Origin of the sequence: Enterobacter sp. UNJFSC 003 (assembly GCF_036903355.1) — a bacterium.
GTDB lineage: Bacteria > Pseudomonadota > Gammaproteobacteria > Enterobacterales > Enterobacteriaceae > Enterobacter.
On sequence record NZ_JBAKHK010000006.1, the window covers coordinates 115,344 to 230,686 of the forward strand.

Genomic DNA, 115,343 nt, shown 5'->3' on the forward strand with positions numbered 1-115,343 from the left:
GAATTTATCTGCTTCTGGCATCACTGCCAGCACGCCGCGCTTCGCCAGACGGCCGTGACCAATTTCACGACGCTTAGGCGAACCAACCATACCGGTTTCACCTACGGAGTACGGAGGGAAGTTATAGTGGAACAGGAAGCTGTCGGTGCGCTCGCCCATCAGTTCGTCGATGTTCTGTGCATCACGCGCAGTACCCAGGGTCGCGGTAACCAGCGCCTGAGTTTCGCCACGGGTGAACAGTGCAGAACCGTGAGTACGTGGCAGTACGCCAGTACGAACGTCCAGACCGCGGATCATGTCTTTCTCACGACCATCGATACGCGGCTCGCCTGCCAGTACGCGGCTACGAACAGCATTTTTCTCGATAGCGTGCAGAATTTCGCTCAGCTCGTTAGCGTCCAGAGATTCATCTTCAGCAACCAGCGTAGCGATGGTTTCAGATTTGATGACATCAATCTGCGCGTAACGCTCTTGCTTGTCAGTGATGCGGTATGCATCGCTCAGACGTGCGCCCGCCAGTGCCGCAACGCGTGCATTCAGCGCGTCGTCTACGGCTTCTGGCTGCCAGTCCCAACGTGGTTTACCGGCTTCTTTCACCAGGTCGTTGATGTTCTGGATAACGATCTGCTGCTGCTCGTGGCCAAATACCACGGCACCCAGCATCTGGTCTTCGCTCAGCAGTTCTGCTTCGGATTCAACCATCAGAACAGCGGCTTCAGTACCTGCAACAACCAGGTCCAGCTTACTTTCTTTCAGCTCTTCCTGAGTTGGGTTCAGTACGTACTGGTCGTTGATGTAGCCAACGCGCGCGGAACCGATTGGGCCATTGAATGGAATACCAGACAGAGACAGGGCAGCGGATGCACCAATCATTGCCACGATATCCGGGTTAACCTGTGGGTTAACGGAAACAACGGTCGCGATAACCTGAACTTCGTTTACGAAGCCTTCCGGGAACAGCGGACGAACCGGGCGGTCAATCAGACGCGCAATCAGGGTTTCGCCTTCGCTTGGACGGCCTTCACGACGGAAAAAACCACCCGGGATTTTACCGGCAGCGTAAGTACGCTCCTGGTAGTTAACGGTCAGCGGGAAGAAATCCTGACCTGGTTTTGCTTTTTTCTGGCCAACAACAGTCACGAAGACTGCGGTATCATCCATGCTTACCATAACGGCAGCAGTAGCCTGACGCGCCATCATGCCGGTTTCCAGCGTGACGGTGTGTTGACCATACTGGAATTTACGAACGATCGGATTCAGCAAAGTTCTGTCCTTTCTTAAATGTTTGACAGCACACCACCGGCGTGCTGACGATTTAACCCGACCTTCTTCGCATCCTCGCGACTAATGACAACCGACACCCCCATGGGTGAAGCCTCTCATTAGCCGCGCGAACCTCTGCAATGAAGATCATTTATAGCAACAATACAATAGTTTCCAGTGAATTGCTGCCGTCTGGTTGAAAAAAGGGGCCATCAGGCCCCCTTTTCTGAAACTCGCAAGACTTAGCGACGCAGACCCAGACGCTCGATCAGCGAGGTGTAGCGTGCAACATCTTTACGTTTCAGGTAGTCGAGCAGTTTACGACGCTGAGAAACCATACGCAGCAGACCACGACGGCTGTGGTGATCTTTTTTGTGCTCTGCAAAGTGACCCTGCAGGTGGTTAATCTGTGCAGTCAGCAGTGCAACCTGAACTTCGGTAGAACCGCTGTCGTTAGTACCACGACCAAACTCAGAAACGATTTTAGCTTTAGCTTCAACGCTTAGAGACATTTTAAAACTCCAAAGTATAAAGAATGTAAGGATGCCGATCTCTAATTCAGCAATCCCAGTGTACGCCTCGCAAAATGTTAAACAATTTGCCAGACGTCAAGCGGCGATATTCTACTCGTCTCCCCTGCTTATCGCAAGGTGAGCCGTTATCACCGTTAAGCTTCAACAGGGTATTCGACGACCAGTCGGCGTGGGGCAACGCGTCCTTCACCATCCATTTCGCCCATACCGATAAATTTACCGTCATCACCTTCGGTCACGCGCACCAGGCCGCTGAGCGGCGCATCGGTCGTGCGAACCGGGTTTCCGTTTTTAAAGTAAACGGACGATGTTAAAGGGAGATTAACAATCGGGAAATCAGATGCCGGGCTATCCATTGGCATTAGCAGCGGATCAAGCAAATCTGCCGCAGCAATCCCCTGCTCTTCCGCCTGTTCGACCAGCGCATGAAGATGTTCAAGGGTTACCATCCGCTCGACGGGATATTTGCTGACAGCCAGGCGACGCAGGTAAATAACATGCGCACCGCAGCCCAGCTTTTCGCCCAGGTCGTCAATAATGGTACGAATATAGGTCCCTTTCGAACAGTGAACTTCCAGCTCAATTTCATCGCCTTCGTGGCGAATAAAGAGCAGCTCATACACCGTAATCGGACGGGCTTCGCGCGGGACGTCAATGCTCTGGCGCGCGTACTCGTAGAGTTTCTTACCCTGATACTTGAGTGCCGAATACATCGACGGCACCTGCAGCGTATCGCCACGGAAACTTTCCAGCGCAGCATCAAGTTGCTCTGCGCTGAACGTTACCGGACGCTCTTCAACAATTTGACCATCCGCATCTGAAGTGTCCGTACGCTGGCCAAGCCTGGCAACCACGCGATAGCGTTTGTCGGAATCCAGCAGATACTGGGAAAATTTAGTCGCCTCTCCCAGGCAAACCGGCAACATGCCGGTCGCCAGCGGATCCAGCGCACCGGTATGTCCCGCACGGTTGGCGTTGAAGATACGCTTAACTTTTTGCAGCACGTCGTTGCTGGAAGCGCCCTGGGGTTTATCCAACAGCAGCACACCATGCACGTCGCGCCCACGACGACGAGGACGACTCATCAATCCTCCTTGCTGTCGTCCGTCGGATTCACACGACGCTCGTCGTCGTGTTTCACCACGCTGGTCACCAGGTTGGACATACGCATACCTTCGACCAACGAGTTGTCGTAGAAGAAGGTCAGCTCAGGCACGATACGCAACCGCATCGCTTTGCCGAGCAGAGAGCGGATAAATCCAGAGGCTTCCTGCAGCGCTTTGATGCCGTTCTTCACTGCTGCTTCATCCTGATCGTTCAGGAAGGTCACGAACACTTTGGCATAAGCCAGGTCACGGGACATTTCCACGCCAGACACGGTGGTCATCATGCCCAGGCGTGGGTCTTTAATTTCACGTTGCAGAATGAGAGCGATTTCTTTCTGCATTTCCTGCGCTACGCGCTGTGGGCGACCAAATTCTTTCGCCATAATAAATTCTCCAGACAAAAAAGGGGCTAAAGCCCCTTTTTAAAATTATTGCCGGGTGGCGCGAGGCTATCCCGGCTTACTCTCGATCGTTACGCAATGGTACGCTGGATTTCGATGATCTCGAACACTTCGATCATATCGCCAACGCGAACATCGTTGTAGTTCTTCACGCCGATACCACATTCCATGCCGTTACGAACTTCGTTAACGTCATCTTTGAAGCGGCGCAGAGATTCCAGCTCGCCTTCATAGATAACCACGTTGTCACGCAGGACGCGGATTGGGTTGTGACGCTTGATGAGGCCTTCGGTAACCATACAGCCTGCGATAGCACCGAATTTCGGTGATTTGAACACGTCACGTACTTCAGCCAGACCGATAATCTGCTGTTTCAGCTCCGGTGACAGCATGCCGCTCATTGCTGCTTTAACTTCGTCGATCAGGTTATAGATGACGGAGTAGTAACGCAGATCCAGACTTTCAGCATCGATAACTTTACGCGCAGAGGCGTCAGCACGAACGTTGAAGCCAACCAGGATAGCGTTAGACGCTGCAGCCAGGGTTGCGTCGGTTTCGGTGATACCACCTACGCCAGAACCGATGATCTTCACTTTAACTTCGTCAGTAGACAGTTTCAGCAAGGAGTCGGAGATCGCTTCCACAGAACCCTGAACGTCAGCTTTCAGAACGATGTTCACTTCATGAACTTCGCCTTCGGTCATGTTAGCAAACATGTTCTCGAGTTTAGATTTCTGCTGACGAGCCAGTTTAACTTCACGGAATTTACCCTGACGATACAGTGCAACTTCACGCGCTTTCTTCTCGTCACGCACAACAGTCACTTCGTCACCGGCTGCCGGAACACCGGACAGACCCAGGATTTCCACTGGAATGGACGGACCCGCTTCCAGCACTTCCTGACCCAGTTCGTTACGCATCGCACGAACACGGCCGTATTCAAAGCCACACAGGACAATGTCGCCCTTGTTCAGGGTACCTTCGCGAACCAGAACGGTTGCAACCGGACCACGACCTTTATCCAGGAAGGATTCGATGACCGCGCCGCTCGCCATACCGTTACGGATCGCTTTCAACTCCAGAACTTCAGCCTGCAGCAGGATAGCGTTCAGAAGGTCGTCAATACCGGTACCGGCTTTCGCAGATACTGGGATGAACTGCGCTTCGCCGCCCCACTCTTCCGGCATAACGCCGTACTGGGACAGTTCGTTCTTAACGCGATCCATGTCAGCTTCTGGCTTATCGATTTTGTTGACTGCAACAACCAGAGGCACCTGCGCCGCTTTTGCGTGCTGGATTGCTTCAATGGTCTGTGGCATCACGCCATCATCAGCAGCAACAACCAGAACTACGATATCCGTTGCCTGAGCACCACGAGCACGCATTGAGGTAAACGCTGCGTGGCCAGGGGTATCCAGGAAGGTGATCATGCCGTTGTCGGTTTCTACGTGGTAAGCACCGATATGCTGGGTAATACCACCCGCTTCGCCAGATGCAACCTTAGTAGAACGAATGTAGTCAAGCAGAGAGGTTTTACCGTGGTCAACGTGACCCATGATGGTCACAACTGGTGCGCGCGGTTCAGCCGCTGCGCCAGTGTCACGGTCGCTCATTACTGCTTCTTCCAGCTCGTTCTCACGACGCAGGATAACTTTGTGGCCCATCTCTTCGGCAACCAGCTGTGCGGTTTCCTGGTCGATGACCTGGTTGATGGTTGCCATAGCGCCCAGCTTCATCATCGCTTTGATGACCTGAGAGCCTTTAACCGCCATCTTGTTAGCCAGATCGCCAACGGTGATGGTTTCGCCGATCACAACGTCACGGTTTACGGCCTGAGCTGGCTTCTGGAAGCCCTGCTGCAGAGCGGAACCTTTACGCTTGCCACCTTTACCACCGCGAACCGCTGCACGCGCTTCTTCACGGTCAGCTTTGGATTCAGCGTGCTTGTTGCCTTTTTTCGCTGGACGCGCAGCTTTAGTCGTGCGAGTACGGCTACGACCACCTTCAACTTCACGGTCGTTGTCGTCTTCTGCCTGGCGTGCATGCTGGGAAGTGGTAACGTGATAATCGCTGTTGTCTTCAGTCGGTTCAGCGGTATTCACACCATTCTTTTCATTTTCTTCTGCCATACGGCGCGCTTCTTCAGCAACACGGCGAGCTTCTTCTTCAAGCTTGCGGCGGGCTTCTTCTTCCGCTTTGCGCTTCAGCTCGGCAGCTTCATTTTCACGGCGGGCTTTTTCAGCCTGGGCAGTTTTTGTCATTTCGTCGGTCTGTTGATTGCTCACTTTGTCTTTTTCCGCAGCGTCACGCTTCACTTTATCACTTGCGTCGCGTTTCGCTTTTTCTGCGGCCTCACGTTCAGCTTTTAATTCTGCTTCACGTTTGGCAGTTGCTTCTGCCTCACGCTGAGCTTGTTCTTCCGCTTCACGCTGTGCCTGCTCTTCCGCAGCAAGGCGTTCTGCCTCTTGCGGATCACGTTTTACAAAGGTGCGTGTCTTGCGGACTTCAATTTGTACCGATTTGCTTTTACCACCGGTACCAGGAATGTTCAACGTGCTGCGCGTTTTGCGCTGCAGCGTCAGCTTGTCAGGCGTTGAACCGTGTTCACGGTTCAAGTGCGCTAACAAGGTTTGTTTTTCGTTCGCAGTCACCGAGTCATCAGCAGCCTTCGGGATCCCTGCATCAGCAAATTGCTGTACCAGGCGGTCCACGGAGGTCTGAATCTCGGCAGCCAGCGATTTTACAGTTACATCAGTCATGCTGTTCCTTCCTGCTACAGTTTATTACGCTTCGTCGCCGAACCAGCAAATATTACGTGCGGCCATGATGAGCTCGCCGGCTTTCTCGTCGGTTAAACCTTCGATATCAGCCAGGTCATCAACGCCTTGCTCAGCGAGATCTTCCAGCGTACAAACACCACGGGCAGCCAGCTTGAACGCAATCGCACGATCAAGACCTTCCAGATTCAGCAGGTCATCAGCCGGCTTGTTATCACCAAGGCTTTCTTCCTGAGCCAGTGCCAGGGTGGTCAGTGCGTTTTTAGCGCGTTCACGCAGGGCTTCAACGGTTGATTCATCCAGACCGTCAATTTCCAGCAGCTCTTTCATTGGCACATAGGCCAGTTCTTCCAGCGTAGAGAAACCTTCTTCAACCAGAACAGTGGCGAAATCTTCGTCAATATCCAGGTATTTAGTGAAGGTATCAATCGCCGCGTGGGCTTCAGCCTGGTGCTTAGCCTGCAGGTCATCAACGGTCATTACGTTGAGTTCCCAGCCGCTCAGCTGTGACGCCAGGCGTACGTTCTGACCGTTACGGCCGATCGCCTGCGCCAGGTTGCCCGCTTCTACAGCGATATCCATGGTGTGTTTGTCTTCGTCAACAACGATAGACGCCACATCAGCCGGAGCCATTGCGTTGATTACGAACTGCGCCGGATTGTCGTCCCAAAGGACGATATCGATACGCTCGCCGCCCAGTTCGGTAGAAACCGCCTGAACACGCGCGCCACGCATACCCACGCAAGCACCGACAGGGTCGATACGCTTGTCGTTCGTTTTCACCGCGATCTTTGCACGAGAACCCGGATCGCGGGCCGCTGCTTTGATCTCGATAACTTCTTCGCCAATTTCTGGCACTTCGATACGGAACAGTTCAACCAGCATTTCTGGTTTAGAACGGGTCACGAACAGCTGCGCACCACGTGCTTCTGGACGCACAGCATACAGAACACCACGGATACGGTCGCCAGGGCGGAAGTTTTCACGCGGCAGCATATCTTCACGCAGGATCACAGCTTCAGCGTTACCCGGCAACCCTTCTGATTTGATTTCCAGAGAGATGTTGTCGCGGTTCACTTTCTTCACCACACCCGTGATGATTTCGCCTTCCTGATCGCGGAACTGATCGACAACCAGCGCGCGCTCAGCTTCACGCACTTTCTGCACGATAACCTGCTTCGCGGTCTGAGTCGTGATACGGTCGAAGGTGACAGATTCAATCTGATCTTCAACATACTCACCCACGTTCAGACTTTCGTCTTCGTAACGTGCTGCTTCCAGCGTGATCTCTTTAGTCGGCTGGGTCACTTCTTCTACGATTACCCAACGACGGAAAGTATCGAAGTCACCGCTTTTACGATCGATTTCTACGCGAACATCGATCTCTTGTTCGTATTTTTTCTTGGTTGCTGTAGCCAGTGCACTTTCCAGCGCTTCGAAAATCTTCTCACGCGGCAGTGATTTCTCGTTGGAGACGGCTTCAACAACAGCCAAAATTTCTTTGTTCATCGCGGGCTTTTCACCTCAATCCAGACTGTTAAAAGTGGGGAACCAGGTTCGCCTTCTGGATATTACTCAGCGCGAACACTTCATCTTTGCCTTCGACTGTCACCGTGATCATCTCACCTTCTACGGATTTGATGACACCCTGCCATTTGCGGCGGTTCTGTACGGCCATACGCAAAACGAGAGCCACTTCTTCACCAGTAAAGCGCACATAGTGCTCGGCCGTAAACATCGGACGATCGAGGCCAGGTGAGGAAACTTCCAGGTTGTACGCGACGGTAATCGGATCTTCAACATCCATCACCGCACTGACCTGGTGGCTAACATCAGCACAATCATCAACATTGATGCCATCTTCACTATCAATATAGATGCGCAGCGTCGATGTGCGGCCGCGAACGAATTCGATGCCAACCAGTTCGTAGCCCAGTGCTTCGACCGGTGCAGTAATCATCTCTGTTAATTTTTGCTCTAATGTGGACAAGCCCACCCCCAAGACATAAAAAAAGGGCGTAAAGCCCAGTTATTCTGTAGTCAGATAACAAAAAACCCCGATAAATCGGGGCTTTAGATAACTGAACCCTATAGCCACAACGGTGGCCTGGAGCACTCTCCGAAAGAATTCTTTCAAATCCAGCTACGAAGGCTCTGAGTCTTCACAGTATATTTGAAAAAGAACTTTATGGGAAAGTGGTTGCGGGGGCCGGATTTGAACCGACGACCTTCGGGTTATGAGCCCGACGAGCTACCAGGCTGCTCCACCCCGCGCCTGAAACGTGGCAAATTCTACGCGTTTTAGAGAGAATTTGCAAATAATGCTGGGATTTGGTACCGAAGACGGGACGTTAAATCGGCGTTCAGTATATTGATAGTAGACCCCTCCTGTCAACCCAACTTCTACCAGGTAATAAAGAGGGAAATTTTGACAAAAAATGCACGAGTCTCTTCCGGTCATCGGTAAAAGATGATTAAATGAATACTCACTTATTTTGCATAAACATGCATCAAGAGCGAAAACGGTCTCTTAATCAGTCAATCAAGCAGGGTTTTATTTTATGACGACGATTCTCAAGCATCTCCCGGTAGGACAACGTATTGGCATCGCTTTTTCAGGCGGCCTGGATACCAGCGCTGCACTGCTGTGGATGCGCCAAAAGGGAGCGGTTCCGTATGCATATACTGCGAACCTGGGTCAGCCGGATGAGGACGATTATGATGCGATTCCTCGCCGTGCCATGGAGTATGGCGCAGAGAACGCGCGACTGATTGACTGCCGTAAGCAACTGGTGGCAGAAGGTATTGCTGCGATCCAGTGTGGTGCCTTCCATAATACGACTGGCGGCCTGACCTATTTTAACACAACCCCGCTGGGCCGCGCAGTGACCGGTACCATGCTTGTTGCCGCCATGAAAGAAGATGGCGTAAACATCTGGGGTGACGGCAGCACCTATAAAGGCAACGATATTGAGCGTTTTTATCGTTATGGCCTGCTGACCAACGCTGAGCTGCAGATTTACAAACCGTGGCTGGATACCGATTTTATCGACGAGCTGGGCGGTCGTCATGAAATGTCCGAGTTTATGATTGCCTGCGGCTTTGACTACAAGATGTCTGTTGAGAAAGCGTACTCAACCGATTCCAACATGCTGGGTGCGACGCATGAAGCAAAAGATCTGGAATTCCTGAACTCCAGCGTGAAGATCGTCAACCCAATCATGGGTGTGAAGTTCTGGGACGAAAATGTCAAAATCCAGGCCGAAGAAGTGACCGTGCGTTTCGATCGTGGTCATCCGGTTGCGTTGAATGGGAAGACCTTCTCTGACGATGTTGAACTGATGCTGGAAGCAAACCGCATCGGCGGTCGCCATGGTCTGGGCATGAGCGATCAGATTGAAAACCGTATCATTGAAGCGAAAAGTCGCGGTATCTACGAAGCTCCTGGAATGGCGCTGCTGCATATCGCCTATGAGCGTCTTCTTACTGGTATTCATAACGAAGACACCATTGAACAGTATCACTCTCATGGTCGCCAACTGGGTAAACTGCTGTATCAGGGCCGCTGGTTCGATCCGCAGGCATTGATGCTGCGTGATGCTCTGCAGCGTTGGGTGGCAAGTGCAATCACGGGTGAAGTGACCCTGGAGCTGCGTCGCGGTAATGACTACTCCATCCTGAACACCGCCTCTGACAACCTGACGTATAAAGCAGAGCGTCTGACCATGGAAAAAGGTGACTCCGTGTTTTCTCCAGACGATCGTATTGGTCAACTGACCATGCGTAACCTGGACATCACCGATACCCGTGAGAAGCTGTTTAACTATATTGAGAATGGTTTGCTCTCTGCCAGCTCCGGTAACGGTCTGCCGCAAGTTGAAAACCTGGAACATAGCGATAAGAAGTAATCGCCAGAAAAATGTAAAAGGCGCCCAATGGGCGCTTTTTTTATAGGGGTATCCAATAAACGACAGACGAAAAAAAAGACGTCTTTCGACGTCTTTCTTCTGGAATATTGGTACCGAGGATGGGACTCGAACCCACAAGCCCGTTAGGGCACTACCACCTCAAGGTAGCGTGTCTACCAATTCCACCACCTCGGTACTGAATACTTACTGCGGGATATCGCTGGTTGGCTTAGCCGGTGCAGCTGGCTGAGTCTGCTCAGTTTTCGCTGGCGCACTCAGATTTTCCCACTCGCTTCCTTTACTGGTCTTGTTGCTGTTGATATTGCCCAGCACCAGACTGATGATGAAGAACAGCGTAGCCAGAATCGCCGTTGTACGGGTCATGAAGTTCGCAGAACCACTTGAGCCAAACAGCGTACCGGAAGCGCCTGCTCCGAAGGAGGCTCCCATATCAGCGCCTTTACCTTGCTGCAGCATGATCAGCGCTACAAGAGCGATGGCTACAATAAGGAAAATAACTAAAAGAGCTTCGTACATAATCAACCTGTTCCTTGCGGATTTGCCGCATACCAATGCTTCGACCAATTAGCAGGATTTCGTGTTTCCCACTGAAGCGGGTGTGAATACTAACCAAAGCGAATGACCTTCGCAAGGGCATTTTCGACGCATTGTATCAACTGCGGAAAAAAACAGCAAAAAGCCATTAATTGCTTAAAACAAAGGCAGCAAGCGCCGCCTTTTTAGTCACTTACTGCGAAACATTATGCAGCTTTTACCGCATCGGCAATTCGATGGGCGAACTCAGTGACCTGCGCTTCATCTTCGCCTTCCACCATCACGCGAATGAGAGGTTCGGTTCCGGACTTACGCAGCAGAACGCGACCACGGTTACCCAGTGCAGATTCAACCTCGGCCATTACCGCTTTCACATTTTCACTTTCCAGCGGATCGCCATTGCCCGCGGTGAATCGCACGTTCACCAGGATCTGCGGGAACATTTTCATACCGCTGCAGAGATCGTGCAGGCTCATATGGTTGCGCGCCATAGCGGCCACGACCTGCAGACCCGCGACAATACCGTCACCGGTGGTGGTTTTATCCAGCAGAATAACGTGGCCGGAGTTTTCAGCACCGATGCGCCAGCCTTTCTCCTGCAGTTTTTCTAGCACATAGCGGTCGCCCACTTTCGCGCGGACAAACGGGATCCCCAGCTGTTTCAGCGCCAGCTCCAGACCCATGTTGCTCATCAACGTACCAACCGCACCGCCGCGAAGTTGACCCTGACGCAGACCTTCACGCGCGATGATATACAGAATCTGATCGCCGTCGACCTTATTACCTTCGTGGTCAACCATGATCACGCGATCGCCGTCACCATCCAGCGCAATCCCAAGATCGGCTTTTTCTGCCAGAACACGCGCCTGCAGTGCACGAACGTCAGTCGCACCAACTTGTTCGTTGATGTTTAGACCATCAGGTTCGCAGCCGATGGTGATTACCGTCGCACCCAGCTCGCGGAAAACATTTGGCGCAATGTGGTAGGTCGCACCGTTTGCGCAGTCCACCACAATCTTCAGGTGGGCCAGACTCAGTTCATTCGGGAACGTGCCTTTGCAGAATTCAATGTAACGTCCGGCGGCATCGACAATACGGTTCGCTTTACCCAGCTCGGCCGAGTCCACGCAGGTGATCTCTTTTTCCATCTCGGCTTCGATAGCTTCTTCCACATCATCTGGCAGCTTGGTGCCGTCGATGGAGAAGAACTTGATGCCGTTGTCATAGAACGGGTTATGTGAGGCCGAAATAACAATACCCGCTTCAGCACGGAAAGTACGCGTCAGATAGGCAACCGCTGGGGTTGGCATAGGCCCCGTAAAGGAAGCTGAAAGTCCGGCAGCCGCCAGACCCGCTTCCAATGCGGACTCCAGCATATAGCCAGAGATGCGGGTATCCTTGCCGATGATGATCTTACGTGAACCATGGCGTGCCAAAACTTTACCCGCCGCCCAGCCGAGCTTCAGGACAAAATCAGGAGTGATTGGAGCATCACCAACGCGCCCACGGATACCATCAGTGCCAAAATATTTACGATTACTCATAGCGTTTGTTTTCCTTCGCTGCCAGTGTGGCTTCCACCACACGCATTGCTTCTACTGTTTCTTTGACGTCATGGACACGAATAATGTGTGCTCCCTGCATCGCTGCAATCACCGCGCAAGCCAGGCTGCCACTTAAGCGCTCAGTCGGCCCTACATTCAGTAACTGTCCAATCATCGACTTTCTGGACATGCCAACCAGCAGCGGCAGATTGAAGTGATGAAATTCGGACAAGCGTGAAAGCAGCGCATAATTGTGAGAGAGATTTTTACCGAAACCGAACCCCGGGTCGAGCAGCAATTTCTCTTTTGCGATACCCGCACGTTCACAGCGTTCGATGTGCTCAATAAAGAAGCGATTTACATCGGCAAACACATCGTCGTATTTTGGGGCTTCCTGCATCGTTTTAGGCTGACCCTGCATATGCATCAGGCAAACCGGTAGCCCAGTCTCTGCCGCCGCTTCAAGCGCGCCCGGCTCGGTGAGCGACCGGATATCATTGATAATGTGAGCGCCTACTCGCGCAACTTCGCGGATGACCTCAGGCTTAGATGTATCAACCGATATCCAGACTTCGAAGCGCTGTGCGATAGCGTCAACGACCGGCACCACGCGCGCCAGTTCCTCTTCCACAGAAACATCCGCCGCGCCTGGACGCGTCGACTCTCCGCCAACATCAATAATGGTGGCACCCGCATTGATCATTAAATTTGCGTGCCTAACCGCCTCGATAAGCGTGTTATGCGTACCGCCGTCAGAGAAGGAGTCAGGGGTGACATTCAGGATACCCATCACATGCGGATGTGAGAGATCGAGATGCGAGTCCTGGGCGAATAATTTCATGGCAAAATCCCTGAGATTAATATGGTTAAACAGAAAAGAAAAACCCCGGAGCAAGCTCCAGGGTTTGAAGTACAAACATACTTTTCAAAAGCAGTGACTTACTTGTCACCCAACTGTTCTGACATGGTATTACCCGGGTTTGGCGTACGCGGCTCATCGACCGGACGCGGTGCACGCGGGGTGCCATTATTGTCAGAATTATTGGAAGCGCCTGGGTCTTCCCAGCCTGCTGGCGGACGCACTTCGCGACGGGCCATCAGGTCGTCAATCTGTGGTGCATCGATAGTCTCATATTTCATGAGCGCGTCTTTCATCGAATGCAGAATATCCAGATTGTCGTTCAGGATTTCACGCGCGCGACCGTAGTTGCGTTCGATCAGTGCCTTCACTTCCTGGTCGATGATACGAGCCGTTTCATCGGACATATGTTTCGCTTTTGCCACAGAGCGGCCCAGGAATACTTCGCCCTCTTCCTCTGCATACAGCAGCGGACCGAGTTTGTCGGAGAAGCCCCACTGGGTCACCATGTTACGTGCCAGATTTGTCGCAACTTTAATGTCGTTGGACGCACCGGTAGAAACATGTTCAACACCGTAGATGATCTCTTCCGCCAGACGACCGCCGTAGAGGGTCGAAATCTGACTTTCCAGTTTCTGACGGCTGGCGCTGATCGCGTCGCCTTCAGGCAGGAAGAAGGTCACACCCAGTGCGCGGCCGCGCGGGATGATAGTCACTTTGTGTACCGGATCGTGCTCCGGTACCAGACGACCAATTATCGCATGCCCCGCTTCGTGGTAGGCAGTAGACTCTTTCTGCGCTTCCGTCATCACCATGGAGCGACGTTCCGCACCCATCATAATTTTGTCTTTCGCTTTCTCGAATTCCACCATAGACACGACGCGTTTATTACCGCGAGCGGCAAAAAGCGCTGCTTCGTTCACCAGGTTAGCCAGGTCCGCACCGGAGAAGCCCGGGGTACCGCGCGCAATGATTGCCGCATCGATATCTGGAGACAGCGGTACGCGACGCATGTGTACTTTCAGAATCTGTTCACGACCACGAACATCCGGCAGACCGACCACAACCTGACGGTCGAAACGGCCTGGACGCAGCAGTGCAGGGTCAAGTACGTCCGGACGGTTGGTTGCCGCGATAACGATAATACCTTCGTTACCTTCGAAGCCGTCCATCTCAACCAGCATCTGGTTCAGCGTCTGTTCACGTTCATCGTGACCACCGCCGAGGCCTGCGCCACGCTGGCGGCCCACGGCATCGATTTCATCGATGAAGATAATGCACGGTGCTGCCTTTTTGGCCTGCTCGAACATGTCACGCACACGAGATGCGCCAACACCCACGAACATTTCAACGAAGTCAGAACCTGAAATAGTAAAGAACGGTACCTTCGCTTCACCTGCGATGGCTTTCGCCAGCAGGGTTTTACCGGTACCCGGAGGGCCGACCATCAGGACGCCTTTCGGGATCTTACCGCCCAGTTTCTGGAAACGGCTCGGCTCACGCAGGTATTCTACCAGCTCACCCACCTCTTCTTTCGCTTCGTCACAACCTGCAACGTCAGCGAAGGTGGTCTTGATCTGGTCTTCCGTCAGCATGCGCGCTTTGCTCTTACCGAACGACATGGCACCTTTGCCACCGCCGCCCTGCATCTGACGCATAAAGAAGATCCAGACACCGATAAGAAGCAGCATCGGGAACCAGGAGATGAAGATAGAAGCCAGCAGGCTTGGTTCTTCTGGCGGCTCACCAACCACCTTGACGTTTTTGGTCAGAAGGTTATCAAGCAGCTTAGGATCGTTCACCGGGATGTAGGTCGTGTAACGGTTACTATCTTTCTTGGTAACGTTGATCTCACGTCCATTGATACGCGCTTCGCGAACCTGGTCCTGATTGACCTCCTGCAGGAAGGTAGAATAGTCCACCTTGCGGCCATTCGACTCGCTGGGCCCAAAGCTCTGGAATACTGACATCAGCACAACGGCAATGACCAGCCAGAGTATTAGGTTTTTCGCCATGTCACTCAAGGGATTAACCTCATATTACAACTGTGTTAAAAACAGCGTCAGGATACTCTATATCCAGTTTCATTCAAACTTTCGCCTGAAATCTGCCGGTTATCATTTTCGCCCGGTCGCTACAATATACACTTCTCGGGAACGGGCCCGGGAAGAGTCCGGCTTACGAACTTTGACCTTCGCAAACAGGGAGCGAATTTCCTTAAGGTACTCCTCGAAACCTTCGCCCTGAAACACCTTCACAACAAAACTACCACCAGGCGCTAGTACATCACGACACATTTCTAACGCTAGCTCCACCAGATACATGGCGCGGGGGATATCCACCGCCGGTGTTCCACACATATTTGGTGCCATATCAGACATGACAACCTGGACCTTACTGTCACCTACACGATCAAGTAACGCTTTCACAACTAATTCATCACGAAAATCGCCCTGAAGGAAGTCCACGCCAACGATTGGATCCATTGGTAAAAGATCGCATGCGATGATGCGGCCTGAACCGCCGATCTGCGTTACCGCATACTGGGACCATCCCCCTGGCGCTGCACCAAGGTCGACAATAGTCATCCCCGGCTTAAAAAGTTTGTCACTTTGCTGTATTTCATCAAGTTTAAACCAGGCGCGGGATCGCAACCCCTTTTTCTGCGCCTGGAGTACATATTTATCGCTAAAGTGTTCCTGAAGCCAGCGGCTGGAACTGGCAGAACGCTTTTTACCTGTCATTTAACATTTCCGTCCTGGTTCATCGTTGCTTGCCTGTGACGTAAATTTCTACGCAGCTATTTGGCGATATTAGGGAGATGGCGGTAGAATGAACCGTTTTCAATCCCAACGTAAGCAAAAATATACGATGAATCTGAGTACTAAACAAAAACAGCACCTTAAAGGTCTGGCACATCCGCTCAAGCCTGTAGTCATGCTTGGCAACAATGGTTTGACCGAAGGGGTGCTTGCCGAGATTGAACAAGCGCTGGAGCACCACGAGCTGATCAAGGTGAAAATCGCCTCTGAAGACAGAGACACTAAAACCTTGATCGTGGAAGCCATCGTACGCGAAACCGGCGCCTGTAATGTACAGGTCATCGGTAAAACGCTGGTGCTCTATCGCCCGTCTAAAGAGCGTAAAATCTCGCTGCCACGCTAAGGATATCCTTAATCGAACACATTTTCTGTGTAAAACGAGGGATTTCTTTCAGCAGGTGAGCAAAATGCCACGCTCCTTGAGTTGATAAAAGGCCGCTATGCGGCCTTTTTCTTATCTTTACAATGTATCAACATCTTAGCGGAGATGCGAATTACAGGTACTCAACCTTGATAATTTCGTATTCCACTTCACCACCAGGGGTGCGGATGGTGACAACATCGTCCTTCTCTTTGCCAATCAGACCGCGAGCAATCGGCGAGTTCACAGAGATCAGATTCTGTTTAAAGTCTGCCTCATCGTCACCGACGATACGGTAAGTCTGCTCTTCGTCGTTATCCAGATTCAGCACACTGACGGTTGAACCAAAGATCACACGGCCATTGTTTGGCATCTTGGTGATATCGATAACCTGCGCATTGGACAGCTTAGCTTCGATATCTTTGATACGCCCTTCACAGAAGCCCTGCTGCTCACGCGCAGCGTGGTATTCAGCATTCTCTTTCAGGTCACCATGCTCGCGCGCATCCGCGATAGCGGCGATGATTTCAGGGCGACGCACGGATTTTAAGAAATCCAGCTCTTCGCGCAGTTTTTCGGCACCACGTAAGGTCATCGGAATAGCTTGCATTTGTTATACCTCTTAAACATTCCTGTAGGGAGCAGCGTTACCTGCCCCGGCACCTGACCCATGAACATCAAACCATGAGCGGGCCAGAAGCAAAAAGAAAACCGACCCGGGGGCAACGCCCCAGGTCAGCAGCAATTTTCAATTTGATATGCATTTTACCGCGAAGTTCACTATGGGTCATCGTTTACTTTGCAGTGCCATGCACCGTAGTATGACGGTTTGTTTTCGGGTTGTTAGCGCGAGATTATGCGATTTTCCAGATTTATCATCGGATTGACCACCAGTATAACGTTCACCGCTCAGGCCGCGAATGTTGATGAATACATAAATCAGCTCCCCGCAGGTGCCAACCTTGCATTGATGGTGCAGAAGGTCGGGGCGCAGGCACCAGATATTGACTATCACAGTCAACAAATGGCGCTGCCTGCCAGTACCCAGAAGGTGATCACTGCGCTCGCGGCTCTGCTTCAGCTTGGGCCTGACTTTCGTTTTACCACCACCCTTGAGACCAAAGGTCGCGTCGAGGGCGGGGAACTGAAAGGCGATTTGATCGCACGCTTTGGAGGCGACCCGACCTTTAAGCGCCAGGATATCCGCAACATGGTGGCGGTGCTGAAAAAGTCTGGCGTGCAGAAGATTGATGGCAACGTGTTGATCGACACGTCCATTTTTGCCAGCCATGATAAAGCGCCGGGCTGGCCGTGGAACGACATGACGCAGTGCTTTAGTGCACCGCCAGCTGCCGCTATTGTCGATCGTAACTGCTTCTCCATTTCGCTTTATAGCGCGCCCAAGCCCGATGATTTAGCCTTTATTCGTGTCGCCTCTTACTACCCGGTGACGATGTTTAGCCAGGTTCGTACGCTGGCAAAAGGCTCGCCGGATGCACAGTATTGCGAACTGGACGTAGTGCCAGGCGATCTTAACCGCTTCACGCTGACCGGCTGCCTGTCACAACGCGCCGATCCGCTGCCGTTAGCTTTTGCGATCCAGGACGGAGCAAGCTATGCCGGTGCCATCCTCAAAGATGAACTGAAGCAGGCAGGAATTACGTATTCCGGCACGCTGCTGCGCCAAACCCAGGCCAATCAGTCGGGTACCGTCATCGCCAGCAAGCAGTCTGCACCGCTGCACGATTTACTGAGGATTATGCTGAAGAAATCGGACAACATGATTGCTGACACCGTGTTCCGCATGATTGGTCATGCACGCTTCGGCGTTCCGGGAACCTGGCGTGCAGGTTCGGATGCCGTGAGGCAGATTCTGCGCCAGCAGGCGGGGATCGATCTGGGTAATACCATCGCTGTCGATGGTTCCGGATTATCGCGCCATAATTTGATCGCGCCAGCCACCATGATGCAAGTCCTTCAGTACATTGCACAACATGACTCTGAGCTAAACTTTATTTCGATGCTGCCACTTGCCGGACACGACGGCTCACTTCAGTACAGGGCCGGCCTTCACGCTGCCGGTGTAGATGGTAAAGTCTCGGCCAAAACCGGTTCATTGCAGGGTGTTTACAACCTTGCTGGCTTTATCACCACCGCCAGTGGGCAACGCATGGCATTCGTGCAGTATCTTTCCGGCTATGCCGTCGAACCGACCGACCAGCGCAATCGCCGTATCCCGCTGGTGCGTTTCGAAAGCAGGCTCTACAAGGACATCTACCAGAATAACTAACGATGAAACTACTTATAGTTGAAGACGATCTGTTATTACAGGAAGGACTGGCGCTGGCACTGGCGAATGAGGGATATGCACTGGACTGCGCCGCCACTGCGGCAGAGGCGGATGCGCTGATCCAGAGCGGCGAATACAGCCTTGTGATCCTCGATTTAGGCCTACCCGACAAAGACGGTGCTACGCTCCTGAGCCAGTGGCGACGCCGCGGTATCGCCAATCCGGTGCTCATCCTCACGGCACGTGATGCCATCGAAGACAGGATTAACGGGCTTGATTCCGGGGCTGATGATTATCTGGTGAAGCCGTTTGCTTTGGCCGAGCTTCAGGCTCGCGTGCGGGCCTTGATCCGCCGCTATCAAGGGCATAGTGATAACTTACTGACCGACGGCGATATTACGCTTAACCTGCAAACGCAGCAGGTTCTGTGCCAATCTCAGCCCGTCGAAGTCACGCCTAAAGAGTTTGCGCTGCTCACGCGCCTGATCATGCGCAGCGGGCAGACGGTACACCGAGAAACGCTGCAACAGGATATCTACTCCTGGCAGGACGATCCGGGGTCAAATACCCTGGAAGTACATATTCATAACCTGCGACGTAAGCTCGGCAAAGATCGGATTAAAACCGTCCGTGGCGTTGGCTATCGCCTGGAGAGCTACAAATGAACAGCATGCGTCGGCGATTAATGGTTTTGCTGGCGGTGATTTTGTTATTTTTCCAGCTGATAAGCGTGGTCTGGCTGTGGCATGAGAGCCGTGAGCAGATTGGTTTTCTGGTCAGCGAGACGTTGTCAGCCAAAGCCCGCAACAACCACGTCGAGAAAGAGATCCGTGAAGCCATTGCGTCGCTCCTTGTGCCTTCACTGGTCATGGTCGGCTTTACCCTGTTGTTTTCATTTTGGGCTGTGACCTGGATTACCCGGCCGCTCAACAAGCTGCGTACCAGCCTCGCCAACCGTTCGGCCGACAATCTCACGCCCCTGCCTATGTATTCCGATATGGAAGAGATTGGCGCGGTCACAACCTCGTTAAATCAGCTTCTCGCCCGGCTGGATCATACCATCCAGCAGGAACGTCTTTTCACGGCGGATGCCGCACACGAGCTACGGACACCCCTCGCCGGAATCCGGCTGCATCTGGAGTTAATGGCGCAATCTGGCTCGACACAGGCCACGACGCTGATCGGCCGCATCGATCAACTGATGCACACCGTTGAACAGCTTCTTATGCTGGCGCGTGCCGGACAAGCAATAGCGAGTGGTCATTATGATACCGTTAGCTGGACAGAGAACATCATTGCGCCACTTAGCCTTGAGCATGAAGCCAAAGAACATACGGTGATATGGCCAGCGAAAAGCCCGTTGACGGTCCAAGGCGACGCGGTATTGCTTCGCCTTATGCTGAGGAATTTATTGGAAAACGCTGCCCGCTATAGCCCAATAGGGACAACTATCGAGGTGAAGCTAACGGCACAGGAGAGTGGGTGCTGTATCAGTGTTATTGATGAGGGACCCGGTATCGATGAAGCACATCGCCAGTCCATTACCGAGCCGTTCCGTCGGCTTGATCAGCGCTACGGTGGCAGCGGCTTGGGGCTGAGTATCGTGCAACGTATCGTTCACCTCCACCACGGCAAGCTGACGCTGGAGAACGGTCCTGAGGGCGGCCTCATTGCCAGTTGCTGGATACCGTCGACCTTCAGTTAAAAAAGCCCCTATCAGGGGCTTTTTCAGGCATTAATGTTTGTAGATGAACTCGACACCTTCTTCGTCGTCTTCATCCCAGTCATCATCCCAATCGTCATCGTCGTCTTCCGCTTCCTGCTCTTCGAGCTGCTGGCGGTGGTAGTCATCCCACATGAATTCGACTTTTTCAGGCTGTTTCACTTCATCCGCTTGGACAACAGGGTTCTCGATGATGAAGCTCATCACATCCCAGCAGAGATCTTTCACGCCAACCTGGCTTGCCGCAGAGATCAGGTAGTATTTATCTTCCCAACCCATTGCTTCAGCGATAGCTTTCGCTTTCGCTTCTGCTTCCGCTTTATCCATCAGGTCGATCTTGTTGAAGACCAGCCAGCGCGGCTTACCTGCCAGTTTTTCGCTGTATTTTTCCAGCTCGCCAATAATGATACGGGCGTTATCAACCGGATCGGACTCGTCGATAGGATCAATATCAATAATGTGCAGCAGCACACGACAACGCTCAAGGTGTTTAAGGAAGCGAATCCCCAAACCAGCGCCCTCTGCCGCCCCTTCAATCAGACCTGGGATATCCGCAACGACAAAGCTTTTCTCGTGGTCCATTCGGACAACGCCCAAGCTCGGTACCAGCGTAGTAAACGGATAATCCGCCACTTTTGGCTTGGCGGCAGAAACAGCGCGAATAAACGTTGATTTACCGGCATTAGGCATACCCAGCATGCCCACATCAGCCAGCAACATCAGTTCCAGCTGCAGGTCGCGCGTATCACCCGGTGTGCCCATGGTTTTCTGACGAGGAGCACGGTTAACTGACGATTTAAAACGGCTGTTGCCTAAACCGTGCCAGCCACCTTTTGCCACCAACAGACGTTGACCATGTTTAGTCATATCGCCCATGGTTTCGCCCGTACCTTGGTCAATCACACGCGTACCGACTGGAACCTTGATGGTGACGTCTTTGCCACGTTTGCCGGTACAGTCACGGCTCTGGCCGTTCTGGCCACGCTCAGCACGGAAAGATTTTTCAAAACGGTAGTCGATCAGCGTGTTGAGGTTTTCATCCGCCTCCAGCCACACGTCACCACCATCGCCGCCGTCGCCGCCGTCAGGACCGCCACGAGGGATATATTTTTCACGGCGGAAGCTTACACAACCGTTACCGCCATCACCTGCCACGACCAAAATCGTAGCTTCATCAACAAACTTCATTTTACTCTCCGTAACTCATTCGCCTGAGCGGGGGACTACCACAACCGCTTCATTTTTGCGCCAACGTCCCCAAAGACGATGACCAATGGCGGAATACATCGCGCCCGCAACCACGACAAACGCACCGAGATAGCCCAACATGTTGAGCATCGGCTTGATGAAGACATCGGGCCAGGCCATTGATAACAAATCTGAAAATAACAGCGTAAACAGCGGAGTGAGCGTGATTAATGCGCTCACCTGTGCTGCCTGCCAGCGCGCCATTGCTTCGGCCAGCGCGCCATAGCCGACCAGCGTATTCAGCCCGCAAAATATCAGGCACGCCAGCTGCCAGTCACTGAGCTGAGCGATAACGCCCGGCTTAGCTAATGGCAGTAATGCTATTGTACACAAAGTGTACAGCAAAAGGAGGATCTGCTGTGAGGCAAGACGACGCAATAACACCTTTTGCGCGACGCCATAGCTCACCCAGACCGTTGCTGCCCCCACACCGAAAATGACACCCCAGGTGTAATCCGTCAGGCGGGTAAAAATCTCTATCAGGCTAGTGTTGAAGAACATCACCAAACCACAGAGCAGCATGCTCGCCCCAACGATCTGCGTCCCGCGCATCTTCTCCTTCAGGATGAAGACGCTGGCGACCATCATGCCAACCGGTGAAAGCTGACCAATCACCTGTGACGCCGTAGGGCTAAGATACTGCAGGGAAGAGCTGAACAGGATAAAGTTACCAAACAGTCCGCCCGTCGCGATGGCCAGCAATACCAGCCAGCGCGGTTTACGGAACAGACGCAGTGGTGGAAGCTTACCTTTGACTGCAAGAATCGCCCCGAGGCCAATGCTTGCCATCAGAAAGCGATAGAACACCACCGTAGGCGGTTCCATCACTTCCAGTACCTGCTTCATTGCAATTGGCAGTGCACCCCAACACATTGCTGTGGTGAGCGCCAAAAGAATACCAATGCCGGCCTGCTGCTTCATGCCCGTTTTCCCTACAGAAAATTTTCCGGGATTCCAATGTAAAAAGCCCCGCAACACGTTGCGGGGCTTTAATCCGTTACCGGACCGAGAAAACCTTACTCAGCAACGATGCTGATGTATTTACGGTTGTTCGGGCCTTTAACTTCAAATTTCACTTTACCGTCTGCTTTAGCAAACAGAGTGTGGTCACGACCGCAACCTACGTTGTTGCCAGCGTGGAATTTGGTACCACGTTGACGAACAATGATGCTACCCGCGAGAACGGATTCGCCACCAAAACGCTTAACGCCCAGGCGTTTAGCTTCTGAATCGCGACCGTTACGTGTGGAGCCGCCAGCCTTTTTATGTGCCATTTAAATCTCTCCTCAGGTCTTAGGCGCTGATGCCAGTAATTTTCACATCAGTGAACCACTGACGGTGGCCCTGCTGCTTACGGTAGTGCTTACGACGACGAAACTTAACGATTTTAACTTTCTCGCCACGACCGTGTGCAACAACTTCAGCTTTGATAACGCCGCCATCAACGAAAGGAACGCCGATTTTGACTTCTTCACCGTTTGCGATCATCAGAACTTCAGCGAACTCAACAGCTTCGCCAGTTGCGATGTCCAGCTTTTCCAGGCGAATGGTCTGACCTTCGCTTACTCGGTGTTGTTTACCACCACTTTGGAAAACCGCGTACATATAAACTCCGCTTCCGCGCACGTCCTCGTATGAATCAGAGTGCGCTATAAATATTCACAATAGGGCGCGAATATTACGCAAAACGCGAGCCTTTGACAAGTGCTACCGTCAATACATGAAGAAAAAAAACACAACACGTACGGTAACGTTTATCTGCGCGGTTTTTTCAGTACAATCAGCGATACTATTGATAAACCGAAACCCTTTGTGAACCCACATACCGTGGGATAAACAGGATAAAAAGCCCGGCTTTTGCGATGAATTTAGATAAAATCAACGAGTTAACCGCGCAAGATATGGCGGGTGTAAATGCAGCAATCCTGGAGCAACTCAACTCTGACGTTCAGCTGATCAATCAGTTGGGCTATTACATCGTCAGCGGCGGCGGGAAACGCATTCGCCCGATGATTGCAATTCTGGCCGCACGCGCCGTTGGCTATGAGGGAAATGCTCACGTCACCATTGCGGCACTGATCGAATTTATTCACACCGCGACGCTTCTTCATGATGATGTTGTGGATGAATCAGATATGCGTCGAGGGAAAGCCACGGCAAACGCCGCCTTCGGGAATGCGGCCAGCGTTCTGGTGGGTGACTTTATCTATACCCGCGCCTTCCAGATGATGACCAGCCTCGGTTCGCTGAAAGTGCTGGAAGTGATGTCAGAGGCTGTTAACGTGATTGCTGAAGGCGAAGTGCTTCAGCTGATGAACGTCAACGACCCGGACATCACCGAAGAAAATTACATGCGTGTGATCTACAGCAAAACGGCGCGTCTGTTTGAAGCGGCTGCCCAGTGTTCCGGCATCCTGGCGGGCTGTACCGACGCTCAGGAAAAAGGGCTGCAGGATTATGGCCGTTACCTTGGTACCGCATTTCAGCTGATCGACGATCTGCTGGACTATAGCGCTGACGGTGAGACGCTCGGTAAAAACGTCGGGGATGACCTGAACGAGGGTAAACCGACACTGCCGCTGCTCCATGCTATGCGCAATGGTACCCCTGAACAGGCGCAAATGATCCGCGACGCGATCGAGCAGGGAAATGGTCGCCATCTTCTGGAACCTGTACTGGAAGCAATGGCTATCTGCGGTTCTCTGGAATGGACGCGCCAGCGTGCTGAAGAAGAGGCAGACAAAGCCATCGAGGCGCTTCAGGTGATTCCAGACAGCCCATGGCGTGATGCCCTGATCGGTCTTGCCCACATCGCTGTTCAGCGCGACCGTTAATTTCTCCTCCCTTCCCCGTACGCTGTACGGGGAATTCTCATAAGTGCCAATAAATTCCATATTCACGTTAAATCATCAGCTTACAGGCCGCATGAATAAAGCCATGCCTTATTCTGAATATTGCTTCCAGTAACTCGAACTTTTTAAAGCACGGGTTCTAAGGCGGTATAGTAAGGCGGTCATTTCAGGAGAAATGGCGTAGGTAAAGACGAACATAAGGACAGCGTTATGGATACGAAATTTATCGACTGGCACACCGCAGATATTATTGCTGCATTACGCAAAAAAGGGACATCGCTTGCAGCGGAATCACGCCGCAGTGGCTTGAGCTCGTCAACACTGGCAAACGCCCTGACACGCCCGTGGCCAAAGGGTGAACTGATTATCGCAACGGCACTGGATACGCATCCGTGGGTGATCTGGCCTTCACGCTACCACGATCCCATTACCCATGAGTTTATCGACAGAACACGCATGATTCGTCAGAAAAAAATGAAGAGAGAGCAACGAGTGTGATGCCCTTTTTTTGACAGGAACAGCAACCCCCCGGTCATTTCTGGCAGGGGGCTGCCGGAACGATTACTCGCCCTTCACACGCTCGATATTAGCACCCAGCGCGCGCAATTTATCTTCGATACGCTCGTAGCCACGATCGATGTGGTAAATACGATCAACAACCGTCGTGCCTTCCGCAATACAGCCAGCCAGCACCAGGCTCGCCGACGCACGCAGATCGGTCGCCATCACCTGGGCTCCTGACAGTTTTTCTACACCGTGGCAAATCACCGTATTACTTTCGATCTCAGCACGTGCCCCCATACGGATCAGTTCCGGTACGTGCATAAAGCGGTTTTCGAAAATGGTTTCAGTGATGAAGCCGGTGCCTTCAGCAACAAGGTTCAGCAAGGTAAACTGCGCCTGCATGTCGGTCGGGAAAGCCGGATGCGGTGCAGTACGCACGTTGACCGCTTTCGGACGCTGGCCATGCATGTCCAGGCTGATCCAGTCTTCACCCGTCTCAATATCTGCCCCCGCGTCACGCAGCTTAGCCAAAACGGCATCCAGCGTATCAGGCTGAGCATTACGGCACACAATCTTGCCGCCAGAAATGGCTGCCGCCACCAGGAAGGTCCCTGTTTCGATGCGGTCTGGCAGAACGCGATACACACCGCCACCCAGACGCTCAACGCCTTCGATGGTGATACGGTCGGTACCCTGACCGGAGATTTGAGCCCCCAGCGCCACGAGGAAGTTGGCGGTATCTACAATTTCCGGCTCGCGCGCGGCGTTTTCAATGATGGTAGTGCCTTCTGCCAGCGTTGCCGCAGACATGATGGTGACGGTCGCGCCAACGCTCACTTTATCCATGACAATGTGCGCGCCTTTCAGACGGCCATTAACGGACGCCTTAACGTAACCTTCTTCCAGTTTGATCTCCGCGCCCAGTTTTTCCAGGCCAAAGATATGCAAATCAACCGGACGCGCGCCAATGGCGCAACCGCCTGGCAGAGACACCTGACCCTGACCAAAGCGCGCCACCAGCGGGCCAAGCGCCCAGATGGACGCACGCATGGTTTTCACCAGGTCGTAAGGGGCTGAGAAGTTGTTCACGTTGCTGGCGTCGATCCAGACGGAACCGTTACGCTCAACTTTGGTGCCCAACTGACCGAGCAACTTCATGGTGGTGTCGATATCTTTCAGTTTCGGTACGTTCTGAATTTCTACCGGCTCTTCCGCGAGCAGCGCAGCGAAGAGGATCGGCAGCGCCGCGTTTTTGGCGCCAGAAATTGTGACTTCGCCCTGGAGACGCGTTGGCCCCTGTACACGAAATTTGTCCATTGTTTGCTCTCTTATGAATTCAACCGTGCTGCGGGCGTAACGCCCTCAGCTCAAAAACCGTTTAGTTTGCGATCGCGAGCCCACTCTTGCGGGGTGAACGCTTTAATCGACAGGGCGTGGATGCGGTTATCCGCAATGTATTCCATCAGCGGCGCGTAAACAGCCTGCTGTTTCTTCACACGACTCATACCGTCGAAGATCTCACCCACAGCAATAACCTGGAAGTGACTGCCATCGCCAGAGACGTGGGCTTCCTGAAGGGAGAGTGCATTCATCAGCACTGTCTGGATTTCATTATTTTCCATGGGTTCTACATCATCTGATAGTGAAAACAAGCCCAACATCTTAGAGCAAAGTGGCGTCGTCTTAAACAAGCAAAAAGCCCCGACGATGAAACTGTCGGGGCTTTCAGAAGTAACGCACTGAAAATATTAACGAGGTAATACGTCCTGCGGCAAATTGTAGAGCTGTGCAAGCGTCACGACATTATCGCTTGCGCCGTGAAGCGTAACGCTTGTGCCCTGCTTTTTACCGACAGCAACAAGATGGGCCAGCAGCGCAATACCCGCGGTATCAACCCGCGTGACGTTGCATAAATCGATCAGCGTAACGCCCTGCATGGCTTCATGACGCTTATCCCATAGCGGGTTCAGCAGATCCTGATCGAGTTCACCAGAGAGTTTTAACCTCTCGCCCTCGCGTGCCCAACTCAATTGCTGTGACATTACTTTTTCTCGTCCAGCGAAATTTTCTGACGAGAGATAGACTGCAGCTGTGCGGTCAGGCCATCAATGCCTTTGGTGCGCAGCAGATCGCTCCACTCGTTTTGTTTAGTGGTGATCATGCTCACCCCTTCGGCGATCATGTCATATGCCTGCCAGTTACCAGTCTGGCTGTTTTTACGCCATTGGAAGTCCAGGCGAACCGGCGGACGACCGTTAGGATCGATAATAGTGACGCGGATTGGCACAATGGTCGCATCACCCAGCGGCTGTTCCGGTGCAATCTGATAGCTCTGACCGTTGTACATCGCCAGCGCCTGACCATAAGCCTGTTTCAGGTATTCGCGGAAGGCAGCAAAGTACGCTTCACGCTGTGCAGGAGTGGCATCTTTGTAATAGCGGCCCAGCACCAGCGCGCCCGCATATTTGATCTGCACATACGGCAGCAGTTCCTGATCAACGACCTCACGGAGATAATCAGGATTTGAACGGATTTTAGGCTGTTCATTTTTAAGGCGATCGAACGTTTTCTTCGCAGCCTCATCCATCAGTTTGTATGGGTTACTCTGGTCTGCCGCATGGACTGCAGTGAGAGGGGCGACAACCAGCATGGCAACCATTAACAGGCGTTTAAACATGAATGACTTCTCCTGATATTAATTCGTCGTGCCAGGGGTCGGCGTGACGTTAGTATGGTCTTCACTCTGCGCAGGGGCAGAAGCAGCATTTTTCTCATCCCCTTTACTGTTGTAAAGGAACTGACCAATCATATCCTCCAGCACCATCGCGGACTTCGTATCCTGGATAACGCTACCGTCTTTAAGGATAGTCGTTCCAAGCTCCGGATCTTCAAAACCGACGTTCAGGGCCAGATACTGCTCGCCCAGAAGACCCGAGGTACGAATGGAAAGCGAGCTGGTATCAGGAATATGGTTGTAGCGCTCTTCAATATCCATCGCGACGCGCGGCAGATACGTTTTCTCATCAAGCGTAATGTCAGTCACGCGCCCAATCACCACACCACCAATACGTACCGGTGAACGTGCCTTCAGGCCACCGATGTTATCGAAGGTCGCATAAATGCGATACGTTGGCTCGGTGCGAACAGACGTGATATCCGCCGCTCTCAGGCAGATGAACAGTGCCGCCAGCAGTGCCAGCACCAGGAACACGCCAACCCAAATTTCATTTTTTTTCGTTTGCATGAACTCAATTCCCAAACATCAGTGCGGTGAGCACAAAATCCAGACCCAGTACGGCCAGCGACGAATGTACAACAGTACGTGTAGTTGCACGGCTAATGCCCGCAGACGTCGGGATGGCATCGTAACCGTTAAACAAGGCAATCCAGGTGACCGTAATGGCAAATACCACGCTCTTAATCAGGCAGTTAACCAGGTCCATCCGTAAATCGATGGCATCCTGCATGGCGGACCAGAAGAATCCGGCATCAATACCTTTCCAGTGCACGCCAACCAGCGAACCGCCCCAGATCCCTACGGCGACGAAGAGGATAGTCAGCAGCGGCAAGGAAATCACCCCCGCCCAGAAACGCGGGGAAATGACGCGACGCAGCGGATCCACCGCCATCATCTCCATGCTGGAAAGCTGTTCGGTCGCACGCATCAGGCCAATTTCGGCGGTTAACGCCGATCCCGCTCGACCGGCGAACAACAGCGCAGCAACAACCGGCCCCAGCTCACGCAGCAGCGAGAGCGCCACCAGCATCCCAAGGCTGGTTTCCGCGCTGTAGGTTGTCAGTACAAGATAACCCTGAAGCCCCAACACCATGCCGATAAACAGCCCGGAAACAATGATAATGAGCATCGACAGCACGCCGACATTGTAGAGCTGTCGCACCAGTAACGGCGCGTGCTTACGGAATTCCGGTTTGCCGACCAGCGCGTTGAATAACATCAATCCGGCACGCCCGAACGTCCTGATGGTTTTTATGCCACGGTGTCCAAGAGCGGCCAACGCATTTAACAGCATGAGTGGCTTAACTCCCTATTCCCAATAAATCGTCACGATAGTCGCCCGCAGGATAACGGAACGGAACTGGCCCATCAGCGATGCCGTCCAGGAACTGCCGCACCCGCGGGTCGCAATTGTCCTGCAGCGCCTGAGCGCTACCGTGTGCGACGATCTTTTTGTCTGCCACGATATAGGCGTAATCAGCAATGCTCAGCACTTCCGGTACATCGTGCGAAACCACGATGCAGGTGACGCCAAGCGCGCTGTTCAATTCTGAGATTAACTTCACCAGCACGCCCATGGTGATGGGGTCTTGCCCAACGAAAGGTTCGTCGAACATGATTAAATCAGGTTCGAGCGCAATGGCTCGCGCCAGCGCCGCGCGACGTGCCATACCGCCTGAGAGTTCAGACGGCATTAATTTTGCCGCCCCTCGCAGCCCGACAGCTTCAAGCTTCATCGTCACCGTGCTTTTCAGCAGTTCTGGCGGCAGACTGGTGTGCTCGCGCAGTGGGTAGGCCACGTTATCAAAGACGTTCATATCCGTGAACAGTGCCCCCGACTGAAAGAGCATGCTCATGCGCTTACGAACAGTATACAGGCGCGATCGTGACATCTCCGGGATGTTTTCACCGTCGAAGAGAATTTCACCGCTATCCGGTGGGATCTGTCCACCGATGAGTCGCAGCAGGGTCGTTTTACCGATCCCTGATGGCCCCATAATGGCGGTAATCTTGCCACGCGGTACGGTCAACGAAATATCATCAAATATCAATCTATTGGCGCGAGAAAAACTCACTCCACGGACATCGACTATATTCGCCAGCGTTTGGCTCATTTACGGTTCCTTTCTTGCCCTGCTTCATGCGAAGCGTGAAGCTTAAATCAGCCCTAAACCCCACATTTTTACAGAATATTGGCTGGAGAGGTTAGCGAAAGCTGGCATTTGTTTTACTTTTCCGGCGCATAAAGTCAAAATTAGGAATTCGTTACGTCTCAGACTGTATGCAGCGCCAACAATTCCTGCGCGGTGGACCGGCAAGTATACCTGAAGAAAGGACTTTTGATGCTTTTAGCAACAGCACTGTTAATAATTGGTTTACTTTTGGTGGTCTACAGTGCTGACCGTTTAGTGTTTGCTGCATCCATCCTGTGCCGGCTGATTGGCGTACCGCCTATTGTCATCGGGATGACCGTTGTCAGTGTCGGGACCTCTCTTCCTGAAATCATCGTCTCGGTCACGGCATCACTGCATGGGCAGGTCGACCTTGCAATCGGCACCGCAATTGGCTCTAACATCGTTAATATTCTCCTTATTTTAGGCTTAGCGGCTCTCCTGCATCCATTTCGCGTGCATTCCGATGTTCTGCGCCGTGAATTGCCGCTAATGTTAATCGTAAGCCTGTTGGCGGGCTGCGTATTTTATGACGGCGTGCTGAGCTACAGCGACGGCATATTCTTGCTGGCACTGGCAGTCATCTGGCTGCTTTATAGTGTTAAAATCGCCCGCCAGGCTGAAAAACAGGGTCATGACAGCCTGACTCGCGAGCAGGTCGCTGAACTTCCGCGTGAAGGCACGCTGCCAGTGGCGCTGCTTTGGCTGGGCGTCGCACTGATCATTATGCCCATGGCGACCCGTATGGTAGTGGATAACGCCACGGTACTGGCAAACTTTTTCGCCATGAGCGAACTGACCATTGGCCTGACGGTTATCGCTATCGGCACCAGCCTGCCAGAACTGGCCACGGCGATTGCTGGCGCACGTAAAGGCGAAGATGACATCGCCATTGGCAATATCATCGGGTCCAACATTTTTAATATCGCCATCGTGATGGGGCTGCCCGCCCTGATAGCACCGGGGCCGTTTAATACGATGGCATTCACGCGCGACTATGGTGTGATGTTGCTGGTTAGCGTCATTTTTGCCCTGCTCTGCTGGCGGCGGCAACGACAGATCGGCAAAGGCGCAGGCGCGCTGCTGACGGGTGGATTTATCGTATGGATGGCGATGCTGTACTGGCTCTCGCCTCTTCTCTCTGGGTAAACGGAAACGCATTATGTCGCAAATAGAATTGCAGCCGGGTTTTGACTTTCAGAAAGCAGGCAAAGACGTTCTGGAGATTGAACGTGAAGGTCTGGCGCAGTTAGATCAGTACATTAACCAGGATTTTAGTCAGGCATGTGAGAAGATGTTCTACTGTGCCGGTAAAGTCGTGGTAATGGGGATGGGCAAGTCCGGTCACATTGGACGTAAAATGGCGGCGACGTTTGCCAGCACCGGAACCTCCTCCTTCTTCGTTCATCCAGGGGAAGCCGCGCACGGCGACCTGGGCATGGTTACGCCGCAGGATGTGGTCATTGCGTTATCGAATTCGGGTGAGTCCAATGAGATCCTGGCGCTGATCCCGGTCTTGAAGCGACTGCATGTTCCGCTTATTTGCATGACCAGCCGCCCGGAAAGCAGCATGGCGCGGGCAGCAGATATTCACCTGTGCGTTAAAGTACCTAAAGAAGCCTGCCCGCTAGGCCTTGCGCCCACCTCCAGCACCACTGCTGCGCTGGTGATGGGGGATGCTCTTGCCGTTGCGCTACTTGAAGCACGTGGTTTCACGCCTGAAGATTTTGCGCTTTCCCATCCTGGCGGCGCATTGGGGCGAAAACTGCTGCTGCGGGTGAACGATATTATGCATACTGGCGATGAGATCCCTCATGTCAGTAAAGACGCCTCTTTGCGCGATGCTCTGCTTGAAATCACCCGTAAAAACCTCGGTATGACGGTGGTATGTGACGACCTGATGATTATTCAGGGAATTTTCACCGACGGCGACTTACGCCGCGTGTTCGATATGGGCGTTGATGTCCGCACGCTCGGGATCGCCGATGTCATGACGCCTGGCGGCGTTCGTGTGCGTCCAGGCACGCTGGCGGTGGATGTGCTGAATCTGATGCAGTCCCGTCATATCACCTCAGTGATGGTTGCCGATGGCGACCAATTGCTGGGTGTGGTACATATGCATGATCTGCTGCGCGCAGGCGTAGTGTAATGAAGGATAAGACAATGAGTAATGCGGGTGCATCCCTTGCAACCTGTTATGGTCCGGTCAGTACCCACATGATGGCAAAGGCGAAAAACATCCGCCTGCTGATTCTGGATGTGGATGGTGTGCTTTCCGATGGCCTGATTTATATGGGCAACAATGGCGAAGAGCTGAAGGCCTTTAACGTTCGCGACGGCTACGGAATTCGCTGCGCGCTCACATCCGGTATTGAAGTTGCTATCATCACCGGACGTAAAGCTAAACTGGTAGAAGACCGCTGCGAAACGCTGGGTATTACCCATCTTTATCAGGGCCAATCCGATAAGATGGTGGCCTTTAAGGATTTGCTCGGAAAACTGGCTATCGCACCGGAAAACGTCGCCTATGTCGGGGACGATCTGATTGACTGGCCGGTGATGGCCGAGGTGGGTCTGAGCATCGCCGTGGCGGACGCGCATCCATTGCTGATCCCGCGTGCTGATTATGTTACCCATATTAACGGCGGCCGCGGTGCCGTACGTGAAGTATGCGATCTGCTTCTGCTGGCGCAGGGCAAGCTTGATGAGGCCAAAGGGCAATCGATATGAGTAAAACCAGACGTTGGGTTATCATTCTGCTTTCGCTTGCCGTACTGGTATTGATTGGGGTGAACCTTGCCGACCGCGACGATACGCAAACGGAAGTGGTCAACACGAGCGATCCCACCTACAAAAGCGATCACAGCGACACCGTGGTTTATAGCCCGGAAGGCGCGTTGAACTATCGCCTGATTGCCCAGCATGTTGAATATTTTTCAGATGACGGTATTACGTGGTTTACCCAACCGGTAATGACGACGTTCGATACCAACAAAGTCCCAACATGGTCGATAAAGTCAGACCGGGCAAAACTGACGAATGACCGTATGCTTTATCTGTATGGCCACGTTGAAGTCAACGCCCTGGCGCCTGACTCGCAACTGCGCAAAATCACGACGGATAACGCCCAGATAAACCTGGTGACTCAGGATGTAACCTCTCAGGATCTGGTCACCCTGTATGGCACAACATTTAATTCCAGCGGTCTGAGAATGCGCGGGAACTTACGCAGCAAAAACGCCGAGCTGATTGAAAAGGTTAGAACCTCCTATGAAATTCAAAACAAACAAACTCAGCCTTAAAGTAATTATCGCCAGTGCGATACTGGCAACCAGTCTTCCCGCGTTTGCTGTGACGGGAGACACTGAACAGCCGATTCATATCGAGTCTGATACCCAGTCTCTCGATATGCAGGGGAACGTCGTCACCTTCACGGGCAACGTCGTCATGACCCAGGGCACCATCAAAATTAACGCCGACAAAGTGGTCGTCACTCGCCCTGGTGGCGAACAGGGCAAAGAGATTATTGATGGCTACGGCAACCCTGCCACGTTCTATCAGATGCAGGACAACGGCAAACCGGTGAAAGGTCGCGCCTCGCATATGCACTATGAGCTGGCGAAGGATCTGGTGATCCTGACCGGTAATGCGTATCTGGAACAGCTCGACAGCAATATCACCGGCGATCGGATCACCTATCTGGTGAAAGAGCAAAAAATGCAGGCCTCCAGCGAGAAAGGAAGACGCGTCACCACCGTGCTTGTTCCTTCGCAGCTGCAGGATAAAGGCAAAAGCCAGGCCCCGGCACAGAAGAAGAGTAACTAATTCGTTATGGCAACATTAACTGCAAAAAATCTCGCGAAAGCCTACAAGGGTCGCCGTGTCGTAGAAGATGTCAGTCTGACCGTTAACTCCGGCGAAATTGTGGGTCTGCTTGGCCCGAACGGTGCGGGTAAAACCACCACCTTCTACATGGTCGTGGGCATTGTGTCGCGCGACGCAGGCAACATCATCATCGATGATGAAGACATCAGCCTGCTCCCGCTGCATGCGCGCGCACGTCGTGGTATCGGCTATTTGCCTCAGGAAGCGTCTATTTTCCGCCGACTCAGCGTTTTCGATAACCTGATGGCGGTTCTGCAAATTCGTGACGATCTGACCAGCGAACAGCGTCAGGATCGCGCCAATGAGCTGATGGAAGAGTTCCACATTGAACATCTTCGCGATAGCCTCGGTCAGGCATTATCCGGTGGTGAACGTCGACGTGTAGAAATTGCGCGTGCGCTGGCGGCCAATCCGAAATTTATCCTTCTGGATGAACCCTTTGCGGGCGTTGATCCCATCTCCGTTATCGACATTAAACGCATTATTGAGCACCTGCGCGACAGCGGGCTGGGCGTGTTGATCACTGACCACAACGTCCGTGAAACGCTGGCCGTATGTGAACGTGCCTATATCGTAAGTCAGGGCCATCTGATCGCTCACGGTACGCCGCAGCAAATCCTCGAAGATGAACATGTTAAGCGCGTGTACCTTGGGGAAGACTTCAGACTCTGATAGGGTAGAGGTAACGTAACGCCGAACCGGAGAAAAATGCTCTGAACATGAAGCAAGGTTTGCAATTAAGGCTCAGCCAACAATTGGCAATGACGCCGCAGTTACAGCAGGCAATCCGTCTGTTGCAACTGTCCACTTTAGAACTCCAGCAGGAGCTCCAGCAAGCGCTGGACAGCAATCCGCTGTTGGAGCAAACCGATCTTCATGAAGAGGTAGACACTCAGCAAACGCAGGACACTGAAACGCTCGACACCGCTGATGCGCTCGAACAAAAAGAGATGCCGGACGAGCTTCCGCTGGATGCCAGCTGGGATGAAATCTACACCGCCGGAACCCCTTCCGGAACGCGTGCAGACTACCAGGACGATGAGCTACCGGTTTATCAGGGTGAAACCACTCAGTCACTGCAGGATTACCTCATGTGGCAGGTGGAGCTCACCCCGTTCTCCGATACCGATCGTGCCATTGCGACGTCCATTGTCGATGCCGTTGATGACACCGGCTATTTGACCGTCACGCTGGACGATATTCTGGAAAGCATCGGCGATGAAGAGATCGAACTTGAAGAGATTGAAGCCGTTTTAAAGCGTATACAGCGCTTCGATCCGGTAGGCGTGGCGGCGAAAGATCTGCGGGACTGCCTGCTGATCCAACTTTCGCAATTCGACAAAGCAACGCCGTGGATCAATGAGGCCCGTCTCATCATCAGCGATCATCTGGATCTGTTGGCCAACCATGATTTCCGCACCCTGATGCGCGTCACGCGCCTGAAGGAAGACGTGCTGAAGGAAGCGGTTAACCTGATCCAGTCGCTCGATCCGCGCCCTGGTCAGTCGATCCAGACCAGCGAACCCGAGTATGTCATCCCTGATGTACTGGTCAGAAAGCACAATGACCGTTGGGTCGTTGAACTGAACTCAGACAGTATTCCTCGCCTGCAAATCAACCAGCAATACGCCTCCATGTGCACCAGCGCGCGTAACGACTCCGACAATCAATATATTCGAAGCAATCTGCAGGAAGCGCGATGGTTGATCAAAAGCCTTGAGAGCAGAAATGATACGCTACTCCGCGTCAGTCGCTGTATTGTCGAACAGCAGCAGGCCTTCTTTGAGCAAGGTGAAGAGTTTATGAAGCCGATGGTTCTGGCAGACATCGCCCAGGCCGTCGAGATGCACGAATCCACCATTTCTCGCGTGACGACGCAAAAGTATTTGCACAGTCCGCGCGGTATTTTTGAGCTTAAGTATTTCTTCTCCAGCCATGTGAATACTGAGGGTGGCGGCGAAGCCTCATCCACGGCAATCCGTGCCCTGGTGAAGAAGTTGATCGCCGCGGAGAACCCCGCGAAGCCACTGAGCGACAGTAAGTTAACCACCATGTTGTCCGACCAGGGTATTATGGTGGCACGTCGTACCGTTGCGAAGTATCGAGAGTCTTTATCCATTCCGCCGTCCAACCAGCGTAAACAGCTGGTCTGACACAACCGATAAGGAAGACACTATGCAGCTCAACATCACTGGACAAAATGTCGAGATTACTGAGGCTTTACGCGATTTCCTGAACACGAAATTCGCGAAACTCGAGCAGTATTTCGAAAGGATCAATCAGGTCTATATTGTGTTGAAAGTGGAGAAAGTGACTCATATCTCGGATGCAACCCTGCACGTTAACGGGGGTGAACTCCATGCTAGTGCGGAAGGGCAAGACATGTACGCGGCTATCGACGGCTTGATTGACAAGCTTGCGCGACAGCTTAATAAACATAAAGACAAACTGAAACAACACTAATTGTCCGGGCAGTTAACGGGTGCAGGAAGGCCTGTTGTGAAACACAACAGGCCATTTGTACAGTTAGCGCTTAGGTGAAATTATGATGAACAACGATTCCGCTCTTCAACTGAGCAATGTCCTTAACCAGGAATGTACCCGCAGTGGCGTTCACTGCCAGAGCAAGAAACGTGCGCTGGAGATCATCAGTGAACTGGCCGCAAAACAGCTGGGCCTGCCGCCACAGGTCGTATTCGAAGCCATTCTGACCCGTGAAAAAATGGGCAGTACCGGCATCGGCAACGGCATCGCGATCCCGCATGGCAAACTGGAAGAAGACACATTGCGTGCCGTCGGCGTGTTTGTGCAGCTTGAAACGCCTATCGCCTTCGATGCTATCGATAACCAGCCGGTCGACCTCCTCTTCGCGCTGCTGGTGCCTGCTGACCAGACGAAGACCCATCTGCATACGCTGTCACTGGTGGCAAAACGCCTTGCCGATAAAACCATTTGCCGTCGACTGCGTTCAGCCCAGAGTGATGAAGAACTTTATCAAATTATCACTGAAGCAGAAGGCATTCAGGATGATGCATAACCGGGAGATGGCCTTCACATCTGTTGTCCTGAGGAGAAACGGAACATGGTGCTGATGATCGTCAGTGGTCGTTCGGGGTCGGGAAAATCCGTCGCCCTGCGCGCACTGGAAGATATGGGTTTTTACTGCGTAGATAACCTGCCGGTGGTGTTGTTGCCCGATCTGGCGCGGACGCTTGCGGAAAGACAGATTTCTGCGGCCGTCAGCATCGACGTCCGTAACATGCCGGAATCACCTGAAATCTTTGAGCAGGCGATGAGCAATCTGCCTGATACCTTCTCGCCTCAGCTGCTGTTCCTTGACGCTGACCGCAATACGCTCATCCGTCGTTACAGTGACACCCGTCGTCTGCACCCGCTTTCCAGTAAGAACCTTTCACTGGAGAGCGCTATCGATGAAGAGAGTGATTTGCTGGAGCCGCTGCGTTCACGCGCGGATCTGATTGTCGACACCTCAGAGATGTCCGTTCACGAGCTGGCGGAGATGCTGCGTACCCGACTGCTGGGCAAACGCGAGCGAGAGCTGACAATGGTGTTTGAATCATTCGGCTTCAAGCACGGTATCCCTATCGATGCGGATTATGTTTTCGACGTGCGCTTCCTGCCTAACCCGCACTGGGATCCTAAACTGCGTCCAATGACCGGTCTGGATAAACCCGTTGCGGCGTTCCTCGACAGGCACACAGAAGTTCACAATTTTATCTACCAGACGCGAAGCTACCTTGAGCTATGGTTACCAATGCTGGAGACAAACAATCGTAGCTATCTGACGGTGGCGATTGGCTGTACCGGCGGTAAACATCGTTCGGTTTATATTGCCGAACAGCTGGCCGACTATTTCCGTTCACGCGGCAAGAACGTTCAGTCCCGTCATCGCACGCTGGAAAAACGTAAAACATGACCGTAAAACAGACTGTTGAGATCACCAATAAGCTGGGCATGCATGCACGCCCGGCGATGAAGCTGTTTGAGCTGATGCAGGGTTTCGATGCAGAAGTCCTGCTGCGTAACGATGAAGGCACCGAAGCGGAAGCCAACAGCGTGATAGCCCTGCTGATGCTGGACTCAGCCAAAGGCCGTCAAATTGAAGTCGAAGCGACCGGCCCTCAGGAAGAGGAAGCGCTGGCGGCGGTGGTTGCTCTGTTTAATGCCGGGTTTGACGAAGACTAACGTCCGCCACGTCGGCGGGTGGCGCTGCGCTTACCCGCCCTACATCAGATTGTTACGCTGCATAAAACCTTCTCCGCCCAACTGACGCATCTGGCGCATGATCCACGCCTGACGGCTTCGCACGTAGCCCGAGGGAGCATTGGCCTTAAAACGGATCGGATTAGGGAGTACAGCAGCTAACAGCGCGGCTTCGGACATACTCAGCCGGCTGGCGGGCTTATTAAAATAGCGCTGCGATGCAGCCTCGACGCCAAACACGCCGTCACCAAACTCCGCAATATTAAGATAAACGGTTAGAATGCGTTTTTTGCTCCAGACCGTTTCCATCCCCAGCGTCAATCCGGCTTCCAGCCCTTTTCGAACCCAGCTTCGGCCATCCCATAAAAACAGATTTTTTGCCGTCTGCTGCGATAGCGTCGACGCCCCTCGCACGCGATTTTCATGGCGCTCGTTATGGGCAAGTGCCTTCTCGATGGCTGTCACGTCAAATCCCCAGTGCTCCGGGAATTTCTGGTCTTCTGCCGCGATCACCGCCAACCCCATGAACGGCGAGATCTCATCCGCGCTCACCCAATTGGAGTGTGCGACATAGCCGAAATCGCCGATGAACCATGCTCCAATCTGACGTTCGACCATAACGGCCGAAAACGGCACCGGCAGAATACTGAATAAAGCGATTCCACCGCCCCAGAAGACGGCCAGCACGAGCACGACGCGCAGCAGGATGCGTTTTACCCACGCACCTGCACCGACTTTACGCCTCATTCACTGAGAACCAGCACGCGGTCCACCAGCTTTTCAATACCCGTGGCGGCCTCGGCAATATTTTGCGCCAGCATATACGCAGGCGTGGTGACAATTTTGTTGTCCTCATCCACCACAATGTCATCAACCGGACACGGTACGTGCTCGCCGCCCATCTCTTCGATGACTTCTGCGGTATCAATGTCGGTCCCAATGGTGAGACGCAGTGGGAAATCAAAAATTTTGGGCAACATCGCCGGCGCTATACAGATAAAGCCCTGCGGCTTACCCGCCGCATGCATTGCCAGAGACAGCGCTTTGAGATCCGCATCAACCTGGCATTCCGCGCCCTGTGAAGCAAAGTTGCTCAGATTTTTGGCCGCACCAAAGCCGCCCGGCACAATTAACGCATCAAGTTCTGAGGCATCAGCCTGTACCAGAGGATGGATATCCCCCCTGACAATGCGCGCGGCTTCAATCAGCACGTTACGGGTTTCGGCCATGGGTTCGCCGGTAAGATGATTTAATACATCCACCTGGTTTTTATCCGGCGCAAAGCAAACGACTTCCGCACCCTGTCGGGCCAGTGCCAGCAGTGTTAATACCGCTTCGTGTATCTCAGAGCCGTCATACACACCGCATCCGCTCAGAACGACACCCACTTTTTTCATCATCACGATCCTTCTTTGCAACTCGCTGAAGCACATTAATAATTCTGATTAAAACGCTATGCTTCACACATTTCACTGATTCCTGTAACAAATCATTTAAGATTTGCTATCTTAACTGCGTGCGGCCTAAATATTCAGGCGGCGTCCATGCGAAAACAACACAAAAAATCAGGCGCAGCCACGATTTCCCTGGTGTTGGCGCAGTATTCGCGCACCCCGGTTTAGCCGGGGTCATTTTTTTCTGTCATCCACCCAGGCTTTCAGTACCGCCACATCGTTCTGCCACTCTTGTTTCATCTCTTCGACCCAATCACCTACGTTATCTTCCCAGGCAGGTAAATCCGGTGACTGAATCTGTTGGCCCAGCTGTTGCAGGTGGCGAAGCCCAACCGAACCCGCGGCACCTTTGATCTTATGCCCTTCTTCGACAATGCCTTTCTGGTCACGCGCGGTGAGGTTCGATTCCAGTACGCTCAGGTAGCCTGGCATCATTTTTTCGAAGACGGCCAGTCCATCCGTAATCAGTTTTGGGCCAACCAAATCAATGTACTGCTCCAGCATGGCTGTATCGAGTATCGTTTGGGCTTTCGCGCTATCAACAGACGTCATGGTGCTCTCCTCTTCATCACAGGTATCCCAGAACTTCTTGATCATGGCGGTCAAGGCAGGCACCGCCAACGGCTTACTGAGCACATCATCCATACCGGCATCGAGGTACTCTTTTTTGTCTTTCAGTACGTTCGCCGTGAGGGCAACCAGCGGCGGCAGCTCGTCTGGCGCATATTTGCGCGTCAGCTCACGTGAGATATCCAGCCCGGTCATGTCCGGCAGCTGAATATCCAGCAACACAAGGTCATATTCACCCGGCGTAAACATCTCCAGCGCGGCTTTCCCGGTCATCGCCACATCGACGCTGTTACCCAGTTTTTCAAGCACGGAGCGCGCGACAATCACATTCAGCTCAATGTCCTCCACCAGCAGAACATGCAGAGCCGGAAGCGGCATATCATCGTTCTCAAAGGTGTCTTCGACTTCTTCAGCCACGGCCGGGGCATGCACGGTGAGCGTGAAGGTGGAGCCTTTGCCCGGCAGGCTGCATACGGTGATATCACCGCCCATGCTTTTCGCGAGCCGTTTAGACACCGCGAGGCCAATGCCCGTGCCGGTTGCAGGCTTACCGCCGTTGCTGTCCTTCACCTGATAATACATAGCAAAGATTTTGTCCTGTTCTTCCTGTGGAATACCAATCCCGGAGTCTTCTACCTCGAAGTGCAGCATGTCGCCCTGGTCATAGCGGATTCGAACGGCAACCCGTCCCTTTTGGGTAAACTTCACGGCGTTGCTGATCAGATTCCACAGGATCTGGCGCAAACGAGTACCGTCGGTGACCACCTTATGCGGCAGCGGCAGCGTGGGCTCCAGCACAAAGCTCAGCCCTTTTTGCTGTGCCTGCAGGCCGGAGAGATTCTCCAGGTCCGCCAGGAAACCGGTAAAATCCACAGGCTGGTTATCAAGCTGGACTTTACGGCGTTCCATTTTATCCATGTCGATAATATCGTTGAAGATATTACCCAGCGTAACCGCCGAAACATGAATCGTCTTGAGGTATTTCTCCTGCTCGCTGGTAAGGTCGGTATCCAGCAGAATACGGCTCAATCCCACAATCCCGTTAAGCGGCGTACGGAGTTCGTGGCTGATGGTCGAGATAAAGGTCGTCTTATCGCGGCTGGCGCGTTCAAGCGCATCCTGATAGCGCTTGCGCTCGGTGATGTCGCGGCCAAAGCCCATCAGCCCGTGGCGTTTCCCCACGCGGTCGTAATAGGGAACTTTACGGATCTCAAAGCAGGCTTTGCGCCCGTCCGGATAATCCAGCCACTGTTCATAGGTCAGGGAAACGTTGTGGCGGAACACTTTCTCATCGGTCTCCATCACTTTAGCCGCCGCCTCTTCGGAGTACACATCCTGCGGCTTGAGATTAACCAGCTGCTTTTCGCTTTTACCGGTTAATAGCTCCATCGCCCGGTTACAGCCGGAAAACTCTTTGTCTTCATTCCGATAGAAAACCAGGTCCGGCGAAGCATCAAGAAAGGAGCGCAGGAAAGAAGATTGCTGTTCAAGCTGAATCTGCGTCACTTCACGCTCTTTCATTTCGATTTTCAACTGCTCCAGCGTGGTCTGACGCTCGGCCTCCGCCTTCTCGCGATCGGCGATCTCCTGATTCAACTGCGCGATATTGTCCTTGAGCTGCACGTTGAGCTTCAGATCGCGCTCGCGCATCTCTTCCAGCTTGTCCACCAGCTTGGATAAACGCTGACGGGACTCTTCCAGTTGTTCAACCACGACAGAGAGAAAATAGACCGCCCACGGCGTTATCAGCAGGCCAAAAAAGATAGAGCGGATCACGTCGATACTTTCGACCTGACCATGCAGGACCATGGTCACCGCCATCTGCACCACGATAGCCAAAACGACCAGCGCCAGTGCCAGCAGCAGGGAGAAACGCACCAGCCCGAGCTTCATCATCAAATCGACGTAATACTGGGCAAGCATTCGAATTTGTTTCATAGAGGATCCCTTCACGACGTTATCGCTCAATAATACTCAAATTCGGGGCGAGACGTTGAAGGTTCTGAGAAAAAGTGCGGGGTGAAACAGGAGATTAGCCTCGCTCCCGGCGAACCGGCAGCGAGGAGAGGTCAATCAGGAGCGTTTCAGAAGTAGCCAGAGGCTGATCAGGAAGAAGCTGGCACTTGGCAACAGCGCGCCAACGACCGGCGGAATACCGTATACCAACGTCAATGGTCCGAAAATCTGATCGAGAACGTAGAACACAAACCCGAAGCTGATCCCGGTGACAACACGTACCCCCATCGGCACGCTACGCAGTGGGCCAAAGATGAACGACAGGGCCATCAGCATCATTACCGCCACGGACATCGGCTGGAAGATTTTGCTCCACATATTGAGCTGATAACGTCCGGCATCTTGCCCGCTCGACTTCAGGTATTTCACATAGTTGTGCAAACCGCTGATGGAGAGCGCATCCGGGTCGAGCGCCACAACGCCCAGCTTGTCAGGGGTGAGGTTGGTTTTCCACGTGCCAGAAACGGTCTGGGAACCGGTGATCTGTTTCGGATCGGTCAGGTTAGATTCGTCAACCTGCGACAGACGCCACTGCTTATGGTCGGGGTCAAACTTCGCCGAGGAAGCGTGACGCACAGACTGCAAACGACGTTCATCGTTGAAGGTATAAATACTAACGCCGCCCAGTTCATCATCGCCTTTTACGCGTTCGATGTAGACAAAGCTATTGCCATCTTTCGCCCACAGCCCTTGCTGGGTCGAGAGCAGTGAACCGCCATACATGGCCTGCGCACGATAGTTACGCGCCATTTGCTCGCCCTGCGGGGCCACCCACTCGCCGATTGCCATGGTCAGCAACACCAGCGGGATCGCCGTTTTCATGACGGACAGTGCCACCTGCATACGGGTAAAGCCCGATGCCTGCATAACAACCAGCTCGCTGCGCTGTGCCAGCATCCCCAGCCCCAGCAGCGCGCCCAGCAGAGCCGCCATCGGGAAGAAAATCTGCACGTCTTTCGGTACGCTGAGCAGGGTGTACATTCCTGCGCCCAGCGCGTCATAGCTCCCCTGCCCGGCTTTTTTAAGCTGATCGACAAATTTGATAATGCCGGAGAGCGAAACCAGCATGAACAGGGTCATCATGATGGTGGTAAAAATGGTTTTACCGATATAGCGATCAAGAACGCCAAACGCCTGCATTAGATGGCTCCTTTACGCGAGAAACGGGCACGAAGGCGGCGCATAGGCACCGTATCCCACAGGTTTAATCCCAGCGCCAGCAGGATATACAAGCTGTTGACCGTCCATGTCCATATCATCGGGTCGAGCTTACCCTTAGCACCATTGGAACGAATGGAGGTTTGCAGGAGGAAATAGACCAGGTAAAGCAGCATCGCCGGAAGCATGGACAGCACGCGTCCCTGACGCGGGTTGACCACGCTAAGCGGAACGACAATTAATGCCATCATGAACACGGTGAAGACCAGGGTGAGACGCCAGTGGAACTCCGCACGCGCTCTGTCGGTATCCGTATTCCACAGCGTGCGCATGTCCATCTGATCGGTATCCGTAGGATCGAGCGCGACGGCCTGATGACCAATAATCGCCTGGTAGTTCTGGAAATCGGTAATACGGAAATCGCGCAGCATGGCCGTGCCTTCAAACCGCGTTCCCTTGTTCAGCGTCACAATCTGAGAGCCATCTTTACGCTGCGCCAGCTGACCGGAATCGGCCACCACGACGGAAGGACGGGCATTCCCTTTAGTGCGTAATTGGGCAAGAAAGACATCGTTAAAGCGGCTGCCGTCCACGCTTTCAATGAAAAGAACGGAGTTTCCGTCAGTGGCCTGCTGGAACTGGCCCTGCGCCAGCGCCGCCATACCCGGGTTTGCTTTGGCTTCCGCCAACACTTCGTCCTGATGACGAGAAGATGCAGGACCCGCCCACATTACGTTCACCGCCGCAACAATACCCGTGAAGAGCGCCAGCACCATGGCGGCTTTTATCAGCACGGCTTTGCTCAAACCACAGGCATGCATCACCGTGATTTCACTCTCGGTATAAAGCTTACCAAGCGTCATGAGTAAACCGAGGAAAAGGCTTAACGGCAGGATAAGCTGCGCCATTTCCGGCACACCTAACCCGAGCAGAGAAAGCACCAGATTTGTTGGAATTTCGCCGTCAACCGCCGCGCCGAGGACCCTCACCAGCTTCTGACAGAAAAAGATCAGAAGAAGGATAAAGAGGATCGCCAGTTGGCTCTTCAGCGTCTCTCGCACCAGATATCTTATGATTATCACATTAAATACGCCCGTAAAAACCCGTCTTATTGCAGGAAAATTGCTTGTTTCATGGCTTAAACGTCATTTATTCTCTTGAGTCGTCGAAATCATCGCTAAGATTATAAAACCCGTCGGATTCACGCTTCAGGACATTTTTTGACGTGTCGAAACCGTAATAACGTAAGATTAACACGAAGTCACCACAACAGCGGACATGAGTTACGAAAGGTTTCAATTCTAGCCGTAGCTGCCGCCGTTGTCTTTAAGATTCAGGAGCGTAGTGCATGGAGTTCAGTGTAAAAAGCGGTAGCCCGGAGAAACAGCGGAGTGCCTGCATCGTTGTCGGCGTTTTTGAACCACGCCGCCTCTCCCCGATCGCCGAGCAACTCGATAAAATCAGTGATGGCTACATCAGCGCGCTGCTGCGTCGTGGCGAACTGGAAGGCAAACCTGGGCAGACGCTATTACTGCATCATGTTCCAAACGTCCTGTCCGAACGTATTTTGCTGATTGGCTGCGGCAAAGAGCGCGAGCTGGATGAACGCCAGTACAAACAGGTTATTCAAAAAACAATTAATACGCTGAATGATACCGGCTCAATGGAAGCCGTCTGCTTCCTGACAGAACTGCACGTCAAAGGCCGTAATACCTACTGGAAAGTACGCCAGGCTGTCGAAACCGCAAAAGAGAGCCTTTACAGCTTTGATCAACTGAAGACCAACAAGAGCGAGCCGCGCCGTCCGCTGCGTAAGATGGTCTTCAACGTGCCAACCCGTCGCGAACTGACGAGCGGCGAGCGCGCAATCCAGCACGGTCTGGCCATTGCTGCCGGGATCAAAGCGGCAAAAGATCTGGGCAACATGCCGCCAAACATCTGTAACGCAGCGTATCTGGCTTCTCAGGCGCGCCAGCTTGCAGACGCGTACAGCAAGAATGTCATTACCCGCGTTATCGGCGAACAGCAGATGAAAGAGCTGGGCATGCACTCTTATCTGGCTGTCGGCAACGGTTCCCAGAACGAGTCCCTGATGTCGGTTATTGAATACAAGGGCAATCCGTCTGAAGATGCACGCCCAATTGTGCTGGTCGGTAAAGGCCTGACCTTCGACTCCGGCGGTATCTCCATCAAGCCTGCCGAAGGCATGGATGAGATGAAGTACGACATGTGCGGCGCGGCAGCGGTGTATGGCGTGATGCGCATGGTGGCTGAGCTTCAACTGCCGATTAACGTCATTGGCGTGCTGGCTGGCTGCGAAAACATGCCTGGCGGTCGTGCCTACCGTCCGGGTGATGTACTGACCACGATGTCCGGTCAGACCATTGAAGTGCTGAACACTGACGCCGAAGGCCGTCTGGTGCTGTGCGACGTGCTGACCTACGTTGAGCGTTTCGAACCCGAAGCGGTGATCGATGTCGCCACGTTGACCGGTGCCTGCGTGATTGCGCTGGGCCACCATATCACCGGCCTGATGTCGAACCACAATCCGCTGGCGCATGAGCTTATCGGCGCGTCCGAGCAAGCCGGTGACCGCGCGTGGCGCCTGCCGCTCGGCGACGAGTTCCAGGAACAGCTGGAGTCCAACTTTGCGGATATGGCGAACATCGGTGGTCGTCCTGGTGGGGCTATTACCGCCGGTTGCTTCCTGGCACGCTTCACCCGCAAGTACAACTGGGCGCACCTGGATATCGCGGGCACCGCATGGCGCTCCGGTAAAGCCAAAGGCGCAACCGGTCGTCCGGTCGCGCTGCTGTCGCAGTTCCTGCTTAATCGTGCGGGTTTCAACGGCGACGAGTAAGGCCAACAGAGCAGTAAACCGTAGGCCGGGTAAGGCGACATAGCCACCCGGCTTAAGCATTTAAAGTCAGCACAAGAAGCCCCATATATGAAGAATGCAACGTTCTACCTTCTGGACAACGACACCCACCAGGATGGCCTCAGCGCCGTTGAACAACTGGTGTGTGAAATTGCCGCAGAACGTTGGCGCGCAGGCAAACGCGTTTTGATTGCCTGTGAAGATGAACAGCAGGCTATCCGTCTTGACGAAGCGCTGTGGGCGCGCCCACCGGAGAGTTTTGTTCCGCATAATTTGTCTGGCGAAGGTCCACGCGGCGGCGCACCGGTAGAAATTGCCTGGCCGCAAAAGCGCAACAGCAGCGCGCGCGATATTCTGATTAGCCTGCGGATAGATTTTGCAGATTTTGCCACCGCTTTCACAGAAGTGGTAGACTTTGTCCCTTACGAAGAATCTTTAAAACAACTGGCGCGCGAACGCTATAAGGCGTACCGCCTGGCTGGTTTTAACCTGAATACGGCAACCTGGAAATAATGGAAAAGACATATAACCCACGCGATATCGAACAGCCGCTTTACGAGCACTGGGAACAGCAGGGCTATTTCAAGCCTAACGGCGATGAAAGCAAAGAGTCCTTCTGCATCATGATCCCACCGCCGAACGTCACCGGCAGTTTGCATATGGGTCATGCTTTCCAGCAGACCATCATGGACACCATGATCCGCTACCAGCGCATGCAGGGTAAAAACACCCTGTGGCAGGCGGGGACTGACCACGCGGGTATCGCGACCCAGATGGTGGTTGAGCGTAAAATTGCCGCTGAAGAAGGTAAAACCCGCCACGACTACGGTCGCGACGCGTTCATCGACAAAATCTGGCAGTGGAAAGCGGAATCTGGCGGCACCATTACCCGTCAGATGCGCCGCCTCGGTAACTCCGTGGACTGGGAGCGCGAGCGCTTCACCATGGATGAAGGCCTGTCCAACGCCGTGAAAGAAGTGTTTGTCCGTCTGTACAAAGAAGATCTGATTTACCGAGGTAAACGCCTGGTAAACTGGGATCCGAAACTGCGCACCGCGATCTCTGACCTCGAAGTGGAAAACCGCGAGTCTAAAGGCTCCATGTGGCATATCCGCTATCCGCTGGCTGACGGTGCAAAAACTGCAGACGGTAAAGATTATCTGGTGGTGGCGACCACCCGTCCAGAAACCCTGCTGGGCGATACCGGTGTTGCCGTCAACCCGGAAGATCCGCGCTATAAAGATCTAATTGGTAAATTCGTTGTGCTTCCGCTGGTTAACCGCCGTATTCCGATTGTGGGCGACGAACACGCCGATATGGAAAAAGGCACCGGCTGCGTAAAAATCACCCCCGCGCACGACTTCAACGACTACGAAGTCGGTCGTCGTCACGCCCTGCCGATGATCAACATTCTGACCTTCGACGGCGATATCCGCGAAAGCGCAGAAGTGTACGACACCAAAGGTGAAGAATCCGACGTTTACTCCAGCGACATTCCGGCTGAGTTCCAGAAGCTGGAACGTTTTGCCGCGCGTAAAGCGATTGTTGCTGCAGTAGATGCTCTCGGCCTGCTGGAAGAGATCAAACCTCACGACCTGACTGTGCCATACGGCGACCGTGGCGGTGTGGTTATCGAGCCAATGCTGACCGACCAGTGGTACGTGCGTGCCGACGTGCTGGCGAAACCGGCTGTTGAAGCGGTTGAGAACGGCAGCATCCAGTTCGTGCCGAAGCAGTACGAAAACATGTACTTCTCCTGGATGCGCGATATTCAGGACTGGTGTATCTCCCGTCAGCTGTGGTGGGGTCACCGCATCCCGGCATGGTACGACAACGAAGGCAACGTCTACGTTGGCCGCACCGAAGACGAAGTACGTCAGGAAAACGACCTGAGCGCGGATGTTGCCCTGCGTCAGGACGAAGACGTGCTGGACACCTGGTTCTCCTCCGCACTGTGGACCTTCTCCACGCTCGGCTGGCCGGAAAACACCGACGCGCTGCGTCAGTTCCACCCAACCAGCGTGATGGTTTCCGGCTTCGACATCATCTTCTTCTGGATTGCCCGCATGATCATGATGACCATGCACTTCATCAAAGACGAAGACGGCAAGCCGCAGGTTCCGTTCCATACCGTCTACATGACCGGTCTGATCCGCGACGACGAAGGCCAGAAGATGTCCAAGTCCAAGGGCAACGTGATCGACCCGCTGGATATGGTTGACGGTATCTCTCTGGAGGAGCTGCTGGAAAAACGCACCGGCAATATGATGCAGCCGCAGCTGGCAGAGAAAATCCGCAAGCGCACCGAGAAACAGTTCCCGAACGGAATTGAACCGCACGGTACCGACGCTCTGCGCTTCACTCTGGCGGCACTGGCCTCGACCGGCCGTGATATCAACTGGGATATGAAGCGCCTGGAAGGTTACCGTAACTTCTGTAACAAGCTGTGGAACGCCAGCCGCTTCGTGCTGATGAACACTGAAGAGCAGGATTGCGGCTTCAATGGCGGCGACATGACTCTGTCTCTGGCAGACCGCTGGATCCTCGCGGAATTCAACCAGACGGTGAAAGCGTTCCGCGAGGCGCTGGACAGCTACCGCTTCGATATCGCGGCGGGCATCCTGTACGAATTCACCTGGAACCAGTTCTGTGACTGGTACCTGGAGCTGGCGAAGCCGGTAATGAACGGCGGTACCGAAGCAGAGCTGCGCGGCACGCGTAACACGCTGATTACCGTTCTGGAAGGTCTGCTGCGCCTGGCGCATCCGGTCATTCCATTCATTACCGAAACCATCTGGCAGCGCGTGAAGGTGATTGCGGGCATCAATGCCGACACCATCATGCTGCAGCCGTTCCCGGAATTTGACGCGGCCAAAGTGGATGAAGCCGCATCAGCCGATACCGAATGGTTGAAGCAGGCGATCGTTGCTGTACGTAACATCCGTGCAGAAATGAACATCGCCCCGGGTAAACCTCTGGAACTGCTGCTGCGTGGCTGCAGTGAAGCGGCTGTTCGTCGTGTTACAGAGAACAACACCTTCCTGAAAACCATGGCCCGTCTGGAAAGCATCACCGTGCTGCCTGCCGATGACAAAGGTCCGGTCTCCGTGACCAAAATCATCGACGGTGCCGAGCTGCTGATCCCAATGGCAGGCCTGATCGACAAAGATGCTGAGCTAGCACGTCTGGCGAAAGAAGTGGCGAAAGTCGATGTGGAAATTGGCAAAATCGAAGGCAAACTGGCGAACGAAGGCTTTGTGGCCCGTGCACCCGAAGCGGTCATCGCAAAAGAGCGCGAACGTCTGGTTGCTTTCGCAGATGCTAAGACCAAGTTGATTGAGCAGCAGGCGGTTATTGCCGCGCTGTAATGCTTTTACCCCTTACGCTTCAGGGCGTAAGGGGTTTTCTCCCTGAAAACTCCTCTCTTGCACTCCCCTTTCTGCAGTGCTATTAACAGAAATTGTGTGTCTATTTTTTTCATGAGTAATGCTATGAGCGTGATTACCCCCGTCGCGACGACGATGCGTCGGATCGCTGAGCAGGATAACCCGGCTATCGCCGCTGTTATCCGCACCGTCTCAGCAGAATATGGCCTGACCGCCGATAAAGGCTATACGGTTGCCGACCCGAACCTTGACGAGCTTTTCCAGCTTTACAGCCAGCCTGGCCATGCCTACTGGGTCATCGAGCAGGAAGGTAAGGTCGTGGGCGGCGGCGGCGTGGCGCCATTGAGCTGCAGCGAACCGGATATCTGCGAACTGCAAAAAATGTATTTCTTGCCGAGCGCACGCGGGCAAGGTCTGGCGAAAAAGCTGGCGCTGATTGCCCTTGAACATGCGCGTACACAGGGTTTTAAACGCTGTTACCTCGAAACCACCGCCTTCCTCAAAGAGGCCATTGGCCTGTATGAGCATTTGGGCTTTGAGCATATCGATGCACCGCTGGGTTGTACCGGCCACGTTGATTGCGAAGTCAGGATGCTGAAAAGTCTGTAATTATCTTTGCTGCCCTCTTCTGTTAAGCGGCGCTGAACTGAATGCTCTACACTCTCAGTTCACACCATAACGGGGGAAACACGATGTCGAAGATAAAAAGCTACGCCGCACCGCAGGCGGGTGCAGAACTTGAGCTGTACGAGTACGATGCGGGCGAACTAAAAGCAGAAGACGTCGAAGTACAGGTTGATTACTGCGGGATCTGCCACTCGGATCTCTCAATGATCGACAACGAATGGGGCTTCTCACGGTATCCCCTCGTTGCCGGTCATGAAGTTATCGGTCGCGTCGTGGCGCTCGGTAGCGCCGCGCAGGATAAAGGGCTGAAGATCGGCCAGCGCGTGGGCATTGGCTGGACGGCACGCAGCTGCGGTCACTGTGATGCCTGCATCAGCGGTAACCAGATCAACTGCCTCGAAGGCGCAGTGCCAACCATCCTGAATAAGGGCGGTTTCGCCGATAAACTGCGCGCCGACTGGCAATGGGTTATCCCACTGCCGGACAGCATTGACATTGAATCCGCAGGCCCGCTTCTGTGCGGCGGTATCACCGTCTTTAAACCGCTGCTGATGCACCATGTCACCGCCACCAGCCGCGTGGGCGTGATTGGTATTGGTGGTCTGGGTCATATCGCCATCAAACTGCTGCACGCGATGGGCTGCGAAGTCACTGCGTTTAGTTCGAACCCGGCGAAAGAGAAAGAAGTGCTGGCGATGGGTGCAGATAAAGTGGTGAATAGCCGCGATCCGCAGGCCCTGAACGCGCTTGCGGGTCAGTTCGATCTGATCATCAACACCGTCAACGTCGATCTCGACTGGCAGCCGTACTTTGAAGCGCTGGCTTACGGCGGCAACTTCCACACCGTGGGGGCAGTCATGAAGCCGCTGCCGGTTCCGGCGTTTACTTTGATTGGCGGGGATCGCAGCGTGTCCGGCTCCGCAACCGGTACGCCGTACGAGTTGCGTAAGCTGATGAAGTTTGCCGGACGTACCAAAGTGGCCCCAACCACCGAGCTGTATCCAATGTCGAAAATCAATGAAGCTATCCAGCATGTGCGTGACGGAAAAGCCCGTTACCGCGTGGTATTGAAAGCGGATTTTTGATGTGATGTGGCCCGTTGCGCATAGCGCCATCGGGCCATTTTAACTACTGCGCCAACGCCTTAAATACCTCTGCCACCGCCACAGCCCCCGGATCCGTCACGCCATCCAGATTCTCTTTATTCACATACGACGAGCGTCCCGCGCCGGCTTTCACCATCTTCGCAGTGGCCTCGGCACCTTGCTGTGCAGCCCGCGCGGCCGCCTGAAGATCGCCATTCTCCAACGCCTCAAGCGCCGGCTGCAGCGCGTCAATCAGCGTGCGATCGCCAAGATCCGCCCCGCCGTACTGCTTCATTTGCGCCAGCCCGCTCTGCAACGCCTGCGGCAATGAATGCCCATCATGAAGTTTCTGTCCAGCTGCGGTGAAGAAGATCGACATCAACACGCCGCTCGATCCGCCCATTACCGTTGCCAACCGCTCCCCCACCAGCAGCAGAAGCGTCGACACGTCGTTCAGCGGGAGTTTGTTCTCGTCCAGACGCAGCGCAATATCCCGCGCGCCTTGCGCAAAGGTAGAGCCGGTATCACCATCCCCCACTTTTGCATCCAGCGCGTTAAGGCGATTTTCCAGCTGGATCAGCGTTTTCGTTACGGACGCGACATACTCCTCAACCTGAGGATTGGATGATGGGGTATATTCCACGCGATCGTGAAGGGCGCTGTGCGCAACGGTACGCATGGGCGAAAACGCCACCGGCTTCTGCCAGCCCAGCGTCTCAACGTCGGCATGAAGCGCTTTTTCAAACAGGTCGTTGAGCTTGAGCAACGTCAGCGAAAAGCCCTTCATATCCAGCGCGCTCACCAGCGGTGCCGGGCCAATCAGATACGCAAGGTTCTCTTTCAGCGCCGAGTGCGCCAGCTCTTTGGTCAGCAGCGCCATTTCCAGTGCCGACACGCCACCAAGGTTGTTGATGAGCACCGCAAAGCGCCCCTCGCCCGCCTGCGCTTTGAGCGGCGTAACCAGCGTATCGATGATGGATTTGCTGTTCTGCGTATCCACCACGGACGCACCTGGCTCTCCGTGAATACCTAATCCCAGCTCCACATGACCCTGCTTTATGCGCCCCTCTTCGTCATCGCTGCCCGGCAGATTACAGGTTTGCATCGCCACACCCAGGCTCCATAGGTTATCGCAGGCCTGCTGGGCGATGTCCCGCACGTCGTATAGCGATTTTCCCTGCTCAGCGGCGTAGCCCGCAATTTTATGCACCAGCGCCGTACCGGCAATGCCGCGCGGCTGTTTGTTATCCGGCAGGGCAATGTCATCCGCTACGATCACCATCTCGACCTTCAGGCCGTAGCGTTTGGCTCTTTCAGCGGCCAGACCAAAGTTCAGTCGGTCACCGGTGTAGTTTTTCACAATCAGCAGGCAGCCCCGGTCGCCCGTCACGGCCACAATGGCATTCAGCACCGCATCCACGCTTGGCGAGGCAAACAGATCGCCGCACACCGCCGCCGTCAGCATCCCTTTGCCGACAAACCCGGCATGCGCGGGTTCATGGCCCGAGCCGCCGCCAGAAATCACCGCCACGCGGCTTTTGTCCCAGTCGCTGCGGGCGACTATGCGAATGGCGGGGTCAATATCAAGTTTGACGAGGTTTCCGTGCGGGGCTGAAATCAGAATGCCTTCAATAGCATCATTCACCAGCTGTTTGCGATCGTTAAAAAAGAATCTGGACATACATTCCCAAAATATTGTGAACCGTATGCAAAAGCATAGTCCGCACTGGGTAATACGCCGCAAACTCAGGAATTTACTCATCCAGATTGCCGTCAGGTTGCCTATACTCGACGCAGGACAAAAAGAGGACGTGCATCATGAGTACACCATTGTTAATTGCCAGGACGCTGGAAGAAGAGCTGTTTTTACTGCCTGCGATGGCGAACCGCCATGGCCTGATCACCGGCGCCACCGGGACGGGGAAAACCGTCACCCTGCAAAAGCTGGCTGAATCGCTTTCGGAAATTGGCGTACCGGTTTTTATGGCCGATGTAAAAGGCGATTTAACCGGCGTGGCTCAGGAAGGGACAGCGTCTGAAAAACTGCTGGAGCGCCTGAAAAATATTGGTGTGAATGACTGGACGCCGCATAACAATCCGGTGGTCGTATGGGATATCTTTGGTGAGAAAGGTCATCCAGTGCGTGCAACCGTCTCCGACCTTGGTCCGTTGCTGCTAGCCCGTCTTCTCAACCTTAACGACGTACAGTCGGGCGTGCTGAATATTATCTTCCGCATAGCCGACGACCAGGGACTGCTGCTGCTCGATTTTAAAGATCTGCGTGCAATCACCCAGTACATCGGCGATAACGCGAAATCCTTCCAGAATCAATACGGCAATATCAGCAGTGCGTCAGTAGGGGCGATTCAGCGTGGGCTGTTGACGCTGGAGCAACAGGGTGCAGAGCATTTCTTCGGCGAGCCGATGCTGGATATTAAAGACTGGATGCGTACCGACGGCAGCGGCAAAGGCATCATCAACATCCTGAGCTCAGAGAAGCTCTACCAGATGCCGAAGCTCTACGCCGCCAGCCTATTGTGGATGCTTTCCGAGCTTTATGAGCAACTGCCTGAGGCGGGCGATCTTGAAAAGCCGAAGCTGGTGTTTTTCTTTGACGAAGCGCACCTGCTGTTCAACGATGCTCCGCAGGTGCTGCTGGACAAGATTGAGCAGGTTATTCGCCTGATCCGCTCCAAAGGCGTCGGCGTCTGGTTTGTTTCGCAAAACCCGTCGGATATCCCCGACAACGTGCTCGGACAACTCGGGAACCGTGTACAGCATGCCCTGCGCGCCTTTACGCCGAAAGATCAGAAGGCGGTCAAAGCCGCCGCGCAAACCATGCGCGCTAATCCGGCCTTTGATACCGAAGCCGCCATACAGGCGCTGGGCACCGGTGAAGCATTGATTTCATTCCTGGACGCAAAAGGCAGCCCGTCAGTAGTGGAACGAGCAATGGTGATTGCGCCCTGCTCGCGCATGGGGCCGGTGACGGACGACGAGCGTAATGGCCTGATTAACCGCTCCCCGGTTTACGGAAAGTACGAAGACGAAGTGGATCGCGAATCCGCCTTTGAAATGCTGCAAAAAGGGGTGCAGGCTACGACTGAATCACAGGATGCCCCGACAGCCAAAGGCCAGTCCGTCGCTGTGGATGACGGTATTCTGGGCGGGCTGAAGGACATCCTGTTCGGCACTACCGGGCCGCGAGGCGGCAAGCGCGATGGCGTGGTGCAGACAATGGCGAAAAGTGCCGCTCGGCAGGTCACCAATCAGATTGTGCGCGGTATGCTGGGCAGTTTGTTAGGCGGCCGTCGGCGTTAAGCGAGGCACCCACGGGCGTCCCAACGCCGATCCCTGTACGCCATGCTCGTGCAGATAGCGGTCGATTTCCACCATCCCCGTCCAGCGATTCTCACACCACAGCGGTGCAAGGAGCGTTGGGCGGCGGGCGCTGGCGGAAATGCGATGGTAGATAATTTCCGGCGGCGTGTGGCGAATCATCTCCCCCGCCGTCAGCGTATATTCGTCGAGTTCGATACCGCTTAGCCGTCCAGCTTCCCAAGCTTTGGCCATAATGCTGCCCTTCACAATATGCAGCGGATGCAGCTTAATGCCGTCCACGCCCGTCTCAACGACCCTTTCCAGCGTCTCCAGCCCGTGCTGCTGACCTTCCCCCGGCAAACCAACGATCAGGTGAGAGCAAACTTTCAGCCCGCGCTCGCGCGCCAGACGCGTCGTACGCTGGTAACAGGCAAAATCGTGCCCACGATTGATGCGGTGCAGCGTTTTATCGTGCGCGGTCTGTAAACCTAACTCCAGCCAGATCTCATATCCCTGCTCTTTGTACTCGCTGAGCAAATCAAGCACCGCTTCCGGCACGCAGTCCGGGCGCGTACCCACGCACAGCCCGACAATATTGGCCTGGCTGACGGCCTGCTGATACATGGAACGCAGCACCTGCACTTCCGCCCAGGTGCTGGTATAGGCCTGAAAATAGGCCAGATAGTTTTTTGCACGGTTGACCAGGCTTGCCTGATGGGCAAGCTGTTCCGCAATGGAGTTATGCTGCTGCGCCTCGTCAACGAACGAGGCCACGTTACAGAAAGTGCAGCCGCCGCGCCCGATGGTGCCATCGCGATTCGGGCAGCTAAAACCGCCGTGCAGCGTCAGCTTGTGAACCTTTTGCCCATAACGCTGCAAAAGATCCCCACCAAACATATTGACTAATTTCTGTAACTGCATAATCTGATAGACCGTCCCGGAGAAAGGGGACAAGCCTGCCATTTTTAGCCTCTGTCGGCGATGACCTGGATCAATCGTCCTGGATGGCCTTTATCTATTTGAATAAATAATCGAGATTACTGCAATTTCATTCACGCAAGCCGTGATTACTTTTCCTTATGTTCTGATGGTTTTTTTTATTTATAGCGCCCACACTGAAAAACAGTGACTTTATGCGGGTTCACACCCTGTACTAGATTATTGTTCTGCTATAAATCTGCTATTCAGCACGCTGCATCGATAATACCGCTTTCATATAGTGAGTCAGATCACACTCCTCAGTGACATCCTAAGAGCCTTGGCGCATGTAAATATAGTTAAATATTGTTTGCATACAATCACATAAGAGCTCTTTAGCACATTTTTGTATAAATAAGATTGCCATTTGACCTGTGTACCAATTCCCGATAAGTTGGAAATCCGCTGGAAGCTTTCTGGATGAGCGGCCTGCTCATCATATTTATGCAGTAATTGAGATTCCCTCTGAAGCAAGTCCTCAAACTTGTTTACCTGCGCGAAAGGATGAAAAAGAGGGCGAATGCGAGGTACGCGTATGAAGCGCAAACCCCGTCGCCATGCTCTTTCTGTGCCTGTGCGCCACGGTAAAGTTCAGTGGGAAGCCCGACGAGCCTGGGGAGGTTCACTGATATGTTGTACGATAAATCCCTTGAGAAGGATAACTGTGGTTTCGGCCTGATCGCCCACATAGAAGGCGAACCTAGCCACAAGGTAGTGCGTACTGCTATTCACGCACTGGCCCGTATGCAGCACCGTGGCGCCATCCTTGCCGATGGTAAAACCGGCGACGGTTGCGGACTGCTGCTGCAAAAACCCGATCGTTTCTTCCGTATCGTTGCGGAAGAGCGCGGCTGGCGTTTAGCCAAAAACTACGCTGTCGGTATGCTGTTCCTGAATCAGGATCCTGAAAAAGCTGCCGCCTCACGCCGCATCGTCGAAGAAGAACTTCAACGTGAAACCCTGTCTATTGTCGGCTGGCGCGATGTGCCAACCAACGAAGGGGTGCTCGGTGAAATCGCCCTCTCCTCGCTGCCTCGCATTGAACAGATTTTCGTCAATGCCCCTGCGGGCTGGCGTCCACGTGATATGGAACGCCGTCTGTTCATCGCTCGCCGCCGCATTGAAAAACGTCTCCAGGACGATAAAGAGTTCTACGTCTGTAGCCTCTCGAACCTGGTGAACATCTATAAAGGTCTGTGTATGCCGGCTGACCTGCCGCGCTTTTACCTGGACCTGGCGGACCTGCGTCTGGAATCGGCCATTTGCCTGTTCCACCAGCGCTTCTCCACTAACACCGTTCCACGCTGGCCGCTGGCTCAGCCGTTCCGCTACCTGGCGCACAACGGCGAAATTAATACCATCACCGGCAACCGCCAGTGGGCTCGCGCCCGTACCTATAAGTTCCAGACGCCACTGATCCCCGATCTGCACGATGCCGCACCGTTCGTTAACGAAACCGGCTCTGACTCCAGCTCCATGGATAACATGCTGGAACTGCTGCTGGCTGGCGGGATGGACATCGTTCGCGCCATGCGTCTGCTCGTGCCGCCGGCCTGGCAGAACAACCCGGATATGGATCCGGAGCTGCGCGCGTTCTTCGACTTTAACTCCATGCACATGGAGCCGTGGGATGGCCCGGCGGGCATCGTCATGTCTGACGGTCGTTTTGCTGCCTGTAACCTGGACCGTAACGGCCTGCGTCCTGCGCGCTACGTCATCACCAAAGACAAGCTCATCACCTGTGCCTCTGAAGTCGGTATCTGGGATTACCAGCCTGATGAAGTGGTCGAGAAAGGCCGCGTTGGCCCGGGCGAGCTCATGGTTATCGATACTCGGGGTGGTCGTATTCTGCACTCCGCTGAAACCGATGACGATCTGAAGAGCCGTCATCCGTACAAAGAGTGGATGGAGAAAAACGTGCGTCGCCTCGTGCCGTTCGAAGATTTATCGGACGACGAAGTGGGCCGCCGCGAACTGGACGACGATACGCTTGCGAGCTTCCAGAAACAGTTTAACTACAGCGCAGAAGAACTGGATTCGGTGATCCGCGTGCTCGGTGAAAACGGTCAGGAAGCGGTTGGCTCCATGGGTGACGATACCCCATTTGCCGTGCTCTCCAGCCAGCCACGCATCATCTACGATTACTTCCGCCAGCAGTTTGCGCAGGTCACTAACCCGCCAATCGATCCGCTGCGTGAGGCCCACGTGATGTCGCTGGCCACCAGCATCGGTCGCGAGATGAACGTTTTCTGCGAGGCCGAAGGCCAGGCGCACCGTCTGACCTTTAAATCGCCAATCCTGCTGTACTCCGATTTCAAACAGCTCACCACCCTCAAAGAGGACCACTACCGCGCCGACACGCTCGACATTACGTTCGACGTGACCGAAGCAACTCTCGAAGATACGGTGAATGCGCTGTGCGACAAAGCCGAGCAGATGGTGCGTAACGGTACCGTTCTGCTAGTGCTGTCTGACCGCAATATTGCGAAGAACCGTCTGCCGGTCCCTGCGCCAATGGCGGTGGGTGCGATCCAGACGCGTCTGGTCGACAAGAGCCTGCGCTGCGACGCCAACATCATTGTTGAAACCGCCAGCGCCCGCGACCCGCACCACTTTGCCGTGCTGTTAGGCTTTGGCGCCACGGCTATCTACCCGTATCTTGCCTACGAAACGCTGGCACGCCTGGTCGATACCCGCGCCATCGATAAAGATTACCGCGCTGTGATGCTGAACTACCGTAACGGCATTAACAAAGGTCTGTACAAGATCATGTCCAAAATGGGCATTTCGACCATCGCCTCTTACCGCTGCTCGAAGCTATTTGAAGCCGTGGGTCTGCACGATGATGTGGCGAACCTGTGCTTCCAGGGCGTGGTCAGCCGCATCGGCGGCGCTGGTTTTGCTGATTTCCAGCAGGATCTGGTGAACCTGTCGAAACGCGCATGGCTGGCACGCAAGCCGCTGGATCAGGGTGGTCTGCTGAAATACGTTCACGGTGGTGAATATCACGCCTATAACCCGGACGTGGTACGCACGCTGCAGCAGGCGGTTCAGAGCGGTGAGTACAGCGAATATCAGCAGTACGCCGAGCTGGTCAACAACCGCCCGGCAGCAACGCTGCGCGATCTGCTGGCGCTGAATCCCGGAGATGACGCAGTCAGCATCGACGAGGTTGAGCCTGCGACCGATTTGTTCAAGCGTTTCGACACCGCTGCGATGTCTATCGGCGCGCTGAGTCCGGAAGCCCACGAAGCGCTGGCGGAAGCCATGAACAGCATCGGCGGCAATTCGAACTCCGGCGAAGGCGGCGAAGATCCTGCCCGTTACGGCACTAACAAAGTGTCCCGTATCAAGCAGGTGGCCTCCGGTCGCTTTGGCGTTACGCCGGCGTACCTGGTTAACGCCGACGTGATTCAGATTAAAGTCGCTCAAGGTGCAAAACCGGGCGAAGGCGGTCAGTTACCGGGAGATAAAGTCACTCCGTACATCGCCAAACTGCGCTACTCGGTGCCGGGCGTGACGCTGATCTCCCCGCCGCCGCACCACGATATTTATTCTATCGAGGACTTAGCGCAGCTGATTTTCGACCTGAAACAAGTCAACCCGAAAGCGATGATCTCCGTGAAGCTGGTTTCCGAACCGGGCGTTGGCACCATCGCAACCGGTGTGGCAAAAGCCTATGCGGATCTCATCACCATCGCCGGTTACGACGGTGGTACCGGGGCAAGCCCGCTCTCCTCCGTGAAATACGCGGGCTGTCCGTGGGAACTTGGTCTGGTGGAAACCCAGCAGGCGCTAGTGGCTAATGGTCTGCGTCACAAGATCCGTTTGCAGGTAGATGGCGGCCTGAAAACCGGCCTCGATATCATCAAAGCGGCGATTCTGGGGGCGGAAAGCTTCGGCTTCGGTACCGGCCCAATGGTTGCGCTCGGCTGTAAATACCTGCGTATTTGCCACCTGAACAACTGCGCAACCGGTGTTGCAACCCAGGACGAGAAGTTGCGTAAGAACCACTATCACGGCCTGCCGTTCAAAGTGACCAACTACTTTGACTTCATCGCCCGCGAAACCCGCGAGCTGATGGCGCAGCTGGGCGTGAAGCGTCTGGTCGACCTGATTGGCCGTACCGACCTGCTGAAAGAGCTGGACGGTTTCACCGCTAAACAGCAGAAGCTGACGCTGTCTAAACTGCTGGAAACGGCTGAGCCACACCCAGGCAAAGCGGTGTTCTGCACCGAGAAAAACCCACCATTCGACAACGGTGTGCTGAACGCCCAGCTGTTGCAGCAGGCAAAAGCATATGTGGATGACAAGCAGAGCAAAACGTTCTGGTTTGATATCCGCAACACCGACCGTTCAGTGGGCGCGTCGCTCTCCGGTTACATCGCGCAGACGCACGGTGACCAAGGTCTGGCAGCGGATCCGATTACCGCGCACTTCAGCGGTACCGCGGGTCAGAGCTTCGGCGTATGGAACGCCGGTGGCGTTGAGTTGTACCTGACCGGCGATGCCAACGACTACGTCGGTAAAGGCATGGCGGGCGGTCTGCTGGCGGTGCGTCCTCCGGTCGGCTCAGCCTTCCGCAGCCATGAAGCAAGCATCATCGGCAACACCTGTCTGTACGGTGCGACCGGCGGTCGTCTGTTTGCAGCGGGCCGCGCAGGTGAGCGTTTTGCGGTGCGTAACTCCGGCGCTATCACCGTCGTGGAAGGCATTGGCGATAACGGTTGTGAATACATGACGGGCGGGATTGTTTGCGTACTGGGTAAAACCGGCGTGAACTTCGGCGCAGGCATGACGGGCGGTTTTGCGTACGTCCTGGATGAAGACGGTGAGTTCCGCAAACGCGTGAACCCGGAACTGGTGGAAGTGCTGGACGTTGAAACCCTGGCTATCCACGAAGAACACCTGCGCGGTTTGATTACCGAACACGTGCAGCATACCGGTTCTTCGCGCGGCGAAGAGATCCTGGCGAACTGGCCAGCGTTCTCTGCGAAATTCGCGCTGGTTAAACCGAAGTCCAGCGATGTTAAAGCCCTGTTGGGTCACCGTAGTCGTAGCGCAGCAGAGCTGCGTGTGCAGGCGCAGTAAGGAATTCAGATGAGCCAGAACGTATACCAGTTTATCGACCTGCAGCGTGTTGATCCGCCAAAGAAACCGCTGAAGATCCGTAAAATTGAATTTGTTGAAATCTACGAGCCGTTTTCAGAAGGCCAGGCCAAAGCACAGGCAGACCGCTGCCTGTCCTGCGGTAACCCATACTGCGAATGGAAATGTCCGGTACACAACTATATCCCGAACTGGCTGAAGCTGGCCAATGAAGGGCGTATTTTTGAAGCCGCCGAGCTGTCTCACCAGACCAACACCCTGCCGGAAGTGTGTGGCCGCGTGTGTCCTCAGGACCGTTTGTGTGAGGGTTCCTGTACGCTTAACGACGAGTTTGGCGCAGTGACCATCGGTAACATTGAACGCTACATCAACGATAAAGCGTTCGAGATGGGCTGGCGTCCGGATATGACCGGCGTGAAGCAAACCGACAAGCGAGTGGCGATCATCGGTGCAGGCCCGGCAGGCCTGGCCTGTGCGGACGTCCTGACCCGCAACGGCGTGAAGGCGGTGGTCTTTGACCGTCATCCGGAAATCGGCGGTCTGCTGACCTTCGGTATCCCGGCCTTCAAGCTGGAAAAAGAGGTCATGACCCGCCGCCGTGAAATCTTCACCGGCATGGGTATTGAGTTCAAACTGAACGTGGAAGTGGGTCGCGACGTGCAGCTCGACGACCTGCTGAAGGATTACGACGCCGTGTTCCTGGGCGTGGGCACCTATCAGTCCATGCGCGGGGGATTGGAGAACGAAGACGCGCCAGGCGTATTTGACGCTCTGCCGTTCCTGATTGCCAATACCAAGCAGATTATGGGTTATGGCGAAACCGCCGAAGAGCCGTTTGTGAGCATGGAAGGCAAACGCGTGGTGGTGCTGGGCGGCGGTGATACCGCGATGGACTGCGTGCGGACTTCCATTCGTCAGAATGCGGCGCACGTGATTTGTGCCTATCGTCGTGACGAAGAGAACATGCCGGGTTCAAAACGCGAAGTGAAGAATGCGCGTGAAGAGGGCGTAGAGTTCCAGTTCAACATCCAGCCTCTGGGCGTTGAGGTGAATGCCAACGGTAAAGTGAGCGGCGTGAAAATGGCGCGCACAGAGATGGGGGCACCGGATGCGAAAGGCCGCCGTCGCGCAGAAATCGTCGCAGGCTCTGAGCACGTGATCCCGGCAGATGCCGTGGTGATGGCGTTTGGTTTCCGTCCTCACAACATGGAATGGCTGGCGAAGCACAGCGTGGAGCTGGATTCGCAGGGCCGCATCATTGCGCCAGAAGGCAGCGATAACGCATTCCAGACCAGTAACCCGAAAATCTTCGCCGGTGGCGATATCGTTCGCGGTTCTGACCTGGTGGTCACTGCGATTGCCGAAGGCCGTAAAGCGGCTGACGGTATTTTAAATTACCTGGAAGTGTAATAGCGGTTCTGCAATAAAAATTACGCAACGCTTAAAAAGGGTAACGGCACTGCCGTTACCCTTTTTTATATCCAACATCACGACATCTAATACTTACAGATAAACCAAGGTAATCGTTGCCTGACCATCCAGAGATGTATCATCAGTAATACCCAGGGTGGCGGTATCTTGAATTTGCAGAGCAGTCACCAGTGGGAATACCGCTGTTTTAAATGCTACCGGAGCTGTAGTTCCGCTATTTGCGGCACTGACTACAAGAAAGCTATCTGAACGTACCGCGCTTGGTGCTGCTCTCCAGGTATCTGCTGACCAGTCCTGGTTATGGCCTGTGACATCGCCAGAAACGCCGTCGATAGTGACTTTATTGTCTTTAACAAAAAGGGAATAGTTACCGATTTTCATCCCATCAGCTGTTTTACCAATACCATACAGAAAATACTTTTCACCTGTTGAAATATTGCTGCCATTGGTTTTACCGCCGGTGATGGCAATGCCTGCAACAGAATCTTTACGATCGTCAGAAACGCTCCAACCCACTTTAGTTGCAACCGTGCAGTTAATCGTCAGATTAATATCCTTCTGACCTAAGGCGTTAGTCGACGTATCGGAGAGTTCTCCAAGACGAAAAATCCCATAATCTACCACGCCACCATTGCTGAGCTCTGGTGTACAGGCGGAGTTCGTCAGGGTTCCTGTCACTTTCATGACTGCCGTCCCTGCCGCGAAAGCTGAGCTAACACACAGAGAAAGGGCTGTTGCCAGTAATACTTTTTTCATTTGTTCATCCTTAACATATGAGGGACTGCAATTATAAAAAATAATTTATGCACTATTTGTTGAGATATAAAATCCAATATCTCTATATGGCGATATAAAACCAACCCAAGCAATGCATTGACCTTAAAAATACTAACGAACATTATTATGCTCATTAACCATGATAAACCTCACAATTTAAATATGTTGTGAGACATAAAATCATAACGCTATATTTGCGTTCTTTATGTAATAGAAGTGGATAATTTTGCCTACTTTTTGAGTAGCATCCACGTCAAATCACTTTCCAGTTTGGTTTGATCCGCATTATTGCTAAAGACGCTGTCTTTGAGTACCGGAAAAATCGTCACGGTAAAGTTCATTTGCTGCCCACTGGCGACCTTACCGTTTTCTACCGCAATAATGGCTTCATTATTATTAATAAAGAGTGAAGCCCCCGTGTCACTTTCAGGCGTGAAATTAATCTGATCGCGCGTTTTACCGACGCTGTAACTTCTACCATCCAGCGTCATATTACTCACCTTAATCGCCACACCGCCATTTTGCCCAAACTGGAAGCGGCCCTTCTCACCGGCGGCGCCCTGAAGCAATGTGGCCATCTGCAGTTTATCCGGACAATACACGCTGACGTTAATTTCACGCTCTGGCATTTTGTTCCAGTTTTGTTGGGTACTCACGATGTTATCGCGACGCATCTGTTGATAAGCCACTTCAGACTGAGAAAGCGTTAATTGGCACTCTTCTGCGATTGCACTTTCAGAAACTGCTGCCACAAACAGCACGAACAACAGAGACAAACGTAAAATGTTCATCGGCATACTCCGTTCACTTCTTCATAGAAAGCGTCTTCATCTTTCTTATCTTTTAAGGTGTAACCCAGCTTACAGAGGCGCTTATTATCATCGTTAACGGCATAAAGTGCGGTTATCTGATCGGCATCGTTCAGGAACACGTGACCATCATCAACCACCGTGACGACGTAGTTTCCTTTAGCGTCCTCTACAGATAATCCTTTCGCCAGCGGCTTACCGTCCGCCTGCTTAATGCGCAGCATGACGCGACGGCTATTCAGCACCTTGAAGCTGACTTCGCTCACTGAACCGTGCGCGGCAGCGACATATTTCGTGCCGTTAGCCAGCGTCATACTTTGCGGTAGTTTATTGGCGTTAACTTCAATACGTGAGTTACGCCACTCATTCAGACCCGGCACCACAGCCTGTCCCCAGCGATCAGTCCAGACAGTCCCTTGCGGCGTCGTGATTTCTACGCCTGCTTTGGGTTCACTGAGTTTGGCAATCGCAAAGGTGTCTTTGATTGCATACGGCGAGAATGTGACGCCATCTTTGTGCATGGCAATACCACCTGTTAACGTGGCATTGTAGTTACGCTGATTATCTCCGCTGGTGCCGCCGCCAATACCCAACTGCGTGTAATGCAGGTTAGTGTTGATGTTGCCGTTAAAGCTGTTCTCTTTCGACTCCTGATCTCTGTCAGCCGAAATATAGTAATGGGTGTTTTCACTGAGCGCTCCGCTGTTCGCTACCCCATAACTGGTGCGATCCCCTTGCTTACGCATGTAGGAACTCAGGCTCTGCGAACCACCGAGCGGAATGCTCAGATTAACGTAAAAAAGATCGTCGTTCTGATCGTCATCGTTGGTGCTGCCCACTGCACTTTGCCAGTTAACGTTAACGGAGGCGTACTTGAATGTCTGTCCCCATGAAAGCAGGATGTATCGCGAATCGTCACCTTCTCCTGCGCTCTGGTTATAGCTAAACCCCGCACTAAAGGTGCCAGCCAGCGGAGTCGACCAGCGGATGTTGGTTGAATAGCTATTATCATAGCCTTCGTAATCATCATCCATGGCATCGGTCAGTTCGCGGTAGTCGCCACTGAAGTGTGCGACGCTTGCTGCTAAGCCAACATTCTCATTTAGGCTGTAATCGGTTTGGACTTCATTCTTAACTCCGCTCTTGCTTTCCCCGAACTGAGCCTTACTGGCAGCCATAGTGGTCGATATGCCCCAGTTTTCAGACACCATAAATTCAGTTCTGCCCCCTGCGGCCTGATAATCTTCAGCCACCACGCCGGAAGCGTACAGGTTCATCCACGGAAAGATTCCCCAACCATCAGAGACGTTGAATACCGTTGGATCGCTATAGTCGCTGTCGACATCCCTGACAACACCCGCAGAGATTGTCAGTCCACCTGGACGCGACAAATTTCGCGCCTTAACGGCAGAAGCAGGAATGATGTAATGGTTTGGCGATCCGTCGGACTCCACGACAGTCACATCGAGATCGACGTTACTGCGGACCATAGGGACATCGTCAAGCCTGAACGGCCCCGCGGGCACCAGGGTATTGTAAACCAGCCTTCCATTCTGACGGACTTCTACACGAGCCTGAGACGTTCGGGCAAGGCCTGCAACGCTAACGCCAGAACCCTCTTTCTGCAGGCCACGCGTCGGCATAAACTGAACCCCCGTTATGGGCACACCGTTAAGGACATCAGACATGGCATTGATCTGCCCAACCTGCATGGTCAGGCGCAGTGGGACTATCACATGCTCGGCGTAGGTATACAGGCTTTCTGCATTTCGGGTGCCATCATCGTCCGTCAATATGTAGCTGCTGCGCAGCGACCAGTCCAGGGCGTTAAAGCCCGCCTCAAGGCTCGCCTGAGAGTAGCGGCTGCTATCACTGCCGCTATATTCATTGCGCGTACTGAATAAGGAGTAGTTCAATAATCCTGCGGTCCCACCGTGCTGGAAGTTTTTGATGTCCGCCGACAGGCTGTTGATGGCCTCTTCCGGAAGATAAAGCTCAATGGCTTCCTGATTCGGTAGAGTATTCACCACCGCCTGTGGAAAGTCGCTACGAATATCGTGGCAGGTTTCGCTGGCCTTTATGGACTGAGGCATGATCCCGGCAAATTCCAGAAAGTCGTTATCGACACACAACGCACCATCTTCATTGAACCGCACAGCAGCCGCACCCCGATCGTTACCGTTGACCTTAACCGATACAGAATGGGTGCCAGGAAGGAAACGCGGTGCTTCTGCAAAATAGCGGTTTAGGTCTGCCCCAAGTCCGCGAGATTTCAAAATGTCGGTATCGAACGTAACTTCCCTCGCATGGAGAGTCGTCGCGTCAAGCAACAGCAGAGGAAGAGCGCCGTAAATCACAGCGCGCACAAAAAGTGCAAGGTGGCTTTTTTTACGCACCGCGAGAGTCCTTTATTATTTGTTCAGATCCGTTGTGAAGCTGGGTACTTCAACGCCATAGCGACTTGCAGGGAAAAATTTCACCTTGTTGTTTCCGCTGACGTTTTTCTTCATATCCACCGTCATGCTTTGTCCTGGCAAAAGATACGTTTTTGCCAACATTCCGGTGATGTTGCTCGGTTGAAGCACTACGTTTTGCGAGAGACGCACGACATATTTGCTCGGGTTTTTCACCGTCACGGAGGTTCCTGAGGAAGTCCATTCGAGATATTTCCAGGCATCTGTCACAACAGCGAGGTTCGCAGGGCGGATCAGAACGGGAATGTCCTGGCGAATATTGATGCCGATGCGGATAGTCTTGCTGTCACTTTTCGGTGGGATCCCCTCAAAGGTGACACGCTTAAAATGTTCTTTATCGAGCGGCGCGCTGCCCTGCAGCAGAAAACGCAGTTGCTGAGTCTGGCCCGGCTCCAGACGAACAACCGGTTGAGTGGTGACCAGCTTCAGCCCCTTATCGTCAGGCAGATCAATAACATCCGTATAAAGCAGAGCCGGATGGCTATCGGTATTTTTAACGTTGATGGTACCGCTGTGGGTTGCCTCATCGATGACCAATAAGCTGGTTTCCGGTACCATGCCTGCGGCGTGCACCGCAAACTGGGCCGAGAAAAGGGCTGCGGTGAAAAGGGTTTTGAAAAACGTTTCTTTAAAGCGTGACATATTACTGACTCCTTGAAGCACTACCCAACACTCCGTGTTATTGGCGCTGCTTTATAGAGAGGAGATAATTCCTCTCACCGTTAATTAAACTCACCTGCGCGATGAAAAAGCGTTACAAGTATTTCAGGCTGATGGTCAGCTGACCGTCCAGTGACGTATCGTCTGTAATGGCAAGCGCGTTGGTATCCTGAATCGCCAGAGAGGTCACCAGCGGAAAGGTAGCCGTTTCAAACGCAAGAGGCTCTACGCTACCTGGCGCAGCGACGGTAATATTGCGACTGTTTTGCCCTTCGCTCGCACCGTCAGTGTTCTTCGCCCAGGTCGTTGAGCCCGACTGTTGATAGACAGTATCAACCTGATTTCCATCGGCCAGCACGCTGTCAACCTTCACGAACATGGCATAAGAACCTATATTCACGTTACCGGCTTTGCCCACCCCATAAGTCTGGTTCGCGGTACTTTGCGATCCGCCGGTAAAGACGCCGTTGGCAACGGTCAGGTGCGCATTGGAATCGAGACGATCGTCAACCAGGTTCCACGCCACTTTCGTCGCTGCGGTACAGTTGATGGTCAAATCGATACGTTTTTGCCCGAGCTGATTGATACCTGTCGATGAAAGCTCGCCCATTCGAATAACGCCGTAATTCACCACCCCGCCATTACTAAACTCTGGGGTACAGGCCGTACTTGTAACTGTTCCTGTTATTTTCAGCACTGCCGTTTCCGCAGCAAAAACGGAACTCATGCAGAGTGATAACAGCAGGCCAATAATTACCTTTTTCATCTGTCGTTCCATAACCTATGAGTTGTTATTTTTATTCAGCGGTCGCAATGTGATGCGCTTCTGCTGAATAACAATGCTGAAAAGCACAGATGAGATAATATATAATTTATAAATACATGCAATTTAGCATTCTTAATATAGTCATTAAGATTTTCTGAATCGATAATGCACAGGTATGACTTACCCGAAAAAAAGAAGATATTATCTCAAATTCATAAAGTTAAACTATGTCTTATATTTTATACAGCGTTGACATACCGCCCCCAAAGCCAGATGCATACAGTTTATCAATATGCGTCGCGATCATTTTAAACTACAGCCAGGTAATTATTTTCGTTCGTACATAAAAAAAGAGAGTAAAATTATCTTCTACTCTCTTTGAACATATCTAATTATTAATACTGCAGAAACATTATAAATAACGCAGCGTAATTGTCGCCTGTCCATCCAGTTTAGTATCGTCAGTAATACCCAGAGTATTCGTATCCTGAATCGCTAACGTGGTCACCAGAGGGAAAGTCGCTGTTTTGAAGGCAATTGGCGTAGTTGTTCCCACTTGCGCAACCGTTCCGGAATAGACTCCGTCGGCACGTATAGAGCTACCCTTACGCCAGGTATTTTCGTTCCAACCCTGATTTTGCCCCACCACATCAACAGTCACGCCATCAGCAACAGCCTGGGTATCCTTCACATAGAGCGTATAGTTCCCAATTTTCATACCATCTGCGGTCTCACCGACGCCGAAGAAGTAATAGTTATCATAGGCTGTGATATCGGCACCGCCAGCGGTTGCATTGAGAACGGTAACATTTGCTTTGGAACTGCTACGGTCATCGCTGGCAAAAAAGGCGACTTTTGTTGCAACGGTACAGTTGATAGTAAAATCGATATTCTTTTTACCTAACTGGTTAACACTATCTGCCGACAGCTCACCCAGACGGATGTAGCCGTAATCTACGACTCCACCGCCGCTCAGTTCCGGCGTGCAGGCCGAGTTGGTGAGTGTACCCGTGACTTTCATTACAGCGGTGGACGCAGCAAATGCGGAAGAAACACAAAGAGAAAGTGCGGTTGCGAGCAAAATTTTTTTCATCTGTTAATCCTTAACGTATGATATTCGTAATGTTTTGTCCAATATTAATATTATATAATATTAATATTGAAAATTCATGCTGAGTGCATGCCGTTATAATATCAATAAGAACAATACATACAACTTAGAAAAATTAACGTTCACTTTTAGCCACTTTGAATAAATAAACAAGAACAATTCATGCGTCGTTAAATGCGTGGAAATGCATTGAATACATTTAATAGATGTATAGTTGAGTTAACTAGTTAAGAAAATCCTATCCAGTATAATAATAGTTATATACAAATAATTTATTACATCTTAATGCCGGTAAATACATTCTGAAAAAAAATATCCAGTCTGAATTTTCATTGAGACTGGATATTTAGCTGAGTTTTCAGGCCGTTATTTTACAACGCGTAACGCAGGGCGTCCTCCGCGCGGCGGTGGCGGATCGTCATCTGGGTCATTGTCGTCGTGATGGTCGGGCTTGTCACCATCGATAAGAGACATTACCGTTTCGCTTTCGCTCTCGGTTGCACCTTCATCATCATTCAGGCTGGCGACGTCTTCGTCATAAGCCGCTTCCGGCTCGAACATAGTACCCGCCCCGTTTTCACGGGCGTAAATCGCCAGCACAGCCGCCAACGGCACAGAAACCTGGCGCGGTACCCCGCCGAAACGCGCGTTAAAGCGCACTTCGTCGTTGGCCAGTTCAAGGTTACCCACCGCGCGCGGTGCAATATTCAGCACGATCTGTCCGTCACGCGCGTATTCCATGGGCACCTGAACGTCCGGCAACGTCACATCCACAACCAGGTGCGGCGTGAGCTGGTTATCCAGCAGCCATTCATAGAAGGCGCGCAGCAGATACGGACGGCGTGGTGAAAGTTGTGACATTTCCACAGTCATTAGCCTCGGCCGAGACGCATTTCACGTTCCGGTTCAGTTAAGGATGCCAGGAAGGAGTCGCGCTCAAACACGCGAGTCATATAGCCTTTCAGCTCTTTCGAACCCGGGCCGCTGAACTCAACGCCCAGCGTAGGCAGACGCCACAGCAGCGGAGCCAGGTAGCAATCCACCAGGCTGAACTCGTCGCTCAGGAAGAATGGCTTCTGACCAAATACCGGAGCAATCGCCAGCAGTTCTTCACGCAGTTGCTTACGTGCAGCATCCGCTTCAGACGAGGAACCGTTAACGATCACGTTCATCAACGTATACCAGTCTTTTTCGATACGCTGCATGTACAGGCGGCTTTCACCGCGTGCAACAGGGTAAACAGGCATCAGTGGTGGATGCGGAAAACGCTCATCCAGGTATTCCATAATGATACGGGATTCCCACAGGGTCAGCTCGCGATCCACCAGCGTTGGTACGCTTTGGCTCGGGTTGAGATCGATCAGATCCTGAGGCGGGTTATCCTTTTCCACATGCTCGATCTCAAAACTGACACCCTTCTCGGCCAGCACGATACGAACCTGATGGCTATAAATGTCAGTAGGACCAGAAAACAGCGTCATTACCGAACGTTTGTTGGCAGCGACAGCCATGAAAACCTCCAGGTATATTAAGAATTTACTGCTACCGGCCCAACGGGGCCAGCCAGATGATGTATCGCCCATCCCAGAGAAGAGACCTTGTTCAAAAAGCGAACAAAAATCGAGTATTCACTGATATTTGGGCAGAAAATTGGATGATAGTTTACCAGATTTTGATGGCTTTGTGGTGAGGGGATTCTGGAAATGTGGAAAAAGAGAAGATATATGCTTTGATGCTGTGGATAACCTGCAGATTATCCATAAAAAAAACCCGCCGAAGCGGGTTTTTCGCCAATCGTTCTGCATGAGCAGAAAAGGATTAACGTTTGGAGAACTGTGGACGACGACGTGCTTTACGCAGACCCACTTTCTTACGTTCAACCTGACGCGCGTCACGAGTAACGAAGCCAGCTTTACGCAGTTCAGAACGCAGGGATTCGTCGTACTCCATCAGAGCGCGGGTGATACCGTGACGGATCGCACCTGCCTGACCGGAGATACCACCACCTTTAACGGTGATGTACAGATCCAGTTTTTCTACCATATCAACCAGTTCCAGCGGCTGGCGAACTACCATGCGGGCAGTTTCACGACCGAAGTACTGTTCCAGAGAACGTTGGTTGATTACGATTTTACCGCTGCCCGGTTTGATGAACACGCGAGCTGCGGAACTTTTGCGGCGACCAGTGCCGTAGTATTGATTTTCAGCCATTGCCTATAATCCCGATTAGATGTCAAGAACTTGCGGTTGCTGTGCCGCGTGGTTGTGCTCGTTGCCTGCGTAAACTTTCAGTTTACGGTACATAGCACGACCCAGCGGGCCTTTTGGCAGCATGCCTTTAACCGCGATTTCAATCACACGCTCAGGACGGCGAGCAATCATCTCTTCAAAGGTCGCTTCTTTGATACCACCGATGTGACCGGTGTGATGGTAGTACACTTTGTCAGTACGCTTGTTGCCGGTAACAGCAACTTTTTCTGCGTTCAGAACGATGATGTAGTCACCAGTATCAACGTGCGGAGTGTATTCCGCTTTATGCTTACCGCGCAGGCGACGAGCCAGTTCAGTAGCCAGACGGCCCAGAGTTTTACCGGTCGCGTCAACAACATACCAGTCGCGCTGTACGGTTTCTGGTTTAGCTGTAAAAGTTTTCATTAAAAGCTTACCCAAATAATTAGTTACACGTTGGTGAACACCCAAACGTTTAGTCAGTTGAGGTTCACACGACAAAGTCCGGCAAACCTACCCCTTCGAATAGCACATGCCGACACATAGAAAGTTTCGGGAAAAAAACCTTCTCGTAACGTGGGGTCGCAAGATTATAGAGAAGTTGAGGTCAAAGATCGACCCTTAAATGTGATTCGGAGCGGGTTTTTCGGGGGGTGGGGATTGTGCGGTCTGGTCCCCTCACCCCAAACCCCTCTCCCACGGGGAGAGGGTAGCATTTATGGCATATGCTCACGCTTAAGGTACTCTTCGCTTTGCATCTCCTGCAGGCGCGACAGGCAGCGCTGGAACTCAAACTTCAACCGTTCGCCCTGATAGACTTCATATAAAGGAACCTCTGCGCTGACTACCAGCTTGACGTGTCGTTCATAAAACTCATCCACCAGCGCGATGAAGCGCCTCGCTTCACTCTCCATCAGCGGCGTCATCACCGGAACATCCAGCAGCATCACGGTATGGAACAGGCGAGAAAGCGCTATGTAGTCGTGCTGGCTGCGAGCATCCACGCAGAGCGTCGCAAAGGAGACGGCCAGCGTTTGATTCTCCACGCCAAGGGTTTGCAGCGGACGATGATTTATTTCCAACACGGGGGCGCTATCGCGTTTTGCGCCCGCCAGAGCCAACCACAGCTTATCCATCTGGCGTGTGGTTTCGTCGTTAAGCGGCGAGAGCCACAGATGCGCCTGGGTTAACGTCCGCAAGCGGTAGTCTACGCCAGCGTCAACGTTCATTATGTCGCAGTACTGCTTAATTGCATCGATAGCAGGTAGGAAGCGCGCCCGCTGGAGGCCGTTGCGATACAGTTCGTCAGGCGGAATGTTTGACGTCGCCACCAGCGTAATCCCGCGGGCAAACAGCGCTTTCATCAGACCGCCTAGCAGCATGGCATCGGTGATATCAGAAACAAAAAATTCATCAAAACAGAGTACGTCTGTCTCTGCCTTAAACCTGTCGGCCACAATCTCAAGCGGATCGCTTTTACCCTGCAATGCCGTCAGCTCTTCGTGAACCCGCAGCATAAAGCGGTGGAAATGGAGTCGCTGTTTACGCGTACCCGGCAGGCTCTGGTAGAACATATCCATCAGCCAAGTTTTACCTCGTCCGACGCCGCCCCACATATATAACCCACGTACCGGCGCATCTGTCTGCGGCTCTTTTTTTCCAAGCAACCGACCGAATGCCGCCTTCAGCCCACCGCTTTGCACCGCCTCTGCGGGTTTCGCTGTGAGCGCCTGATATATCATTTCCAATCGATTAACGGCTTCACGTTGAACATCATCCGGCTGATGTGAGCCCTCATTCAGGGCAAGTTGATAGCGCGATGCAGGGGACAGGTTTTGCATAATCTTGTTGTTATTCCTTCAATTAAAGCTCATCAGCAGGCGTGACTGATGAAAAAAAGGCCGTTCTACACTACGCGATGATACGTCAGGATTCCACTTCTGTAGAAATAGCGGTTATAGTGGCAATATCAGGCATAGGCAGGAGCCGAGCCAACACCCTACGGAACAACAAGACAACGGGAGAAGTTCATGACCTGGGAATATGCGCTAATCGGTTTAGTCGTCGGCATCATCATTGGTGCTGTGGCCATGCGTTTCGGTAATCGCAAATTGCGTCAGCAGCAGTCACTGCAATACGAACTGGAAAAGAACAAAGCCGAACTGGAAGAGTATCGCGAAGAGCTGGTCAGCCACTTTGCCCGTAGCGCCGAGCTGCTGGACAATATGGCGACCGACTACCGTCAGCTGTACCAACATATGGCGAAAAGCTCCAGCAGCCTGCTGCCGGAAATGACCGCGGAAACTAACCCGTTCCGCAACCGTCTGGCTGACTCTGAAGCCGGTAACGATCAGGCACCGGTTCAGATGCCACGCGACTATTCTGATGGCGCGTCCGGCCTACTGCGCGGTGGCGTAAAACGCGATTAATCGCACAACCTGAATTTATTTTACGGGTGCATCCCCTGCGCCCGTCCTTTCTTCCCGTCCCCAGCTATTATTTAGTCAAATACCTCATTGTTCAGCGGTTTAAAATTCAATAACATCAAGATGTTTTTGGGCCGTTCTTCTTTCATTTCCAGGATACGAGAGTCAACATCGATGAAGAAAAAAAACCAGCTGTTGAGCGCTATCGCGTTAAGTGTCGGGTTATCTCTCTCGGCGTCCTATCCGGCCGCTGCGGCACTCCCTTCCCAGGTACCGGGACAAGCCGCCATTCCAAGCCTCGCACCGATGCTGGAAAAAGTGCTGCCTGCCGTGGTCAGCGTCCAGGTGGAAGGCACTGCGCGACAAAGCCAGCGCGTGCCGGAAGAACTGAAGAAATATTTCGGGGATGAATCGCCAGACCAGCAGGCTCAGCCCTTTGAAGGTCTTGGTTCGGGCGTCATCATCGATGCGGCCAAAGGCTATATTCTGACCAACAACCACGTTATCAGCCAGGCAGATAAGATCAGCGTCCAGCTAAATGACGGGCGCGAATTTGATGCCAAACTGATTGGCGGCGATGACCAGAGCGATATTGCCTTGCTGCAGGTGCAAAACCCGAGCAATCTGACCCAAATCAAAATCGCGGACTCCGACACGCTGCGCGTCGGTGATTTTGCCGTGGCCGTTGGGAACCCGTTTGGCCTCGGTCAGACCGCCACTTCCGGCATTATCTCCGCGCTAGGACGCAGCGGGCTTAACCTTGAAGGGCTGGAGAACTTTATTCAGACCGACGCCTCGATTAACCGCGGTAACTCCGGCGGCGCGCTGCTAAACCTGAACGGCGAGCTTATCGGTATCAACACCGCCATTCTGGCGCCGGGCGGTGGCAGCATTGGGATTGGCTTTGCCATTCCGAGCAACATGGCGAAAACCCTGTCCCAGCAGTTAATTCAGTTTGGCGAAGTCAAACGTGGCCTGTTGGGCATCAAAGGGATGGAGATGAGCGCAGATATTGCCAAAGCGTTCAAACTCAACGTCCAGCGTGGCGCGTTTGTTAGCGAAGTGCTGCCGAACTCTGGCTCTGCAAAAGCGGGCATTAAATCCGGGGACGTGATTGTCAGCCTGAACGATAAACCGCTGAGCAGCTTCGCGGAGCTGCGTTCACGCATCGCCACGACCGAGCCTGGCGCTAAGGTGAAGCTCGGCCTGATTCGCGATGGCAAGCCGCTGGACGTGGACGTGACGCTCGACAAGAGCACCTCCTCTTCTGCCAGTGCAGAGCTGATTGCTCCGGCACTGCAAGGGGCAACCTTGAGCGACGGGCAGCTTAAAGACGGCACCAAAGGCATTACCATTGATACCGTCGAGAAGAGCAGTCCTGCCGCGCAGGCAGGGCTGCACCAGGAAGACGTTATCATCGGCGTGAACCGCACTCGCGTGCAATCTATCGCTGAGATGCGCAAAGTGCTGGAAAGTAAGCCGGCGGTCATTGCCCTGCAGATCATGCGCGGCAACGAGTCTATCTATATTTTATTGCGCTAGGCATTTGCGACTCCGGACATCGCCGTGGCGTGTGATGTCCGGATAACTCATGCTATGCTGCAAATCGTTCCTTTATTAACGACACGCGCATCATGCTTTTAAAGCTCTTTCGTTCCATTGCTATCGGTTTGATCGTTGCTGGCCTGCTGTTAGTGGCTATGCCGTCTTTACGTCAGTTCAATAAGCTGACGGCCCCTCAGTTTGACAGTACGGATGAAACGCCTGCTACTTATAATCAGGCGGTTCGCCGTGCCGCACCTGCCGTGGTAAACGTTTACAACCGCGGCCTTAACAGTTCGACCCATAACCAGCTTGAGATCCGTACGCTCGGCTCCGGCGTGATTATGGATGAACGTGGCTACATCATTACCAACAAACACGTGATTAACGATGCCGACCAGATCATCGTTGCCCTGCAGGATGGCCGCGTGTTTGAGGCCTTACTGGTTGGCTCTGATAGCCTGACCGATCTGGCGGTGCTGAAAATCAACGCCACGGGCGGCCTGCCAACGATCCCGATTAACCACAAGCGGACGCCGCATATCGGCGACGTCGTGCTGGCTATTGGTAACCCGTATAACCTTGGGCAAACCATCACTCAGGGGATCATCAGCGCAACCGGTCGAATCGGCCTGAATCCGTCAGGTCGGCAAAACTTCCTGCAGACCGATGCGTCGATCAACCACGGTAACTCTGGCGGCGCGCTGGTTAACTCCGTGGGCGAACTGATGGGCATCAACACCCTCTCGTTCGATAAAAGTAACGATGGCGAAACGCCGGAAGGGATTGGCTTCGCTATACCGTTCCAGCTAGCCACTAAAATTATGGATAAGCTGATCCGCGACGGACGGGTAATCCGTGGGTATATCGGTATCGGCGGTCGTGAAATTGCGCCGATGCACTCGCAGGGCGGCGGTATCGATCAGATCCAGGGCATTGTGGTTAATGAAGTCGCCCCTGGCGGCCCGGCGGCCAACGCAGGTATTCAGGTTAATGACGTCATTGTCTCGGTTAATGGCACGCCAGCCGTCTCGGCGCTTGAAACCATGGATCAGGTGGCAGAGATTCGCCCTGGCTCAATCATCCCAGTTGAAGTCATGCGTAATGATAAGAAGCTGACGATTCAAGTGACGATTCAGGAATACCCGGCCACCAACTAACAGACATAAAAAAACGGAGCGATAAGCTCCGTTTTTTTACCGGTGGAGTGCGTTTTACTTGTTAACGAACTCTTCGCCCAGCGTGATATCTTTCTTCAGCGTATCCAGCATGCCTTCCATCGCGTTCTGTTCAAACGCGCTCAGCGTGCCAATCGACTGATGTTCTTCGATACCATTTTTACCCAGCAGCAGCGGCTGAGAGAAGAAGCGCGCGTGTTCGCCGTCCCCTTCAACGTAAGCGCATTCAACAACGCCTTTCTCGCCCTGCAGAGCGCGAACCAGAGACAAACCAAAACGTGCCGCTGCCTGGCCCATAGACAGGGTTGCAGATCCGCCACCCGCCTTCGCTTCCACCACTTCGGTACCCGCGTTCTGGATACGTTTGGTGAGATCGGCCACTTCCTGCTCGGTGAAGCTTACGCCTGGGATCTGCGACAGCAGAGGCAGAATAGTAACGCCAGAGTGACCACCGATAACCGGCACTTCAACCTCTGTTGGCTGTTTGCCTTTCAGCTCGGCCACGAAGGTGTTGGAGCGGATGATATCCAACGTGGTCACGCCGAACAGTTTGTTCTTATCGTAAACACCCGCTTTCTTCAGCACTTCGGCCGCGATGGCTACGGTGGTATTTACCGGATTGGTGATGATACCGATGCAGGCTTTCGGGCAGACTTCAGCAATCTGCTGCACCAGGTTTTTGACAATACCCGCGTTGACGTTGAACAGGTCTGAACGATCCATACCCGGCTTGCGCGCCACGCCTGCGGAGATCAGCACGACGTCAGCGCCCTGCAGCGCAGGACGCGCATCTTCACCTGAGAAGCCTTTGATTTTCACAGCGGTAGGGATGTGGCTCAGGTCAACCGCCACACCTGGGGTTACCGGAGCAATATCGTACAGGGAGAGTTCTGAGCCTGAAGGCAGTTGGGTTTTCAGTAGTAGGGCAAGCGCCTGGCCGATACCACCAGCAGCGCCGAGGACTGCGACTTTCATCCTAAACTCCTTATTATGGTTAACTTTAAGTATCTTTAACTCCGTTGCGGCGACGATAATTCAGCAAGTAAATAATTACAATTTTCGTAGCTAAAGAATTTGAGGTCACGCGCTTTTCTCTGTTGTCAGAAAGCTATCCCACACCAGACGGCAACGAAATAAGAGGTGGTTACAATACACCTTGCCCCGCCACCAAAACAACATCATTTTGATAACATTTAATTTACTTTTTGGCTTATTTTCGCGGCGTGACCCAGGCATGTTTTCCGATAACGAAATCTGATAAAATCACTCCCTTTCATAACATTATTTCAGCCTACCATTCGGTAGAGAATTTGCATAAAAATTCATCCACGTGCATAATAATGTTGTTTCTATCGTCATATTCCGGGTGACTTATGCGAAGTTCGTCTAAGCAAGAAGAATTAGTAAAGGCCTTTAAGGCGCTACTCAAAGAAGAGAAATTCAGTTCTCAGGGAGAAATTGTTCAGGCGCTGCAGGAACAGGGCTTCGATAACATTAACCAGTCGAAAGTCTCCCGCATGTTAACCAAATTTGGCGCGGTGCGTACGCGTAACGCTAAAATGGAGATGGTCTATTGCCTGCCAGCAGAACTTGGCGTGCCGACCACTACCAGCCCGCTCAAGAATCTGGTTCTCGATATCGATTACAACGACGCCGTTGTGGTGATTCGCACAAGCCCCGGTGCCGCGCAGCTGATTGCACGCATGCTGGACTCGGTGGGTAAAACGGAGGGTATCCTCGGGACTATCGCCGGCGATGACACCATCTTTACCATCCCGGCTAGCGGTTTCTCCGTTAAAGATCTCCACGAAGCGATTCTGGTTCTGTTCGAACAGGAACTGTAATCCTCTGTCCCCGTAGCGCCGCTGCGGGGATTGTTCTGCTCCTGCCAGGTTTTCCCCCACCTTTCTACTGCCATAAATTTAACAAATAGTGCTTTTTACCACTCATTAACATTCACTTGGTGAATACTAAACTAAAAAATCGCACGAAAAATCAAAGTCTCATATCCCTATGATTTACTTATAAATAATGCATGGTCATGACGAAAAAATGACCTTTTTTATGCAATTTGGTTATAAAAATTACTTCTATTAACGCGCAATTCCCCATGAAACAATTAGTCTGGTATTAATTTTTACCGTTACTAGTGTATACTTGATTTTGTGATGAGGGTCACGAAACGAAGACCCCTATAAAAAATTCGACGAGGTAAAGAATCATGAAAATCAAAACGACTGTTGCGGCGCTGAGCGTCCTGTCTGTCCTGTCATTCGGTGCTTTTGCTGCTGACTCAATCAACGCCGATCAGGCGCAATCCCGCCAGACAATCGGTACGGTATCTGTCGGTGCTATCGGTACTTCTCCGATGGACATGCACGAGATGCTGAACAAGAAAGCGGAAGAACAGGGTGCATCATCTTATCGCGTTATCGAAGCGCGTAGCGGCGACCACTGGCACGCAACCGCTGAACTGTACAAATAAGTTTAAGTCCTATCAGAAGACGTCATTACCCACTCAACGGCACCAGGCATAAAAATAGCGGTTCAACCCTTCTCGCCGTTGAGGAAATCTATTCAGGAGCAAAGACTATGAAAACCAAACTCATCATCGCAACCCTTGGCCTGGCATCCGTTCTCTCTTTCGGCGCGAACGCAGCCGTTCAGCAGGTGAATGCCGACCAGGCGCAGAATTTGCAGTCTATGGGCAGCATCTCTGTAACGTCCATCACCGGTTCTCCGATGGATATTCGTCATGAGCTGGCCGCAAAAGCTGAAAAAGCAGGCGCCAGCAGCTACCGCGTCACCGAACTGAATCAGGGTGACCACTGGCATGCAACGGCTGAACTGTACAAATAAACCCTCGTCGTATCTCATCATACGACTTGCCCCTGGCCTTGTTGGTCAGGGGCTTTTTTTCGTTTAATCAGTGGCGTGCGTTGAAACGCAGCTGCCCTTCCAGCTCTTCTTCCGCTTCATCGAACAACAATATCAACGCGCCAAAGCGTCTTCGGAGTTTATCCGGCAGATGAATGAACTCTATTTCCAGCGGTAGCGGCAACTGGTTACCGGTGACCACATCCCACAATGTATCCAGATTCATGACGCTTTCCCGCTCAAGATCAAACACCCGGATAAATTCACGATAGAAGTCTTCCTGACTGTCGATCTCGTCAAAATCAAAGGTATAGGTTTTCATTGCCAGCCACCCAGTCCAGGCGAGCGGCAGATGCCGCCCTGTCTATTATAATCCCCCGATATGCAGGGTTTTAACTTCCAGAAACTCTTCCAGCCCCAGCACAGAACCCTCACGCCCCAGGCCAGACTCTTTTACTCCTCCAAACGGTCCAAGCTCCGTGGAAACGGCACATTCATTAATACCAATCATCCCGCTTTCAATTGCCTGTGAAACGCGGAAAACGCGCGACAGATTTTGCGTATAGAAGTAAGCCGCCAGACCATAGGGCGTGTTGTTGGCGCGCTGGATAACTTCATCTTCGGAGGTGAAACGGAAGCAGGCCGCTACGGGACCAAACGTCTCTTCTTCAGCCAGCTTCATGCCCTCATGACAGTCGCCCAGCACGGTGGGCTGCCAGAAATTGCCGCCGAGCGCATGAGCCTTGCCGCCTGCCAGCACGGTTGCGCCCCGAGCAACGGCATCTTCTACATGCTCGCGAACTTTGTCGACTGCGGCAGATTCAATCAGCGGGCCGACGATAACGCCCTCTTCCAGACCATTTCCGACCTTAAGCGCCTTCACGGCATCGGCCAGCTTATTCACAAACTTATCGTAGACGGTTTCCTGAATATAAAAACGGTTCACACTGACGCAGACCTGTCCGGCGTTACGGAATTTATTCGCGATGGCCCCTTTGACGGCAGCATCAATATCCGCGTCCTCAAACACGATATACGGGGCATTCCCCCCCAGCTCCATCGACACTTTTTTCATCGTCTCTGCGGCGTTACGCATCAGCGTTTTCCCCACGGAGGTCGAGCCCGTGAATGAAATTTTACGTACGTCGTGGCTGGCCATGATCGCATCGCTGATGTCGTGCGTATTGCCTGCTACGGCGTTAAGTACGCCATCGGGTACACCGGCCTGTTTCGCCAGCGTCAGCAGCGCAAAGGCGCTGAGCGGTGTATTGTTTGCCGGTTTGATGACCCCTGTACACCCTGCGGCGAGCGCCGGACCAAGCTTGCGGGTAAGCATGGCCATCGGGAAGTTCCACGGCGTGATCGCCGCCACGACGCCGATAGGTTCTCGGGTCGCCAGGATGCGGGAGCCTGGTTTTACTGGTGGAATAATTTCGCCGTTGGCACGCTTGGCCTGTTCGGCAAACCACTGAATAAAGCTGGCGGCGTACTCCACTTCACCTTCGGCTTCTTTAAGGGGCTTACCCTGTTCGGTGGTCATTAACTGCCCGAGCCAGCTTTTGTTTTCAATAATCAATTCATACCAGCGATAAAGGATCGCTGAACGCTCTTTCGCGGTTTTGGCGCGCCATGCCGGGAAAGCTTTCGCCGCGGCGGCAATCGCGTCTTCAGTTTCGGCCTTTCCTGCTTTCGCCACTTTTGCGATGACATCGCCGGTTGCCGGGTTGAGCACATCAAAAGTCGTGTCCAGCGTTTTCCATATACCATTGACCAGGTAGCCGGTCTGGAAAAGAACATTGTCCTGTAGAGACGGGGTTGTCATGTGTCCTCCCTTTCTGAATGAAAATGTCTGCAACTAAGTATAGCCACAAAAAAACCGACGCTTTTGGCGTCGGTTTTTTAGGTATTCAGCTATCCGTCAGGGCATTCTGGTAGCGATGCAGCATGGACACTAGCCGTCCCACCGGCTCTGTCACCTGAGGCGGGGCTTCCCAGATCGTAAGCTTCTCCTGATAGATGTCCAGTTCCTCAAGCAACTGCTTAAAGTAGCGACGGCGTTTGTCATCGCTGGAGGCGGCAAGCACATGGTCGGCGGTGCGACGCAGCTGGCGGTGAAAAGCTGATAGATCGTCATTGATCGGCACGGGCGCATTACGTAAACGCTGGTGCGCAATGATCATGGTTAACGCCAGACGGAACTTCGCGATATCTCCCGGGAATTTATTCAACAGTAAGAACAACTGCTGATACAGCGCCGGCAGATGATTTTCTTTACGGCGCGCGGTATTGGTCGTCATGGAAGATACGGCAGCCGACACAAACTGGTTCAGCAGCACGCGTCCCGTGCGCGCCTGTGAATTATCCCGGACCAGCAGGATCACCATCATCGCCAGGAAACAGCCCACCAGCTGACCCAGAGCACTGTCGAGGAACTGGCTGAAATGGAACGTCATTGGGTTATCCAGCACCAGAATGTTAATGGTACTGGCAAGGGCCCCGAGTGAACCCAGCCGGCGCTTCTGCACCTCGATCCCGATAAAGAACGCCATCACAGCCAGACTGATACAAAGCAACAGCATGCTTTGCTGCGTGGAGGGTAAAATCACCAGAAAATAGAGCGCACCAATCGGCAGAGCGGCTATCGTCCCGTACAGAAAGTCGATGGCGACCATACGCGGGTTAGGCAGACGCATCGCCAGCGCCGTCACGACGGCAATCATCACCATTGCGCCGCTGCCGGAGGTCCAGCCGGTCCACAGCCAGAACAGCGTGCCGAGCATACAGGCCAGCATAGTACGCCAGAAGTTGACCATCGCATGATGACGTTCAGCCGATTCCGCCTTGATCACCACTTCGCCCTGCAGCACTTCTTCTTCTGCCGCGCTGATTTTGGTATTGCCAATCACGCCGCGCTTCAGCAGCAGATAACGCGTCGCGGCCCCCACCCAGGTATAAATCGTAACGGGCGTGTCGCGTTCACCGGTCCAGGCAATCACACGACGCATGCGCTTGAGCTGCCTGTGCACGTCCTGCACCGTTTCGACCGGCTCGGCAAACAGTTCGCGGAAGGTATCCGTCACCACTTCCGGACGGGTGTTTTGAATCAGATAGGTTTCACATGCCTGGGTGATCAGCGTTAAGGAGACCGTGTTGAGCGCTTTAAGACGACGGTTGGCGCGCGTCCAACGAGACGATTCCATGTTGAGATTGCTGCGCATCCCTTCCAGCGCCTGGGTACGACGCACCAGCCCGCTCCAGGCCTTATCCACTTCTTCACTGTCACCGTGCGCAATGCACTGCTGCATCAGCTGGTACTGAGCCACGATCAGGGCATCCAGCTCGCGATCCACTTCCTGCTTGATGGAGCGCGGCGAGAAGAGCAGGTCCGCAACGATTGCACAGACGATACCAATCACGATCTCGCTGCAGCGTTCTACGGCAAACTGAGGGGCAAGCAGCGGTTCACTCTGAATGGTGATGATGATAATCAGCGCGGTATAGCCAGCAAGCCCCCACGCGTAGGAGTTCTCAACTTTGACCAGGGAAGAGACCCAGGTACAGAAGCCCGCCCAGATACAACACACCATCAGCATCAGCAGCGGCGTGCGGATCATCAGAATGATAATGGTGAGTGCAGCAATACAGCCGATAAACGTGCCGACGATACGCAACATTCCGCGGTAGCGAATCGCACCGGAATAGGGTTCTCCCCCCGCCGCAAAAGCGGGGCCAGCCGTGACGATAGCTGCCGTCAGCACTGCCCAGCGGGGAGTTTCAAGCTGGAAGTGAAAGCCGATAAACAGCGCCAGCACGATGGCACACGCCAGCTTCACGGCGAAGCGCAGGTGCTGACTGGCGATGGAAAAGAGTCCCATAACGATTAACCAAACTCGCGCAGGCGGTGGGCGATTTTACGGAAGATAGAATCCTGGCTGGCATCACGGTCTTTAGCACCGGTGATTACGACAGTTGCCGTGGTGCCTGCTGGCCACAGATTCCCCTGCTGTTCATCCAGATGGATGCGCACCGGCACGCGCTGTGCCAGACGAACCCACTCAAGGTTGGAATCGACGGTCGCCATCCCTTTTGTATCATTGCTGCTGCTGGAGTTGGTTACGCCAGCGGCAACGCTATCGACAGTCCCTTTCAACACGCGATTGCTGCCAAGCGGGGTGATCTCCGCGCGATAGCCCGGGCGAACGCCTTCCAGCTTGGTCTCTTCCATATAGGCGAGCACGTAGAAGGAGTTCTGTTTCACCAGCGCCACGGCAGTAGAACCGCGAGTAATAAACTCCCCAGCGTAGACATTCAGGTTGGTGATCCAGCCATCGGACGGCGCGCGAATTACGGTACGCTCCAGATCGAGCTTCGCCAGATCGCGCGTTGCCTCCGCTTTTGCCATCTGATGCAGCACGGTTTGCAGCACATTGTTAGACTGGTCAATCTCTTCACGAGACATCGCCTGAACGCCCAGCTGGTTGCGGCGACCGGCTTCCCGACGTTTCTCCGTAGCGAGCGCCTGGTAATAGGCTACGTCCGCTTCCGCTTCTTCCAGGGCTTTCTGATAACGCGGCTGATCGATGGTGAATAACACCTGGTCCTTTTTTACCAGTTGGTTATCGTGGACGTTAACCGCCGTGATAAGGCCCGCGACATCGGGGGCAATCGCCACCACGTCTGCGCTAAAGCGCGCATCGCGCGTCCACGGTGATTCGGTGTAATACACCCAGGCGCGAAATATTGCGATGAACGCGAGGATAACCAGTGCCATCGTGATAGCGGTGCGGGAGATTTTTCTTGTTAGCGTTTTCACATCAACCTCAAACAAACATGCGCGATATCAGGTAAAACAAACAGCAATACAGCGCGGTATTGAACAATGCAGGATGCCAGACGAAATCGTAGATCCCGGTAGGGACCAGCATCTTGCGCACCAGCCAGAAGATCGCCAGTGATAAAAGAAGCTCAAAAAATATCGGTGGGAACGACAGACCGAACACCACGATAACGGGAAACAGACTCATGTTGACCTTGATTAGAGAGAGCAGGCTACTGAATTTTTAAACATGCGCCGCCGCAGGAGAGCAAGAAAAGCCGGGCAGGAGTGGCGCAGCCATTATGTAATTAATAATATATTAACGTAACTGTTATGCTGTTATCTATAATATGTGATCTAAATCACTTTTAAGCCAGAGTGAACAATGGAACGTTTAAAACGCATGTCGGTCTTCGCCAAAGTGGTTGAACTGGGCTCATTTACCGCCGCTGCACGTCAGCTGCAGATGAGCGTCTCATCCATCAGCCAGACGGTGTCAAAACTGGAAGATGAGCTACAGGTCAAGCTGCTCAACCGAAGCACCCGAAGTATTGGGCTGACGGAGGCGGGTAAGATCTACTATCAGGGTTGCCGCCGCATGATGCTGGAAGTGCAGGATGTTCACGAACAGCTCTACGCCTTCAACAACACGCCCATCGGTACGCTACGCATTGGTTGTTCTTCAACTATGGCACAAAATGTTCTGGCTGCCATGACGGCAGAAATGCTGAAAGAGTACCCGGGATTGACCGTCAATCTGGTAACCGGTATTCCCGCGCCGGATCTGATCGCCGATGGGCTGGACGTGGTGATCCGCGTCGGTGCATTGCAGGACTCTAGCCTCTTTTCTCGTCGACTGGGCAGCATGCCTATGGTGGTCTGTGCCTCTAAAAGCTATCTGGCGCAATACGGGATACCGGAAAAACCCGCTGACTTAAGCAACCACTCCTGGCTGGAATACAGCGTTCGTCCGGATAACGAATTCGAACTGATTGCCCCGGAAGGGCTATCCACCAAACTGTTGCCGGAAGGCAGGTTCGTGACCAACGATCCCATGACCATTTCCCGCTGGCTGGTGGCGGGTGCCGGGATTGCCTACGTGCCGTTGATGTGGGTAATCAACGAGATCAACACCGGCGAGCTGGAGATCCTGTTTCCGCGCTACCAGTCCGATCCTCGCCCTGTCTACGCTCTGTATACCGAAAAGGACAAACTGCCGCTTAAGGTACAGGTGTGTATTAACTATCTGACCGAATATTTTGTCGAGGTAGCAGAACTGTTTCAGGGGATGCGAGAAAGAAGAAAGGAATAATGCTAATAACCCGGAAAGAAAGCTGAACGCATCTATATCCGGGTTTTCCTGCTGCACATTCAGAATTTACCCCGCCCTACTATCAACAATAGCGAATTGACAGTGCTACTGCCTGGCATTTACCGTGTAAGCAGTCTGATATTCAGACTGTTATTTAAATGTTACCAATATGAATAATAAAAATGAATTTCGCAGGATAAATTAAAACAAGGAACAGAAATGAATATATTTGAACAAACACCGCCGTCACGCAGGCGCTATGGCCTTGCCGCGTTCATTGGGTTGATCGCAGGGATTGTCTCCGCCTTTGTGAAATGGGGAGCTGAAGTGCCGCTTCCCCCACGCAGCCCGACTGATTTATTCACCGGTGCATGCGGACCAGAGCAATTAATACGCGCCGCAAGCCAGATTGATTGCTCGCGTAATTTTTTAAACCCACCCTATATATTCCTGCGTGACTGGCTGGGCGTAGTCGATCCTAACGCTGCCGTTTATACCTTTGCCGGACATATATTTAACTGGGTCGGCGTCACGCATATTATTTTCTCCATTGTCTTTGCCGTGGGGTATTGCGTAGTTGCGGAAGTCTTTCCAAAAATTAAACTCTGGCAAGGCTTGCTGGCCGGTGCTTTGGCACAGCTTTTTGTCCACATGATCTCATTCCCGTTGATGGGGCTAACGCCACCGCTCTTTGAACTGCCGTGGTATGAGCATGTATCCGAGATTCTGGGACATCTGATCTGGTTCTGGTCGATCGAAATTATTCGTCGCGATCTACGCAACCGCATCACTCACGAGCCCGATGCTGAAGTCCCGCTCAGCCACGCTCGTTAAAAAAAAGGCGCTACTCGCAGAGTAGCGCCTTTCACTGTCTTGTTGGTCCGTTTAGGCCGTTCCGCCCACCGTCAGGCTGTCCACTTTCAGCGTTGGCTGACCCACACCTACTGGCAAACTCTGCCCCTCTTTACCGCACACGCCCACGCCGTTATCCAGCTTCAGATCGTTACCCACCATAGAGATCTGCTGCATGGCTTCAATACCTGAGCCAATCAGGGTCGCGCCTTTCACCGCCTTGGTCACTTTACCCTTCTCGATCAGATAGGCTTCTGAAGTAGAGAAGACAAACTTACCGGAGGTGATATCCACCTGGCCGCCGCCAAAGTTTGGCGCGAAGATACCGTAATCGACGGACTCGATAATCTCCTGCGGCGTGGATTTGCCCGGCAGCATGTAGGTATTGGTCATGCGCGGCATTGGCAGGTGCGCATAGGATTCGCGACGACCGTTGCCCGTTGGCGCAACGCCCATCAGACGCGCGTTGAGTTTGTCCTGCATGTAACCTTTCAGCACGCCGTTTTCGATCAGCACGTTGTACTGGCCCGGCGTACCTTCATCATCGATAGAAATTGAGCCACGACGGTCAAGCATTGTGCCGTCATCCACCACGGTGCATAGCTCAGAAGAGACGAGTTGCCCTATCTGGCCGCTAAACACAGACGTACCGCGACGGTTAAAGTCTCCTTCCAGGCCGTGACCTACCGCTTCGTGCAGCAGGACGCCGGGCCAGCCAGCACCCAGAACCACCGGGAATGTCCCTGCGGGTGCGGCTACTGCAGAAAGATTCACCATTGCCATCCGCACGGCTTCTTTTGCCCACGCATCCGCACGCGCTTCACCGTCAACATCGCCGAGGAACCAGTCGTAACCAAAACGACCGCCGCCGCCGCTGGAGCCGCGCTCACGCTTGCCATCGTCTTCAACCTGTACGCTAATCGACAGGCGTACAAGCGGACGTACATCTGCCGCCAGCGTACCGTCTGTTGCGGCAACCAGAATCAGTTCATAGACGCCGCTCAGGCTGGCGGACACTTCCTGCACGCGTTTATCAGCGGCACGCGCCACTTTATCCACGCGGCGCAGAATATCCAGCTTCTCTTCACGGCTCATGCTCTGCAGGGGATCGATGCTGGTATAAAGCGCCGTGTGCTGCACTTCGCCGAACGTTTTCACGCGGCCATCGCCGGTGTCGCGAACGATAGTGCGTGCGGCCTGTGCGCTCTGTTCCAACGCCGCGAGGCTAATCTGGTCAGCATACGCAAAACCGGTTTTTTCACCGCTCACGGCACGCACGCCGACGCCCTGATCGATGTTATAAGAACCGTCTTTAATGATGCTGTCTTCTAAAACCCAGGATTCGTGATAGCTCGACTGGAAATAGAGATCGCCGTAGTCGAGACGACGTTCGGTCAGTTGACCAAGAATGGAAAACAGGTCCTGATGGCTCAGGCCGTTCGCTGCGAGCAAATGTTCACTTACCAGGTTCAGACTCATCGTATTGCTACTCGTTCGTTGCCGCCCGGGGCGGTATAAAATCGTATTTATTGAGAGTGAGGCAATTACCTGCCCACGTCAAATCATTGCTGTGCATCTTTGCGCGCCTGGCGCAGCACTTCATTAATCTGCGGCTTATCGATCGGACCGGTGATCCGATAACGCAGAATAGACACTTTACTCCACAGTGGCCCCAGCACTTTACTGGCTGCGAATACCGCTGCGCCGACGATCGGATTCACCACGAAGGCTGCCGCGACGCCAACGGTGGCAGAGATTTCAGGCGCCACCACGGCTTCCATATTCAATTCGCGGCGCACCAGGTCCACCGAGCCTTTCATCGCGATGTCAGCTTCCAGCCCGTCTACCAGCGTATCGTCAGTGTGCATGACGCCGTCTTTGATCCAGGCCGTGCTGCGAATGGAGTCATAATAGAACCCCTCGCTAAAGGTATCGCTGAAGTCGAAGCGCAGCTTACGCAGCAGGGCATCGAAACTCAGCAGCCGCAGTATCTGCCCGGCATGGCCGGTACTGACATCTGCAATTTCACCCTTCCCGAAATGCGTTTTTAGGATACCGTTAAGCGAAGCTTCATCCGGCGTCCACGGTGCTGCGCGCCAGTGGAGGTCGTAATTCACATTGAAGGACGATCCCCGCAGCGGCGTGCTGATACCAAAGAAATTCGCCATCGCATCCAGCTTGTTTCCCTTAATATCCCCTTTCAGTGAGGTGCGCTGCTCGCCCGGGTTATTCACCCATTCACCCGCTGCCGTCAGACGACCAAAACCGGTATCGATCAGCCCGCCAACGAGGCTCATTGTGTTGCCCTTAATGGCAAAATCCCCGTCGATGCGGCCATATTTTTGCCCCCACAGCCAGCACTCGGCACAGCGCAGCTGCAGATCGGGCCAACCGCTGAAATTCAAACGAGACGTGCCGCTGAAGGGTGACGCGCTCGCCGGCTGTTCCGCAGGTGCGGCCGCTGTCGGGTTGTAATAGAGATAGCGAATCGCAGCCTGCCACGGTGCATTGTCGCGCATGGTCAGTGTGCCGTTGATTTCTCGTCCCTGGGCTTCGACCTTCGAGCCGCTATCGGTCGGCTGCGAAACAATGCTCAGGTTATTCCACTGCTGCCCGCCTAGCGTTAGCGCTGGCGTGCGGACGGTAATGATTTTCGGGAACAGAGCAGCGTCGTCAACGTTTTGCCCTACTCCTTTCTGGAACAGCGCCAGCCATTCTGCGCCATCCATCGGCGGAAGATTGAGCTCAATGCCCTCCTGCTCAGGCAGCGGCGGCGTGGTTCGACTGTCTGTCGTCCAGATTGCCCTGTCGAGGGTGAGCTTGCGGTTAAGCAGCCAGCGGCTGTTAAAGTGGTTTGTCCCCCCTGCGCTGCCGGTCAGCGCGAAGCTGCTCAGATTGCCATCCACGTTAAGCTTCACCGGCAGAGACTGTCCGGCTTTTTTATCCAGCGGAACAGGGAGCTGGCTGTTGAGGTTTTTCAGATCGCCCGTGATATCGACGTTATACGTCGCGCTGGCGTGATACGGCAGCTCGATGCCCACCTTGCCATTCCACGATACGCTGCCATCCACCGACTCGGCGAGAGGCTTCGGCAGCACATCCATATGCGATGGCTGCCAGTTGGCGTCCATGTTGACGGCAACCTGATACGCCTTTTCACCCTCAGTGGTAGAGAAGTCGATATTGACGGGTTGGTTAAACCAGTTGGCCTGGAGCGGCCCACTCTTCAGATTACCGTTCACAAAGCTGAACTGCCCGCTGAGGTTCTTCAGGGTGCTTTCCAGCGGTTTGATATACAGGCTGTTGTTATTAAGATGCACGTCGCCTTTGGCGGTGGTGATTTCCCCATCCAACGGGATGTCCAGATGTAAGCGAGCATTCACATCGCCGTCTAACTGGAGTTGTTCAAGCGTGGCCGCCAGGGAATCTTTCAGCGGTGTATCCTCAAAGTACGGGCCAACGGCCTTGCCCGGGCCGTGAATATCCGCATCAATGAGCAGCTTCTCTTTTGAGTAATCCGGAATATTTGCCGTCAGGTTACTGGCCATCACGCCGCCCAGCGCGACGCTGTCCGTCTTCATCCACAAACCGTCGTTGATAAAATTGAGTTCGATATCGAGGTTTTTCAGCGCAGGCCAGTCCGGCTGGAAAGCAAAGGTGGCATTGTGCAGAGGCACCAGCACCTGGAACTGACCTTCATTGTGTTTGTAGGGGAACAGGTGCGGGTTACCGCCGTAAACCAGGGTGGCGTTATCTGCCTGACCGCCCTGGATTGCGCCGCTCAGGTAGTCCACCAGCGCTTTGCCCATCAGGTTTTCCGGGAAGTAGCGCCAGGCCTGAGAACCGTCGCTGGTGCTGATGCCCGCCAGAATGCCCAGCCACGGCTCTTCGCCTTCAGGCTGGAGATAGCGAAAATCCCCACGGGCGTCAAGCGCTTTGGCTTTGACATCGATATGCCGACCATCAAGCTGGAAGCCTTTATCGTTACGCTGCCAGTTGAGTATCGCGCTACCTTTTTCAATTTCCAGCGGTGCGCGGAAGACCGTTTCGTAAGGCATTTTGGCGTCATGCATTTCGACCGTCAGCCTGCCGTCCTCAACGCTTCCCTCCAGCTTACCGCTGAAATTTTCAGCACCCGGCAGGAGTTTCCATTGTTTCCAGGCCAGATCTTTCCATGTTGCCTGGAAACGGGTTTTCTCCGTCGCCTGAAGCGGAATATCCAGCCCCAGAGAGTCTATCTTCCCGCTCGGCTGGGTCGCCAGCCAAATCTCGCCCAGATCCGGCGAGAGCTTCGCCGCCATAGTGCGTAACCCTTCTATTGCGGCCAAATCGAGATTACTGGCGCGGATGCGCAGCTCGTCGCTGCGTTTACTGCTCGCGCCACCGACATCCTGCTCAGGCATCCAGGCCAGCGTCAGCGCGCCGCGCGGCCAGGGTTTGCTGTCCATGGTGATCCGCGTATCCGGGATGGCAAACTGCCAGCCCCCTTTCTCCTGCGTCACATGCGCAGTAAGGTTGTCGACGGAAAGCTGATGCTGCGTATTTTCACCTTTCCAGCTAGCACCGCCCTGCTTCAGCCAAATATCACCGCTGGCAAATTCCCCTTTGGTCAGGGTCATCCAGCCTTCGAGGCTAAAACGGGCAGTTTCAAGCTGCATATTTCGCTGTACCCAGTCTCCCAGCCACGGCTTTACATCCACATCGTCAGCCTGCAGCCACACTTTGCCATTATTCAGCAGACCGTTATCGTCACGCAGATCCATACGCACCTGCATTACGCCGTGCTGCCCGTTCAGGCTTGAGAGATTAACCAGCCCCTCAGCACGATGACGTTCTGTGCCGTTAAGCCAGGTCAGCTGGGGGATCGCGAGTTCGGCGCGCTGGCCAGAAAGTGTAATAAAGCTCACTTCGCTGTCGCGCAGATCGAAATGATCGAACTGGCGGAGGAAGAGATCGCTGAAACGGTTGGCTTCAAGGCCCTGATTGCTATCACCGCCAGAGAGCGGCGTATTGGTCAGAAACTGCAGCTGATAAAAGGTGAGATCGCGAAACTGCCAGCGCAGATGCAGCAGACTTTGCCAGACATCCAGCGCCAGGGTCACGCGTTTGATTTTTAGATAGCCGCCATCTTTCAGGCTGGCATTGATATCGCGCACATCCAGCGTCGGGCCAAAGTTCTGCCAGCTGGCGCTGACCTGGCTCACGTCCACCGGTACACCCGTGCTGGATTCAATTTTTGCCAGTATCTGCGGACGCCAACTGTCGAGATGCGGCAAAACGAGGCGCAGCCCGCTCACGAGCAACGCGACAATCACGACAAGCGATGCCCCTGTAAGCAGTAAAATCCCCGGCAATCGCCTCACGCATCTCTCCTTGTCAGCTTCGTTCTCGCAGCGTACTGCGTCTTACATCATGACGACGTCAAACTGCTCCTGGTTATAGAGCGGCTCGATTTGCACTTTAACCTGTTTGCCGACAAAGATTTCCACTTCAGCCAGCGCGTGCGACTCTTCACCTTTGAGGGCCTCAGCCACAGCAGGGGAAGCATAGACCAGAAAACGGTCAGAGTCGTAGGCGTGATGGACACGAACAATTTCACGCATGATTTCGTAGCAGACCGTCTCAACCGTCTTTACCGTACCGCGCCCGTGGCAGGTAGGACACTCATTACACAGCACATGTTCCACGCTCTCGCGGGTCCGTTTCCGGGTCATTTCCACCAGCCCAAGCTGGGAGAAGCCGTTGATGCTGGTTTTGACGCGATCTTTACTCAGCGCCTGCTCCAGCGAATGCAGCACGCGGCGGCGGTGATCTTCATTACTCATATCGATAAAGTCGATGATGATAATGCCGCCCAGATTGCGCAGGCGAAGCTGGCGCGCAATGGCCTGCGTCGCTTCGATATTGGTATTAAAGATGGTGTCATCCAGGTTGCGATGGCCGACAAATGCACCGGTGTTGATATCCACGGTGGTCATCGCTTCGGTCTGATCGATGATCAGATAGCCGCCGGACTTCAGTTCAACCTTACGCTCCAGCGCACGCTGAATTTCGTTTTCAACGTCAAAGAGATCGAAGATCGGCTGACGGCCAGAGTAGTGCTCCAGCAGGCCGGGCATTTCCGGAATGTACTCGGCGGTGAACTCCAGTAGCGCCTCATACGTCAGGCGAGAGTCCACGCGAATCCGATCGAGCTGCGCGTCGGCGAAATCACGCAGGACGCGCTGAGCGAGCGCCAGCTCACCGTACAGCTGGTAGCGGGTCTGATTGCGCTTCTTACGCTCCATTACCTTAGTCCAGACGCGTTTAAGATAGGCGGCATCCGACGCCAGGTCTTCTTCGCTGATCCCTTCCGCCGCAGTACGGATGATAAATCCGCCCTGCTCATCGCAGTAGGCGCTAACCACTTTTTTCAGACGCTCGCGCTCGGTCTCGCTCTCAATACGCTGGGACACACCCACGTGTGACGCGCCAGGCATAAAGACCAGATAGCGGGAAGGCAAGGTAATGTCGGTCGTCAGACGAGCGCCTTTGGTACCGAGGGGGTCTTTCACCACCTGCACCATTAGATCCTGCCCCTGACGCACCAGCTCAGAGATGTCACGCACGGCAAACTGTTTTTGTTCTTCGCCTGCCACGCATTCGGTATGCGGCATGATGTCGGAGGCATGTAAAAATGCCGCCTTATCGAGTCCAATATCTACAAAAGCCGCCTGCATACCCGGTAGTACACGACTAACACGACCTTTGTAGATATTGCCTACTATTCCGCGTCGCGCTTCACGTTCAATATGAATTTCCTGAAGAATGCCACCATCAATGTAGGCCACACGGGTTTCCGATGGCGTTACGTTTACCAACAATTCAGCCGTCATAATTATCCCTTCTCTCACGCAGTGAGTTAAAATTGCTCAGCAACTCATACGTTTCCACCAGCGGTAAGCCGACTACGGCGTGATAGCTGCCATTAATCTTCCTGACAAAACAGCCACCCAGCCCTTGAATACCGTATGCACCTGCTTTATCCATCGGTTCACCGCTGGCAATATAAGCGGCAATCTCGTCGTCGGTAAGCACTCTGAACGTCACGTCCGTCACAACCAGGCAATCGAGCACGTGCTGGCTGTCTGCCAGCGCCACGGCGGTCATCACCTGATGCGTTTGCCCAGACATTTTGCGCAGCATGCGCGCCGCGTGCTCTGCGTCGTGCGGTTTCTCAAGCACCTCACCGTTAAGAATCACGATGGTATCTGCACCTAACACCGGCAGGTCACGCGGCGTCTGCGCCACGCCGGCCTGCGCTTTCTCGCGCGCCAGACGAGAGACGTACTGTTGAGCGCTTTCACCCTCAGCACGTTTTTCTTCAATACCGGTGACGATACGTTCAAAAGAGACGCCCAACTGGGTGAGCAACTCCTGACGACGCGGAGAACCGGAGGCAAGATAGAGAGACGTCATAGAAACCTTTTATTGCACGGCAAATTGCTGGCGAACCTTGCGCATAAGCAGGAACAACCACGGCCAGAGCACACCGTTTACTACACTACTCCAGAACACTTCCGGTCGGAAAGAGACGTTGATCACTAAAAACTCCGCCCAGAAAACAACAATATCCGCGGCAAGCGACAAAAGCATCACGACCAGCGCCTGTTGCCAGAGCGCGAGGTTACGAAAGAGCTGGAATTTAAGTGCGACGAGGTACGCAATAATACTCATCGACAAGGCGCGTACGCCAAGCGTTGAGCCACTAATGAGATCCAGTATGGCACCCATCACAAAACCTGTGCCGACATTTACCCGATGCGGCAGGGCAAGGATCCAGTAGAGTAAAATGAGCAATACCCAGTTTGGCCGGAAAACAAGAATGTCGTCCGGCCAGGGCATGATTTGCAGTAACAGCGCAATGAGAAATGAGAGCCAAATAACCCAGCGTCCCTGGCTACGATAACTGGCCACTACTGCCCTCCAGAAGAGAGTTGTGGCGGTGGCGGCGCATCCGGAAGCGGCTGCGTTAAGCCTGTAGCAGGAGCCGGTACTGGCGCAGGCGGCCCCATAGCATCCGGTGCAGGAAGAACCTGCGGCATCATCTGCATCAAACGTTCGTTGGCGACGCGATGCACCTCTTCAGGCGTCATGGGATTAGAACCGTTACGATCGGCTCCCCACAGCAGCAGCAGGTAGCGCAGACGCTGCAAACCTGCCGTTGGACGCGCCTGAATCACGGTGTAGGCGCGCTGAGTGTCGAGCTTAACCGAAGAGACAACCGCAACCGGATATCCCTCAGGGAAACGACCACCCAGGCCGGAGGTCACCAGCACGTCACCCACACGGATGTCCGTGTTGGCTGGCAGGTGTTCCAGCTGCAGATCGTCCGTACAGCCGTTACCGGCCGCAATCACGCGAATATCGTTGCGCAGGACCTGAATCGGCAGCGCATGCGTGGCATCGCAAATCAGCAGAACGCGACTGGTCAGTTTGGCGACGGCCACAACCTGACCTACAACGCCTTTATCACTGATCACTGGCTGCCCTTCATACACACCGTTCACGCTACCTTTGTCGATCACAACCTGATCGCTGTAAGGATCGTTAACGGTGGAGATGACCTGGGTAACCATTTTCTGCTCATCCTGACGCAGTGGCGAGCCAAGTAACTCGCGCAGACGCGCGTTTTCCTGCTTATATTGCCCCAGCATCAGCAATTCGCTGTTTTTCAGCAGCAGTTCCTGGCGTAATGCCCGGTTTTCAAGTTCGAGTTGGTCACGCGAAGACAGCGTTTGAGAAACGGAGTCGAGTAACTCACGGGGACCATTTGATATAAAGTAGAAAGGACTGACGGCGGTATCCATGTACGTTCTGATCTGGCTGAACGTACCGAGGCGGCTATCGGCAATAATGACCCCAAGCGCAACCAGAACCGCCAGGATGAGGCGAAACTGTAGCGATGGGCCACGGCTAAAAATTGGCTTCATAGGCTATGCGTATTCTCGCGTCAGAGAGAAAGGGTAGCGATGCGCTACCCTTTCACAATGACTACTCTTCGCTGAACAAGTCGCCGCCGTGCATGTCGATCATTTCCAGCGCCTTGCCACCACCACGGGCGACGCAAGTCAGTGGATCTTCTGCAACTACGACAGGAATACCTGTCTCTTCCATTAACAGGCGGTCGAGGTTACGCAGCAGCGCACCACCACCGGTCAGAACCATACCGCGCTCGGAAATATCGGACGCCAGTTCTGGTGGACACTGCTCCAGGGCAACCATCACCGCACTGACGATACCGGTCAGCGGCTCCTGCAGCGCTTCCAGAATTTCGTTGGAGTTCAGGGTAAAACCGCGTGGAACGCCTTCAGCCAGGTTACGACCGCGAACTTCGATTTCGCGAACTTCATCGCCTGGGTAAGCAGAACCGATTTCGTGCTTAATACGCTCTGCGGTGGCTTCACCAATCAGAGAGCCGTAGTTACGGCGAACATAATTAATAATGGCTTCATCGAAACGGTCACCACCGATACGCACGGAGGAGGAGTACACCACGCCGTTCAGGGAGATGACGGCCACTTCAGTGGTACCACCACCGATATCCACCACCATTGAACCGGTCGCTTCAGATACCGGCAGACCTGCGCCGATTGCCGCAGCCATTGGCTCTTCAATGAGAAACACTTCACGAGCACCTGCACCCTGAGCGGATTCACGGATAGCACGACGTTCAACCTGGGTAGCGCCAACCGGCACACACACCAGTACACGCGGGCTTGGGCGCATGAAGCTGTTGCTGTGAACTTGCTTGATAAAGTGCTGAAGCATTTTTTCAGTCACGAAGAAGTCAGCGATAACGCCGTCTTTCATTGGGCGAATGGCAGCGATGTTGCCAGGGGTACGACCCAGCATCTGCTTCGCGTCATGACCCACTGCGGCTACGCTTTTCGGCGAGCCGGCACGATCCTGACGAATGGCCACAACGGAAGGCTCATTCAATACGATGCCTTGTCCTTTTACATAAATAAGGGTATTCGCGGTACCCAGGTCAATGGACAGGTCATTGGAAAACATGCCACGAAATTTTTTCAACATACTAAGGGATAATCCTGAAAGCTGGGGCGGAAAACAAAATCCGCTTACTTTACCAACCACACACAGCAGCGACAAGGCGCAAAAATCGTCTGCTACGGTGAAAATTTGTGCAGTACGTTTCCTTTGTTACAAATTCATCCCCTGAATCCCTCAGGGCTGAGTAAACAGTAGCGTCCCTCACGTTCATTTGTAACCCGTTAAAGGTCGTTCACTGGCTTTTTGCTCGTCAAACTCAAAGCTACAGGCGCGATATTCTACGTGAAAACAAATTAAACGGCAGGTCAAACCGAGTATCTTTGCAAATATTTTTTCACATTGGTGTCAAGCGGCTGAGAGGAGGCAAAAAAATCGCCCTGGCCGCCCGTAACACCGCGCTCTGTCAACATCTGCCATTCGCTTCGCGAACGTACGCCTGCGGCAAATACTTGCGTTTGCGTTCCTTTGCACGCTTCAACCAGACTCTGCACCAGCAGCTGGTTTTCCGTACGCTTTTCGATATTTCTTACCAACCCTGGATGAAGCTTTAATAACTCTACATCCAACTCCTTGATCCAGCTGGTACTGACTAGCGTCAGACCCGCCTGCGTCACCGCAACGCGAGCCCCAAGTGCATTGATTAAACGCACTACCGGGCGTAACCGGCTGATGTGTTGACCTACATCAGCCTCAGCAAGTTCAAAAATAATGTGTTTACGTTGCGATTTTTCGCATTGCATTAATGTATCGCGCAGCCAACGTTGGAAACGTGGGCGAATTAACGACTCTACGGTGACCTGTAATGCCAGGTTTTCGTCTGGCCAGAAGGATAAAAACGGTATCAGCCGGGTAATTTGCTGGCGGTCATACTCTTCCGAAAGCCCAAATTGCAGCACCATCGGCAGATATTCTGCAGAAATGACCTCTTCCGTGCCGTCGAAAATACGACACATCAGCTCGCGATGATGAACATGCCCGTTTTTCATGACCGCCGGTTTTTGATAAATCCGTGGCCCGCCGCGACTCAGCATTTGCTCAATGAGCGTTCTCCAGCGCACGTTGCCACGGCCTTTTTCGGGCAGTGAGTCGTCATACACCGCCCAGCCGTTTGCCCCCTGCAGCACGGCATTGCGGGTCGCCGCTTCCGCGTGCTCCATGACCTGTTCTGTTGACTGACCACCGCGCCAGGCGCAAATCCCCATATGCACCATGTCGTCTCTGTCGAGCATTTTACTTTGCGGCAGCGCATCCACGGCCTTGAGCAACTGGCTGGCGATGCTTTCCGATTCCTTCAGCGTACGGTGGGGTAATAGTACGGCAAAGTCGCTGCGGTGATAACGCGCCAGAAGAGAACCTGGATAGCGCATGATAAACGTGGACAGCAGGTTGATCAGGGTAAAGAGGTTTTCTTCTGCCACGCGCCTTCCCCAGGTGTCGCGTAGCAGATCAAAATCGGGCAGGCGGATCATCATCACGACGCCATGCGTCCCCACTTTCTCAGAGTCGTCCAGCAGTGTGGCCAGCTGGTTATCAAAGAAAAGGCGGTTATTGAGGCCGGTTTTATTATCCTGCGCGGCGTAAGAGCGGATTAACGTATCCATGCGGCTACGCTGGTCGCTAGCGAACTGCACTTCAGAGAGCAGCGTGTCCAGCGCGCTGCTGGCACGCGACGGCCATTCATACACCGAACCGCGCACCTGCGGACCGCGTTCACCGTTTAAAATCCGCACCGAACGGGTTTCCAGCAGCTCCTGGCCGGAGAGCTGGCGACGCAGCCAGCGCACCGCAAGAAATATCAACAGGACGATAAACGCGACAGCCACGGTTAGGGGGGCGGTGGTCATGAGTGAATGGAAGTAATTGGCCATCGGATCCAGGTAAACTATACGTATCGTCATCCCTGGATTTTTGAGCGAATGAACCGTTATCTCCCGGTACTGATTCACTATGCCCGCGGGCTGATAGCTACTCGGACGTACGTGGCTGAAAACCTGATGCTTTCCTTGCTTAATGTCGATCTGAACGATATCAACCGGTACCATCAGCTCGTCCAACTCGCGTGACAGCGCCGGGAGCGAGGTGGTGATCAAGCGTGTATCAATAACCGACGCAACGGATTGGACTCGGTTGACCAGCTTGTCCTGGATAGCGTTATAGAAGCTCAGGGAACAGCCAAGCAGCGTGACAAAAATGGTTAGCCCCGTCAGCAAGGTGATAAAAGCGGAGAACTTCGTCGTTAATCGCATCCTTGAGATTACTCCGTGGGTTGATGGGGTAGCGAGTAAGTACTAACTTGCATTTCAGATGCGGCATACTACCAAACCTGATGTATCTGGCAATTTATTGCGTTAAATCGGCATTGCGTATCATTGAGCGAGTATAGTCTTCAGAAATAATTTTCCAATCATCGATAGTAGCGAGGACCCTGTATGCAGGCTTTGATCTTAGAACAGCAGGACGGCAAAACCCTTGCCTCGGTGCAAGCCGTTGAAGAGAGCCGACTGCCCGAAGGCGAAGTAACCATCGACATCGACTGGTCCAGTCTGAATTATAAAGATGCGCTGGCGATCACCGGCAAAGGTAAAATCATCCGAAATTTCCCGATGGTGCCGGGTATCGACTTTGCGGGCCGTGTGCATACCAGCGAAGACCCTCGCTTTCATGCCGGACAACAGGTTCTGCTTACCGGTTGGGGCGTCGGTGAAAATCACTGGGGGGGCCTGGCGTCACAGGCACGCGTGAAGGGCGACTGGCTGGTGCCTATGCCGAAAGGGATGGATGGCCGTAAAGCGATGATCATCGGTACCGCGGGTTTTACCGCCATGCTATGCGTAATGGCGCTGGAAGATGCGGGTATTCGTCCTGACTCCGGCGAAATTGTTGTGACCGGTGCCAGCGGTGGCGTCGGCAGCACGGCAGTCACCCTGCTGCATAAGCTGGGTTATCAGGTCGCCGCGGTCTCTGGCCGCGAGAGTACGCATGACTACCTGCGTCAGCTCGGAGCCCAACGGATCCTGAGCCGCGAAGAGTTTGCTGAAACCCGTCCGCTGGAAAAACAGATCTGGGCAGGCGCGGTCGATACCGTCGGTGACAAGGTGCTGGCGAAAGTGCTGGCACAGATGAACTACGGCGGGTGCGTGGCGGCATGCGGTCTGGCGGGCGGATTTGCTCTCCCCACCACGGTCATGCCGTTTATTCTGCGCAACGTTCGCCTGCAGGGTGTCGATTCCGTTATGACTCCAGCAGCCCGCCGCGCTGAGGCTTGGGAACGTCTGGTGCGCGATCTACCCGAATCGTTCTATACCCAAAGTGCAACTGAAATCACCCTCAGCCAGGCACCTGAATACGCCAGCAAAATTATGGACAATCAGTTCCACGGACGCGCGCTGGTAAAAATTGGCTAATGTTCAAATTTTCGTGACATATTCGCGCTAACCCTTCTCCTCCGTCATGCTTAGAAAAACGCATGACGGAGGATGCCATGAAAAACCGAAAACTGACGGAAGCCGACGTAACGTCCGAATCTGTCTTTATGTTACAGCGCCGCCAGATCCTGAAAATGCTAGGCATCAGCGCCACTGCCCTGACGCTCACCCCTGCGGCCCATGCCGACCTGCTCGACTGGTTTAAAGGCAACGACCGACCAAAAGCCCCTTCCGGTGCGCCACTCACCTTTACGAAACCCGCGCAATGGCAAAACACACTGGCCCTAACGCCGGAAGATAAAGTCACCGGCTACAACAATTTCTACGAGTTCGGTCTGGATAAAGCCGACCCTGCCGCGAACGCGGGCAGCATGAAAACCGATCCCTGGACGCTGAAAATTGAGGGGGAAGTGGCGAAACCGATGACGCTGGATCATCACGATCTGACGACCCGTTTCCCTCTTGAGGAGCGGATTTACCGCATGCGCTGTGTGGAAGCCTGGTCGATGGTAGTGCCCTGGGTCGGTTTCCCACTGCATAAACTGCTGGCAATGGTGGAGCCCACCAGCAACGCAAAATACGTCTCTTTCCAGACGCGTTATGCCCCGGACGAGATGCCCGGTCAGAAAGATCGGTTTATCGGTGGCGGGCTTGAATATCCGTATGTCGAAGGATTACGGCTTGATGAAGCCATGCACCCTCTTACGCTTCTGACCGTCGGCGTTTACGGTAAAGCGCTCCCACCGCAGAACGGCGCCCCGATACGCTTAACCGTCCCGTGGAAATATGGCTTTAAGGGGATTAAATCTATCGTCAGTATTAAGCTCACCCGCGAGCGCCCGCCGACAACCTGGAACCTGGCCGCACCGAACGAATATGGTTTTTTCGCCAACGTGAATCCGCATGTGGATCACCCCCGCTGGTCGCAGGCCACCGAGCGTTTTATCGGTTCGGGCGGCGCGCTGGACGTGACGCGTCAGCCTACGCTGCTGTTTAACGGTTATGCGGATGAAGTGGCGTCGCTGTATCGCGGCCTGAACCTACGGGAGAACTTCTAAGTGCGTTTAACGGCTAAACAGATAACCTGGCTGAAAGTGCTGCTGCATTTAGCCGGATTGCTTCCTTTCATCTGGCTCTTCTGGGCAGCCAGTCAGGGTCTCTTTAGTGCCGACCCGGCTAAAGATATCCAGCACTTCACGGGTCGGATGGCTCTGAAATTTCTCCTGGCAACCTTGCTGATTTCCCCGTTGGCGCGCTACGCTAAACAACCCTTATTGATCCGTACCCGCAGGCTTTTAGGGCTATGGTGCTTTGCCTGGGCGACGTTGCACCTGACCAGCTATGCACTGCTGGAGTTGGGCATTAACAATCTGGCATTGCTGGGTCGCGAGCTGGTGACGCGTCCTTACCTGACGTTGGGCATCGTGAGCTGGTTAATTTTGCTGGCATTGGCGCTTACGTCGACGCAATATGCGCAGCGAAAACTGGGTAGGCGCTGGCAACTTCTGCATAATTTCGTCTATCTTGTCGCGATCCTCACCCCGATACATTATCTGTGGTCCGTGAAGATCCTCTCACCGCAGCCTATCCTCTACGCGGTGCTGGCGGTGGGCCTTTTAGCGTGGCGCTACAAGAAGTTCCGCCAGTGGTTACGATAGCGCACGAAACTGTGCGTTTTCCCGCAGATTACTTATCAACCGCGAATCTTTTTTGGATAGCGGTTGATAATCTTCCCTGATAAGACCAGTATTTAGCTGCCAAATGCTACGAAATCGTTATAATGTGCGACTTTGGTTTTCCTGACGGAGTTTTTAGACTCTGATTAGGTGACAATCGCGCATTGAAGGTATATTTTGTTTTTTACCCGAGATTCGCAGGAGATAGCGGCACAATGGCTGATAAATTCCAGATCTTAGTTTTGAACGGACCGAACCTGAACATGCTCGGCACCCGTGAGCCAGAGAAGTACGGCTCGCTGACATTGAGCGAAATTGTTAACCGTCTGAGTACGGAAGCAGTGGCGCTGAATGTGGATTTGGATCATTTTCAGTCAAACGCGGAGTACGCAATCATCGACCGTATTCATCAGGCTAAAGACAATGTGGACTATATCCTGATCAATCCGGCCGCGTTTACGCACACCAGTGTTGCTATTCGCGACGCACTGCTCGCGGTGAGTATCCCGTTTATCGAGATCCACCTAAGCAACGTGCACGCCCGAGAGCCGTTCCGTCACCATTCCTACCTGTCAGACATCGCCACGGGTGTTATCTGCGGGCTGGGTGCGGACGGTTATTCATACGCTTTACAGACAGCGGTCAAACGCCTGTCACAATCACACTAAACAAGAGTACGGAACCCACTCATGGATATTCGTAAGATTAAAAAACTGATCGAGCTGGTTGAAGAATCAGGCATCTCCGAACTGGAAATTTCTGAAGGCGAAGAGTCTGTACGCATCAGCCGTGCAGCCCCAGCCGCTAGCTTCCCGGTAATGCAGCAAGCTTATGCAACGCCAATGATGCAACAGCCTGCGCTCGCCGCAGCCGTAGCACCAGCAGCAGAAGCCGCACCTGCAGCAGCTGCAGAAATCAGTGGTCACATCGTACGTTCCCCAATGGTTGGTACTTTCTACCGCACCCCGAGCCCGGACGCGAAAGCGTTCATCGAGATCGGTCAGAAGGTCAATGTAGGCGATACCCTGTGCATCGTTGAAGCCATGAAAATGATGAACCAGATCGAAGCTGACAAGTCAGGTACTGTGAAAGCGATTCTGGTCGAAAGTGGTCAGCCGGTTGAATTTGACGAGCCGCTGGTCGTCATCGAGTAACGAGGCGAACATGCTGGATAAAATTGTTATCGCCAACCGCGGCGAGATTGCACTGCGTATTCTTCGTGCCTGTAAAGAACTGGGCATTAAGACCGTGGCTGTGCACTCAAGCGCGGACCGCGATTTAAAACACGTATTGCTGGCGGATGAGACGGTTTGTATTGGCCCGGCTCCGTCCGTAAAAAGCTATCTGAATATCCCGGCTATCATCAGCGCCGCTGAGATCACTGGCGCGGTGGCAATTCACCCGGGTTATGGCTTCCTCTCTGAGAACGCCAACTTTGCTGAGCAGGTTGAACGCTCTGGCTTTATCTTCATCGGCCCGAAAGCCGACACTATCCGCCTGATGGGCGACAAAGTGTCTGCTATCACCGCGATGAAAAAAGCTGGCGTACCAACCGTACCCGGCTCTGACGGCCCTCTGACCGACGACATGGATGCTAACCGTGCTCATGCTAAACGCATTGGCTACCCGGTTATCATCAAGGCGTCTGGCGGCGGCGGCGGTCGCGGTATGCGCGTTGTGCGCAGCGATGCTGAATTGGCTCAATCCATCTCCATGACCAAAGCGGAAGCCAAAGCGGCTTTCAGCAACGACATGGTGTACATGGAAAAATACCTGGAAAACCCACGCCACATTGAAATTCAGGTGTTGGCTGACGGTCAGGGTAACGCTATCTATCTGGCTGAACGTGACTGCTCCATGCAGCGTCGTCACCAGAAAGTGGTCGAAGAAGCACCTGCACCGGGCATTACCCCGGAACTGCGTCGCTACATCGGCGAGCGTTGCTCCAAAGCGTGTGTCGATATCGGCTATCGCGGTGCGGGTACTTTTGAGTTCCTGTTCGAAAACGGTGAGTTCTATTTCATTGAAATGAATACCCGTATTCAGGTTGAACACCCGGTTACCGAAATGATCACCGGCGTTGATCTGATTAAAGAACAGCTGCGTATCGCTGCGGGTCAGCCTCTGTCCATCAAGCAGGAAGAAGTTGTGGTTAAAGGCCATGCGGTAGAATGCCGTATCAACGCCGAAGACCCGAACACCTTCCTGCCGAGCCCGGGTAAAATCACGCGTTTCCACGCGCCGGGTGGCTTTGGTGTGCGTTGGGAGTCTCATATTTACGCCGGCTACACTGTACCGCCGTATTATGACTCAATGATCGGTAAGCTTATCTGCTACGGCGAGAATCGTGATGTGGCCATTGCCCGCATGAAGAACGCCCTGCAGGAGCTGATCATCGACGGTATCAAAACCAACGTTGATCTGCAGATGCGCATTATGAGCGACGAGCATTTCCAGAATGGTGGGACTAACATCCACTATCTGGAGAAAAAACTCGGTCTGCAAGAGAAGTAAGCGAGCATCGTTGTTAAAAGGCCGGTTATCCGGCCTTTTTTATTTCTGGGGATCGGAAAGCCCCATCATGTACAATCCCCGCTTTCTTCATCCACAAGGGACAAACAATGGACAAGCGTTTTGTTCAGGCCCATAAAGAAGCGCGCTGGGCGCTGTGGCTGACCCTTCTCTATCTTGCCGCCTGGTTAGTAACTGCTTACTTACCTGATTCCACGCTTGGCATCACCGGCTTGCCACACTGGTTTGAAATGGCCTGCCTGCTGGTACCCCTGGTGTTTATTCTGCTCAGTTGGTTAATGGTGCGCTTTATCTTCCGTGATTTCCCGCTGGAGGATAACGATGCAAACTGAAATCATCACCGTACTGGCCATCTACTTAATTGTGGTGTTTGGTCTCTCTTTTTATGCCATGCGCAAACGCAGCACCGGATCGTTTCTGAGTGAATATTTCCTCGGAAGCCGTTCAATGGGCGGTTTCGTGCTGGCTATGACGCTGACCGCAACGTACGTCAGCGCCAGTTCATTTATTGGCGGACCGGGAGCGGCCTATAAATACGGGCTGGGCTGGGTATTGCTGGCGATGATCCAGGTGCCAACCATCTGGCTTTCGCTGGGCATCCTCGGCAAAAAATTCGCCATCCTCGCCCGTCGCTATAACGCCATTACGCTGAATGACATGCTGCAGGCGCGCTATCAGAGCCGTGCTGTAGTCTGGATTGCCAGTATCAGCTTGATTATTGCCTTTGTGGGCGCGATTGCCGTGCAGTTTATTGGCGGAGCTCGTTTGCTGGAAACGGCGGCAGGTATCAAGTACGAAACCGGGCTGCTTATCTTTGGGATCACCATCGCACTCTACACTGCGTTCGGTGGCTTCCGGGCCAGCGTGCTGAACGACACCATGCAGGGCATGGTGATGCTGATTGGTACGCTGGTGCTGTTAGTTGGCGTAATTTATGCGGCAGGTGGTTTGCATAATGCGGTGCAAACGCTTGAGCAGATTGACCCTAAACTGGTTAGCCCACACGGCGCAGATGATATCCTGACGCCTGCGTTTATGACCTCCTTCTGGGTGCTGGTCTGCTTTGGTGTTATTGGTCTGCCACACACAGCCGTGCGCTGTATCTCCTATAAAGACAGCAAAGCCGTTCACCGCGGGATTGTAATTGGTACCATCGTTGTCGCGCTGCTGATGCTGGGAATGCACCTGGCAGGTGCGCTGGGACGAGCCGTATTGCCGCACCTGACGGTTCCGGACCAGGTGATCCCAACGCTGATGGTCCAGGTCCTTCCGCCTTGGGCTGCAGGGCTTTTCCTCGCTGCCCCCATGGCGGCCATCATGTCCAACGTGAACGCGCATCTGCTGCAGGCTTCTGCCACCATCATCAAAGATCTGTGGCTCAGCGCACATCCGGCTAAAATGCATAATGAGCAAAAGCTCAAACGCATCTCGACCTGGACAACACTCGTGCTTGGCATCCTGATGATGTTAGCCGCCTGGCGTCCACCGGAGATGATCATCTGGCTGAACCTGCTCGCGTTTGGCGGACTTGAAGCTGTCTTCCTATGGCCGTTGGTGTTAGGTCTCTACTGGGAGCGAGCGAATGCCGCGGGTGCGTTGAGCGGCATGATTGTTGGCGGTGTGCTTTACGCTGTACTCGCCACATTTAAGATCCAGTACCTGGGCTTCCATCCGATTGTGCCTTCGTTACTGCTAAGTTTACTGGCGTTTGTGGTAGGTAACCGTTTCGGTCAGCCTGTCCCACAGCCCGCTATGATTTCTACTGATAAATAAAGAGTTTTGCCATGCCGTGGATCCAACTAAAACTGAACACAACCGGCGCTAATGCCGAAGAGCTGAGCGATGCGCTGATGGAGGCCGGCTCGGTTTCTATCACCTTCCAGGACACGCATGACACGCCGGTCTTTGAACCACTGCCGGGCGAAACGCGCCTGTGGGGTGATACCGACGTTATCGGCCTGTTCGATGCCGAAACCGACATGAAAGAAGTCGTCGCGATTCTGGAAAATCATCCTCTGCTGGGCGCGGGTTTTGCGCACAAAATCGAACAGCTGGAAGACAAAGACTGGGAACGCGAGTGGATGGATAACTTCCACCCTATGCAGTTCGGTAAACGTCTGTGGATCTGCCCAAGCTGGCGTGACGTTCCCGATGAAAACGCGGTCAACGTGATGCTCGATCCGGGTCTGGCATTCGGCACAGGGACTCACCCGACGACCTCCCTGTGCCTCCAGTGGCTAGATGGTTTGGATCTGGAAGGTAAAACCGTGATCGACTTCGGCTGCGGATCTGGGATCCTCGCTATTGCCGCGTTGAAGCTGGGTGCCGCAAAAGCCATCGGGATCGATATCGATCCTCAGGCAATTCAGGCCAGCCGCGATAACGCCGAGCGTAATGGCGTTTCCGATCGTCTTGAGCTGTATCTCCCGGATGCGCAGCCAGAAGCCATGAAAGCCGATGTGGTGGTTGCAAATATCCTGGCTGGCCCGTTACGTGAACTGGCACCGTTAATCAGCGTGCTGCCCATTGAGGGTGGTCTGCTGGGGCTTTCGGGTATCCTCGCAAGCCAGGCCGATAGCGTTTGTGACGCCTATGCTGACCTCTTTGCACTCGACCCGGTGGTGGAGAAAGAAGAGTGGTGCCGCATTACTGGTGCTAAGAAGTAATCTTTTGGCGTGGTCATCCGACCACGCCTTTCCCCTTTGATATTCCTCACGCCTCCTGCCGTTCTTTCGCTAGAATACCCCTTCAAATCATAATGATATTTGTTGATTTGGATTATAAAATTCACAGGAAGAATATTATGACTCATATTACTGGCAAGGCGGCGCTGCTGGCGCTGAGCATGATCTCGGCTTCAGCGTATGCATCACACTGGAGCTATGAAGGTGAAGGCGCTCCAGAGCACTGGGGAGAGTTAGACGAGGCCTATAAAACCTGCCAAAGCGGCGTAAATCAGTCCCCGATCAATATCGATTCCACGGCTAAAGCCCACCTCGCGCCTCTGCAAACCCATTACATTGAAGGTCCTGTCACTCTGACGAATAACGGGCATACCATCCAGGCAAGCGAACTGGCCGATACCCGCGACAGCATTGTCCTCGATAAACAAAGCTGGACCTTACAGCAGTTCCATTTCCATGCCCCGAGCGAAAATACGGTGCACGGTAAAAAGTATGCGATGGAAATGCACCTGGTGCATAAAAATGCCAGCGGGGAACTGACCGTTGTTGCTGTAATGTTTGATAAAGGGGCCGCAAACACTGAGCTGGAAAAGCTGTGGGGGATCATGCCGGGCCAGGTGGAACAGAACATCACCATCAAGCAGAATCTCGATCTGAACAAGCTCCTGCCGAAAGACAAAACGTACTGGCGCTTTAGCGGTTCCCTCACCACCCCACCGTGCTCCGAAGGCGTTACCTGGATTGTTCTCAAGCACCCGCTGACAGTCTCTACGTCGCAGTTAGAGAAATTCACCCATACGATGCACCATGATAATAACCGACCGATACAGTCACTGCATGGCCGCGTTGTTGTCGAATAACGTACATTTTGTGTTCTGAGATCATGTTCTAAAATGCGACGGAGATCGCAAAGAACCGTCATAATCTGCTGCTAAAAACAGCAGATTATCCCGTTCTCGTCATGCATTTATTCAGAAATGATGAGAAGTTACGGGAAATTGTAAGCGCCTACAAAATAGCCATCAAAACATAACTCAATGATTTAAAAAGTGAATAATTCTCAGCGATACGACTGGGCGGCGATTCCTTGATCTACAACAGAGGATTGTTCAAAGTTTGGCCTTTCATCTCGTGCAAAAAATGCGTAATATACGCCGCCTTGCAGTCACAGTATGGTCATTTCTTAACTCATGCGCATCGGACACCACCAGCTCAGAAATCGCCTGATCGCAGCCCCTATGGCAGGTATTACAGACCGGCCGTTCAGGACGCTGTGCTACGAGATGGGAGCCGGTTTAACCGTTTCCGAGATGATGTCGTCTAACCCGCAGGTTTGGGAAAGCGATAAGTCCCGCCTTCGGATGGTGCACGTTGATGAACCAGGTATTCGCACCGTGCAAATTGCCGGAAGTGTGCCTGAAGAGATGGCAGATGCCGCGCGTATTAACGTGGAAAGTGGCGCCCAAATTATTGATATTAATATGGGTTGCCCGGCCAAAAAGGTGAATCGCAAGCTTGCAGGTTCAGCCCTTCTGCAATACCCCGATCAGGTGAAGTCTATCCTGACGGCGGTTGTCAGCGCAGTGGACGTTCCTGTTACGTTAAAGATTCGCACGGGTTGGTCGCCGGAACACCGTAACTGTGTAGAGATTGCCCAACTGGCCGAAGACTGTGGCATTCAGGCCCTGACCATACATGGACGCACTCGCGCCTGTTTGTTCAATGGTGAAGCTGAATACGACAGCATTCGGGCAGTTAAGCAGAAAGTTTCCATTCCGATTATCGCGAATGGTGACATTACTGACCCGCTTAAAGCCAGAGCTGTGCTCGACTATACGGGAGCTGATGCTCTGATGATAGGACGTGCAGCTCAGGGAAGACCCTGGATCTTTCGGGAAATCCAGCATTATCTGGACACTGGAGAGTTGCTTGCTCCACTGCCACTGGCAGAAGTTAAGCGCTTGCTTTGTTCGCATGTTCGGGAATTGCATGACTTTTACGGTCAGGCAAAAGGGTACCGAATTGCGCGTAAACACGTATCCTGGTATCTCCAGGAACACGCTCCAAATGACCAGTTTCGGCGCACATTCAACGCCATAGAGGATGCCAGCGTACAGCTGGAGGCGTTGGAGGCATACTTCGAAAATCTTGCGTAATGAAATAAAGAGCTGACAGAACTATGTTCGAACAACGCGTAAATTCTGACGTACTGACCGTTTCTACCGTTAACTCTCAGGATCAGGTAACTCAAAAGCCCCTGCGTGACTCGGTTAAACAGGCACTGAAGAACTATTTTGCTCAACTGAACGGTCAGGATGTTAATGACCTGTATGAGCTGGTATTGGCTGAAGTTGAACAGCCACTGTTGGACATGGTGATGCAATACACCCGCGGTAACCAAACCCGCGCTGCGCTGATGATGGGTATCAACCGTGGTACTCTGCGTAAGAAATTGAAAAAATACGGCATGAACTAATTTCGATTAGCTAAATGCTTGTTTAAAAAGGCGCTAACCGGCATGGGGAAGCGCCTTTTTTATTGCCCGCGTCTGCAACCGTCAACGCTTTGTAAACCTTCTCTTTTCCCGCTTTTAAAGCGCTCCATTTCGTGTATATTTCCACCACTTTACTGGCTCTCTTCTCCCGGAATGACACAATGATTCGTAAATACTGGTGGCTGGTAGTCTTTGCTATCTCAGTTTTCATTTTTGATGCACTGCTGATGCAGTGGATTGAACTGATGAGCACCGAAACCGACAAGTGTCGCAACATGAACTCCGTTAATCCGCTAAAATTAGTCAATTGCTCAGCGCTCGAATAAGCGACTAACGTCCGGGAAACATCCGCTATCACCTATTAAAAACAGGGGTTTAAATCCCTTTTCGTCATTTCCGTACGGTGATAATGTCTCGCCCTTCCCAACCGCTCTTGCAGAACCTCACACTCGAGTTAAACAGATCATGCTGGTTAGCCAATACAACCAAATCCTCGTCGTCATCTCCTTTATTGTTGCCATCCTTGCCGCTTATACGGCGCTGAATATGGCCGCGCGCGTTGCAGGGAGTCAGGGGATGACTGCGCGTGTCTGGCTTGCTGGCGGCGGCGTTGCGATGGGTATTGGCGTGTGGGCCATGCACTTTATCGGCATGCTTGCGATGGATCTCTCCATGAGCATGAGCTATAACGCCGCGCTGACGGTGATATCAATGGTTATCGCCATTGGCTCGTCTATGTTTGCGCTCTGGCTTGTCAGCTGCGAACAGTTACGCTTGCGCCGCCTGCTGCCCGGCGCGTTGGTTATGGGTAGCGGCATTGTTGCCATGCATTACACCGGCATGGCAGCGCTTGAAGTCACGCCCGGCATTATCTGGGATAAAACATGGGTAGCCATTTCAGTGGTCATTGCGCTGGCCGCCTCGCTCACCGCCTTGTGGCTGACGTTCCGCCTGCGGCACGAAGCAGCCCAAGTTGCGCTGATGCGCCTGGGCGCCGCCATCACCATGGGAGTGGCGATTGCTGGAATGCACTATGCCGGTATGAAAGCCGCCCAGTTCCCGATGTCGACGATGGCCCATCATCACGGCATTAATAGCAGCTGGCTGGCCGTGCTGGTGAGCGTTGTCGCGCTTTCCATCCTGGGGATTTCACTGCTGGTATCAATGCTGGATGCCCGCCTTCAGGCTCGCACGTCGCTGCTTGCTTCCTCTCTGGCAGAAGCGAACCGGGAACTGGCTCAGCTTGCGCTGCATGATACCCTCACGCGCCTGCCCAACCGCATCCTGCTTGAAGACCGCCTGGATCAGGCCATCAGCAAAGCTGACCGTGAAGGTACGCATTTTGCCTTGATGTTCATGGATCTCGACGGATTCAAAGCCGTCAATGATGCCTACGGTCACGATGTCGGTGACAAGCTGTTGGTTGCCGTCACACAGCGTTTACTGCTCCCGTTGAAGGGGCAATTTACCCTTGCACGCATCGGTGGCGACGAGTTTGTTCTGCTGGCGGAGGGAGAAGGTCCGGACGATGCGGCGTCCCTGGCTAACGCGCTCGTTCGCGCCATTGATAGCCCATTTAACCTTGATCCGTATGAGCTGATGGTGACGCTCAGTATTGGTATCGCGCTGTATCCGCACGACGGTAAAACCGATCGCGAGCTGATGTTTAATGCTGATGCGGCGATGTACCATACGAAACATATGGGCCGTAACGGCTATCACTTTTTCCAGCCCTCCATGAATACCCTGGCGCAAACCCATCTCCAGCTGATGAACGATCTGTGGCAGGCAATAGAACGTGATGAATTACGTCTGCACTATCAGCCAAAATTCCACGCGCCAGCAGGCCCCGTTCTTGGGTTCGAGGCACTGCTGCGCTGGCAGCATCCGAAGCAGGGACTGCTGACGCCAGACCTGTTCCTGCCGCTGGCAGAGAAAACGGGGCTGATCGTTCCGATTGGCAACTGGGTCATCAACGAAGCCTGCCGTCAGTTGCATGAATGGCACCAGAAAGGACATCAGGACTGGTCGATGGCGGTAAACCTGTCAACGCTGCAGTTTGAACAACCGTCCCTGGTTAAGACGGTGCTTGACTGCCTGGCACGCCACAACCTACCACCAGAAATGTTGATCCTTGAAGTCACTGAAACCACGGCCATGAGTAATCCCGACGAAAGCGTGCGAGTACTCACCGAGCTTACGAATGCCGGAGTGAAAGCCTCCATTGATGATTTTGGGACCGGGTATTCAAGCCTGCTTTATCTCAAACGCTTGCCGGCTTGCGAGCTGAAAATCGATCGTGCTTTTGTGCAGGAACTGAGCGGAGAAACTGAAGACGCCACCATTGTCTCAGCCATTGTAGCGCTGGCAAAAACGCTCAATCTGAAGGTGGTAGCTGAAGGCGTGGAGACCGAAGCGCAGCAAACCTTTTTAACCGCATTGGGCTGTAATACGCTCCAGGGTTATCTGCTGGGTAAACCGGTCAGTGCGCAGACCATTGAGGCACTTTGCGCGCAGGGGGAGATGTTACCTGGCGCCGGTGCATAATCATCATGAGGCGATACTCGTATTACGGGGAGTGTCACCAGAATGTTATCGACCAGCGCGGGTGCCTGATGATAAAGATTAAAACTGTCGCTATTCATTAACCAGTTTTTAATAATCCCGCTAAAAAAACCATGAAATACAATCAAAGTGAGTTCAACATTGATCTGCGACGAAATGACGTTCCTCGAAATACATTTCTCCAGCATCGCTCGCAGATGTTCATAGTTAAAACCAATGCGTTTTCTAATTTCACATTCTGTAATTATGTCATTATTAAATTCACACTTATGATACAAGATTTGTAAAAGCGCGCACTGACGGGGCTCTCGTGCAATATACTGCAATGCAGTTATAAATTGCTCACGAAGCATTAACAAAGGATCATCATTTTCGGCAAGCAAAAGCTTGTCGTGAATAATGTCACGTAGTGGCAATTGCGCCTCCCAGATAGCATTAAATATTTCTACTTTACTGGAGAAATGCCAGTAGATAGCCCCTCGCGTGACCTTTGCTGCATCAGCGATATCCGTAAGTGTGGTGTTCGCTACACCGCGCCTAGCAAACGCCGTGATGGCAGCCTCAATCAGCTGCTGTCGGGTTTTTTGAGCCTCTTCTTTCTTTTTACGTGCCATAGACTACTGCTCATCACTCACAAGGTTAATGCTGTATCAAACGATAAAACCTGAGTATTCACTAAAAACCGTTTTACTTTTGCACAAAAAAAGTCAATTGGCTTGATCTATAATTAAGCCAAATATATATCCGCAATTAAATTCACTAAACATATGAAAGACGCTAACCCAATTTAAGTTACTGAATAAGATCGCCAGGCGTATACCGTTGAACTCATCGAAACAGCCACTTATTTTCACTTTCACTCCTTTTATTCGCACTTATAAATTAAAAAACATTAAATACCCTCATTATTATATGCAGCTACATTTGTTTTGCCCCCTGCCCTTGTCACCGATGCACGGAAAATATCGGTTAATGGGTATTTAAAGGAACAGTAATGACGAATCATTTCAGACGCTTACCCTTAGCCGGTTTTATTGTCTGCGCCGCACTGCTCACCGGATGCGATGGGCGGGAAAATCAGCAACAACATCCGCAAGCCCCTCAGGTCAGCGTGCATATTGTGAAAAGTGCCCCCCTGGCGGTGACCACTGAGCTTCCTGGTCGAACAGACGCTTTTCGCGTTGCGGAGGTCCGTCCTCAGGTAAGCGGCATCATCCTGCGCCGTAACTTCACGGAAGGCAGCGATGTGAAAGCGGGAGATTTTCTTTATCAGATCGATCCCGCAACGTATCAGGCGGCGTATGACAACGCTAAAGCCGAGCTGTTGAAAGCGGAGGCCGCAGCCAATATTGCGCATCTGACGGTGAAACGTTACGTCCCGCTGGTCGGCACACAGTATGTGAGTAAACAGGAGTATGACCAGGCCGTAGCAACGGCCCAACAAGCGGACGCCAGCGTTGTTGCTGCGAAAGCGGGTGTTGAAAGCGCGCGAATCAACCTTGCGTACACGAAAGTAACGTCCCCTGTTGAAGGGCGTATCGGTAAATCGAGCGTGACCGAGGGGGCACTCGTCACGAACGGGCAAGCTACCGCGTTGGCCACGGTACAGCAGCTCGATCCGATGTATGTCGATGTCACGCAGTCCAGCAATGATTTCATGCGTCTTAAGCAAACCAGCCTGCAAAAGGGCGACTCCACCAGCACGGTCGAACTGTTGATGGAAAACGGTCAGCCTTATCCGCTGAAAGGCACGCTGCAGTTTTCTGATGTGACGGTCGACGAAAGTACCGGCTCTATTACCCTGCGCGCGATTTTCCCCAATCCTCAACATCTGCTGCTGCCGGGCATGTTCGTGCGCGCGCGCATTGATGAAGGGACACAGCCGGATGCCATTCTTATTCCGCAGCAGGGCGTAACCCGTACGCCACGCGGTGATGCAACCGTCCTGGTTGTTAATGATAAAAACCAGGTTGAATTGCGTACGGTCGTTGCACCTCAGGCTATCGGCGATCGCTGGCTGGTGACGGAAGGTCTAAAAAACGGTGATCGCGTGATCGTCAGCGGCTTACAAAAAGTCAAAGCTGGCGCCACCGTCGTGGCCACACCAGATACCGCCAATGCTCCAGTCAGTTAAGGGTCCACAACATGGCTAACTTCTTTATACAAAGGCCGGTTTTCGCCTGGGTACTCGCCATTATTCTGATGATTGCGGGCGGGCTGGCTATTCTCAAACTGCCTGTTGCGCAGTATCCGACCATTGCGCCGCCCGCCGTTGCCATAACCGCCACTTATCCAGGTGCTGATGCTCAGACGGTGCAGGATACCGTGACGCAGGTTATCGAACAGAACATGAACGGCATCGATAACCTGATGTATATGTCATCCACCAGCGATTCCGCGGGCAACGTCACCATCACGTTGACCTTCCAGTCAGGCACAGACCCGGACATTGCGCAGGTTCAGGTTCAGAACAAACTTCAGCTCGCTATGCCGTTGCTACCGCAAGAAGTCCAGCAACAGGGGATCGGCGTAGAGAAATCCAGTAGCAGCTTTTTGCTGGTTGCCGGCTTCGTTTCGGACAATAAAAATCTCACGCAGGACGATATCTCTGACTACGTGGCGTCTAATGTGAAAGATGCGATTAGCCGAACGACAGGTGTGGGTGATGTTCAGCTATTTGGCGCCCAGTATGCGATGCGCATCTGGCTCGACAGCAATGCGATGAATAAATACCAGCTGACGCCTCTGGATATTATCAACCAGTTAAAAACGCAAAACGATCAAATTGCCGCAGGTCAGCTCGGAGGAACGCCATCTGTTCCTGGTCAACAGCTAAACGCATCCATCATTGCGCAGACCCGCCTGAAATCGCCGGAGGAATTTGGCCGCGTGACGCTGAAGGTGAACCAGGACGGCTCCACGGTGCATTTTAAGGACGTAGCGCGCATTGAGCTGGGTGGCGAAAACTACAATATGGTCACAAAAATCAACGGACAGGCGGCAACCGGTCTGGGGATTAAGCTGGCAACGGGTGCAAACGCGCTAGATACGGCTGCCGCCATCAAGAGCAAACTGGCGCAACTGCAGCAATTCTTCCCTCAGGGGCTTAAGGTGGTCTATCCGTATGACACCACGCCTTTCGTGAAGATTTCGATCCATGAGGTAGTAAAAACCCTGTTTGAGGCGATCATTCTCGTCTTCCTCGTCATGTATCTGTTCCTACAAAACCTGCGTGCAACGCTCATTCCTACTATCGCAGTACCGGTCGTTCTGCTGGGGACCTTCGCCGTGCTGTCGGCATTTGGCTTCTCCATCAATACCCTGACGATGTTCGGGATGGTGCTGGCAATAGGTTTGTTAGTCGATGATGCCATTGTGGTGGTCGAGAACGTCGAACGCGTCATGGTCGAAGACAAACTCCCGCCAAAAGAAGCAACACAGAAATCGATGGAACAGATCCAGGGCGCACTGGTGGGTATCGCCATGGTGCTCTCAGCGGTCTTTATTCCGATGGCCTTTTTTGGTGGCTCGACAGGCGCAATTTATCGCCAGTTTTCGCTGACCATCGTGTCGGCAATGGCGCTGTCCGTGCTGGTTGCGCTGATCCTCACCCCTGCGCTTTGCGCAACATTGCTCAAGCCGGTTTCCAACAAGCATCATGTGAAAAAAGGTGGCTTTTTCGGCTGGTTTAACGCGCTCTTTGACAAGAGCGTGGAGCATTACAGCAACAGCGTGAGCGGTATTTTACGCAAAACCGGCCGTTATCTGGTGGTGTACGTCATCATCGTCGGCGGAATGGCGGTGCTGTTCCTGCGCCTGCCGACCTCCTTCCTGCCTGAAGAGGATCAGGGGGTGTTTATGACAATGGTTCAACTCCCGGCAGGTGCTACACAGGCGAGGACACAGCAAGTCCTCGATCAGGTACAGGACTACTACCTGACGACAGAAAAAGCCAATGTTGAATCCGTCTTTACCGTTAACGGTTTTAGCTTTAGCGGTCAGGGTCAGAATGCCGGCATCGCCTTCGTTAGCCTGAAGCCCTGGGAAGAGCGCTCGGGCAAAGAAAATGGCGTGGGAGCAATTGTGAGTCGTGCGACGAAAGCGTTCAGTCAGATTAAAGACGGACTCGTGTTCCCGTTTAATCTCCCCGCGATTATCGAACTAGGTACCGCGACGGGCTTCGACTTTCAGCTGATTGATCAGGCAAACCTCGGACATACGCAGCTAACTGAGGCGCGTAATACATTGCTCGGTATGGTGAAAGAGCATCCAGACCTTCTGGTGCGCGTGCGTCCAAACGGTCTGGAAG

General features: G+C 53.3%; 107 protein-coding genes and 2 tRNA genes (2 of these 109 cut by a window edge). 50 read left to right on the forward strand and 59 right to left on the reverse strand.

The window, feature by feature from the left end; translation table 11 throughout:
• The 8 genes from pnp to V5P19_RS15630 form a co-directional block, all read right to left on the reverse strand.
• A protein-coding gene (gene pnp, locus V5P19_RS15595) for a polyribonucleotide nucleotidyltransferase (protein WP_334404825.1) crosses the window boundary here: on the reverse strand, nt 1-1,263 show its 5' portion. It extends 876 nt beyond the left edge of the window; 1,263 of the gene's 2,139 nt are visible here — the first part of the coding sequence; the start codon lies at nt 1,261-1,263; its stop codon lies beyond the left edge, outside the window.
• A 242-nt stretch (nt 1,264-1,505) separates the two neighbouring features.
• On the reverse strand, nt 1,506-1,775 hold the full coding sequence (gene rpsO, locus V5P19_RS15600; RefSeq protein ID WP_002434239.1) for a 30S ribosomal protein S15: 270 nt from the start codon (nt 1,773-1,775) through the stop codon (nt 1,506-1,508).
• Between the two features lie 155 nt (nt 1,776-1,930).
• The gene (gene truB / locus V5P19_RS15605; protein WP_334404831.1) at nt 1,931-2,881 is read right to left on the reverse strand and encodes a tRNA pseudouridine(55) synthase TruB; all 951 of its coding nucleotides are present in this window, start codon (nt 2,879-2,881) and stop codon (nt 1,931-1,933) included.
• Nucleotides 2,881-3,285 carry a 30S ribosome-binding factor RbfA gene (gene rbfA / locus V5P19_RS15610; protein ID WP_334404834.1) on the reverse strand — a complete coding sequence of 135 codons (405 nt, stop codon included), beginning with the start codon at nt 3,283-3,285 and terminating at the stop codon, nt 2,881-2,883. The genes truB and rbfA overlap by 1 nt, the downstream gene beginning before the upstream one ends.
• An 89-nt stretch (nt 3,286-3,374) precedes the next feature.
• Nucleotides 3,375-6,062 (reverse strand): translation initiation factor IF-2, encoded by a 2,688-nt coding sequence (infB, locus tag V5P19_RS15615; RefSeq protein WP_334404836.1) that lies wholly within the window; start codon nt 6,060-6,062, stop codon nt 3,375-3,377.
• A 24-nt stretch (nt 6,063-6,086) separates the two neighbouring features.
• Nucleotides 6,087-7,589, reverse strand: coding sequence for a transcription termination factor NusA (gene nusA, locus V5P19_RS15620; protein WP_334404838.1), 1,503 nt, complete (start codon nt 7,587-7,589; stop codon nt 6,087-6,089).
• Nucleotides 7,590-7,617: 28 nt separating this feature from the next.
• On the reverse strand, nt 7,618-8,070 hold the full coding sequence (rimP, locus tag V5P19_RS15625) for a ribosome maturation factor RimP (protein WP_334404840.1): 453 nt from the start codon (nt 8,068-8,070) through the stop codon (nt 7,618-7,620).
• 207 nt (nt 8,071-8,277) lie between these two features.
• Nucleotides 8,278-8,354: transfer RNA gene (locus V5P19_RS15630), tRNA-Met, on the reverse strand.
• A 287-nt stretch (nt 8,355-8,641) separates the two neighbouring features.
• On the opposite strand from V5P19_RS15630, the gene argG reads away from it, so the two are divergent.
• On the forward strand, nt 8,642-9,988 hold the full coding sequence (argG, locus tag V5P19_RS15635) for an argininosuccinate synthase (protein ID WP_334404842.1): 1,347 nt from the start codon (nt 8,642-8,644) through the stop codon (nt 9,986-9,988).
• Between the two features lie 108 nt (nt 9,989-10,096).
• Here argG and V5P19_RS15640 read toward each other — a convergent pair.
• The 6 genes from V5P19_RS15640 to rlmE all read right to left on the reverse strand — a co-directional run bounded on the left by V5P19_RS15640 (nt 10,097) and on the right by rlmE (nt 15,690).
• A tRNA-Leu gene (locus V5P19_RS15640) sits at nt 10,097-10,183 on the reverse strand.
• Nucleotides 10,184-10,192: 9 nt separating this feature from the next.
• Nucleotides 10,193-10,525: a preprotein translocase subunit SecG gene (gene secG, locus V5P19_RS15645; protein WP_003861803.1), complete on the reverse strand. Its 333-nt coding sequence runs from the start codon at nt 10,523-10,525 to the stop codon at nt 10,193-10,195.
• A 224-nt stretch (nt 10,526-10,749) separates the two neighbouring features.
• The gene (gene glmM / locus V5P19_RS15650; RefSeq protein ID WP_334404844.1) at nt 10,750-12,087 is read right to left on the reverse strand and encodes a phosphoglucosamine mutase; all 1,338 of its coding nucleotides are present in this window, start codon (nt 12,085-12,087) and stop codon (nt 10,750-10,752) included.
• Nucleotides 12,080-12,928, reverse strand: a complete 849-nt coding sequence (folP, locus tag V5P19_RS15655) for a dihydropteroate synthase (RefSeq protein WP_334404846.1) — start codon at nt 12,926-12,928, stop codon at nt 12,080-12,082. The genes glmM and folP overlap by 8 nt, the downstream gene beginning before the upstream one ends.
• A 98-nt stretch (nt 12,929-13,026) precedes the next feature.
• Nucleotides 13,027-14,961 (reverse strand): ATP-dependent zinc metalloprotease FtsH, encoded by a 1,935-nt coding sequence (ftsH, locus tag V5P19_RS15660; protein WP_334404848.1) that lies wholly within the window; start codon nt 14,959-14,961, stop codon nt 13,027-13,029.
• A 102-nt stretch (nt 14,962-15,063) separates the two neighbouring features.
• On the reverse strand, nt 15,064-15,690 hold the full coding sequence (gene rlmE, locus V5P19_RS15665; RefSeq protein ID WP_334404850.1) for a 23S rRNA (uridine(2552)-2'-O)-methyltransferase RlmE: 627 nt from the start codon (nt 15,688-15,690) through the stop codon (nt 15,064-15,066).
• A 127-nt stretch (nt 15,691-15,817) separates the two neighbouring features.
• Between rlmE and yhbY the strand changes: the two genes are divergently transcribed.
• A complete protein-coding gene (gene yhbY, locus V5P19_RS15670) occupies nt 15,818-16,111 on the forward strand; it encodes a ribosome assembly RNA-binding protein YhbY (RefSeq protein WP_032614629.1) in 294 nt (97 codons plus the stop codon).
• Between the two features lie 151 nt (nt 16,112-16,262).
• On the opposite strand, the gene greA is transcribed toward yhbY, so the two are convergent.
• Nucleotides 16,263-16,739: a transcription elongation factor GreA gene (gene greA / locus V5P19_RS15675; RefSeq protein ID WP_334404855.1), complete on the reverse strand. Its 477-nt coding sequence runs from the start codon at nt 16,737-16,739 to the stop codon at nt 16,263-16,265.
• 246 nt (nt 16,740-16,985) lie between these two features.
• Here greA and dacB point away from each other — a divergent pair, with 246 nt between their 5' ends.
• The 3 genes from dacB to pmrB are packed head-to-tail and all read left to right on the forward strand — an operon-like array spanning nt 16,986 to nt 20,124.
• Complete coding sequence (gene dacB, locus V5P19_RS15680; protein WP_334404857.1) at nt 16,986-18,419, forward strand: serine-type D-Ala-D-Ala carboxypeptidase; 1,434 nt, start codon at nt 16,986-16,988, stop codon at nt 18,417-18,419.
• A gap of 2 nt (nt 18,420-18,421) precedes the next feature.
• A complete protein-coding gene (gene pmrA, locus V5P19_RS15685; protein ID WP_334404859.1) occupies nt 18,422-19,084 on the forward strand; it encodes a two-component system response regulator PmrA in 663 nt (220 codons plus the stop codon).
• A complete protein-coding gene (gene pmrB, locus V5P19_RS15690) occupies nt 19,081-20,124 on the forward strand; it encodes a two-component system sensor histidine kinase PmrB (protein ID WP_334404861.1) in 1,044 nt (347 codons plus the stop codon). Before pmrA ends, pmrB begins: the two co-directional genes overlap by 4 nt.
• 30 nt (nt 20,125-20,154) lie before the next feature.
• On the opposite strand, the gene cgtA is transcribed toward pmrB, so the two are convergent.
• The 4 genes from cgtA to rplU form a co-directional block, all read right to left on the reverse strand.
• Nucleotides 20,155-21,330, reverse strand: a complete 1,176-nt coding sequence (gene cgtA / locus V5P19_RS15695; RefSeq protein ID WP_334404864.1) for an Obg family GTPase CgtA — start codon at nt 21,328-21,330, stop codon at nt 20,155-20,157.
• A gap of 15 nt (nt 21,331-21,345) precedes the next feature.
• Nucleotides 21,346-22,311 (reverse strand): DMT family transporter, encoded by a 966-nt coding sequence (locus V5P19_RS15700; RefSeq protein WP_334404866.1) that lies wholly within the window; start codon nt 22,309-22,311, stop codon nt 21,346-21,348.
• Between the two features lie 95 nt (nt 22,312-22,406).
• A complete protein-coding gene (rpmA, locus tag V5P19_RS15705; protein WP_004385076.1) occupies nt 22,407-22,664 on the reverse strand; it encodes a 50S ribosomal protein L27 in 258 nt (85 codons plus the stop codon).
• A 19-nt stretch (nt 22,665-22,683) separates the two neighbouring features.
• A complete protein-coding gene (rplU, locus tag V5P19_RS15710; RefSeq protein WP_095284390.1) occupies nt 22,684-22,995 on the reverse strand; it encodes a 50S ribosomal protein L21 in 312 nt (103 codons plus the stop codon).
• A 257-nt stretch (nt 22,996-23,252) separates the two neighbouring features.
• Here rplU and ispB point away from each other — a divergent pair, with 257 nt between their 5' ends.
• Complete coding sequence (ispB, locus tag V5P19_RS15715) at nt 23,253-24,224, forward strand: octaprenyl diphosphate synthase (RefSeq protein WP_334404874.1); 972 nt, start codon at nt 23,253-23,255, stop codon at nt 24,222-24,224.
• Between the two features lie 228 nt (nt 24,225-24,452).
• Nucleotides 24,453-24,740: a DNA-binding transcriptional regulator SfsB gene (sfsB, locus tag V5P19_RS15720; RefSeq protein WP_334404876.1), complete on the forward strand. Its 288-nt coding sequence runs from the start codon at nt 24,453-24,455 to the stop codon at nt 24,738-24,740.
• Nucleotides 24,741-24,803: 63 nt separating this feature from the next.
• Here the strand turns inward: sfsB and murA are convergent, their stop codons facing one another.
• The 7 genes from murA to mlaF form a co-directional block, all read right to left on the reverse strand.
• A complete protein-coding gene (gene murA, locus V5P19_RS15725; protein WP_334404878.1) occupies nt 24,804-26,063 on the reverse strand; it encodes a UDP-N-acetylglucosamine 1-carboxyvinyltransferase in 1,260 nt (419 codons plus the stop codon).
• 50 nt (nt 26,064-26,113) lie between these two features.
• Complete coding sequence (ibaG, locus tag V5P19_RS15730) at nt 26,114-26,368, reverse strand: BolA family iron metabolism protein IbaG (protein ID WP_042322109.1); 255 nt, start codon at nt 26,366-26,368, stop codon at nt 26,114-26,116.
• Nucleotides 26,369-26,494: 126 nt separating this feature from the next.
• Complete coding sequence (gene mlaB / locus V5P19_RS15735; RefSeq protein ID WP_334404884.1) at nt 26,495-26,788, reverse strand: lipid asymmetry maintenance protein MlaB; 294 nt, start codon at nt 26,786-26,788, stop codon at nt 26,495-26,497.
• Nucleotides 26,788-27,423, reverse strand: a complete 636-nt coding sequence (mlaC, locus tag V5P19_RS15740) for a phospholipid-binding protein MlaC (protein ID WP_334404886.1) — start codon at nt 27,421-27,423, stop codon at nt 26,788-26,790. The genes mlaB and mlaC overlap by 1 nt, the downstream gene beginning before the upstream one ends.
• A gap of 18 nt (nt 27,424-27,441) precedes the next feature.
• Entirely contained in the window at nt 27,442-27,990 is a 549-nt protein-coding gene (gene mlaD / locus V5P19_RS15745) for an outer membrane lipid asymmetry maintenance protein MlaD (RefSeq protein WP_334404888.1), read from the reverse strand.
• Between the two features lie 4 nt (nt 27,991-27,994).
• Entirely contained in the window at nt 27,995-28,777 is a 783-nt protein-coding gene (gene mlaE, locus V5P19_RS15750) for a lipid asymmetry maintenance ABC transporter permease subunit MlaE (RefSeq protein ID WP_010436044.1), read from the reverse strand.
• Nucleotides 28,778-28,784: 7 nt separating this feature from the next.
• Complete coding sequence (gene mlaF, locus V5P19_RS15755; RefSeq protein WP_334404890.1) at nt 28,785-29,597, reverse strand: phospholipid ABC transporter ATP-binding protein MlaF; 813 nt, start codon at nt 29,595-29,597, stop codon at nt 28,785-28,787.
• Between the two features lie 228 nt (nt 29,598-29,825).
• Between mlaF and V5P19_RS15760 the strand changes: the two genes are divergently transcribed.
• From V5P19_RS15760 to npr, 11 genes are all read left to right on the forward strand, one after another.
• The gene (locus V5P19_RS15760; protein WP_334404892.1) at nt 29,826-30,803 is read left to right on the forward strand and encodes a calcium/sodium antiporter; all 978 of its coding nucleotides are present in this window, start codon (nt 29,826-29,828) and stop codon (nt 30,801-30,803) included.
• A 13-nt stretch (nt 30,804-30,816) separates the two neighbouring features.
• A complete protein-coding gene (gene kdsD, locus V5P19_RS15765) occupies nt 30,817-31,803 on the forward strand; it encodes an arabinose-5-phosphate isomerase KdsD (protein WP_334404894.1) in 987 nt (328 codons plus the stop codon).
• A 14-nt stretch (nt 31,804-31,817) separates the two neighbouring features.
• Nucleotides 31,818-32,384, forward strand: coding sequence for a 3-deoxy-manno-octulosonate-8-phosphatase KdsC (gene kdsC, locus V5P19_RS15770; protein ID WP_334405044.1), 567 nt, complete (start codon nt 31,818-31,820; stop codon nt 32,382-32,384).
• The gene (lptC, locus tag V5P19_RS15775; protein ID WP_334404896.1) at nt 32,381-32,956 is read left to right on the forward strand and encodes an LPS export ABC transporter periplasmic protein LptC; all 576 of its coding nucleotides are present in this window, start codon (nt 32,381-32,383) and stop codon (nt 32,954-32,956) included. Before kdsC ends, lptC begins: the two co-directional genes overlap by 4 nt.
• Nucleotides 32,925-33,479, forward strand: coding sequence for a lipopolysaccharide ABC transporter substrate-binding protein LptA (lptA, locus tag V5P19_RS15780; RefSeq protein WP_334404898.1), 555 nt, complete (start codon nt 32,925-32,927; stop codon nt 33,477-33,479). Before lptC ends, lptA begins: the two co-directional genes overlap by 32 nt.
• Before the next feature lie 6 nt (nt 33,480-33,485).
• On the forward strand, nt 33,486-34,211 hold the full coding sequence (lptB, locus tag V5P19_RS15785; RefSeq protein ID WP_334404900.1) for an LPS export ABC transporter ATP-binding protein: 726 nt from the start codon (nt 33,486-33,488) through the stop codon (nt 34,209-34,211).
• Nucleotides 34,212-34,258: 47 nt separating this feature from the next.
• Nucleotides 34,259-35,692, forward strand: coding sequence for an RNA polymerase factor sigma-54 (gene rpoN / locus V5P19_RS15790; protein WP_334404902.1), 1,434 nt, complete (start codon nt 34,259-34,261; stop codon nt 35,690-35,692).
• Nucleotides 35,693-35,714: 22 nt separating this feature from the next.
• A complete protein-coding gene (hpf, locus tag V5P19_RS15795; protein ID WP_006178790.1) occupies nt 35,715-36,002 on the forward strand; it encodes a ribosome hibernation promoting factor in 288 nt (95 codons plus the stop codon).
• 82 nt (nt 36,003-36,084) lie between these two features.
• Nucleotides 36,085-36,576, forward strand: coding sequence for a PTS IIA-like nitrogen regulatory protein PtsN (gene ptsN / locus V5P19_RS15800; protein ID WP_334404905.1), 492 nt, complete (start codon nt 36,085-36,087; stop codon nt 36,574-36,576).
• A gap of 45 nt (nt 36,577-36,621) precedes the next feature.
• The gene (gene rapZ / locus V5P19_RS15805; protein WP_334404907.1) at nt 36,622-37,476 is read left to right on the forward strand and encodes an RNase adapter RapZ; all 855 of its coding nucleotides are present in this window, start codon (nt 36,622-36,624) and stop codon (nt 37,474-37,476) included.
• On the forward strand, nt 37,473-37,745 hold the full coding sequence (gene npr, locus V5P19_RS15810; RefSeq protein ID WP_025756690.1) for a PTS phosphocarrier protein NPr: 273 nt from the start codon (nt 37,473-37,475) through the stop codon (nt 37,743-37,745). Before rapZ ends, npr begins: the two co-directional genes overlap by 4 nt.
• A 39-nt stretch (nt 37,746-37,784) precedes the next feature.
• On the opposite strand, the gene mtgA is transcribed toward npr, so the two are convergent.
• The 5 genes from mtgA to lptF form a co-directional block, all read right to left on the reverse strand.
• Entirely contained in the window at nt 37,785-38,510 is a 726-nt protein-coding gene (gene mtgA, locus V5P19_RS15815) for a monofunctional biosynthetic peptidoglycan transglycosylase (protein WP_334404909.1), read from the reverse strand.
• Nucleotides 38,507-39,160: an isoprenoid biosynthesis glyoxalase ElbB gene (gene elbB / locus V5P19_RS15820; protein WP_334405046.1), complete on the reverse strand. Its 654-nt coding sequence runs from the start codon at nt 39,158-39,160 to the stop codon at nt 38,507-38,509. Before elbB ends, mtgA begins: the two co-directional genes overlap by 4 nt.
• A 231-nt stretch (nt 39,161-39,391) precedes the next feature.
• A complete protein-coding gene (arcB, locus tag V5P19_RS15825) occupies nt 39,392-41,725 on the reverse strand; it encodes an aerobic respiration two-component sensor histidine kinase ArcB (RefSeq protein WP_334404911.1) in 2,334 nt (777 codons plus the stop codon).
• A gap of 135 nt (nt 41,726-41,860) precedes the next feature.
• Entirely contained in the window at nt 41,861-42,943 is a 1,083-nt protein-coding gene (gene lptG, locus V5P19_RS15830) for an LPS export ABC transporter permease LptG (RefSeq protein WP_334404914.1), read from the reverse strand.
• The gene (lptF, locus tag V5P19_RS15835) at nt 42,943-44,043 is read right to left on the reverse strand and encodes an LPS export ABC transporter permease LptF (protein WP_334404916.1); all 1,101 of its coding nucleotides are present in this window, start codon (nt 44,041-44,043) and stop codon (nt 42,943-42,945) included. The genes lptG and lptF overlap by 1 nt, the downstream gene beginning before the upstream one ends.
• A 266-nt stretch (nt 44,044-44,309) precedes the next feature.
• Between lptF and pepA the strand changes: the two genes are divergently transcribed.
• The 5 genes from pepA to V5P19_RS15860 all read left to right on the forward strand — a co-directional run bounded on the left by pepA (nt 44,310) and on the right by V5P19_RS15860 (nt 50,937).
• Nucleotides 44,310-45,821, forward strand: a complete 1,512-nt coding sequence (pepA, locus tag V5P19_RS15840; RefSeq protein ID WP_334404918.1) for a leucyl aminopeptidase — start codon at nt 44,310-44,312, stop codon at nt 45,819-45,821.
• 87 nt (nt 45,822-45,908) lie between these two features.
• The gene (gene holC, locus V5P19_RS15845; RefSeq protein ID WP_008502815.1) at nt 45,909-46,352 is read left to right on the forward strand and encodes a DNA polymerase III subunit chi; all 444 of its coding nucleotides are present in this window, start codon (nt 45,909-45,911) and stop codon (nt 46,350-46,352) included.
• Complete coding sequence (locus V5P19_RS15850; protein ID WP_334404919.1) at nt 46,352-49,207, forward strand: valine--tRNA ligase; 2,856 nt, start codon at nt 46,352-46,354, stop codon at nt 49,205-49,207. The genes holC and V5P19_RS15850 overlap by 1 nt, the downstream gene beginning before the upstream one ends.
• A 123-nt stretch (nt 49,208-49,330) precedes the next feature.
• Nucleotides 49,331-49,834 carry a GNAT family N-acetyltransferase gene (locus tag V5P19_RS15855; RefSeq protein WP_334404921.1) on the forward strand — a complete coding sequence of 168 codons (504 nt, stop codon included), beginning with the start codon at nt 49,331-49,333 and terminating at the stop codon, nt 49,832-49,834.
• 83 nt (nt 49,835-49,917) lie between these two features.
• Nucleotides 49,918-50,937, forward strand: coding sequence for an NAD(P)-dependent alcohol dehydrogenase (locus V5P19_RS15860; RefSeq protein WP_334404923.1), 1,020 nt, complete (start codon nt 49,918-49,920; stop codon nt 50,935-50,937).
• Between the two features lie 43 nt (nt 50,938-50,980).
• Here the strand turns inward: V5P19_RS15860 and V5P19_RS15865 are convergent, their stop codons facing one another.
• A complete protein-coding gene (locus V5P19_RS15865) occupies nt 50,981-52,618 on the reverse strand; it encodes a dihydroxyacetone kinase subunit DhaK (RefSeq protein WP_334404925.1) in 1,638 nt (545 codons plus the stop codon).
• Nucleotides 52,619-52,755: 137 nt separating this feature from the next.
• Between V5P19_RS15865 and V5P19_RS15870 the strand changes: the two genes are divergently transcribed.
• Nucleotides 52,756-54,258, forward strand: coding sequence for a helicase HerA-like C-terminal domain-containing protein (locus V5P19_RS15870; protein ID WP_334404927.1), 1,503 nt, complete (start codon nt 52,756-52,758; stop codon nt 54,256-54,258).
• Here V5P19_RS15870 and V5P19_RS15875 read toward each other — a convergent pair.
• Nucleotides 54,238-55,179 (reverse strand): TIGR01212 family radical SAM protein, encoded by a 942-nt coding sequence (locus tag V5P19_RS15875; RefSeq protein ID WP_334405048.1) that lies wholly within the window; start codon nt 55,177-55,179, stop codon nt 54,238-54,240. The two genes, V5P19_RS15870 and V5P19_RS15875, sit on opposite strands and share 21 nt — an antisense overlap.
• A 687-nt stretch (nt 55,180-55,866) precedes the next feature.
• Between V5P19_RS15875 and gltB the strand changes: the two genes are divergently transcribed.
• Both gltB and gltD read left to right on the forward strand, forming a co-directional pair.
• Nucleotides 55,867-60,327, forward strand: a complete 4,461-nt coding sequence (gene gltB, locus V5P19_RS15880; protein ID WP_334404929.1) for a glutamate synthase large subunit — start codon at nt 55,867-55,869, stop codon at nt 60,325-60,327.
• Nucleotides 60,328-60,336: 9 nt separating this feature from the next.
• Nucleotides 60,337-61,755: a glutamate synthase subunit GltD gene (gltD, locus tag V5P19_RS15885; protein WP_334404931.1), complete on the forward strand. Its 1,419-nt coding sequence runs from the start codon at nt 60,337-60,339 to the stop codon at nt 61,753-61,755.
• A 93-nt stretch (nt 61,756-61,848) separates the two neighbouring features.
• Here the strand turns inward: gltD and V5P19_RS15890 are convergent, their stop codons facing one another.
• The 11 genes from V5P19_RS15890 to zapE form a co-directional block, all read right to left on the reverse strand.
• On the reverse strand, nt 61,849-62,532 hold the full coding sequence (locus V5P19_RS15890) for a DUF1120 domain-containing protein (RefSeq protein ID WP_334404933.1): 684 nt from the start codon (nt 62,530-62,532) through the stop codon (nt 61,849-61,851).
• A 251-nt stretch (nt 62,533-62,783) separates the two neighbouring features.
• Nucleotides 62,784-63,344, reverse strand: a complete 561-nt coding sequence (locus V5P19_RS15895; protein ID WP_334404935.1) for a hypothetical protein — start codon at nt 63,342-63,344, stop codon at nt 62,784-62,786.
• The gene (locus V5P19_RS15900; protein ID WP_334404937.1) at nt 63,341-65,758 is read right to left on the reverse strand and encodes a fimbrial biogenesis outer membrane usher protein; all 2,418 of its coding nucleotides are present in this window, start codon (nt 65,756-65,758) and stop codon (nt 63,341-63,343) included. Before V5P19_RS15900 ends, V5P19_RS15895 begins: the two co-directional genes overlap by 4 nt.
• 15 nt (nt 65,759-65,773) lie before the next feature.
• Nucleotides 65,774-66,478, reverse strand: a complete 705-nt coding sequence (locus V5P19_RS15905) for a fimbria/pilus chaperone family protein (protein WP_334404939.1) — start codon at nt 66,476-66,478, stop codon at nt 65,774-65,776.
• A 112-nt stretch (nt 66,479-66,590) separates the two neighbouring features.
• Entirely contained in the window at nt 66,591-67,262 is a 672-nt protein-coding gene (locus V5P19_RS15910; RefSeq protein ID WP_334404941.1) for a DUF1120 domain-containing protein, read from the reverse strand.
• A gap of 412 nt (nt 67,263-67,674) precedes the next feature.
• Nucleotides 67,675-68,355, reverse strand: a complete 681-nt coding sequence (locus V5P19_RS15915; RefSeq protein WP_334404943.1) for a DUF1120 domain-containing protein — start codon at nt 68,353-68,355, stop codon at nt 67,675-67,677.
• Between the two features lie 384 nt (nt 68,356-68,739).
• A complete protein-coding gene (gene sspB / locus V5P19_RS15920; protein WP_334404945.1) occupies nt 68,740-69,240 on the reverse strand; it encodes a ClpXP protease specificity-enhancing factor in 501 nt (166 codons plus the stop codon).
• 5 nt (nt 69,241-69,245) lie between these two features.
• Nucleotides 69,246-69,884, reverse strand: coding sequence for a stringent starvation protein SspA (gene sspA / locus V5P19_RS15925; RefSeq protein ID WP_182062704.1), 639 nt, complete (start codon nt 69,882-69,884; stop codon nt 69,246-69,248).
• A gap of 307 nt (nt 69,885-70,191) precedes the next feature.
• Nucleotides 70,192-70,584, reverse strand: coding sequence for a 30S ribosomal protein S9 (gene rpsI, locus V5P19_RS15930; RefSeq protein ID WP_003860436.1), 393 nt, complete (start codon nt 70,582-70,584; stop codon nt 70,192-70,194).
• A 15-nt stretch (nt 70,585-70,599) separates the two neighbouring features.
• Nucleotides 70,600-71,028, reverse strand: a complete 429-nt coding sequence (rplM, locus tag V5P19_RS15935) for a 50S ribosomal protein L13 (RefSeq protein WP_334404951.1) — start codon at nt 71,026-71,028, stop codon at nt 70,600-70,602.
• Nucleotides 71,029-71,318: 290 nt separating this feature from the next.
• Complete coding sequence (gene zapE / locus V5P19_RS15940; protein ID WP_334404953.1) at nt 71,319-72,443, reverse strand: cell division protein ZapE; 1,125 nt, start codon at nt 72,441-72,443, stop codon at nt 71,319-71,321.
• Nucleotides 72,444-72,632: 189 nt separating this feature from the next.
• Here zapE and zapG point away from each other — a divergent pair, with 189 nt between their 5' ends.
• The 3 genes from zapG (at nt 72,633) to degS (ending at nt 75,730) form a co-directional block, all read left to right on the forward strand.
• Complete coding sequence (zapG, locus tag V5P19_RS15945) at nt 72,633-73,031, forward strand: Z-ring associated protein ZapG (RefSeq protein ID WP_003860432.1); 399 nt, start codon at nt 72,633-72,635, stop codon at nt 73,029-73,031.
• A 171-nt stretch (nt 73,032-73,202) separates the two neighbouring features.
• Nucleotides 73,203-74,570 carry a serine endoprotease DegQ gene (gene degQ, locus V5P19_RS15950; protein ID WP_334404955.1) on the forward strand — a complete coding sequence of 456 codons (1,368 nt, stop codon included), beginning with the start codon at nt 73,203-73,205 and terminating at the stop codon, nt 74,568-74,570.
• A 92-nt stretch (nt 74,571-74,662) separates the two neighbouring features.
• A complete protein-coding gene (gene degS / locus V5P19_RS15955; RefSeq protein ID WP_334404957.1) occupies nt 74,663-75,730 on the forward strand; it encodes an outer membrane-stress sensor serine endopeptidase DegS in 1,068 nt (355 codons plus the stop codon).
• Nucleotides 75,731-75,784: 54 nt separating this feature from the next.
• Here the strand turns inward: degS and mdh are convergent, their stop codons facing one another.
• Nucleotides 75,785-76,723, reverse strand: a complete 939-nt coding sequence (gene mdh / locus V5P19_RS15960) for a malate dehydrogenase (protein ID WP_334404959.1) — start codon at nt 76,721-76,723, stop codon at nt 75,785-75,787.
• A gap of 398 nt (nt 76,724-77,121) precedes the next feature.
• Here mdh and argR point away from each other — a divergent pair, with 398 nt between their 5' ends.
• The 3 genes from argR to yhcN (V5P19_RS15975) all read left to right on the forward strand — a co-directional run bounded on the left by argR (nt 77,122) and on the right by yhcN (V5P19_RS15975) (nt 78,607).
• Nucleotides 77,122-77,592: a transcriptional regulator ArgR gene (gene argR / locus V5P19_RS15965; RefSeq protein WP_334404961.1), complete on the forward strand. Its 471-nt coding sequence runs from the start codon at nt 77,122-77,124 to the stop codon at nt 77,590-77,592.
• Between the two features lie 377 nt (nt 77,593-77,969).
• Nucleotides 77,970-78,233 carry a peroxide/acid stress response protein YhcN gene (gene yhcN, locus V5P19_RS15970; RefSeq protein WP_334404963.1) on the forward strand — a complete coding sequence of 88 codons (264 nt, stop codon included), beginning with the start codon at nt 77,970-77,972 and terminating at the stop codon, nt 78,231-78,233.
• Between the two features lie 107 nt (nt 78,234-78,340).
• The gene (gene yhcN / locus V5P19_RS15975; protein ID WP_334404965.1) at nt 78,341-78,607 is read left to right on the forward strand and encodes a peroxide/acid stress response protein YhcN; all 267 of its coding nucleotides are present in this window, start codon (nt 78,341-78,343) and stop codon (nt 78,605-78,607) included.
• Nucleotides 78,608-78,674: 67 nt separating this feature from the next.
• On the opposite strand, the gene V5P19_RS15980 is transcribed toward yhcN (V5P19_RS15975), so the two are convergent.
• The 5 genes from V5P19_RS15980 to aaeX all read right to left on the reverse strand — a co-directional run bounded on the left by V5P19_RS15980 (nt 78,675) and on the right by aaeX (nt 83,649).
• Nucleotides 78,675-78,947, reverse strand: coding sequence for a barstar family protein (locus V5P19_RS15980; protein ID WP_334404967.1), 273 nt, complete (start codon nt 78,945-78,947; stop codon nt 78,675-78,677).
• A gap of 45 nt (nt 78,948-78,992) precedes the next feature.
• Complete coding sequence (locus V5P19_RS15985; RefSeq protein ID WP_334404969.1) at nt 78,993-80,447, reverse strand: NAD-dependent succinate-semialdehyde dehydrogenase; 1,455 nt, start codon at nt 80,445-80,447, stop codon at nt 78,993-78,995.
• Between the two features lie 85 nt (nt 80,448-80,532).
• A complete protein-coding gene (gene aaeB / locus V5P19_RS15990) occupies nt 80,533-82,500 on the reverse strand; it encodes a p-hydroxybenzoic acid efflux pump subunit AaeB (RefSeq protein WP_334404971.1) in 1,968 nt (655 codons plus the stop codon).
• A gap of 5 nt (nt 82,501-82,505) precedes the next feature.
• Nucleotides 82,506-83,438: a p-hydroxybenzoic acid efflux pump subunit AaeA gene (gene aaeA / locus V5P19_RS15995; protein ID WP_334404973.1), complete on the reverse strand. Its 933-nt coding sequence runs from the start codon at nt 83,436-83,438 to the stop codon at nt 82,506-82,508.
• A 7-nt stretch (nt 83,439-83,445) separates the two neighbouring features.
• Nucleotides 83,446-83,649: a p-hydroxybenzoic acid efflux pump operon protein AaeX gene (aaeX, locus tag V5P19_RS16000; RefSeq protein WP_235403198.1), complete on the reverse strand. Its 204-nt coding sequence runs from the start codon at nt 83,647-83,649 to the stop codon at nt 83,446-83,448.
• A 177-nt stretch (nt 83,650-83,826) separates the two neighbouring features.
• Here aaeX and aaeR point away from each other — a divergent pair, with 177 nt between their 5' ends.
• Nucleotides 83,827-84,753 carry an HTH-type transcriptional activator AaeR gene (aaeR, locus tag V5P19_RS16005; RefSeq protein ID WP_334404977.1) on the forward strand — a complete coding sequence of 309 codons (927 nt, stop codon included), beginning with the start codon at nt 83,827-83,829 and terminating at the stop codon, nt 84,751-84,753.
• Nucleotides 84,754-84,972: 219 nt separating this feature from the next.
• The gene (locus V5P19_RS16010) at nt 84,973-85,587 is read left to right on the forward strand and encodes a YagU family protein (RefSeq protein ID WP_334404979.1); all 615 of its coding nucleotides are present in this window, start codon (nt 84,973-84,975) and stop codon (nt 85,585-85,587) included.
• Nucleotides 85,588-85,638: 51 nt separating this feature from the next.
• Here V5P19_RS16010 and tldD read toward each other — a convergent pair whose 3' ends face one another.
• The 8 genes from tldD to csrD form a co-directional block, all read right to left on the reverse strand.
• Nucleotides 85,639-87,084 carry a metalloprotease TldD gene (tldD, locus tag V5P19_RS16015; RefSeq protein ID WP_334404981.1) on the reverse strand — a complete coding sequence of 482 codons (1,446 nt, stop codon included), beginning with the start codon at nt 87,082-87,084 and terminating at the stop codon, nt 85,639-85,641.
• Between the two features lie 83 nt (nt 87,085-87,167).
• A complete protein-coding gene (yhdP, locus tag V5P19_RS16020; RefSeq protein WP_334404983.1) occupies nt 87,168-90,968 on the reverse strand; it encodes an AsmA2 domain-containing protein YhdP in 3,801 nt (1,266 codons plus the stop codon).
• 42 nt (nt 90,969-91,010) lie between these two features.
• Entirely contained in the window at nt 91,011-92,480 is a 1,470-nt protein-coding gene (rng, locus tag V5P19_RS16025; RefSeq protein ID WP_334404985.1) for a ribonuclease G, read from the reverse strand.
• Nucleotides 92,470-93,063, reverse strand: coding sequence for a nucleoside triphosphate pyrophosphatase (locus V5P19_RS16030; protein WP_334404987.1), 594 nt, complete (start codon nt 93,061-93,063; stop codon nt 92,470-92,472). The genes rng and V5P19_RS16030 overlap by 11 nt, the downstream gene beginning before the upstream one ends.
• A gap of 9 nt (nt 93,064-93,072) precedes the next feature.
• Nucleotides 93,073-93,561 carry a rod shape-determining protein MreD gene (gene mreD, locus V5P19_RS16035; RefSeq protein ID WP_014071997.1) on the reverse strand — a complete coding sequence of 163 codons (489 nt, stop codon included), beginning with the start codon at nt 93,559-93,561 and terminating at the stop codon, nt 93,073-93,075.
• On the reverse strand, nt 93,561-94,577 hold the full coding sequence (mreC, locus tag V5P19_RS16040) for a rod shape-determining protein MreC (RefSeq protein WP_334404992.1): 1,017 nt from the start codon (nt 94,575-94,577) through the stop codon (nt 93,561-93,563). Before mreC ends, mreD begins: the two co-directional genes overlap by 1 nt.
• A gap of 61 nt (nt 94,578-94,638) precedes the next feature.
• Nucleotides 94,639-95,682, reverse strand: a complete 1,044-nt coding sequence (gene mreB / locus V5P19_RS16045) for a rod shape-determining protein MreB (RefSeq protein ID WP_000913396.1) — start codon at nt 95,680-95,682, stop codon at nt 94,639-94,641.
• A gap of 281 nt (nt 95,683-95,963) precedes the next feature.
• Nucleotides 95,964-97,904, reverse strand: a complete 1,941-nt coding sequence (gene csrD, locus V5P19_RS16050) for an RNase E specificity factor CsrD (RefSeq protein ID WP_334404994.1) — start codon at nt 97,902-97,904, stop codon at nt 95,964-95,966.
• A 183-nt stretch (nt 97,905-98,087) separates the two neighbouring features.
• On the opposite strand from csrD, the gene V5P19_RS16055 reads away from it, so the two are divergent.
• From V5P19_RS16055 to V5P19_RS16120, 14 genes are all read left to right on the forward strand, one after another.
• Entirely contained in the window at nt 98,088-99,062 is a 975-nt protein-coding gene (locus tag V5P19_RS16055) for an MDR family oxidoreductase (protein WP_334404996.1), read from the forward strand.
• A 77-nt stretch (nt 99,063-99,139) separates the two neighbouring features.
• Complete coding sequence (gene msrP / locus V5P19_RS16060; protein ID WP_334404998.1) at nt 99,140-100,141, forward strand: protein-methionine-sulfoxide reductase catalytic subunit MsrP; 1,002 nt, start codon at nt 99,140-99,142, stop codon at nt 100,139-100,141.
• On the forward strand, nt 100,142-100,741 hold the full coding sequence (msrQ, locus tag V5P19_RS16065; protein WP_334405000.1) for a protein-methionine-sulfoxide reductase heme-binding subunit MsrQ: 600 nt from the start codon (nt 100,142-100,144) through the stop codon (nt 100,739-100,741).
• A 233-nt stretch (nt 100,742-100,974) separates the two neighbouring features.
• Nucleotides 100,975-101,427, forward strand: a complete 453-nt coding sequence (aroQ, locus tag V5P19_RS16070; RefSeq protein WP_334405002.1) for a type II 3-dehydroquinate dehydratase — start codon at nt 100,975-100,977, stop codon at nt 101,425-101,427.
• A gap of 21 nt (nt 101,428-101,448) precedes the next feature.
• Nucleotides 101,449-101,913 carry an acetyl-CoA carboxylase biotin carboxyl carrier protein gene (accB, locus tag V5P19_RS16075; protein WP_334405004.1) on the forward strand — a complete coding sequence of 155 codons (465 nt, stop codon included), beginning with the start codon at nt 101,449-101,451 and terminating at the stop codon, nt 101,911-101,913.
• A gap of 10 nt (nt 101,914-101,923) precedes the next feature.
• Entirely contained in the window at nt 101,924-103,273 is a 1,350-nt protein-coding gene (gene accC / locus V5P19_RS16080) for an acetyl-CoA carboxylase biotin carboxylase subunit (RefSeq protein ID WP_334405006.1), read from the forward strand.
• Nucleotides 103,274-103,380: 107 nt separating this feature from the next.
• The gene (locus tag V5P19_RS16085; RefSeq protein WP_334405008.1) at nt 103,381-103,623 is read left to right on the forward strand and encodes a YhdT family protein; all 243 of its coding nucleotides are present in this window, start codon (nt 103,381-103,383) and stop codon (nt 103,621-103,623) included.
• A complete protein-coding gene (gene panF, locus V5P19_RS16090) occupies nt 103,613-105,064 on the forward strand; it encodes a sodium/pantothenate symporter (protein WP_334405010.1) in 1,452 nt (483 codons plus the stop codon). Before V5P19_RS16085 ends, panF begins: the two co-directional genes overlap by 11 nt.
• An 11-nt stretch (nt 105,065-105,075) precedes the next feature.
• Nucleotides 105,076-105,957 (forward strand): 50S ribosomal protein L11 methyltransferase, encoded by an 882-nt coding sequence (prmA, locus tag V5P19_RS16095; RefSeq protein ID WP_334405012.1) that lies wholly within the window; start codon nt 105,076-105,078, stop codon nt 105,955-105,957.
• A 137-nt stretch (nt 105,958-106,094) separates the two neighbouring features.
• Nucleotides 106,095-106,835 (forward strand): carbonic anhydrase family protein, encoded by a 741-nt coding sequence (locus tag V5P19_RS16100; RefSeq protein ID WP_334405014.1) that lies wholly within the window; start codon nt 106,095-106,097, stop codon nt 106,833-106,835.
• A 330-nt stretch (nt 106,836-107,165) separates the two neighbouring features.
• Complete coding sequence (dusB, locus tag V5P19_RS16105) at nt 107,166-108,131, forward strand: tRNA dihydrouridine synthase DusB (protein WP_334405016.1); 966 nt, start codon at nt 107,166-107,168, stop codon at nt 108,129-108,131.
• A gap of 23 nt (nt 108,132-108,154) precedes the next feature.
• Nucleotides 108,155-108,451, forward strand: a complete 297-nt coding sequence (gene fis / locus V5P19_RS16110) for a DNA-binding transcriptional regulator Fis (RefSeq protein ID WP_000462905.1) — start codon at nt 108,155-108,157, stop codon at nt 108,449-108,451.
• A 179-nt stretch (nt 108,452-108,630) separates the two neighbouring features.
• Nucleotides 108,631-108,795 (forward strand): DUF2556 family protein, encoded by a 165-nt coding sequence (locus V5P19_RS16115; protein WP_253381575.1) that lies wholly within the window; start codon nt 108,631-108,633, stop codon nt 108,793-108,795.
• A gap of 139 nt (nt 108,796-108,934) precedes the next feature.
• The gene (locus V5P19_RS16120) at nt 108,935-111,016 is read left to right on the forward strand and encodes an EAL domain-containing protein (protein WP_334405022.1); all 2,082 of its coding nucleotides are present in this window, start codon (nt 108,935-108,937) and stop codon (nt 111,014-111,016) included.
• Here the strand turns inward: V5P19_RS16120 and envR are convergent.
• A complete protein-coding gene (envR, locus tag V5P19_RS16125) occupies nt 110,932-111,648 on the reverse strand; it encodes an acrEF/envCD operon transcriptional regulator (protein ID WP_334405024.1) in 717 nt (238 codons plus the stop codon). The two genes, V5P19_RS16120 and envR, sit on opposite strands and share 85 nt — an antisense overlap.
• A 380-nt stretch (nt 111,649-112,028) precedes the next feature.
• On the opposite strand from envR, the gene V5P19_RS16130 reads away from it, so the two are divergent.
• Nucleotides 112,029-113,168, forward strand: coding sequence for an efflux RND transporter periplasmic adaptor subunit (locus tag V5P19_RS16130; RefSeq protein ID WP_334405026.1), 1,140 nt, complete (start codon nt 112,029-112,031; stop codon nt 113,166-113,168).
• 11 nt (nt 113,169-113,179) lie between these two features.
• Nucleotides 113,180-115,343, forward strand: partial view of an efflux RND transporter permease subunit gene (locus V5P19_RS16135; protein ID WP_334405028.1) — the 5' portion only. It continues 950 nt past the right edge of the window; only the first 2,164 of its 3,114 coding nucleotides appear in the window; the start codon lies at nt 113,180-113,182; its stop codon lies off the right edge, out of view.

What these genes read in the sequence shown, in the direction of transcription:
- rpsO (WP_002434239.1), bottom strand. Translation starts at nt 1,775, where the DNA reads ATGTCTCTAAGCGTTGAAGCTAAAGCTAAAATCGTTTCTGAGTTTGGT.
- truB (WP_334404831.1), bottom strand. Translation starts at nt 2,881, where the DNA reads ATGAGTCGTCCTCGTCGTCGTGGGCGCGACGTGCATGGTGTGCTGCTG.
- rbfA (WP_334404834.1), bottom strand. Translation starts at nt 3,285, where the DNA reads ATGGCGAAAGAATTTGGTCGCCCACAGCGCGTAGCGCAGGAAATGCAG.
- infB (WP_334404836.1), bottom strand. Translation starts at nt 6,062, where the DNA reads ATGACTGATGTAACTGTAAAATCGCTGGCTGCCGAGATTCAGACCTCC.
- nusA (WP_334404838.1), bottom strand. Translation starts at nt 7,589, where the DNA reads ATGAACAAAGAAATTTTGGCTGTTGTTGAAGCCGTCTCCAACGAGAAA.
- argG (WP_334404842.1), top strand. Translation starts at nt 8,642, where the DNA reads ATGACGACGATTCTCAAGCATCTCCCGGTAGGACAACGTATTGGCATC.
- secG (WP_003861803.1), bottom strand. Translation starts at nt 10,525, where the DNA reads ATGTACGAAGCTCTTTTAGTTATTTTCCTTATTGTAGCCATCGCTCTT.
- glmM (WP_334404844.1), bottom strand. Translation starts at nt 12,087, where the DNA reads ATGAGTAATCGTAAATATTTTGGCACTGATGGTATCCGTGGGCGCGTT.
- folP (WP_334404846.1), bottom strand. Translation starts at nt 12,928, where the DNA reads ATGAAATTATTCGCCCAGGACTCGCATCTCGATCTCTCACATCCGCAT.
- ftsH (WP_334404848.1), bottom strand. Translation starts at nt 14,961, where the DNA reads ATGGCGAAAAACCTAATACTCTGGCTGGTCATTGCCGTTGTGCTGATG.
- rlmE (WP_334404850.1), bottom strand. Translation starts at nt 15,690, where the DNA reads ATGACAGGTAAAAAGCGTTCTGCCAGTTCCAGCCGCTGGCTTCAGGAA.
- yhbY (WP_032614629.1), top strand. Translation starts at nt 15,818, where the DNA reads ATGAATCTGAGTACTAAACAAAAACAGCACCTTAAAGGTCTGGCACAT.
- greA (WP_334404855.1), bottom strand. Translation starts at nt 16,739, where the DNA reads ATGCAAGCTATTCCGATGACCTTACGTGGTGCCGAAAAACTGCGCGAA.
- dacB (WP_334404857.1), top strand. Translation starts at nt 16,986, where the DNA reads ATGCGATTTTCCAGATTTATCATCGGATTGACCACCAGTATAACGTTC.
- pmrA (WP_334404859.1), top strand. Translation starts at nt 18,422, where the DNA reads ATGAAACTACTTATAGTTGAAGACGATCTGTTATTACAGGAAGGACTG.
- pmrB (WP_334404861.1), top strand. Translation starts at nt 19,081, where the DNA reads ATGAACAGCATGCGTCGGCGATTAATGGTTTTGCTGGCGGTGATTTTG.
- cgtA (WP_334404864.1), bottom strand. Translation starts at nt 21,330, where the DNA reads ATGAAGTTTGTTGATGAAGCTACGATTTTGGTCGTGGCAGGTGATGGC.
- V5P19_RS15700 (WP_334404866.1), bottom strand. Translation starts at nt 22,311, where the DNA reads ATGAAGCAGCAGGCCGGCATTGGTATTCTTTTGGCGCTCACCACAGCA.
- rpmA (WP_004385076.1), bottom strand. Translation starts at nt 22,664, where the DNA reads ATGGCACATAAAAAGGCTGGCGGCTCCACACGTAACGGTCGCGATTCA.
- rplU (WP_095284390.1), bottom strand. Translation starts at nt 22,995, where the DNA reads ATGTACGCGGTTTTCCAAAGTGGTGGTAAACAACACCGAGTAAGCGAA.
- ispB (WP_334404874.1), top strand. Translation starts at nt 23,253, where the DNA reads ATGAATTTAGATAAAATCAACGAGTTAACCGCGCAAGATATGGCGGGT.
- sfsB (WP_334404876.1), top strand. Translation starts at nt 24,453, where the DNA reads ATGGATACGAAATTTATCGACTGGCACACCGCAGATATTATTGCTGCA.
- murA (WP_334404878.1), bottom strand. Translation starts at nt 26,063, where the DNA reads ATGGACAAATTTCGTGTACAGGGGCCAACGCGTCTCCAGGGCGAAGTC.
- ibaG (WP_042322109.1), bottom strand. Translation starts at nt 26,368, where the DNA reads ATGGAAAATAATGAAATCCAGACAGTGCTGATGAATGCACTCTCCCTT.
- mlaB (WP_334404884.1), bottom strand. Translation starts at nt 26,788, where the DNA reads ATGTCACAGCAATTGAGTTGGGCACGCGAGGGCGAGAGGTTAAAACTC.
- mlaC (WP_334404886.1), bottom strand. Translation starts at nt 27,423, where the DNA reads ATGTTTAAACGCCTGTTAATGGTTGCCATGCTGGTTGTCGCCCCTCTC.
- mlaD (WP_334404888.1), bottom strand. Translation starts at nt 27,990, where the DNA reads ATGCAAACGAAAAAAAATGAAATTTGGGTTGGCGTGTTCCTGGTGCTG.
- mlaE (WP_010436044.1), bottom strand. Translation starts at nt 28,777, where the DNA reads ATGCTGTTAAATGCGTTGGCCGCTCTTGGACACCGTGGCATAAAAACC.
- mlaF (WP_334404890.1), bottom strand. Translation starts at nt 29,597, where the DNA reads ATGAGCCAAACGCTGGCGAATATAGTCGATGTCCGTGGAGTGAGTTTT.
- V5P19_RS15760 (WP_334404892.1), top strand. Translation starts at nt 29,826, where the DNA reads ATGCTTTTAGCAACAGCACTGTTAATAATTGGTTTACTTTTGGTGGTC.
- kdsD (WP_334404894.1), top strand. Translation starts at nt 30,817, where the DNA reads ATGTCGCAAATAGAATTGCAGCCGGGTTTTGACTTTCAGAAAGCAGGC.
- kdsC (WP_334405044.1), top strand. Translation starts at nt 31,818, where the DNA reads ATGAGTAATGCGGGTGCATCCCTTGCAACCTGTTATGGTCCGGTCAGT.
- lptC (WP_334404896.1), top strand. Translation starts at nt 32,381, where the DNA reads ATGAGTAAAACCAGACGTTGGGTTATCATTCTGCTTTCGCTTGCCGTA.
- lptA (WP_334404898.1), top strand. Translation starts at nt 32,925, where the DNA reads ATGAAATTCAAAACAAACAAACTCAGCCTTAAAGTAATTATCGCCAGT.
- lptB (WP_334404900.1), top strand. Translation starts at nt 33,486, where the DNA reads ATGGCAACATTAACTGCAAAAAATCTCGCGAAAGCCTACAAGGGTCGC.
- rpoN (WP_334404902.1), top strand. Translation starts at nt 34,259, where the DNA reads ATGAAGCAAGGTTTGCAATTAAGGCTCAGCCAACAATTGGCAATGACG.
- hpf (WP_006178790.1), top strand. Translation starts at nt 35,715, where the DNA reads ATGCAGCTCAACATCACTGGACAAAATGTCGAGATTACTGAGGCTTTA.
- ptsN (WP_334404905.1), top strand. Translation starts at nt 36,085, where the DNA reads ATGATGAACAACGATTCCGCTCTTCAACTGAGCAATGTCCTTAACCAG.
- rapZ (WP_334404907.1), top strand. Translation starts at nt 36,622, where the DNA reads ATGGTGCTGATGATCGTCAGTGGTCGTTCGGGGTCGGGAAAATCCGTC.
- npr (WP_025756690.1), top strand. Translation starts at nt 37,473, where the DNA reads ATGACCGTAAAACAGACTGTTGAGATCACCAATAAGCTGGGCATGCAT.
- mtgA (WP_334404909.1), bottom strand. Translation starts at nt 38,510, where the DNA reads ATGAGGCGTAAAGTCGGTGCAGGTGCGTGGGTAAAACGCATCCTGCTG.
- elbB (WP_334405046.1), bottom strand. Translation starts at nt 39,160, where the DNA reads ATGAAAAAAGTGGGTGTCGTTCTGAGCGGATGCGGTGTGTATGACGGC.
- arcB (WP_334404911.1), bottom strand. Translation starts at nt 41,725, where the DNA reads ATGAAACAAATTCGAATGCTTGCCCAGTATTACGTCGATTTGATGATG.
- lptG (WP_334404914.1), bottom strand. Translation starts at nt 42,943, where the DNA reads ATGCAGGCGTTTGGCGTTCTTGATCGCTATATCGGTAAAACCATTTTT.
- pepA (WP_334404918.1), top strand. Translation starts at nt 44,310, where the DNA reads ATGGAGTTCAGTGTAAAAAGCGGTAGCCCGGAGAAACAGCGGAGTGCC.
- holC (WP_008502815.1), top strand. Translation starts at nt 45,909, where the DNA reads ATGAAGAATGCAACGTTCTACCTTCTGGACAACGACACCCACCAGGAT.
- V5P19_RS15850 (WP_334404919.1), top strand. Translation starts at nt 46,352, where the DNA reads ATGGAAAAGACATATAACCCACGCGATATCGAACAGCCGCTTTACGAG.
- V5P19_RS15855 (WP_334404921.1), top strand. Translation starts at nt 49,331, where the DNA reads ATGAGCGTGATTACCCCCGTCGCGACGACGATGCGTCGGATCGCTGAG.
- V5P19_RS15860 (WP_334404923.1), top strand. Translation starts at nt 49,918, where the DNA reads ATGTCGAAGATAAAAAGCTACGCCGCACCGCAGGCGGGTGCAGAACTT.
- V5P19_RS15865 (WP_334404925.1), bottom strand. Translation starts at nt 52,618, where the DNA reads ATGTCCAGATTCTTTTTTAACGATCGCAAACAGCTGGTGAATGATGCT.
- V5P19_RS15870 (WP_334404927.1), top strand. Translation starts at nt 52,756, where the DNA reads ATGAGTACACCATTGTTAATTGCCAGGACGCTGGAAGAAGAGCTGTTT.
- V5P19_RS15875 (WP_334405048.1), bottom strand. Translation starts at nt 55,179, where the DNA reads ATGCAGTTACAGAAATTAGTCAATATGTTTGGTGGGGATCTTTTGCAG.
- gltB (WP_334404929.1), top strand. Translation starts at nt 55,867, where the DNA reads ATGTTGTACGATAAATCCCTTGAGAAGGATAACTGTGGTTTCGGCCTG.
- gltD (WP_334404931.1), top strand. Translation starts at nt 60,337, where the DNA reads ATGAGCCAGAACGTATACCAGTTTATCGACCTGCAGCGTGTTGATCCG.
- V5P19_RS15890 (WP_334404933.1), bottom strand. Translation starts at nt 62,532, where the DNA reads ATGAAAAAAGTATTACTGGCAACAGCCCTTTCTCTGTGTGTTAGCTCA.
- V5P19_RS15895 (WP_334404935.1), bottom strand. Translation starts at nt 63,344, where the DNA reads ATGAACATTTTACGTTTGTCTCTGTTGTTCGTGCTGTTTGTGGCAGCA.
- V5P19_RS15905 (WP_334404939.1), bottom strand. Translation starts at nt 66,478, where the DNA reads ATGTCACGCTTTAAAGAAACGTTTTTCAAAACCCTTTTCACCGCAGCC.
- V5P19_RS15910 (WP_334404941.1), bottom strand. Translation starts at nt 67,262, where the DNA reads ATGAAAAAGGTAATTATTGGCCTGCTGTTATCACTCTGCATGAGTTCC.
- V5P19_RS15915 (WP_334404943.1), bottom strand. Translation starts at nt 68,355, where the DNA reads ATGAAAAAAATTTTGCTCGCAACCGCACTTTCTCTTTGTGTTTCTTCC.
- sspA (WP_182062704.1), bottom strand. Translation starts at nt 69,884, where the DNA reads ATGGCTGTCGCTGCCAACAAACGTTCGGTAATGACGCTGTTTTCTGGT.
- rpsI (WP_003860436.1), bottom strand. Translation starts at nt 70,584, where the DNA reads ATGGCTGAAAATCAATACTACGGCACTGGTCGCCGCAAAAGTTCCGCA.
- rplM (WP_334404951.1), bottom strand. Translation starts at nt 71,028, where the DNA reads ATGAAAACTTTTACAGCTAAACCAGAAACCGTACAGCGCGACTGGTAT.
- zapE (WP_334404953.1), bottom strand. Translation starts at nt 72,443, where the DNA reads ATGCAAAACCTGTCCCCTGCATCGCGCTATCAACTTGCCCTGAATGAG.
- zapG (WP_003860432.1), top strand. Translation starts at nt 72,633, where the DNA reads ATGACCTGGGAATATGCGCTAATCGGTTTAGTCGTCGGCATCATCATT.
- degQ (WP_334404955.1), top strand. Translation starts at nt 73,203, where the DNA reads ATGAAGAAAAAAAACCAGCTGTTGAGCGCTATCGCGTTAAGTGTCGGG.
- degS (WP_334404957.1), top strand. Translation starts at nt 74,663, where the DNA reads ATGCTTTTAAAGCTCTTTCGTTCCATTGCTATCGGTTTGATCGTTGCT.
- mdh (WP_334404959.1), bottom strand. Translation starts at nt 76,723, where the DNA reads ATGAAAGTCGCAGTCCTCGGCGCTGCTGGTGGTATCGGCCAGGCGCTT.
- argR (WP_334404961.1), top strand. Translation starts at nt 77,122, where the DNA reads ATGCGAAGTTCGTCTAAGCAAGAAGAATTAGTAAAGGCCTTTAAGGCG.
- yhcN (WP_334404963.1), top strand. Translation starts at nt 77,970, where the DNA reads ATGAAAATCAAAACGACTGTTGCGGCGCTGAGCGTCCTGTCTGTCCTG.
- yhcN (WP_334404965.1), top strand. Translation starts at nt 78,341, where the DNA reads ATGAAAACCAAACTCATCATCGCAACCCTTGGCCTGGCATCCGTTCTC.
- V5P19_RS15980 (WP_334404967.1), bottom strand. Translation starts at nt 78,947, where the DNA reads ATGAAAACCTATACCTTTGATTTTGACGAGATCGACAGTCAGGAAGAC.
- V5P19_RS15985 (WP_334404969.1), bottom strand. Translation starts at nt 80,447, where the DNA reads ATGACAACCCCGTCTCTACAGGACAATGTTCTTTTCCAGACCGGCTAC.
- aaeB (WP_334404971.1), bottom strand. Translation starts at nt 82,500, where the DNA reads ATGGGACTCTTTTCCATCGCCAGTCAGCACCTGCGCTTCGCCGTGAAG.
- aaeX (WP_235403198.1), bottom strand. Translation starts at nt 83,649, where the DNA reads ATGAGTCTGTTTCCCGTTATCGTGGTGTTCGGTCTGTCGTTCCCACCG.
- aaeR (WP_334404977.1), top strand. Translation starts at nt 83,827, where the DNA reads ATGGAACGTTTAAAACGCATGTCGGTCTTCGCCAAAGTGGTTGAACTG.
- V5P19_RS16010 (WP_334404979.1), top strand. Translation starts at nt 84,973, where the DNA reads ATGAATATATTTGAACAAACACCGCCGTCACGCAGGCGCTATGGCCTT.
- tldD (WP_334404981.1), bottom strand. Translation starts at nt 87,084, where the DNA reads ATGAGTCTGAACCTGGTAAGTGAACATTTGCTCGCAGCGAACGGCCTG.
- rng (WP_334404985.1), bottom strand. Translation starts at nt 92,480, where the DNA reads ATGACGGCTGAATTGTTGGTAAACGTAACGCCATCGGAAACCCGTGTG.
- V5P19_RS16030 (WP_334404987.1), bottom strand. Translation starts at nt 93,063, where the DNA reads ATGACGTCTCTCTATCTTGCCTCCGGTTCTCCGCGTCGTCAGGAGTTG.
- mreC (WP_334404992.1), bottom strand. Translation starts at nt 94,577, where the DNA reads ATGAAGCCAATTTTTAGCCGTGGCCCATCGCTACAGTTTCGCCTCATC.
- mreB (WP_000913396.1), bottom strand. Translation starts at nt 95,682, where the DNA reads ATGTTGAAAAAATTTCGTGGCATGTTTTCCAATGACCTGTCCATTGAC.
- csrD (WP_334404994.1), bottom strand. Translation starts at nt 97,904, where the DNA reads ATGCGATTAACGACGAAGTTCTCCGCTTTTATCACCTTGCTGACGGGG.
- V5P19_RS16055 (WP_334404996.1), top strand. Translation starts at nt 98,088, where the DNA reads ATGCAGGCTTTGATCTTAGAACAGCAGGACGGCAAAACCCTTGCCTCG.
- msrP (WP_334404998.1), top strand. Translation starts at nt 99,140, where the DNA reads ATGAAAAACCGAAAACTGACGGAAGCCGACGTAACGTCCGAATCTGTC.
- aroQ (WP_334405002.1), top strand. Translation starts at nt 100,975, where the DNA reads ATGGCTGATAAATTCCAGATCTTAGTTTTGAACGGACCGAACCTGAAC.
- accB (WP_334405004.1), top strand. Translation starts at nt 101,449, where the DNA reads ATGGATATTCGTAAGATTAAAAAACTGATCGAGCTGGTTGAAGAATCA.
- accC (WP_334405006.1), top strand. Translation starts at nt 101,924, where the DNA reads ATGCTGGATAAAATTGTTATCGCCAACCGCGGCGAGATTGCACTGCGT.
- V5P19_RS16085 (WP_334405008.1), top strand. Translation starts at nt 103,381, where the DNA reads ATGGACAAGCGTTTTGTTCAGGCCCATAAAGAAGCGCGCTGGGCGCTG.
- panF (WP_334405010.1), top strand. Translation starts at nt 103,613, where the DNA reads ATGCAAACTGAAATCATCACCGTACTGGCCATCTACTTAATTGTGGTG.
- prmA (WP_334405012.1), top strand. Translation starts at nt 105,076, where the DNA reads ATGCCGTGGATCCAACTAAAACTGAACACAACCGGCGCTAATGCCGAA.
- V5P19_RS16100 (WP_334405014.1), top strand. Translation starts at nt 106,095, where the DNA reads ATGACTCATATTACTGGCAAGGCGGCGCTGCTGGCGCTGAGCATGATC.
- dusB (WP_334405016.1), top strand. Translation starts at nt 107,166, where the DNA reads ATGCGCATCGGACACCACCAGCTCAGAAATCGCCTGATCGCAGCCCCT.
- fis (WP_000462905.1), top strand. Translation starts at nt 108,155, where the DNA reads ATGTTCGAACAACGCGTAAATTCTGACGTACTGACCGTTTCTACCGTT.
- V5P19_RS16115 (WP_253381575.1), top strand. Translation starts at nt 108,631, where the DNA reads ATGATTCGTAAATACTGGTGGCTGGTAGTCTTTGCTATCTCAGTTTTC.
- V5P19_RS16120 (WP_334405022.1), top strand. Translation starts at nt 108,935, where the DNA reads ATGCTGGTTAGCCAATACAACCAAATCCTCGTCGTCATCTCCTTTATT.
- envR (WP_334405024.1), bottom strand. Translation starts at nt 111,648, where the DNA reads ATGGCACGTAAAAAGAAAGAAGAGGCTCAAAAAACCCGACAGCAGCTG.
- V5P19_RS16130 (WP_334405026.1), top strand. Translation starts at nt 112,029, where the DNA reads ATGACGAATCATTTCAGACGCTTACCCTTAGCCGGTTTTATTGTCTGC.